Origin of the sequence: Capnocytophaga endodontalis (genome assembly GCF_002209445.1) — a bacterium.
In the GTDB taxonomy this organism is placed as follows: Bacteria; Bacteroidota; Bacteroidia; order Flavobacteriales; family Flavobacteriaceae; genus Capnocytophaga; species Capnocytophaga periodontitidis.
The window spans coordinates 1,382,815-1,498,157 of sequence record NZ_CP022022.1; the positions used below are offsets into that span (position 1 = coordinate 1,382,815).

At 40.5% G+C, this 115,343-nt stretch carries 76 protein-coding genes, 1 tRNA gene and 1 pseudogene (1 of these 78 running past the window's edge); 38 read left to right on the forward strand and 40 right to left on the reverse strand.

Annotated features, from left to right (window positions below; all coding sequences use genetic code 11):
• From CBG49_RS06400 to CBG49_RS06425, 6 genes are all read left to right on the forward strand, one after another.
• Window positions 1-2,768, forward strand: the 3' portion of a protein-coding gene (locus tag CBG49_RS06400) for a T9SS type B sorting domain-containing protein (RefSeq protein ID WP_088593842.1). Its footprint begins 247 nt before the window's first position; 2,768 of the gene's 3,015 nt are visible here — the last part of the coding sequence; its start codon lies beyond the left edge, outside the window; it ends in the stop codon at window positions 2,766-2,768.
• A gap of 422 nt (window positions 2,769-3,190) precedes the next feature.
• Complete coding sequence (locus CBG49_RS06405; protein ID WP_088593843.1) at window positions 3,191-5,578, forward strand: M12 family metallo-peptidase; 2,388 nt, start codon at window positions 3,191-3,193, stop codon at window positions 5,576-5,578.
• Between the two features lie 124 nt (window positions 5,579-5,702).
• Window positions 5,703-8,837 (forward strand): M12 family metallo-peptidase, encoded by a 3,135-nt coding sequence (locus tag CBG49_RS06410; protein WP_088593844.1) that lies wholly within the window; start codon window positions 5,703-5,705, stop codon window positions 8,835-8,837.
• Window positions 8,838-9,084: 247 nt separating this feature from the next.
• Window positions 9,085-21,942: a T9SS type B sorting domain-containing protein gene (locus tag CBG49_RS06415; RefSeq protein ID WP_088593845.1), complete on the forward strand. Its 12,858-nt coding sequence runs from the start codon at window positions 9,085-9,087 to the stop codon at window positions 21,940-21,942.
• Window positions 21,943-22,070: 128 nt separating this feature from the next.
• Window positions 22,071-22,994, forward strand: coding sequence for a hypothetical protein (locus CBG49_RS06420; RefSeq protein ID WP_088593846.1), 924 nt, complete (start codon window positions 22,071-22,073; stop codon window positions 22,992-22,994).
• Between the two features lie 16 nt (window positions 22,995-23,010).
• Entirely contained in the window at window positions 23,011-23,877 is an 867-nt protein-coding gene (locus CBG49_RS06425) for a bile acid:sodium symporter family protein (protein ID WP_088593847.1), read from the forward strand.
• A gap of 63 nt (window positions 23,878-23,940) precedes the next feature.
• On the opposite strand, the gene CBG49_RS06430 is transcribed toward CBG49_RS06425, so the two are convergent.
• Both CBG49_RS06430 and CBG49_RS06435 read right to left on the reverse strand, forming a co-directional pair.
• A complete protein-coding gene (locus CBG49_RS06430; protein ID WP_088593848.1) occupies window positions 23,941-24,861 on the reverse strand; it encodes an aspartate carbamoyltransferase catalytic subunit in 921 nt (306 codons plus the stop codon).
• A gap of 182 nt (window positions 24,862-25,043) precedes the next feature.
• The gene (locus CBG49_RS06435; RefSeq protein ID WP_088593849.1) at window positions 25,044-25,523 is read right to left on the reverse strand and encodes a Dps family protein; all 480 of its coding nucleotides are present in this window, start codon (window positions 25,521-25,523) and stop codon (window positions 25,044-25,046) included.
• A gap of 576 nt (window positions 25,524-26,099) precedes the next feature.
• Here CBG49_RS06435 and CBG49_RS06440 point away from each other — a divergent pair.
• The 5 genes and pseudogenes from CBG49_RS06440 to odhB all read left to right on the forward strand — a co-directional run bounded on the left by CBG49_RS06440 (window position 26,100) and on the right by odhB (window position 32,151).
• Complete coding sequence (locus tag CBG49_RS06440; RefSeq protein WP_088593850.1) at window positions 26,100-28,874, forward strand: 2-oxoglutarate dehydrogenase E1 component; 2,775 nt, start codon at window positions 26,100-26,102, stop codon at window positions 28,872-28,874.
• Between the two features lie 64 nt (window positions 28,875-28,938).
• Window positions 28,939-29,497: pseudogene (locus CBG49_RS06445) on the forward strand (TonB-dependent receptor plug domain-containing protein).
• 66 nt (window positions 29,498-29,563) lie between these two features.
• Window positions 29,564-29,698, forward strand: coding sequence for a hypothetical protein (locus tag CBG49_RS16295; RefSeq protein ID WP_257789604.1), 135 nt, complete (start codon window positions 29,564-29,566; stop codon window positions 29,696-29,698).
• 192 nt (window positions 29,699-29,890) lie between these two features.
• On the forward strand, window positions 29,891-30,847 hold the full coding sequence (locus CBG49_RS06450) for a DUF4299 domain-containing protein (protein ID WP_088593851.1): 957 nt from the start codon (window positions 29,891-29,893) through the stop codon (window positions 30,845-30,847).
• Window positions 30,848-30,876: 29 nt separating this feature from the next.
• Entirely contained in the window at window positions 30,877-32,151 is a 1,275-nt protein-coding gene (gene odhB / locus CBG49_RS06455) for a 2-oxoglutarate dehydrogenase complex dihydrolipoyllysine-residue succinyltransferase (RefSeq protein WP_088593852.1), read from the forward strand.
• Window positions 32,152-32,202: 51 nt separating this feature from the next.
• Here the strand turns inward: odhB and CBG49_RS15775 are convergent, their stop codons facing one another.
• Entirely contained in the window at window positions 32,203-32,373 is a 171-nt protein-coding gene (locus CBG49_RS15775; RefSeq protein ID WP_157668370.1) for a hypothetical protein, read from the reverse strand.
• A 147-nt stretch (window positions 32,374-32,520) separates the two neighbouring features.
• On the opposite strand from CBG49_RS15775, the gene CBG49_RS06460 reads away from it, so the two are divergent.
• The 4 genes from CBG49_RS06460 to topA all read left to right on the forward strand — a co-directional run bounded on the left by CBG49_RS06460 (window position 32,521) and on the right by topA (window position 57,511).
• Window positions 32,521-48,354 (forward strand): T9SS type B sorting domain-containing protein, encoded by a 15,834-nt coding sequence (locus tag CBG49_RS06460; RefSeq protein WP_088593853.1) that lies wholly within the window; start codon window positions 32,521-32,523, stop codon window positions 48,352-48,354.
• A 139-nt stretch (window positions 48,355-48,493) separates the two neighbouring features.
• Entirely contained in the window at window positions 48,494-50,470 is a 1,977-nt protein-coding gene (gene gyrB, locus CBG49_RS06465) for a DNA topoisomerase (ATP-hydrolyzing) subunit B (RefSeq protein ID WP_009413399.1), read from the forward strand.
• A 119-nt stretch (window positions 50,471-50,589) separates the two neighbouring features.
• Complete coding sequence (locus tag CBG49_RS06470) at window positions 50,590-54,924, forward strand: translocation/assembly module TamB domain-containing protein (protein WP_088593854.1); 4,335 nt, start codon at window positions 50,590-50,592, stop codon at window positions 54,922-54,924.
• Between the two features lie 97 nt (window positions 54,925-55,021).
• The gene (topA, locus tag CBG49_RS06475; protein WP_088593855.1) at window positions 55,022-57,511 is read left to right on the forward strand and encodes a type I DNA topoisomerase; all 2,490 of its coding nucleotides are present in this window, start codon (window positions 55,022-55,024) and stop codon (window positions 57,509-57,511) included.
• 112 nt (window positions 57,512-57,623) lie between these two features.
• Here topA and CBG49_RS06480 read toward each other — a convergent pair whose 3' ends face one another.
• The 3 genes from CBG49_RS06480 to CBG49_RS06490 all read right to left on the reverse strand — a co-directional run bounded on the left by CBG49_RS06480 (window position 57,624) and on the right by CBG49_RS06490 (window position 59,044).
• Window positions 57,624-58,067 (reverse strand): lipocalin-like domain-containing protein, encoded by a 444-nt coding sequence (locus tag CBG49_RS06480; RefSeq protein WP_009413403.1) that lies wholly within the window; start codon window positions 58,065-58,067, stop codon window positions 57,624-57,626.
• Window positions 58,068-58,146: 79 nt separating this feature from the next.
• A complete protein-coding gene (locus CBG49_RS06485) occupies window positions 58,147-58,563 on the reverse strand; it encodes a lipocalin-like domain-containing protein (protein ID WP_088593856.1) in 417 nt (138 codons plus the stop codon).
• Between the two features lie 79 nt (window positions 58,564-58,642).
• Window positions 58,643-59,044 carry a lipocalin-like domain-containing protein gene (locus CBG49_RS06490; RefSeq protein WP_009413405.1) on the reverse strand — a complete coding sequence of 134 codons (402 nt, stop codon included), beginning with the start codon at window positions 59,042-59,044 and terminating at the stop codon, window positions 58,643-58,645.
• A gap of 218 nt (window positions 59,045-59,262) precedes the next feature.
• On the opposite strand from CBG49_RS06490, the gene CBG49_RS06495 reads away from it, so the two are divergent.
• Window positions 59,263-60,063: a DUF4476 domain-containing protein gene (locus tag CBG49_RS06495; protein ID WP_088593857.1), complete on the forward strand. Its 801-nt coding sequence runs from the start codon at window positions 59,263-59,265 to the stop codon at window positions 60,061-60,063.
• A 107-nt stretch (window positions 60,064-60,170) separates the two neighbouring features.
• Complete coding sequence (gene trxA / locus CBG49_RS06500; RefSeq protein WP_088593858.1) at window positions 60,171-60,491, forward strand: thioredoxin; 321 nt, start codon at window positions 60,171-60,173, stop codon at window positions 60,489-60,491.
• 82 nt (window positions 60,492-60,573) lie between these two features.
• Here the strand turns inward: trxA and CBG49_RS06505 are convergent, their stop codons facing one another.
• Genes CBG49_RS06505 through greA form a run of 3 tightly spaced genes read right to left on the reverse strand, consistent with a single transcriptional unit; the run spans window position 60,574 to window position 61,653 of the window.
• Entirely contained in the window at window positions 60,574-60,960 is a 387-nt protein-coding gene (locus tag CBG49_RS06505) for an HIT family protein (protein ID WP_088593859.1), read from the reverse strand.
• Window positions 60,961-60,991: 31 nt separating this feature from the next.
• On the reverse strand, window positions 60,992-61,132 hold the full coding sequence (locus tag CBG49_RS15860; RefSeq protein ID WP_009410099.1) for a hypothetical protein: 141 nt from the start codon (window positions 61,130-61,132) through the stop codon (window positions 60,992-60,994).
• A 47-nt stretch (window positions 61,133-61,179) separates the two neighbouring features.
• Window positions 61,180-61,653: a transcription elongation factor GreA gene (gene greA / locus CBG49_RS06510; RefSeq protein ID WP_034555703.1), complete on the reverse strand. Its 474-nt coding sequence runs from the start codon at window positions 61,651-61,653 to the stop codon at window positions 61,180-61,182.
• 263 nt (window positions 61,654-61,916) lie between these two features.
• Here greA and CBG49_RS06515 point away from each other — a divergent pair, with 263 nt between their 5' ends.
• From CBG49_RS06515 to CBG49_RS06570, 12 genes are all read left to right on the forward strand, one after another.
• On the forward strand, window positions 61,917-64,994 hold the full coding sequence (locus CBG49_RS06515; protein WP_227002983.1) for a SusC/RagA family TonB-linked outer membrane protein: 3,078 nt from the start codon (window positions 61,917-61,919) through the stop codon (window positions 64,992-64,994).
• 7 nt (window positions 64,995-65,001) lie between these two features.
• The gene (locus CBG49_RS06520; RefSeq protein ID WP_088593860.1) at window positions 65,002-66,597 is read left to right on the forward strand and encodes a RagB/SusD family nutrient uptake outer membrane protein; all 1,596 of its coding nucleotides are present in this window, start codon (window positions 65,002-65,004) and stop codon (window positions 66,595-66,597) included.
• A gap of 25 nt (window positions 66,598-66,622) precedes the next feature.
• Window positions 66,623-67,837 carry a DUF6051 family protein gene (locus tag CBG49_RS06525; RefSeq protein ID WP_088593861.1) on the forward strand — a complete coding sequence of 405 codons (1,215 nt, stop codon included), beginning with the start codon at window positions 66,623-66,625 and terminating at the stop codon, window positions 67,835-67,837.
• Between the two features lie 133 nt (window positions 67,838-67,970).
• Window positions 67,971-68,732 carry a TatD family hydrolase gene (locus tag CBG49_RS06530; RefSeq protein WP_088593862.1) on the forward strand — a complete coding sequence of 254 codons (762 nt, stop codon included), beginning with the start codon at window positions 67,971-67,973 and terminating at the stop codon, window positions 68,730-68,732.
• A 71-nt stretch (window positions 68,733-68,803) separates the two neighbouring features.
• Window positions 68,804-69,937 (forward strand): 1-acyl-sn-glycerol-3-phosphate acyltransferase, encoded by a 1,134-nt coding sequence (locus CBG49_RS06535; protein WP_009413413.1) that lies wholly within the window; start codon window positions 68,804-68,806, stop codon window positions 69,935-69,937.
• Window positions 69,924-70,952: an asparaginase gene (locus tag CBG49_RS06540; RefSeq protein ID WP_088593863.1), complete on the forward strand. Its 1,029-nt coding sequence runs from the start codon at window positions 69,924-69,926 to the stop codon at window positions 70,950-70,952. The genes CBG49_RS06535 and CBG49_RS06540 overlap by 14 nt, the downstream gene beginning before the upstream one ends.
• A 69-nt stretch (window positions 70,953-71,021) precedes the next feature.
• Window positions 71,022-71,109, forward strand: a tRNA-Ser gene (locus tag CBG49_RS06545).
• Between the two features lie 64 nt (window positions 71,110-71,173).
• Complete coding sequence (locus tag CBG49_RS06550; RefSeq protein WP_088593864.1) at window positions 71,174-71,905, forward strand: MotA/TolQ/ExbB proton channel family protein; 732 nt, start codon at window positions 71,174-71,176, stop codon at window positions 71,903-71,905.
• A 29-nt stretch (window positions 71,906-71,934) separates the two neighbouring features.
• Window positions 71,935-72,363, forward strand: a complete 429-nt coding sequence (locus CBG49_RS06555) for a hypothetical protein (protein WP_009413416.1) — start codon at window positions 71,935-71,937, stop codon at window positions 72,361-72,363.
• Between the two features lie 6 nt (window positions 72,364-72,369).
• On the forward strand, window positions 72,370-72,984 hold the full coding sequence (locus tag CBG49_RS06560; protein WP_088593865.1) for an ExbD/TolR family protein: 615 nt from the start codon (window positions 72,370-72,372) through the stop codon (window positions 72,982-72,984).
• A 14-nt stretch (window positions 72,985-72,998) separates the two neighbouring features.
• Window positions 72,999-73,478: an ExbD/TolR family protein gene (locus CBG49_RS06565; protein ID WP_088593866.1), complete on the forward strand. Its 480-nt coding sequence runs from the start codon at window positions 72,999-73,001 to the stop codon at window positions 73,476-73,478.
• Window positions 73,479-73,593: 115 nt separating this feature from the next.
• Window positions 73,594-74,100, forward strand: coding sequence for a porin family protein (locus CBG49_RS06570; RefSeq protein ID WP_088593867.1), 507 nt, complete (start codon window positions 73,594-73,596; stop codon window positions 74,098-74,100).
• Between the two features lie 60 nt (window positions 74,101-74,160).
• On the opposite strand, the gene CBG49_RS06575 is transcribed toward CBG49_RS06570, so the two are convergent.
• Window positions 74,161-76,416, reverse strand: a complete 2,256-nt coding sequence (locus tag CBG49_RS06575; protein WP_088593868.1) for a helix-turn-helix domain-containing protein — start codon at window positions 76,414-76,416, stop codon at window positions 74,161-74,163.
• Between the two features lie 104 nt (window positions 76,417-76,520).
• Between CBG49_RS06575 and CBG49_RS06580 the strand changes: the two genes are divergently transcribed.
• From CBG49_RS06580 to CBG49_RS06590, 3 genes are all read left to right on the forward strand, one after another.
• On the forward strand, window positions 76,521-77,003 hold the full coding sequence (locus CBG49_RS06580) for a Fur family transcriptional regulator (RefSeq protein ID WP_009750966.1): 483 nt from the start codon (window positions 76,521-76,523) through the stop codon (window positions 77,001-77,003).
• 9 nt (window positions 77,004-77,012) lie between these two features.
• Entirely contained in the window at window positions 77,013-78,284 is a 1,272-nt protein-coding gene (locus CBG49_RS06585) for an adenylosuccinate synthase (RefSeq protein ID WP_088593869.1), read from the forward strand.
• Window positions 78,285-78,534: 250 nt separating this feature from the next.
• A complete protein-coding gene (locus tag CBG49_RS06590) occupies window positions 78,535-79,893 on the forward strand; it encodes a suppressor of fused domain protein (protein ID WP_088593870.1) in 1,359 nt (452 codons plus the stop codon).
• Window positions 79,894-79,925: 32 nt separating this feature from the next.
• Here the strand turns inward: CBG49_RS06590 and CBG49_RS06595 are convergent, their stop codons facing one another.
• The 9 genes from CBG49_RS06595 to CBG49_RS06635 are packed head-to-tail and all read right to left on the reverse strand — an operon-like array spanning window position 79,926 to window position 86,147.
• A complete protein-coding gene (locus tag CBG49_RS06595) occupies window positions 79,926-80,477 on the reverse strand; it encodes an RNA polymerase sigma factor (protein WP_002673201.1) in 552 nt (183 codons plus the stop codon).
• Window positions 80,477-80,668: a hypothetical protein gene (locus tag CBG49_RS06600; RefSeq protein ID WP_002673203.1), complete on the reverse strand. Its 192-nt coding sequence runs from the start codon at window positions 80,666-80,668 to the stop codon at window positions 80,477-80,479. Before CBG49_RS06600 ends, CBG49_RS06595 begins: the two co-directional genes overlap by 1 nt.
• A 7-nt stretch (window positions 80,669-80,675) precedes the next feature.
• The gene (gene bshB1, locus CBG49_RS06605; protein WP_088593871.1) at window positions 80,676-81,392 is read right to left on the reverse strand and encodes a bacillithiol biosynthesis deacetylase BshB1; all 717 of its coding nucleotides are present in this window, start codon (window positions 81,390-81,392) and stop codon (window positions 80,676-80,678) included.
• 4 nt (window positions 81,393-81,396) lie between these two features.
• Window positions 81,397-82,317: a VirK/YbjX family protein gene (locus CBG49_RS06610; RefSeq protein WP_088593872.1), complete on the reverse strand. Its 921-nt coding sequence runs from the start codon at window positions 82,315-82,317 to the stop codon at window positions 81,397-81,399.
• On the reverse strand, window positions 82,317-83,084 hold the full coding sequence (locus CBG49_RS06615) for a polysaccharide deacetylase family protein (RefSeq protein ID WP_088593873.1): 768 nt from the start codon (window positions 83,082-83,084) through the stop codon (window positions 82,317-82,319). Before CBG49_RS06615 ends, CBG49_RS06610 begins: the two co-directional genes overlap by 1 nt.
• A gap of 11 nt (window positions 83,085-83,095) precedes the next feature.
• Window positions 83,096-83,500, reverse strand: coding sequence for a hydroxyisourate hydrolase (gene uraH, locus CBG49_RS06620; protein WP_088593874.1), 405 nt, complete (start codon window positions 83,498-83,500; stop codon window positions 83,096-83,098).
• A gap of 16 nt (window positions 83,501-83,516) precedes the next feature.
• A complete protein-coding gene (locus CBG49_RS06625) occupies window positions 83,517-84,443 on the reverse strand; it encodes a glycosyltransferase family 2 protein (protein WP_009418817.1) in 927 nt (308 codons plus the stop codon).
• Window positions 84,409-85,584: a glycosyltransferase family 87 protein gene (locus CBG49_RS06630; RefSeq protein WP_088593875.1), complete on the reverse strand. Its 1,176-nt coding sequence runs from the start codon at window positions 85,582-85,584 to the stop codon at window positions 84,409-84,411. Before CBG49_RS06630 ends, CBG49_RS06625 begins: the two co-directional genes overlap by 35 nt.
• A gap of 8 nt (window positions 85,585-85,592) precedes the next feature.
• The gene (locus tag CBG49_RS06635; protein ID WP_088593876.1) at window positions 85,593-86,147 is read right to left on the reverse strand and encodes a glutathione peroxidase; all 555 of its coding nucleotides are present in this window, start codon (window positions 86,145-86,147) and stop codon (window positions 85,593-85,595) included.
• 85 nt (window positions 86,148-86,232) lie between these two features.
• On the opposite strand from CBG49_RS06635, the gene CBG49_RS06640 reads away from it, so the two are divergent.
• Window positions 86,233-86,838 (forward strand): DUF4254 domain-containing protein, encoded by a 606-nt coding sequence (locus CBG49_RS06640; protein ID WP_088595278.1) that lies wholly within the window; start codon window positions 86,233-86,235, stop codon window positions 86,836-86,838.
• 33 nt (window positions 86,839-86,871) lie between these two features.
• Complete coding sequence (locus CBG49_RS06645; RefSeq protein WP_126371851.1) at window positions 86,872-87,654, forward strand: hypothetical protein; 783 nt, start codon at window positions 86,872-86,874, stop codon at window positions 87,652-87,654.
• Window positions 87,655-87,703: 49 nt separating this feature from the next.
• Here CBG49_RS06645 and CBG49_RS06650 read toward each other — a convergent pair whose 3' ends face one another.
• The 5 genes from CBG49_RS06650 to CBG49_RS06670 form a co-directional block, all read right to left on the reverse strand.
• A complete protein-coding gene (locus CBG49_RS06650; RefSeq protein ID WP_088593878.1) occupies window positions 87,704-88,054 on the reverse strand; it encodes a hypothetical protein in 351 nt (116 codons plus the stop codon).
• A 91-nt stretch (window positions 88,055-88,145) separates the two neighbouring features.
• A complete protein-coding gene (locus CBG49_RS06655) occupies window positions 88,146-88,898 on the reverse strand; it encodes a succinate dehydrogenase/fumarate reductase iron-sulfur subunit (RefSeq protein WP_002673219.1) in 753 nt (250 codons plus the stop codon).
• 6 nt (window positions 88,899-88,904) lie between these two features.
• Entirely contained in the window at window positions 88,905-90,932 is a 2,028-nt protein-coding gene (locus CBG49_RS06660; protein ID WP_009418022.1) for a fumarate reductase/succinate dehydrogenase flavoprotein subunit, read from the reverse strand.
• Between the two features lie 4 nt (window positions 90,933-90,936).
• Entirely contained in the window at window positions 90,937-91,614 is a 678-nt protein-coding gene (locus CBG49_RS06665) for a succinate dehydrogenase cytochrome b subunit (protein ID WP_088593879.1), read from the reverse strand.
• Window positions 91,615-91,811: 197 nt separating this feature from the next.
• Window positions 91,812-92,921 (reverse strand): aminotransferase class I/II-fold pyridoxal phosphate-dependent enzyme, encoded by a 1,110-nt coding sequence (locus CBG49_RS06670; RefSeq protein WP_088593880.1) that lies wholly within the window; start codon window positions 92,919-92,921, stop codon window positions 91,812-91,814.
• Window positions 92,922-92,961: 40 nt separating this feature from the next.
• Between CBG49_RS06670 and CBG49_RS06675 the strand changes: the two genes are divergently transcribed.
• From CBG49_RS06675 to CBG49_RS06685, 3 genes are all read left to right on the forward strand, one after another.
• Window positions 92,962-93,204, forward strand: coding sequence for a hypothetical protein (locus CBG49_RS06675; RefSeq protein WP_088593881.1), 243 nt, complete (start codon window positions 92,962-92,964; stop codon window positions 93,202-93,204).
• Window positions 93,205-93,305: 101 nt separating this feature from the next.
• The gene (locus CBG49_RS06680) at window positions 93,306-94,721 is read left to right on the forward strand and encodes a Gfo/Idh/MocA family protein (RefSeq protein WP_088593882.1); all 1,416 of its coding nucleotides are present in this window, start codon (window positions 93,306-93,308) and stop codon (window positions 94,719-94,721) included.
• 113 nt (window positions 94,722-94,834) lie between these two features.
• Window positions 94,835-95,920: an ATP-binding protein gene (locus CBG49_RS06685; RefSeq protein ID WP_002677472.1), complete on the forward strand. Its 1,086-nt coding sequence runs from the start codon at window positions 94,835-94,837 to the stop codon at window positions 95,918-95,920.
• A 6-nt stretch (window positions 95,921-95,926) separates the two neighbouring features.
• On the opposite strand, the gene CBG49_RS06690 is transcribed toward CBG49_RS06685, so the two are convergent.
• Entirely contained in the window at window positions 95,927-96,595 is a 669-nt protein-coding gene (locus tag CBG49_RS06690) for a hypothetical protein (protein WP_088593883.1), read from the reverse strand.
• Window positions 96,592-97,638 (reverse strand): WD40/YVTN/BNR-like repeat-containing protein, encoded by a 1,047-nt coding sequence (locus CBG49_RS06695; protein ID WP_088593884.1) that lies wholly within the window; start codon window positions 97,636-97,638, stop codon window positions 96,592-96,594. Before CBG49_RS06695 ends, CBG49_RS06690 begins: the two co-directional genes overlap by 4 nt.
• A 138-nt stretch (window positions 97,639-97,776) precedes the next feature.
• On the opposite strand from CBG49_RS06695, the gene CBG49_RS06700 reads away from it, so the two are divergent.
• Entirely contained in the window at window positions 97,777-98,097 is a 321-nt protein-coding gene (locus CBG49_RS06700) for a hypothetical protein (protein WP_227002984.1), read from the forward strand.
• A gap of 619 nt (window positions 98,098-98,716) precedes the next feature.
• Here CBG49_RS06700 and CBG49_RS06705 read toward each other — a convergent pair.
• From CBG49_RS06705 to CBG49_RS06770, 14 genes are all read right to left on the reverse strand, one after another.
• Window positions 98,717-99,277 (reverse strand): GNAT family N-acetyltransferase, encoded by a 561-nt coding sequence (locus CBG49_RS06705; protein ID WP_088593885.1) that lies wholly within the window; start codon window positions 99,275-99,277, stop codon window positions 98,717-98,719.
• The gene (locus CBG49_RS06710; protein WP_088593886.1) at window positions 99,261-99,446 is read right to left on the reverse strand and encodes a hypothetical protein; all 186 of its coding nucleotides are present in this window, start codon (window positions 99,444-99,446) and stop codon (window positions 99,261-99,263) included. Before CBG49_RS06710 ends, CBG49_RS06705 begins: the two co-directional genes overlap by 17 nt.
• Window positions 99,447-99,509: 63 nt before the next feature.
• Window positions 99,510-102,692 (reverse strand): UvrD-helicase domain-containing protein, encoded by a 3,183-nt coding sequence (locus tag CBG49_RS06715; protein WP_088593887.1) that lies wholly within the window; start codon window positions 102,690-102,692, stop codon window positions 99,510-99,512.
• A 10-nt stretch (window positions 102,693-102,702) separates the two neighbouring features.
• On the reverse strand, window positions 102,703-104,781 hold the full coding sequence (locus CBG49_RS06720) for an outer membrane beta-barrel protein (protein WP_088593888.1): 2,079 nt from the start codon (window positions 104,779-104,781) through the stop codon (window positions 102,703-102,705).
• Window positions 104,778-105,089 (reverse strand): type II toxin-antitoxin system RelE/ParE family toxin, encoded by a 312-nt coding sequence (locus CBG49_RS06725; RefSeq protein WP_088593889.1) that lies wholly within the window; start codon window positions 105,087-105,089, stop codon window positions 104,778-104,780. The genes CBG49_RS06720 and CBG49_RS06725 overlap by 4 nt, the downstream gene beginning before the upstream one ends.
• Window positions 105,077-105,292, reverse strand: coding sequence for a hypothetical protein (locus tag CBG49_RS06730; RefSeq protein WP_088593890.1), 216 nt, complete (start codon window positions 105,290-105,292; stop codon window positions 105,077-105,079). The genes CBG49_RS06725 and CBG49_RS06730 overlap by 13 nt, the downstream gene beginning before the upstream one ends.
• 46 nt (window positions 105,293-105,338) lie before the next feature.
• Complete coding sequence (locus tag CBG49_RS06735; RefSeq protein WP_088593891.1) at window positions 105,339-106,265, reverse strand: Dyp-type peroxidase; 927 nt, start codon at window positions 106,263-106,265, stop codon at window positions 105,339-105,341.
• A 35-nt stretch (window positions 106,266-106,300) separates the two neighbouring features.
• The gene (locus CBG49_RS06740; protein ID WP_088593892.1) at window positions 106,301-107,380 is read right to left on the reverse strand and encodes a bifunctional 3-deoxy-7-phosphoheptulonate synthase/chorismate mutase type II; all 1,080 of its coding nucleotides are present in this window, start codon (window positions 107,378-107,380) and stop codon (window positions 106,301-106,303) included.
• A 35-nt stretch (window positions 107,381-107,415) separates the two neighbouring features.
• Window positions 107,416-110,106 carry a heavy metal translocating P-type ATPase gene (locus tag CBG49_RS06745; RefSeq protein ID WP_088593893.1) on the reverse strand — a complete coding sequence of 897 codons (2,691 nt, stop codon included), beginning with the start codon at window positions 110,104-110,106 and terminating at the stop codon, window positions 107,416-107,418.
• Window positions 110,107-110,204: 98 nt separating this feature from the next.
• Window positions 110,205-110,768, reverse strand: a complete 564-nt coding sequence (locus tag CBG49_RS06750; protein WP_009421255.1) for a helix-turn-helix domain-containing protein — start codon at window positions 110,766-110,768, stop codon at window positions 110,205-110,207.
• 35 nt (window positions 110,769-110,803) lie between these two features.
• On the reverse strand, window positions 110,804-111,586 hold the full coding sequence (locus CBG49_RS06755) for a porin family protein (protein WP_088593894.1): 783 nt from the start codon (window positions 111,584-111,586) through the stop codon (window positions 110,804-110,806).
• 158 nt (window positions 111,587-111,744) lie between these two features.
• The gene (locus CBG49_RS06760; protein ID WP_157668372.1) at window positions 111,745-113,034 is read right to left on the reverse strand and encodes a carboxypeptidase-like regulatory domain-containing protein; all 1,290 of its coding nucleotides are present in this window, start codon (window positions 113,032-113,034) and stop codon (window positions 111,745-111,747) included.
• A 342-nt stretch (window positions 113,035-113,376) separates the two neighbouring features.
• On the reverse strand, window positions 113,377-114,159 hold the full coding sequence (locus CBG49_RS06765; RefSeq protein ID WP_088593896.1) for a porin family protein: 783 nt from the start codon (window positions 114,157-114,159) through the stop codon (window positions 113,377-113,379).
• Window positions 114,152-115,225 carry a PCMD domain-containing protein gene (locus CBG49_RS06770; RefSeq protein ID WP_088593897.1) on the reverse strand — a complete coding sequence of 358 codons (1,074 nt, stop codon included), beginning with the start codon at window positions 115,223-115,225 and terminating at the stop codon, window positions 114,152-114,154. The genes CBG49_RS06765 and CBG49_RS06770 overlap by 8 nt, the downstream gene beginning before the upstream one ends.
• Between the last annotated feature and the right edge of the window lie 118 nt (window positions 115,226-115,343).

A 115,343-nucleotide genomic window follows, 5' to 3' on the forward strand; every position in this document is an offset into this window, starting at 1 on the left:
ATGAGATAAATGTGCAAAAAGGACAATTGGTCTTTTCGCCTAATAAAGATTTCCGATGTGGCACTACCGATACGCCTCATTCGCACCCAAGCCTTTCGACAGCACGCCCTGCGATATTAGCCGAAGAAACCACTCCTACCATTGCCAACACACAAACACTAAGGGTATACCGCTTGGCAATGCATATCCCTTATAGCACATTCAGTACAGGACACTTAGAGAAAAACATACAAAAAGTAAAAACGTTTTGGGCAGATACTGAAAACTTCCTAAATGAAGTGTACCTACGCGATTTGGGAGTGCGTTTTGAATTGGTAAACGATGAGCGTCTCATCATTAAAGACGGAAGCAAAGAGACTTTTGCAAGCTTTCACAATGCCGATTATGTTAAGGATAATTCAACAAGGGTTATCAACGAACTTATAGGAGAAAATAGTTATGACGTGGGTATCTCTCTTGCATATACCGCTTCCTTAAAAAAAGGAGTCAGAGGATTGGCTTATCTTAAAGGTGTTTATCAGGCTAATACCAAAGCTGATGCCGTAGCAGTACTTACCAAAGAAGTCATAGCTCACGAGATAGGACACTTATTCGGAGGGAGACACACTTTTGGTAGCTATAAGGGTTCAGAAGCCTACGATAGTGAAAAGACAGAGTATGACAGAGGTACTTCGGTGATGAGCTATGGCAGTCCGCGTGACTTTTTCTCGCTGTCGAGCATTCAGCGCATACGGGAACTATTGACGAAAGTACCCGTGAAAGCTCACGACAAGACTTTCACAACTCAAGCCCCTCGTATAGACCACAGCAAGATTAAAAGCCATTATACTATTCCCAAGGGTACTTTCTTCCAGTTCTATATCCCTGCTATCGACCCCGATAGTGCAGAACTGCTATACGCCGTAAATCAACACGATGTGCGCAATGGTGCTGAATCCCCTATAACACAATACATTATCTACAAACCTACTCCTGCTAACCCTGTAACTATTAAAACAGAGTATCACAAAGACTCAGGTAGTGTAATAGCCAATAGTGGCTTAGCACAACAAACTACGGGTACTTTTACCTTTTGGCTGGGAGTGAGCGATACCCCACTCCAACCGTCAGCCGACTATATAGTACAATACGATTTGGCTGAAACCAAAGTAACGGTAAAAGACGGTACCCCCTTCAAAATTACGACTACCCCAAAAAACAAATATAAAGGAGGCGATAAACTCACCCTTAGTTGGAATGTAGATAATACTATTTTCAAAGACACCAAAGTGCGTATTCTGCTTTCTGATGATTTAGGAAAGACGTTTAAATATGTGGTAGTAACAGAAACTGATAACAACGGCAGTAAAGAAATTACCTTGCCTAATATCAGCACTACCCAAGCCGTCTTAAAAGTAGAAGTAATCGATGGTTTAGCCTTTGATCTTACCAATTACAACCCTAAAAGCGGTGGTTTTACTATTGAAAAGAATTCAGCCCTTCCTGAACCTCTCCTTTGGGCATCTCTCCCTAATCATCTTATACTTTCGTGTGAGCAATCTATTCCAGCGGTAACATTGCCTACGGTTACAGGAGGGTGTACTCCTGCGGTTACCCTTCAAAAAGAAGAACGCATCAAAGGCAATTGTGACTATACTTATACCATCAAACGTATTTTTACAGCTGCCGATACTTGTAACCAAACACTTACTTACACTCAAACTATTAGCGTAACAGATAAAACTCCCCCTACTTTTGTAGGCGCTTTACCCCAAAATATGAGTGTTAAAGAAGGCAAAACAATACCTGCTCAAGTAATGCTTACCGCTACCGATAATTGTGGTACTGTTGCGGTTACGACTTCTCATAAAGAAGAAAAAGATGCTAAAGGCAAACTTACTAAACTTATCTATACGTGGATAGCTAAAGATACTTGTGGCAATGTTACTACCCACCAGCAAATCATTACCATTGTACCAAAAAAAGTCCCTACCCTCACTTGGGCAACACTTCCTCGCGATATAACCGTCGATTGTGTCAAAGCCATTCCTGCTGTACAAACGCCTACAACTCAAGGCGGTTGTGCTAAAGTAGTGATAACCCGTGCCGATAAGGAACTCAACAAGCGCTGTCTCAACAATTTCACTTTAGAGCGCACTTTTACGGCTTCCGATGGTTGTGCCACCCTTACACATACCCAGCGCATTAAGGTATCCGATAAAAAATCACCTACCTTTGTAGGAACACTGCCTCAAGATCTTACCATTGATGAAGGGACACCCATACCTTCTCAGCAGAGCATTTCAGCTGAAGATGCTTGTGCAGGACAACCTACCGTTACAATGCCGCCAAAAGAAGAATATCTCACTAATGGAAAACTCTCTAAAGTGGTCTATAAGTGGGTGGCTCGCGATGTCTGTGGCAATGAAAGAATACATACCCAAAATATTACCATAAAACTTAAATCGCAAGAACCTCCCCACATAGATACTAACCCTGATGAAGTCGTGATTTACAATGCCGTTTCTACTGAAAAAGGATTTGATAACTATTTTAGAATAGAAAATACAGATAAAAACCAACCTATTACCTTGGTTATTTTTGATGAAATGGGCTTGAAAGTCTATGAAAATAACCATTATCAACAAAATGGTGAGTATTTCAGAGGCTACCCTAATATAAAAGGAGTAGTAGGCAGCAAACGATTAGCAGGTACTTATTTCTATGTATTGACTTATTATTTCAATGGACAACAACAAACAAAAAAAGGATTTCTATATGTAAGATAATTACACGCCTGTATAGACTGTCTTAAAAATCTATAATGCAGTCTCTTTATAATATATTAACGTCAGTTCGATATAACAGAATATTGATTTACAGCTTTATATCATAATATATTCACAAAATAATTCACCGTCAGGTGAAAATTAGTGAGATAATAAAAAAATAAAGACTTTTATGCACTCCCAATTTCGTGAAAATTCGTGTTTCACATACCCAGCTGCGCCAACTCGCTGGCTTTGTGGGAAATTAAAAATATTTTGCTGATTGTTAAATAATTACTTACGTCGGACTCACGTTATATTACCAATGAGCAACCCTACGAGAGGCTCCAACTCTCTCTGCTGTTTTTTTAAAAAAGTGTTAATTTTTCCTTGCTATTTGTTAATTGTTTCGTACCTTTGCACCGTTTTTTAAAACTAAACTAATGAAACATCTACTACGCTACTTACTTTGGCTATGCCTAAGCATAGAAGTAGCCAATGCACAAACTAACATCCAAAGTATTATAACTCTTTTTGCTACAAAGTCTTCCGTAGAATGGGCACCTCCTATTCCTAACTCAACCTCTATACTCATACAATGGCAAGCGCGAACTACTTCTAATGGTTTCCACTCGTTTGTAGGTTATTATCAAGATCATTTTGTAGGCGTTATCAGCTTTGACAAACAGCAGTTGAGCGGTGAAATTTTTCACAGAGGAAAGTCCTATGTATTGGGAACTTCTCCCCAAGGAATGCTCACTGTCGAGGCAGTAACCGACGAGCACGATTGTGGTGCGAGTTCTTTGGGAAAACAAGCCCTCACTGCCCGCAATTTCTTTCCCGAAGGCGATGAAGATAAGAACGACCCACCTATCGAGCAACCCGAGATTTACAATTCACTTTATCCTAAAGCGCTAATTCACACCGATGGTGTATTTAGGCACTACCGCTTGGCAATACCGGTGGATTACAGCATTTACAATTCGGCATATTTTAATAGAAATGTAAATAAAATCAAAACGTTTTGGTATGCTACCATTGCCTTTATGAATGAGTTATATCGCAATGATGTGGGGGTGGATTTTACTTTGGTAGATGATGAGGCGCTTATTTTTACAACTGAAGAAAATCATTTATTCCGCAGAAGGGAAGCTGCTAATGAAGTGGTAAACAACGGTACTATCACGCTCAACAAACGTTACGATAAAAACAAATACGATATAGCAATTATCCTCACCGATTATCGCGAAAGGTACAATGGCTTGGCGATGGTCTATGCTGCTTATGAGCAACACAACAAAGCCAATGCGGCAGCGCGCCCTGTAAAACCTTCTACCATTGCCCACGAAATAGGGCATATGTTCGGTTCAGACCATACGTTCTCTAACGGAGGGCAATATTCTAGTAAAACCGAAACTGGATCGGGTCAATCAATTATGAGTTATGGACACGAGCACCCCCGCGATTTCTTTTCGCTCGTAAGTCTCCAAGAGATACGCAAGTTCTTGGGGAACTCTATGGCTTATTACGCCGATGAAGCTCGCACCCAAGAAGCAGGCAAACGTGTAGAGGGTACAGGTTCTAACCTTGTTTATGGGGTAAAGAGCAACAACCGCCCCCCAGTGCTTGACAGAACACATCTTAAGAAAACCTACACTATCCCAGAAGAAACATATTTCCAATTCTATCTGAATGCTACCGATCCTGAGGGCGATGCGCTTACTTATATAGCACACCCCGCTGATAGGCGCTTTCACTCTACCAAATCCAACGCTCGCTTTATGACTTACAAAGGAAAATCTGATGGTAATATACGCTTTGAAACTACTTGGTTCGAAAGTGAACGCAATACCTTTGTACCTATAGGGGCTGCTGATTCTTACAAAGAAGGTACTTTCACTTTTTGGTTGGCTGCTGCCGATCATAACAAAAGTGATAACAATCACGTAGTGAAATATGATGTAGAAGAGGTGCAAGTGAAAATAGCCAAAGGTAAAATTTTTCAAATACAAAACTTCGACAATGGCAGTACGGAACAGAATAAAACCTACAAAGGAGGACAACTACTTTCGCTTCATTGGCAGGTAGATGAGGCTATTTTTGCCAAAGATAGTAAGGTACGTATTCTTCTTTCAACCGACTCTGGAAAAACTTATAAATATGTATTGAAAAAAGAAGCACCTAACAATGGAGTTTGTCAAGTAGTACTTCCTAATATTTCTGTAGGCACTACCCACGGACATTTCGGCAAACAAAGAGGACAAGGCATCATCAAAATAGAAGTGATTGATGGCTTGGCTTATGCATTGTCTTGTACAAGTCCCTATAAAAAAGGGGGCTTTATGATACAAAAAGACCCTACAAAACCTGAAACTACCCCTGATCCTGAGCCACAACCAGCCCCACAGCCCCAACCTCAACCAACCCCACAGCCCCAACCAACCCCTCAACCCCAACCCCAACCCCAACCAACCCCTCAACCCCAACCCAACCCTAACCCCGACCCTAACCCCGACCCGTCAGCCCCGTCCGACTCGTCCACCCCATCACCTATTATATATAATGGTGTCTCAATCTCTAACCCCGAGAACTATTTCAAAGTAGAAAATGCTGATGATAACCATCCTATCTCGGTGCTCATCTTTGATGAAATGGGACTCAAAGTATACGAGAATAGTAATTACGGCAAAAACGGAGAAGTCTTTAGAGGCTATCCTAATGTACAGAATATGAATAGGAGCAAAGATCTTGCGGGTACTTATTTCTATATTGTTACCTATTATAAAGATGGGCAACAACAAACCCAAAAAGGTTTCTTATATGTAAGATAATTAGCTAAGCCTCTCCGAGATGCTCCAAGTCCCTCCGAGAACTCTAAGCCCCTTAAAACAATCACTTTTGCGGCTTGTCCCCCTTCGGGGGAACGGGGGCTACAACCCTAAACACTAACAACAAATGAAAATATCAAAACTCTTACTACTCTGCTTCTTACTAACAGCAGTAACCAACGCACAACAAAAAGCTACTGAGATCATACGCCTTTTCGGTACAAACTCCTCAGTACAATGGAATGTTCCTATCGAAGGAAAATCTGTATCGCTTGACTGGCAAGCACGCCCCAACAGCCTTGCCCAAGAAGGCTTCCGCACTTTCGTTGCCTATCACAATGGCAATTTTGCAGGAACACTCTCAATGAATAAAAATACCCTATCAGGTGAAGTATGGCACGATGGTCATTCTTATTTCATCAACACTGAAAACGGAATACTCAAAGTTACTACCGATAAAGAACACTTCACTTGTGGCACTTGCGCCGATGGACAATGCTCTCAAGCTACAACGCCCACTTCCCAAAGACTACCTATGCAACTCGCGCCTGCTAATGCGATGACTGCACGTGGTGCCATACTGCACGAAGAGGCACTTCCGTCTGACGATAAAAAAGTGCTTTACAATACCAATGTACTCAGAACCTATCGTTTGGCTATGCTCATCGATTACAGTTTCTACAAAAAACATTGTTATGGTGATATGAATAAGGTAAAAGAATTTATGACAAAAGTAGAGGCAGGACTCAACGAGGTATGCGGTAGAGAGATAGGTTGTCAATTTGCTTTGGTGAACGACCCTCGTCTTATCATCACTACTAAAGACAAAGAAATATACGATCACCCTGTGGTGAGAGAGGTATTGAATAGAGCGACTTCAGATTTTAATAACCTTATAGGCGAAGAGAATTACGATGCAGGTATTGTCTTTTCTATATACAGTGATAACCGTGGTTTGGCGCATTTGGGTGAAATTACAGGAAAGCTAAAAGGAGGCTGTATCGCCAATCACGAGTTTTATATCATCCTTCACGAATTAGGACACTTATTAGGCTCCGCACACACTTTTACCATAGGAGGAGCTACGGCTTCTTCTCATACCGAGCCCGATAGAGGGAACTCTATTATGAGTTACATCAACGACCCTAATGGCACATATTTCTCACTCCCTTCTATATACACCATCCGCAACCGTACCAATTTGCACGATGCTTATTATAGCGATAAAGCTCGTACTCAGTTGGTAGGCTTGCCACAGGACAATATCCCTTACGGTGAAGTTTCTACTAACCGTGCCCCCGTGATCCAACGTTCTACTTTGAAAAAGGAATACAAACTACCCCCCAACACTTACTTTCAATTCAATATAGAAGCAACCGACCCCGATGGCGACCCACTTCTCTATATGGCACATCAAGCCGACTTTAATCAGTTTGGCAAAGCGCGTTTCCCTTCTAATCGCCCTACCGAAAGCAACCATATAGAGTTCTATCAACCCTATAGAGAAAATGGATACAATGAATGGAAACCTGTCCCTTATAAGTTCACAGGTAAAAATGAAACTGGCGTTTTTACTTTTTGGTTAGGCGTATGCGATGGTAAAATAGGAGCTTACAAAGACGGAAAACCTCACGTACCTCTATATGATGTCTATGAAACCAAAGTAAATATAGTAGAAGGTAAGCCTTTTAGGATAACTAATATAACTAAAAGCAGTGCCGGAAGATTTAAATATGGTAAAGAAACTACTATCTACTGGGATGTTGATAAGAATGTTTTTGGCAACGATAGCAAAGTGCGTATCCTCTTCTCTGAGGATAACGGCAAGACCTACAAATATGTATTAGCTGATGGAATACCAAACAACGGACAAGCTACGGTCATTTTTCCTACACAAGCCAAAGGGTGGAAAAATTATAATCTTTTTGTAGAAGGACTCTTTAAAATAGAAGTACTCGACCATATTGCCTATGCTGTGAGCACTGACACCCCAGGCACTTTGGATATGCACAGCCCTGACATTACCTTTAAAAATTTGCCTGAGCCTGTGATAACTGTTAAAAAGAATGCTATTCCCGAAAAACCTAACGTTACCGCTGAATCTCATTATTGTGGTGCTAATAAAAAAGCTGAGGTAACTTTTTCAGAAGAAGACCATACTACCTATTTATTGCGCAAATGGGTAGCAAAAGATAAATGCGACTATTCTGCTACAGCACAACAATTTATCTATTACGAAAAAGAAGCGCCTACTAAAACCTTGCGTTTTGTAGCTCCTCTTCCTGAGGATAAACACGTACAATGCAGAGGCGATATTCCTGCCAAAGCTGAAGTAAAAGCAGAGGGAGCCGAAAACATTCACATAGACTATGAAGAAGAGTTTAGAGAAGGCGACCGTAAGTCTTACAAACTCACTCGCTCTTGGATAGCCTATGCCGATGGAGCTTTGCCTATCCGTCATACCCAACAAATTTTCCTTAAAGACACTCAAAAACCAGTACTCTCGTCTTACCCCCCAAGTATGACAGTAAAAAGCGAAGCCGACGTACCTGTAAGAGAAAACCTCACTGCAACCGATAATTGTGATGGGGCTTTACAAGTAGTATCTAGCCAAAGCAGTGAAGACAAAGACGGTAAAAAAATAGTGCGCTACGTGTGGTTCGTAGAAGATAGCGCTCATAACGAAAACCGTTATGAACAAGTAATCACTATTAATCCTAACGCTCAAAATCCTCAACCACAACCCCAACCTCAACCACAACCCCAACCTCAACCCCAGCCTCAACCCAACCCTCAACCACAGCCACAACCTAACCCTCAACCACAGCCACAACCTAACCCTCAACCACAGCCACAGCCTCAACCTCAACCAAACCCTCAACCACAGCCACAACCCAACCCTCAACCCCAACCAAACCCTCAACCACAACCCAACCCTAACCCCGACCCGTCAGCCCCGTCCGACTCGTCCACCCCATCACTTATTATATACAATGGTGTCTCTATCTCTAACCCCGAGAACTATTTTAAAATAGAAAATACTGATGAAGATCGCCCTATCTCAGTGCTCATCTTCGATGAAATGGGACTCAAAGTATACGAGAACAATAATTACAACAAAAACGGCGAAGTGTTTAGAGGCTATCCTAATGTACAGAATATGAATAAGAGCAAAGCCCTTGCAGGTACTTATTTTTATATTGTTACCTATTATAAAAATCGAGAACAACAAACCCAAAAAGGTTTCTTGTATGTAAAATAATTAGCTAACTTTGCCCCTCTGAGATACTCCAACGCCTATTCAAAAAAATCGCTCTTGCCGATTATTCCCTTTGAGGAAGTCTGCAAGAGCGGAGTATTTTGGCTCTTACCTCTTACCTCTCACCTTACTTCAACCCTTAAAAACTACCTAAAAGCTGTTAAAAAAATATTAAATCTCATTCTGTATATGGTAGTGTGAAAACAGTTTACTATTTTTGCACCCTAAAATAGAAGAAAACTGTTTTTCAATGAAAAGAAACTTTACATCACTAACAAGCAAAAACATTCATTTATTACTATGGGTAGGCTTCTTCTTACTCACTATAGGGCATTTGAGCGCACAATGTCTTACTATGCCTAATCCTGTACAATACACAAATGAGGTAAAGTCGTTGCCTTTTAACTCTCTTTCAAAGCAACGCTACGGAAGAGTTCAAGCGGAGACTACTATACGAGGCGTGACAGTAACTCGTATATTAGAGAACAATCGTCGTCTTGTAGGAACAGATAAAGGGGTAAGCTACTCTGGCGATGAAGCACCTCTTAATAAATGGCCTATAAATGAGGCTGCCCACTGCGGAAATCCAAAAAAAACATATCCTGCAGGTTATCCTATTATGGACTCTAATAGAGTGCAAAAGATAACCTATAGGTTTAGTCAGCCTATTGTAGATGTAGAAATCTTCTTTGCTGAATTTGGATATGCGGCAGCAGCTGGTAAGTTAGATTATGCTACTTTTACAGTGAACAAAGGTACCCTTTCCTTAGATATACGCAATGATTGCGGAAATGGTGCGCAACTACAAGGAACTAATAAAGTAGTTTCTAAAAGTAGTAAACTAACCGATGTAAATATAGGGCTTACTTCTACTGAGCCTTTTACAGAACTTACTATAGAAACTGATAATAGCAATACTGGTTATGGTTTTTATGTAGAGATTTGTTTGGAGTCAGTACTTACTCCTATGGATATGTCTTCTTGTACTCCTGCTACAGTTTCAGCTAATTTTCCACAAACTACTGTGGCTAACACTACCCTCCCTAATGGGATAAATGTTGTTCGTACAGTAGAAGCAGGTACTTCTTTTAGTAATTTAGGTTCTGCTAGTTATTGTGGTACATCGGTGAACTATACTAAGACTCTACCTCTTCTGGATTCTTCTAAAAAGACGCTAAAGTATAAATTTAGTAGTCCTATTACTTCAGCTGAAATATTTTTATTGGCTTTTGGTGATAATGGTAGTTTTACTACTTATGATGAGGTACAATTTGCTGTAGACAAAGGTACTATTCAGCTTTCACAAACCTATAACTGTAACCCTAGTGGTACTACTATTACCGGAGGGAAGGTGAAAAGTGCTGCGAATGCGAAAAGAACAGTGGATGTGGCTATAAAAGTAACTTCTTCTCAACCTTTCACCGAAATAACCCTTACTGACCAAAATAGTACAGGCTTTGGGTATCTTGTAGCTCTTTGTCCTAATTCAGTACAAGCCTCTCTTCAAAGCTACAATTGTACCCCTGCTACTATAGGCTCTAACTTTGCAAACCAAACAGTAGCTACCGCTAATATGAATAATGTGACGGTAACACGTACTTTAGGAGCAGGAGTACCTATGACTACTATTCCTCTTACATCAAATCATTGTGGTAGTAATGTAAACTATCCTGTAGGCTTACCTTTGTTGATAGGTAATAAACAAATTACGTATGATTTTTCAACTCCTATACAAAGTGCTGAAATATTCCTTTATTACTTTGGAGATAATTTAAATGAAGGTACTAAGGATAAAGTAAAGTTCGCAGTAAATAATGGTATAATTTCTCTTGCTAGAGTATACGATTGTCACCCTGGAGTTACTATCAATAGTGATAATACAGTAGAGAGTGTTACTAAAAAGCTTACTACCGATGCGGGAATAAGAGTAACCTCTACAACGCCTTTTACAAGAATAACCCTTACTGATGTAAATAGTGATGGAGGTGGTTATTACGTGGTGATTTGTCCTACCTCTATAAAGGTACCTCCTTTTTCTGGAGGACAATGTAGTAGCGGTATGCCAACTCCATTATTTGTTGGTACTAATACAGCTACTGTAAATGGTATACAAGTGAATATAAATAGACCAGCAGGAACAGAGAGAACTACAGATTATTCTACTGCTAGTGTAACCACTTGTCAAGCGGTATATAAAGCGGGTACTACCTTTTTACATAGTAATAAAGCCGTTACTTATAAATTTAGTCAGCCAGTAAACAATGTAGAAGTATGGTTAGCATTAATGGGAGGACATAAGGAAATCCCTTCTAATCGTGATGCTGCTAAAATTACAACTAATTGTGGAACCAATCCTACACTAACCTTAGTTTCTGATTGTGTAGGTAATGCTGCTATAGATAATAATGTAGTATGGGCTGATGGTGAAAAAGGCGTAGATGTAGGTGTAAAAGTAACTTCCGACAAACCTTTTATGGAACTTACTATTACAGATTTTAATAGCACTGCTGCCGGTTACTTTGTAGACCTCTGCCCTGCTTCAATCAAAAAGCAAGGTACTGGTAATACCGATGCGGTAACTATTACTACGCAACTTACCGCTACAACTACTGCTTGTGTTGGGTTTACCACTACCCTTACTACACAAGCTACTTTAGCCAGTCCTTTCAGTGGTAGTCTCAATTACCAATGGCAAAAGTCTACTAACAATGGTACTACGTGGAGCGATATAAGCGGACAAAGTGGTAGTGCAGCTTCAGGTGCTAATGTTAACTATAGCTTCATACCTACTGCTTCTGATAACAATGCACTATACCGTGTAGCATATACTTATACCCACGCAGGTAGTTTCTGTGGTACGATGTCACTTACTACTAATGCTACTAAATTGGTAGCTAACACAGTGTCTTCAGTCATCGCAATAAATACACCTGCTTATTCAGATGTTTCTGTATGTGCAAGTGCTACTAGTACTACAACTATTACTGCTAAAGCAACCCTCAATACAGGTATGGGAGGTACAGGTGTTACTTATCAGTTGCAATACCGTCCTACCGATACAGCTAGTTGGGTAGATCATGCTACTCAAAAATATACCCTTGTAACTGGCGGTGCTGAAAAAATACTTACAATAGAAAATGTAGCTTCTAACACAGGTTATTACCGAGTGAAGTATACTTCCGATGCCTCAGTATGTGGCGGTGGAGAAAGCTATTCTAATATATTTAAATTTGATGCACTTACTGCAACAAATGTAATTACTATCAACCCTGCTACTTATCCAAATAAAACGGTATGTAGTGGTAGTAGCTTTACTATAAATGCCCAAGCTACAGTTGCTACAGGTACTATAGCAAATGATGGTAGTGGCAATAAATTTGCTTACGAATTACAATACAAAGCCAATAGCTCTGCTAATTGGGTAAACTATGCGCTTCCTAACGGAGGAGCTGCTCAAATCTATAGTAACAATACTAAAGTAGGAGCTACTCGTACCTTTAATATTAGCACAGAAAACATAGCTACTGGAGGTAAGTTTAGAGTAAAATATAGTGCAGATATTACTGATCTTTGCGATGATATAACCGTATACTCTGATGAGTTTACTGTAACTATAGATGAGTTAGATGTTACTAATATAACAGCTACTCCTCCAGTATTCAAACAAGGAGAAAATACCTCTGTAAGTTTTGTAATAGAAGGAACTCCAGGTGCTCAAGTAACTTTCAAGGTAGGGAATGGTGCAGAACAAACTCAAACGCTCAATGCAGCAGGTAAATACAATGTACCCCCTCAAACTACAAACCAAACTTTAGAGCTTTCCGTAACTAAGGTTAAAAAAGGTTTTTGTGAGAAGACTTATACCGATAAAAAAGGAAGAGCACAAGCTACTACAGCAGCTTGTACTACTAAACCAGCAGTACAATATCCAGCACCAGTAGGGCAAGGACAGACTGTGGTAATGAATGGTGTTAGTGTAACTCGTAAATTTTCAGGTACGCCAAGTATTTATGGAAACTCTGATACAGGTACTTATTGTAGTGGTACGGTATATCACCATTATACCATCATACACAATAATCTTCCTGCTCAGTTTAGTAATGCAGTAACCTATGTATTTAGTAAGCCTGTTACTAGCACAGAAGTATGGTTGATGGTAATGAGTAGCCCTGCAACTGGAAGTTATGACGAAGTACAACTTACTACTAATAATGGTAACCTTACTTTTACTAAAATATACGATTGTTTAGGAGGAGCTGGAGCAGTTACTTTGACTCCTAGTGGTAGGGTAACTTCTAAGCCAGAAAAGGTAAATGATGTTGCTATAAGAGTTACTTCTGATAAACCTTTTACCGAGCTGACTATAACTGATGTTAGAGCATCAGGAGGTACATCAGGAGTATTAGTAGAGCTTTGCCCTACATCTGTAACTCCTGCCAATACAATTACTATTACTACGCAACCACAAAATAAAACTATTTGTGCTAATGAAATGGCTACTTTTACCTCTAAGGCTCAATTGCAAAATGCCACAGGCAGTATTCAGTACAAATGGCAACAAAGTAATAATGGTACAAATTGGACAGATATAGCTTCTTCTCAAGGAACTATTACAAGTGGTGCAACCGCTTCTTTAACAACAGCTGGAATAGCTAATTATAAATATAGAGTAGTATATAGCTATAAGTTTACAGCAGATGTTGTTGTAACGGCAACTTCTCAAGAAGTAACACTTACTAAATTACCTTCTGTAGCTTTGCCTACACTTAGTGGTAATATGACGCTTTGCCCTACAGCAACAGCTAATAATGTGTCGTTTGCTAATTATGTTACAGCAGCAGCTGGTACTACCTTGCGTTGGTATGATACAGCTACCGCTACTACTAGCAACACTACGGCACCTACTATTAATACAAATGTAACAACTCGTACTACTAAAACAGCTTATGTACGAACAATCAATAACAACGGCTGTACTAGTGGCCTCGTGACTGTTACCCTTACAGTGAACGATACCACACCACCTACTTTCAATGCTCCATCTGCTTTGAATATAGTATGTAACTCAACTACAGCTACTACAGCTATCAACACTTGGCTCGGTACGGCTACTGCCACCGATGCTTGTGGTGCAATAGCAACTATTACAAATAACTATAATGCTCCAGCTGACTTTTGTACTGTACCTGGTGGCGTTATCACTGTTACCTTTGTAGCAAAAGATACTTTTGGCAATGTGCTTACTAAAACATCAACTATTAAGTTAGCCGCTACACCTCTTACCGTAGCGAGCGATACCTTCACGGTAGGTAATGGAGTAACAACCCAAACAGCGGGTAATATCCTTACCAACGACAATTTAGGAGGTAATACTCCAACAGCAGGCCCAACAGGTAGTGTAACCATCACTGTGGTTACCCCAGCAACGCCAATAGGAGGAGGTAAAACCCCAACCTTAGATGTAAACACAGGTATAGTAACTGTACCAGCAGGAACTAAGTCAGGCACATATACCATTACTTATAAAGAGTGTGAGCGCTTGAATCCAAGCAGCAACTGTGCAACGCAAACAGTGGTAGTCAAAGTTGGTTCAGCGAGTCTTACTGTAGTTCCCGAAGCTCTTACAGTAACGCCAAGCACCAGCACTCAAACAACGCCAAGCATTTTCGATAACGATAGCATAGGCGGAGTAACAACGCCGACAGCAGGCCCTGGTGGTAATGTAACAATGACGGTTCATAATCCAAGTGGTAGCAAAGTACCGACTATGGATCCAAACACAGGTAAAGTAACCGTACCGGGCAATACCCCAGCAGGTAACTATACAATTACGTATAACTACTGCGAAGTATTGAACCCAACCAACTGTACAGGAACGCGCACTGTAGTAGTAACTGTCGGAGCAGCAACCCTTACAGTAGCAAGCGATACCTTTACCGTAGGTAACGGAGTAACAACCCAAACAGCGGGTAATATCCTTACCAACGACAATTTAGGAGGCAATACCCCAACAGCAGGCCTAACAGGTAGCGTAACCATCACTGTGGTTACCCCAGCAACGCCGATAGGAGGTGGTAAAACCCCAACCTTAGATGTAAACACAGGTATAGTAACTGTACCAGCGGGAACTAAGTCAGGCACATATACCATTACTTATAAAGAGTGTGAAAGCTTGAACCCAAGCAGCAACTGCCAAACACAAACAGTAGTAATCAGCGTAGGTTCAGCCAGTCTTACAGTAGTGCCAGAAACACTTACAGTAACGCCAAGCACCAGCACTCAAACAACGCCAAGCATTTTCGATAACGATAGCATAGGCGGAGTAACAACGCCAACAGCAGGCCCTGGTGGTAATGTAACAATGACGGTTCATAATCCAAGTGGTAGCAAAGTACCAACAATGGATCCAAACACAGGAAAAGTAACCGTACCAGGCAATACCCCAGCAGGTAACTATACAATTACGTATAACTACTGCGAAGTATTGAACCCAACCAACTGTACAGGAACGCGCACTGTAGTAGTAACTGTCGGAGCAGCAACCCTTACAGTAGCAAGCGATACCTTCACCGTAGGTAACGGAGTAACAACCCAAACAGCGGGTAATATCCTTACCAACGACAATTTAGGAGGCAATACCCCAACAGCAGGCCCAACAGGTAGTGTAACCATCACTGTGGTTACCCCAGCAACGCCAATAGGAGGAGGTAAAACCCCAACCTTAGATGTAAACACAGGTATAGTAACTGTACCAGCAGGAACTAAGTCAGGCACATATACCATTACTTATAAAGAGTGTGAAAGCTTGAACCCAAGCAGCAACTGCCAAACACAAACAGTAGTAATCAGCGTAGGTTCAGCCAGCCTTACAGTAGTGCCAGAAACACTTACAGTAACGCCAAGCACCAGCACTCAAACAACGCCAAGCATTTTCGATAACGATAGCATAGGCGGAGTAACAACGCCAACAGCAGGCCCTGGTGGTAATGTAACAATGACGGTTCATAATCCAAGTGGTAGCAAAGTACCAACAATGGATCCAAACACAGGTAAAGTAACCGTACCGGGCAATACCCCAGCAGGTAACTATACAATTACGTATAACTACTGCGAAGTGTTGAACCCAACCAACTGTACAGGAACGCGCACTGTAGTGGTAACTGTAGGTGCAGCAACCCTTACAGTAGCAAGCGATACCTTTACGGTAGGTAACGGAGTAACAACCCAAACAGCGGGTAATATCCTTACCAACGACAATTTAGGAGGCAATACCCCAACAGCAGGCCCAACAGGTAGCGTAACCATCACTGTGGTTACCCCAGCAACGCCGATAGGAGGAGGTAAAACCCCAACCTTAGATGTAAACACAGGTATAGTAACTGTACCAGCAGGAACTAAGTCAGGCACATATACCATTACTTATAAAGAGTGTGAAAGCTTGAATCCAAGCAGCAACTGCCAAACACAAACAGTAGTAATCAGCGTAGGTTCAGCCAGTCTTACAGTAGTGCCAGAAACACTTACAGTAACGCCAAGCACCAGCACTCAAACAACGCCAAGCATTTTCGATAACGATAGCATAGGCGGAGTAACAACGCCAACAGCAGGCCCTGGTGGTAATGTAACAATGACGGTTCATAATCCAAGTGGTAGCAAAGTACCAACAATGGATCCAAACACAGGTAAAGTAACCGTACCGGGCAATACCCCAGCAGGTAACTATACAATTACGTATAACTACTGCGAAGTGTTGAACCCAACCAACTGTACAGGAACGCGCACTGTAGTGGTAACTGTAGGTGCAGCAACCCTTACAGTAGCAAGCGATACCTTTACCGTAGGTAACGGAGTAACAACCCAAACAGCGGGTAATATCCTTACCAACGACAATTTAGGAGGCAATACTCCAACAGCAGGCCTAACAGGTAGCGTAACCATCACTGTGGTTACCCCAGCAACGCCGATAGGAGGAGGTAAAACCCCAACCTTAGATGTAAACACAGGTATAGTAACTGTACCAGCGGGAACTAAGTCAGGCACATATACCATTACTTATAAAGAGTGTGAAAGCTTGAACCCAAGCAGCAACTGCCAAACACAAACAGTAGTAATCAGCGTAGGTTCAGCCAGTCTTACAGTAGTGCCAGAAACACTTACAGTAACGCCAAGCACCAGCACTCAAACAACGCCAAGCATTTTCGATAACGATAGCATAGGCGGAGTAACAACGCCGACAGCAGGCCCTGGTGGTAATGTAACAATGACGGTTCATAATCCAAGTGGTAGCAAAGTACCGACTATGGATCCAAACACAGGTAAAGTAACCGTACCGGGCAATACCCCAGCAGGTAACTATACAATTACGTATAACTACTGCGAAGTGTTGAACCCAACCAACTGTACAGGAACGCGCACTGTAGTAGTAACTGTAGGTGCTGCAACCCTTACCGTAGCGAGCGATACCTTCACGGTAGGTAATGGAGTAACAACCCAAACAGCGGGTAACATTCTTACAAATGACAGCTTAGGCGGTAACACCCCAACAGCTGGTCCAACAGGAAATGTAACCTTAACGGTCGTTACCCCAGCTACAGGAGGAAGTAAAGTACCAACACTTAATGTAAACACAGGAGATGTAATAGTACCAGCAGGAACTAAGTCAGGCACTTATACCATTACTTATAAAGAGTGTGAGCGCTTGAATCCAAGCAGCAACTGTGCAACGCAAACAGTAGTAATCAGCGTAGGTTCAGCCAGCCTTACAGTAGTGCCAGAAACACTTACAGTAACGCCAAGCACCAGCACTCAAACAACGCCAAGCATTTTCGATAACGATAGCATAGGCGGAGTAACAACGCCGACAGCAGGCCCTGGTGGTAATGTAACAATGACGGTTCATAATCCAAGTGGTAGCAAAGTACCGACTATGGATCCAAACACAGGTAAAGTAACCGTACCGGGCAATACCCCAGCAGGTAACTATACAATTACGTATAACTACTGCGAAGTGTTGAACCCAACCAACTGTACAGGAACGCGCACTGTAGTAGTAACTGTAGGTGCAGCAACCCTTACAGTAGCAAGCGATACCTTCACCGTAGGTAACGGAGTAACAACCCAAACAGCGGGTAATATCCTTACCAACGACAATTTAGGAGGTAATACTCCAACAGCAGGCCCAACAGGTAGTGTAACCATCACTGTGGTTACCCCAGCAACGCCAATAGGAGGAGGTAAAACCCCAACCTTAGATGTAAACACAGGTATAGTAACTGTACCAGCAGGAACTAAGTCAGGCACATATACCATTACTTATAAAGAGTGTGAAAGCTTGAACCCAAGCAGCAACTGCCAAACACAAACAGTAGTAATCAGCGTAGGTTCAGCCAGTCTTACAGTAGTGCCAGAAACACTTACAGTAACGCCAAGCACCAGCACTCAAACAACGCCAAGCATTTTCGATAACGATAGCATAGGCGGAGTAACAACGCCAACAGCAGGCCCTGGTGGTAATGTAACAATGACGGTTCATAATCCAAGTGGTAGCAAAGTACCGACTATGGATCCAAACACAGGTAAAGTAACCGTACCGGGCAATACCCCAGCAGGTAACTATACAATTACGTATAACTACTGCGAAGTGTTGAACCCAACCAACTGTACAGGAACGCGCACTGTAGTAGTAACTGTAGGTGCAGCAACCCTTACAGTAGCAAGCGATACCTTTACGGTAGGTAACGGAGTGACAACCCAAACAGCGGGTAACATCCTTACCAACGACAATTTAGGAGGTAACACCCCAACAGCAGGCCCAACAGGTAGCGTAACCATCACTGTGGTTACCCCAGCAACACCGATAGGAGGAGGAAAAACCCCAACCTTAGATGTAAACACAGGTATAGTAACTGTACCAGCAGGAACTAAGTCAGGCACATATACCATTACTTATAAAGAGTGTGAAAGCTTGAACCCAAGCAGCAACTGCCAAACCCAAACAGTAGTAATCAGCGTAGGTTCAGCCAGTCTTACAGTAGTGCCAGAAACACTTACAGTAACGCCAAGCACCAGCACTCAAACAACGCCAAGCATTTTCGATAACGATAGCATAGGCGGAGTAACAACGCCAACAGCAGGCCCTGGTGGTAATGTAACAATGACGGTTCATAATCCAAGTGGTAGCAAAGTACCGACTATGGATCCAAACACAGGTAAAGTAACCGTACCGGGCAATACCCCAGCAGGTAACTATACAATTACGTATAACTACTGCGAAGTGTTGAACCCAACTAACTGTACAGGAACGCGCACTGTAGTAGTAACTGTCGGAGCCCCTGAATTAGTAGTACCTTCTAAAGTATATCCTTTAGCACCAGGAACTACTTCAACAGAAACTGTAATAGATACGGCAACTTTAGGTGGAAACCCAGTAAGTTCAACAGCTGTAACTATAGCAGTAGTAACTCCGGCAACAAGCTTAGGAGGTACACCTACACCTACGTTAGATACCACTACAGGTAAGATAACTGTACCAACAGGTACTAAGTCAGGTACTTATAATATTGTATACAGAGTGTGTGAAGTATTGAATCCTTCTAACTGTAAAACAGCAACCGCTACAGTAGTAGTAGGCGAGGTTCCAGTAATCACACCAGATAATTTACCAATAGTACCATCAACACCTACAAGTACAACAACCCGTACAATAGGTAACATATTGACAAACGATACAGTAGGTACTCAGTCAGCAACGGCAGGTACAGGTGGAAATGTAACCATTACTATAACAAGTCCTATCACACCTAATACACCAGTGATAGATCCAACTACAGGTAACGTACAAATACCACCTACCACACCTCCAGGTGTATATACTATCACTTATGATGTATGTACAACAGCTACACCTGTAGCTTGTACAAGTGGTACCCTTACAGTTACTGTAAGTCAGCCATCACCTATTATCCGTCCTGAAAACCTTACAGTAACGCAAACAGGTACTAGTACAACGCCAAGTATCTTGAACAATGATGATATAGTGAAACCAGACGGTACCACTGCTTCTGCAACAGGAAGTAATGTAACTATTACCAATGTAGTAGTAACACCAGGTGCTGCACCTGGAGCTCCTACTCCTACATTGAATCCTGATGGTACTATTACAGTCCCAGGCACATTGCCTCCAGGAGTCTACACAATTACTTACGATGTTTGTACAACAGCAACACCAAGTACTTGTGTAAGTGGTACAACAGTACTCACTGTATCACCTACAGCAACAGCCACACCTACAGCAGGTGATAATACTTACGATGTGCCAACGAGCGGTACAGCAACAGTAGTAGGAACTATATTGAGTAATGATACTGTCGATGGAGTTGCATCAGCAACAGCTACTAATGTAACAATAAGTGTAACTACTGCGCCAACAGGTACAGGAGTACCTACAATAGGAAGCAACGGTTCGGTAACAGTACCAGCTAATGCAATTCCAGGAGTTTACACATATACATATCATATCTGTTCAGTAGCAACACCTACAGCTTGCAGTACAGAAGCAACAGTAACAGTAACGGTGAGACAACCAGTACCAGTATTGCCAAACAACAATATGGTATACACCGATACAACCACAACTACAGCTGGAAATATCACCACAGGAGGAACTGTAGGAACTCAATCAGTTACTACAGGCCCAACAGGTAACGTTACTATCACCGTAGTAACTCCAGCAACGCCACAAGTACCAGGAGGAACCGTTCCAACCTTGAATCCTGATGGAACAGTAACCGTTCCAACCGGCACAGCAAGTGGTACATACACTATTACTTATCAAGTATGTACAACGGCAACCCCTACAAGTTGTGTAACAGGTGTAGTAACAGTTACTGTATCACCTACGGCAACAGCCACACCTACAGTAGGTGATAATACTTACGATGTGCCAACAAGCGGTACAGCAACAGTAGTAGGAACTATATTGAGTAATGATACTGTCGATGGAGTTGCATCAGCAACAGCTACTAATGTAACAGTAAGTGTAACTACTGCGCCAACAGGTACAGGAGTACCTACAATAGGAAGCAACGGTTCGGTAACGGTACCAGCTAATGCAATCCCAGGAGTTTACACCTATACATATCATATCTGTTCAGTAGCAACACCTACAGCTTGCAGTACAGAAGCAACAGTGACAGTAACGGTGAGACAACCCGTACCAGTATTGCCAAACAACAATATGGTATACACCGATACAACCACAACTACTGCTGGAAATATCACCACAGGAGGAACTGTAGGAACTCAATCAGTTACTACAGGCCCAACAGGTAACGTTACTATCACCGTAGTAACTCCAGCAACGCCACAAGTACCAGGAGGAACCGTTCCAACCTTGAATCCTGATGGAACAGTAACCGTTCCAACCGGCACAGCAAGTGGTACATACACTATTACTTATCAAGTATGTACAACGGCAACCCCTACAAGTTGTGTAACAGGTGTAGTAACAATCACTGTATCACCTACAACAGTAACTCCTACAGTATTGCCAGTAGCGGTCGATGATAGAGCTTCTACAGCAGTGAATACACCTGTAAATATTGCAGTATTGCCAAACGATACCCTCAACGGAGCAACTACCCCTAATGTAGTAACTTCTCCAGCAAATGGTACAGTGATGGTAAATAGCGATAACACAATAGAGTACCGTCCTCACACAGGATTTACAGGAACCGATACCTTTGTGTACGAAATCTGTAACTCCGCTGGATGTAGCTCTGCTACAGTAACCGTAGAAGTAGTGAATAAAATCATCCCTTACAGTGGTATGTCAGTAAATGGCGACGGTAAAAACGACCACTTCCATATTGGTGGCATAGAAAACTATCCAAACAATGTGGTACGTATTTACAACCGTTGGGGCGTGAAAGTATTCGAGGTAAACGGCTACGACAACGTAACCCGCGTGTTTAGAGGAATCTCCGACGCCCGTGCAACCGTCGAAGCTGCCGATAAACTCCCTCAAGGTACTTACTATTATGTAATCGAATACTACGATCAGAATAATAAAAAACAATCTGAAGTAGGTTGGTTATATCTCAAGAAATAATTAAATGAGTTCATAGAAAAAAGGACTGTCCAGAATCAATCTGGCAGTCCTTTTTATGATTTTGCTCAACTACAAATTGGCTAATTAAAAAATTATTGCTACCTTTGTCCCATCAAAGCGTATCAAAAATGAGAAAAATAGTATTATTAGCAGGACTTACTCTTGTACTGCTCTCTTGTAGAAAAGACGATAATAACAATGAAACTACCTATAGTAACGTTTTCCCTAAAACAATTGTAGAAGAGGTAACTACTTCCATAGGGAAAACCGTAAAAACTACGGATACTTATACTTTAACTGGAAATAAAATAACAACTTTCAGTAGAGTAAGAATAGTAGAAGATGGATCTATTACTACAGATGAAGTCTATACCATTGACTATGAAGGTGATTTGATAAAAAGAATCACCCTCAAAAGTAATTCTCAAAGCAATAGAAATTATTCTTATAATTTTAATTACAGTGAAAATCACTTACAATCTATCATTCGTAGTGATAATGTTCAAAAAATTACCTATGAATATCTTAATAACAAAGTAGCGAGTAAAACTACGGTTGATGGAACTGAAACAAAAAAATATAGTTATACTTATGAAGCTAATAAAATAAAAATGATTGCCACCGATCCTACTCCTGGTTCTAACGACCGTTTTACCTATACTCTCAATCCCGATGGCACAGTAGCTTCCTTTGAGAAAATAGTTTATATAGGCAATATACCTAGAGAAGAAACCAAAGGCACTTGTACTTACCAATACGATAATAAACCGAATATCTATCAACGAGACCTCTTTAAATATTTAGCTGAAATAGAGTTGATAAGTAACTACAACTACTATGGCGATTATTATAGGGATCCTCTGCTAAGAACAGCCGCTCATAATGTTGTTTCTTATACAAACAATCTGTATAACAACACTCAAGCGAACTACCAAGATTTAGAGAATGCTACTCGCTCTTTCTCTTATCAATGGAACAGCAACAACAGCCCTAAATCAATGGAATACAAGAAAAATAGCAACCATAAAGCCAATTATACTTACACTTATTAGAAAAAACTAATTACTAATGTTTATAGATTATCTTCTTTCGGCAGTTCTGATGCTTATCACCTTTGCGATAGGTAGCTCCCTTCGCTTTGCCGATTTCGAGAATATATTCAAAAAATCAAAGCCTCTATACTTGGGGCTTTTCTTGCAGATGGTCTTTCTGCCTATTTGTGCATTTATCATTGCCGAATTAGTTAATCTCCCCCCAGCCGAAAAAGTCGGACTCATCATCGTCGCAATATGTCCTGGCGGAACAACCTCTAACTTTATCAGCTATCTCATCAAAGCCGATACCGCTTTAGCCGTCGCGCTTACTGCTATCAACAGTCTGCTCATTCTGCTCTCCATTCCACTGTTGTCTAATTGGGCAGTAGCAATCTTTATGGGAAGTCATACCGAAGTTTCTTTACCTATCCTCAATATGGTCTGGGAAGTAGCTAAAATTATCATCATTCCCGCCTTGTTAGGTTTGTTTTTCAACCGATTTTTTCCTAACATATCCCTTAAAATCCGTTTTCCTTTAAAGGTTATCAATACGATATTATTGGGAATTGTTTTTTTTATTAAATTCTTTGGAGATAAACAATCAGGAGGTAGTGGTATCTCGGTAGATGAGATAATTCGTCTTTTGCCTGCTACACTGCTAATGCACCTCAGTGCAATGATTCTCAGTTATTTCATTGCTTTAAAAACCTTTAAACTCTCAGGAGTACAAGCAACAACTATTAGTATAGAAGTAGGACTGCAAAACACAGCTTTAGCTATATTAGTAGCAGGAACCCTCATAGGCAATACCGATATGACCAAACCCGCCCTTGTCTATGCAATTTTTTCTTTCTTTACCACTTTTGCTTTCGCCCTTATTACTATCAGACTAAAAAGATAACAACAACTGATAAATAAAAAAGCGCGATGTTTTGAATGATAAACATCGCGCTTTTCTTACCTCTTACTTATTAGCTAATAAATAAATTACCGCCATTCGTATAGCAACTCCGTTCTCTACTTGTTGTAAGATAATTGATTGGTCACTATCAGCTACTTCACTAGTGATTTCTACCCCTCGGTTGATAGGTCCTGGGTGCATAATCACAATTTCTTTGTCTAAGCTATCCAAAATCTCTTTGGTGAGTCCGTATTGTTGTACATATTCGCGAGTAGAAGGAAAATAACTGATATCTAAGCGCTCATTTTGGATGCGCAACATATTCGCTACATCACACCAATTCAGTGCTTTGCGTAAGTCAGTTTCTACTTTCACATCCAATGCGTGTATATATTTAGGAATGAGCGTTTGAGGCCCGCATACCATCACTTCAGCACCTTGTTTGTGAAGGGCAAAAATATTAGAAAGTGCCACCCGTGAGTGCAATATGTCGCCTACAATCACTACTTTCTTACCTGCTACCTCACCCAAACGTTCTCGTATGGAGTACGAGTCCAAAAGCGCTTGTGTAGGGTGTTCGTGAGCCCCATCGCCAGCGTTTACAATCGAAGCCTTCACCTGTTGTGAGAGAAAGACTCCTGCCCCTGGATTAGGGTGGCGCATTACTACCATATCCACTTTCATCGATAAGATATTGTTTACAGTATCTACCAAAGTTTCTCCTTTAGTAACTGAAGATTGTGAAGCCGAAAAGTTAATTACATCAGCAGAGAGGCGTTTTTCTGCCAATTCAAATGATAGGCGTGTGCGTGTACTATTTTCGAAGAAAAGATTAGCAATAGTAATATCGCGCAGTGAAGGCACTTTTTTTATAGGACGGTTGATGACCTCCTTAAAATGGTCAGCAGTCTCAAAAATTAACTGTATATCCTTTTCAGTGATATACTTGATACCCAATAGGTGATTCACACTCAATGCACTCATTTTATATTCTTTTTAAGTGGTTGTGCAAAAGTAATAATAATTTCTTAATTAACAACAATTTTTTACTCCCACCGCTCCCACTGTTCTCACCACTCCCACCGCTCTCACCTCTCTCCAAAATAAAAAGTGCGATGTTCACAATATGAAACACCGCACTTTGTCAATTGTCAATAATCAATTGATTACACAACTTCATTTAAGTAAGCTTTAAGCATCCAAACAGTTTTCTCTTGTTCGGTTACAAAGTCGCTCATTAGATTATTAGTCCCTTCATCACCTATTTCGTCGGAGAAGTCTAACAATTCTCTTTCCAAAGGTAATAGAGCGCTAAGGGTATTAATGACCAAGCGTACGGTTTTATCATCGTCGAAAATGTTTTCACCTACGGGAACAGAAGTGTGCTTTACATAGCTTTCGAGAGTGTGAAAAGGCACGCCACCGAGGGTAAGAATACGCTCAGCTATTTCGTCGACTTGTTCTTGTGCGGTATTATAAAGTTCTTCGAACTTCACGTGTAGTTCAAAGAAGCGTTTTCCTTTTACATTCCAGTGTACACCGCGCAAGTTTTGGTAATACGTTTGATAGTTGGCAAGCAATACGTTTAGCAAGCCGATTTCTTTTTCTACTTTGGCTTTGTCAAGCCCTAAGGTATTTAATTTCATAATGTTGTTATTTTTTTAATTCTACGCTGCAAAGATATAATAAATTTGTTAAATACAATAATTAAATTAATAGATTTTTCTAATAGTGCTATTACCTCCTCCGAGACTCTCCAAGATTATCTGAGTCTCCCCCGCTAGTGCAAGCTTGTAGCTTGTACCCCTCCGCTGGAGCTTTCCAAAAAGTCTCAAAATCACTTTTGCGTCGCTACACTTTGCCAAAGTTCTTAATTGCTCGTCGTGCTACGACCTTTGGTAAAGTTGTTTACTCTGATTATCAATAGCTTTTGTAGTATGTTATGTAGGGGCGTTTTGCAAACGCCTACATAAATAAAACTTTTCGGACACCTTCCTCATTCTCCTCTCTTTTCCGGCTTGTCCCCTTTCGGAGAATAGGGGCTATCCCTCCTCTGGCGCGAGCTTGTAGCTCGTGCTCCCCTCATTCCGCTCCCACTATACTTGAAAATCAAATATTTATAAAAATCTTATTTTTTTTAACACAAATTCCCTTGCTAATTCAAAACAAAATACTACCTTTGCCTATTATTAACGAAAGTCAAACGAAACAATTGCTATTTTATGGATAAGTATTCTTTCTTGAATGCCGCAAGTACGGCCTTTTTCGGTGATTTATACGATAAATATTTAGAAAACCCCGATGCGGTAGAACCTAGTTGGCGCGCTTTCTTCCAAGGTTTTGATTTTGCTCAAGAGCAATATGGCACTTCCGTTGAAGAAGCTATACCCGCAATGGCACAACAAGTAGTGAGTGACGAAAACCCCGCCTTGATCAATAAGGTCAAAAAAGAATTCGCCGTTCTCAACCTAATCAACGATTATCGTACTTACGGACACTTATTCGCTCAAATCAACCCGCTACGCCCTCGTGAGCCTTATACCCCTACCTTGGCTATCGAAAACTACGGACTCACATCCGCCGATTTAAACACCTCTTTCGATGCCGCTCGCGAAATAGGCTTAGCCCCCGCACCCCTCAGCACTATCGTCGAAAAACTCCAAGCTACCTATTGTAAATCTATAGGAGTTGATTTTCAACACATTCGCAATACCGAAGAACGCAACTGGTTTGTCAAACGATTACAACAAAACCATAATACCCCTCAGTTTTCTAAAGAAGAAAAACTCCAAATCCTCCAAAAACTCAACGAAGCGGCTTCTTTTGAGAACTTCCTACATACAAAATATGTAGGTCAAAAACGTTTCTCATTAGAAGGTAATGATACCCTTGTAGCGGGGCTTGACTTTATGATCGAAGCAGCTGCCGAGCAAGGCGTAAAACACGTCGTACTCGGTATGGCGCACCGCGGTCGATTGAATGTATTAGCTAATATATTCCACAAAAATCCACAAGATATCTTCTCCGAGTTCGATGGTAAAGATTACGAAATGGACGATTGGTTCGATGGCGACGTGAAATACCACTTGGGTATTACCACCCAGCGCAACACCCGCACTGGCAAAACCGTTGATATGAACTTAGTGCCTAACCCCTCACACCTCGAAGCCGTAAATGCACTCGTCGGAGGGATTACCCGCGCTAAACAAGACCGCTATTGTCAAGGAAATATCCGTCAAGCCTTGCCTATACTCATTCACGGTGATGCAGCCGTTGCAGGTCAGGGTATAGTATACGAAACTGTTCAAATGTGCGGCTTGCGTGGCTTTACTAATGGAGGTACTGTACATATCGTGGTCAACAACCAAGTTGGTTTTACTGCTAATTTTTCCGATTCACGTTCTTCTCTCTACTGCACCGATATTGCAAAAATCAACGAATCACCTGTGCTTCACGTCAATGCCGATGATGCCGAAGCCGTTGTACATACTTTCCTCTTAGCAATTGATTACCGTCAAGCCTTTGGCAAAGATGTGTATATCAATCTCTTTGGCTATCGCAAATACGGTCATAATGAGGGCGACGAACCCCGATTCTCTCAACCGATAATGTATAAAACTATCGGAAAACACGATAATTCTTTCCATATGTACGCACAAAAACTGATAGGGGAGGGGATTACCCAACAAGCGTATGTTACCGAAATAGAAAATGCTTACAAAGCATATCTCGATACTTGCCTCGAAGCCTCTCGCAAAGAGCCGATTACAATATTAAAACCTTTTATGCAAACCGAATGGCAGGGCTTTGAAATAGCCTCTCCTCAGGAAATGCTACAAAAGGTAAATACAACTATCGCTAAAGAAAAACTTGACCAGATAGCTGCCGTACTTACCGAATTACCCGCCGATAAACCCTTTATTAATAAGGTGAAGAAAATTATCGCCGACCGTAAAGAAGCGTATGCTAATAACCATATCGATTGGGGAATGGCGGAACTCTTAGCTTATGGATCGCTCCTCACCGAAGGTTTCGATGTGCGCATCACTGGCGAAGACGTACAACGTGGTACTTTCTCACATCGCCACGCCGTGCTCAAAACTGAAGATACTGAAGAAGAAGTATGTTTCTTAAAAGACTTAAAAACTAAACAATTAGCAACAGGTAATTTCCATATCTATAACTCCTTGTTATCCGAATATGGAGTCTTAGGCTATGAGTATGGTTATGCAATGGCAAGTCCGCGCACACTCACTATATGGGAAGCACAGTTCGGCGACTTCTCCAATGGTGCTCAAATAATGATCGACCAGTATATTTCTTGTGGTGAAGGCAAATGGAAAACCCAAGACGGCTTAGTGATGTTACTCCCTCACGGTTTCGAAGGCCAGGGAGCCGAGCACTCCTCAGCGCGCATAGAACGCTATTTACAACTCTGTGCCGAAAACAATATGTATGTAACCAATTGTACCACCCCAGCCAACTTTTTTCACCTCTTGCGCCGACAGATGAAAACCAACTTCCGCAAGCCCTTGATAGTGTTCACACCTAAGAGCTTGTTGCGTCACCCACAAGTGATTTCAACGGTAGACGATTTAGCTGCAGGACATTTCCAAGAAGTGCTCGACGACCCTATCGCCAATGCTGAAAAGGTAAAACGCGTGGTTTTCTGTTCCGGCCGTTATTACTACGACCTCTATGCCGAGCGTGAAAAACTCGGTAGAGACGATGTAGCCTTGGTACGTATTGAGCAGTTGTTCCCATTGCCTGTAGAGCAACTCAAAGCAGTAATTGCTAAATACGCTCACGCCACCGATTTCGTATGGGCGCAAGAAGAACCAAAAAATATGGGCGCTTATGGCTATATGCTAATGAATTTTGATTTGGTAAAATGGCGTTATGTAGGCACACCTGCTTATGCAGCCCCTGCCTCAGGCAGTCACACTCGCGACCGCAAACGTCACAGCCAAGCCATTGCCGCCGTATTTATCCCGTAGGGGCGAATGGCAATTCGCCCTAATGGCAATTCGTCCTCACAAATAGAGCTTTTTGAACGTCAATATGAAAGCAATCATTACATTACTATTGTTGATAACCTCTTATGTGCTATCAGCGCAAAAAACAGTTACCAAAATTGTGTCACGAGAGCAAAATTCGCCATTGCTCGTGATGAATGGTGTTCTGATAGATAACGACAAGGTAGGTACTATCTTTTTAAACGCAATTGAGCCTAATGATATTGAGAATATCAATGTACTTAAAAGCATATTTAAAGATCCTTCTGCTATTGTTTTATGTAGCAGTAAAGCCGAAAAAGGAGTGGTTATCATTACTTTGAAGAAAAGCAAAGATACTTCTAAGAAAGCTAACCTATCAAGAATAGAAGTTCCTAACAAAGATTTTCCTCTGGTTGTTGTCAATGATGTAGAGTTTTCAGATCCTGAAGTAGGAGCTTTTTATGAACAATGTCAGCCCTAAAAGAGTAGAGAGTATCGTAGTACTAAAAGACAAAAAAGCTACTGAAAAATACGGTGAGAAAGCTAAAAATGGAGTGATTTTAGTTACTCTAAAAGGTAATCCTGAAAAGTTGGATATACCTCTAATAGAGAAAACTCCATAAAATAGAACCCTCTCAGTATGAGCTACAGCCTCGTGCCACGAGTTTGCAAACTCTAAATTAACCTCAATGAAAACAATTATTACATTCTTGTGTTTATTTATCATCGGAATTGTATCAGCACAGCGAAAACCTATTGCAGCTTTAGTTGTATTAGATAGCATTCCCCTTGTAGAGCCTCAACTAAGAGTGCTTGCTTTATAAATATTCACAAAATAATTCACCGTCAGGTGAAAATTCGTGAGATAATGTAAAGAGTTTTACAGTCCTTATTTCGTGAAAATTCGTGAAATTCGTGGGAGATTTAAAACATTTTACTGATTATTTAATAATTACTTATGTTGAACTCACGTTAAATTAGCACCTAATCCCTAACCTCTGTTACCTATTAAAAAAATGAGTCGAACTTTTTACATTAAAAATACACAAGCACCTGAGGAAATGACTCCTCAGCAATTGCTCGACCTCCAGCGTGAGGGATTTGTACAATACTCTATTGATGATAACGACGAGCATTACTCTCAAGTGATGAACGCACCGCTCAGTGATTGGGGCTATATGCTGATGGGACAAGAAGGTATCAGTGGTCGCGGTTTTGAGGTCTCTTACGACACCGAAGCCCAAGACTACGGTGTGCGCGTCTTTACTCCCAGTACCGAAGCCGATTGGTTAGGTGCGTACGAGTTTATTGGCAAAGTAGCTACCGCATTGGGTAGCAAAGTAGTTGATGAAGAAGGAGAGGTTTATGAACCTAATGCCATTACATATGATTATAGAAACGATATTAAATTTGGCATCAAATGTTATGAAGGTGAAAAAGGAGGATCTTATCTGTTCGGTGTCTACCGTCCTATATGTTTGTCAGACGAAATGATAAAACGGTTATTAGCTGCCGAAGATAAGGTAAAAGCCTTTAGTCAGCTCATAGAAAAACAACTATATGAGCACCCTGATGCATATATCGCACGTCAGCAGTTTTTTAGAAATGACAGAGGAGAGGTGATGGGAGCTTATGCTCTTACAGAGGGCGTTCCTACTATCTTACCATATGAATATCCGCCTTTTGTAGATTTTACTCAAGTAAACCTCAGTCAAGACGATGTAAAGTTGTGGCGCATTAGTTTGGTAGTTATCAACGGCGATGAAAACGATCCTGATGCTTATGAGGTACTCGACGGACTCGATTACCAAACCTTTTTAGAGCGATTGCCTCAAGAGAAAATACAAAAACTCGATGGTCACTATATGCTTATAACCCTCAACCGACAAGAACTTGAAACTCTCTTGCAAAATGATAAACAAGAACGCAAAGGATTCTTAGCAAAATTGAAAAACTTTTTAACGACGAAATAACTAATACCTAACACCTAAAACTAAACGATATGTTGGAAATGAAAGTCCCCTCACCTGGGGAATCTATCACCGAAGTAGAAATAGCCCGTTGGCTTGTAAAAACCGGGGATTACGTAACTAAAGACCAAGCTGTTGCCGAAGTAGATTCCGATAAGGCAACCCTTGAACTTCCCGCTGAAGCTAGCGGAATTATTACATTGCAAGCCGAAGAAGGCGAAGCCGTAAAAGTAGGACAAGTAGTATGCTTAATCGATACAACCGCTGTTCCCACAGCCCCCACGGCTCCCGCTGTTCCCACAGCCCCCACGGCTCCCACTGTTCCCACAGCCCCCACTGTTTCCACCGCTCCCACCACACCAGCTTGTCCCCCTTCGGGGGAACGGGGGCAATCAGAATCTCCCACCGCACCAGCTTCTCCCACTTCAGGAGATCGAGGACTATCACCGGCCGCTCGCAAGATATTAGCAGAACGCGAGATTCCTGCATCAACAGTAGTAGGTACTGGCAAAGGAGGTCGTATCACCAAAAACGACGCTCTTAAAGCCTCTAAGCCATCAATGGGAACCCCCACAGGTGGTGTGCGTCGTGAAACACGTGCTAAGATGAGTATGTTGCGCCGTAAAGTAGCCGAACGTTTAGTGAGTGCTAAAAACGAAACCGCTATGCTCACTACTTTCAATGAGGTTGATATGACGGCTATCTATCAGTTGCGCGCCGAATATAAGGACGCTTTCAAAGAACGTCACAACGTGAGTCTCGGTTTTATGTCGTTCTTCACTTTGGCAGTAGTACGCGCCCTCAAACTCTTCCCCGATGTCAATTCAATGATTGATGGTCAAGACAAAGTTACTTACGATTTCTGCGACATCTCTATCGCCGTATCAGGCCCCAAAGGATTGATGGTGCCCGTCATTCGCAACGCCGAAAACCTCTCCTTCCGCGGTGTTGAAGCCGAGGTAAAACGCTTAGCAACCCGTGCTCGTGATGGACAAATTACGGTAGATGAGATGACCGGAGGTACTTTCACCATTACCAATGGAGGTGTCTTCGGATCAATGTTGTCTACTCCTATTATAAATCCACCGCAATCAGGCATTTTGGGTATGCACAATATCGTCGATCGCCCTATAGTGCGCAATGGTCAAATAGTAATTGCCCCCGTGATGTATGTCGCCCTTTCTTACGACCACCGTATCATCGACGGACGTGAATCAGTAGGATTTTTAGTAGCAGTAAAAGAAGCTCTTGAAAATCCCATCGAGCTCCTAATGAACGGCAACCCAAAACAAGCCCTTGAACTCTAAGAGCTAAGAAGTAAGAGGTAAGAGCTAAGAGGTAAGAGTTTCCCCAAACTTTTACCTCACAGCTCCCATAACTCTCACAGTTCCCACCGCTCCCACCGCTCCATTATCGCCCGTGCGGCTCGCACCTTCCACCATTCTCACCACCTCCCACCACCTTTTTCCGGCTTGTCCCCCTTCGGGGTTGTCGGCAATTGCCGAGTAAGTGAGTCGGGGGCATCCCAAAAGCGTTAATTTTCTGTTAAATTTCTTACTACCTATTTCTGTGTAAAAATAATATTGTATTTTTGCACTTTAAAGGATAAGTGTGTCTAATAATACACACATTTTTTCTAGTAATTAGCATTTTTAAGAAATACATTCATTCACATTATGAAAAAGTTTATACTATTACAATGTTTCTTTTTAGTCGCTATAGGTAGCACTACAGCACAGCAATTCAAAATACGTTATAAAAACACTGTCAAAGGAGATATGATAGTGGTAGGTAATACTGTATTAGGTACCACTAAAACAGGTAACTTTGATGATTTAACCAAAGTGAATGGATCGGTAGACCAAGTTTTTGTCGATATTGATAACGACCTTAATACTTTCAATTCTAGCTCCGCAAATGTCAAAGACCCTAACCCAGGAAGTACCTGCGAACGCAAGGTAAAAAAAGCTTTCCTCTATTGGGCAGCAAGTAGTTGGGGATGGTATGGAGGTAAAAATAAAGTCGATAGAAATAAGTTCAACCAAGTAAAATTTAAGATAGGTTCAGCTAATTACCAAGACATCATAGGAACAAAAATCTTAGATTCTAATGATGCCTATATATATGTAGCCGATGTTACCGATAAACTCATTGGTGTAGCAGGTACTTACACCGTCGCTAATATACAAGCCGTTACGGGTAGAAGCACAGGCTATGCCGGCGGTTGGACACTCTTTATAGTTTATGAAGATCTATCTAAACCAGCGCGTAACATCACCTTGTTCGATGGTTGGGAAGAAATATCTAACACCACTAAAGAAATAAAAATTGATGGCTTTACAACTGTCCCTACAGGTCCCGTAAAAGCCAAAATCGCCTTTGCTGCTTTAGAGGGCGATGTTGCTTATTATGGCGATGGACTCCGAATAAAAACTAATAAAACATCTCATTTAGGTGTATACCTTCACCCCCCAGGACGTGAATATGCATCAGGAAGAGGTGAAAACTTCTTCAAAAGTTTTATCACCGATGAAAACGGTGAAAATTTTGACCGTAACCCTAAATCCAGAAACCTACTGGGTATCGATGTAGGTATTTTTGATCTCCCCAATGCAGGAAATAATATCTTAGGAAATAATACCTCTTCAGCAAGCCTCTTCGCTAGTACAAATGGTGACGTCTACTATCCTTTTATGTTCGCCTTCAGCGTAGAGGTAATACAACCTCACATCGCTCTCGAAAAACGCGTGTACGATGCAGCTAATAATGATGTTACCAATGCTACCAATATAGCCTTTGGCGCTTCTCTCCGTTATAAAATACGCTTCAGAAATACCGGGAATGATGATGCTAAAGATTTGGTAATCACCGATATACTCCCTAAAAGTTTACAAAATAATGTAAGCGGTATTAGTGTACCTTCAGGCGTGTCTCCTTCAACTTACAACCCCAATACCCGTGAAATAAAATTTACGGTAGATAAAAGTTTAGTGAAAAGAGGTAGTGCTTGGCAAGAAATATCTTTCGGCGTACAAGTTGCTAATAATTGTAACGATTGGCGTGATCCTTGTGCTAATGAGGTGGAAAACAGCGCTTTCGCTACCTATAACGGCGTAGAAAACCCTGTTAATGGTGGTATTAAAACCTACAGTTTCCCTCTAGCAGGCTCTTGTGGTGCTGCTTCTGAAGCCCCTACAATTTTTACCGTTGCAACTGATTTTAGTAAATGTGCCTATAAAGAAACCATTACCCTTTGTCAAGCCAATGCTGTACTTACAGCTGCCGATGGCTTTGATAACTATAAATGGGAAAAAACCGAAGGAGCAAACAAAGGACAAAAAGGAACCGATCGTTCTCTTACCGTTTCAGAAGCTGGTACTTATAAAGTGACCAAAACCAAAGCTGGTTGTGCTACTATGTACGAAATCTACGAGGTAAAACCTAATACTGCCGAAGCTGATCACCCCATTCATAAGATGATTGAAAATAAACAGATCAATGGGGAATTATATATTTGTCCAGATACAGGTCAGTATTATCCTCAAGTGTATTTGTGTGGTGCTAATGCTTCTGTGAATTTAAAAGTAAATGTTTCTAATGCTACAAACTTTGTATGGCAGAAAAAAGGCAACTGTAATGCTAAAGAAGCGCAGCGCTTTAAAGAATGCCCTCCAAGCCTTGAATCCTATAATTGTACTTGGGCAAATGTGCATACTAACAACGGCACTACCACCCAATATACATTTAATCAAGAAGGTGACTATCGTTTAGTAGTAACTTATAGCAATGGAGGTGGTAATTGTGTAGTGTACTATTATTTCAAAATTACTAAAAATAACTTAGCTCCTAAAGCTGAGGTAAAGGATGTTATTTGTACTACTAAAGGACTTATCACTATCAAAGATGTACCAGCTACGGGCTATCAATATGCTTTACTACAAGGTACAAGTACCATTACAAATTATCAAAACTCCCCTAATTTTCCAATTAATAATCAGGGTACCTATAGAGTACTTATCAAACAAACAGTTACTAAAACTACTACAGTACCTTGTGTGTTCGAAATCGATAATATCTTTGTAAAAAAACGCGAACCCAAACTCAAAGTAACAGTAACTCCTATGGCGTGTGCCAATAGCAGAGGAGGTATGCGCATAGAACTTACCGATGCTCCCTATCCACCTTATGATATAGTAGTGAGTAACAACGGAAGTACAGTAACCAAAGTAACAGCTACCACAGCTAATCCTGTGAATGTAGTAGACTTCCAAAACTATTTCAACGATGGTAGATATCAGGTGAGTTTAGAGAATACTTATGGTTGTACAGTTACCCAAACAGTAGAAATTAAAAAAATACCTGAACTCAAAGCCACTGCTACGGTATTATCACCTATAATGTGTGGAACCGGAGTAATACGTGTATCTGCTACCGGAGGTACAGTGAGCTCTACACAGCCTTATGGATTTAGTAATGATAATGGCGCTACTTACCTCCATAACGCTACTCATAATTATTACGACTTTACGGTTACCTCTCCAGGAACTTATAGTTTTAAAGTTATAGATTACAATGGCTGTACCGATCAGGCTACCGTTACAGTGCAAACCTTACCTGCACCTACTGTTAGTGCCTCAGGTAAACTTATCAACTGTGGTGCTAATGGGCAGATCACCTTTACAGAACCCCAAAGTACAGTAAGCTATACCTATGAGTATAGCGCCGATGGGGTAACTTTCCAATCAGGACGCATACTTACAGTAGCTCCTGGTAAAACCTATACAGCTACTTTGCGCTACAAATATGGTAGCACTGCTTCTTGTACCATAGTAGCACAGATGATAACCATTGGAACCGCTAATAATGAACTCATCGCTTCAGCAGGAGTTGCCAAATTAGTAGGTTGTGGTACTGGTGCTAATGCCAATAAAGCTTTGGTACACTTCACCAATGTACAAGGAGGTGCTCTACCTTATGAATACAACTTCGGTGATGGCGTTTGGACTACCACCCGCGAACGATGGATGGCTCCTGGTAGTTACACACTCGCTGTGCGTGATGCTATCGGTTGTACACGTAGCAACTTGAAAGTAGAAGTTAAAGATAAACCAGCTACACCTTCTTTCCCTAACCCTACCGTTACTTATGATTGCCAAGGTCGCGGTACTATAGTAATTACTAATAACAAACCTAATTACACCTATAAATATAGTATAGATGGTGGTACTGAAACCACTACTAACCGTTTCACCAACTTAGCTCCAGGCGTACATACCGTTACCATCCGTTATGACGACCCTTCAGCTACCCGTCCAGGTCTCTTGCTTAAAGAAGATTTCGGTAAAGGTACTCCTTATACCACACCTCCTCCAGGAATGACCCCTGCTTACCAATTAGTAGATCCTCGCTATCAACGATTGGACTGGAATAAGTATTTTGTAGCAGGAAAACGTGACATCTATTCACACATCCAAACAGGCTGGTGGCAAAATGATGCTATTTTCCCTAACGACCATACTAATCGCCTTGATAATACTTCCCGCTATTTAGCAGTCGACTTTGGTCAGCTCATTGCTAATGGAGCGATCTTCTATGAAAAAGATGTAATGGATGTAATGCCAAACTTACCTATTGAGTTCGAAATGTTCGGTTTCAACTTAGTGCGTTCTTCCAATTGTACAAACCCAGTGATGATTATGGAAATCGTCGCTTTGGACGATGCTGGTAATGTAGTAAAAGTAGGAGGTCAAGACAAAGTATTAGGTCGTATCGAATCACAACAAATACCTACCAATAAAAATAATGCCGATGCTTGGTTCCGCTTCGCTTCCGATGGTACAGGCGTAAATACAGGAGTTACTCCAGCAGCACGTGTAAATCCAGGTACTTATAAACGTTTGAAAATACGTATTCGTACTAAGTGGAACACTTCATCTTGTAACGACTTCGCTTTTGATGATCTTACTGTATACCAAAACCCCGAATCTTGTGGCTTTACTCATACCCTTACAGTAACTGTAGATAATGATAAAGCCTTTGGAGTAGATCCAACAACAGAAAAAATTATACAACCTAAGTGTAATAATCAAAAAGGAGAATACCAGATAACACTTAAAAATGCCCCATCTACTTATTATGTAAGCAAAGACGGTGCAGCATTCCAAGCCTACACAGCAGGGTCTATTTTCAAATGGACAAATATTGATGCAGGTAATCATACTATAAAATTCCGTGCAGAACAAAACAACGCCAACTGTGAGGTCAGTCGTACCTTCTCAATCACGGTACCACCTAATTTGGTTATAATACTTCCCGACGATCTAATTTTAGGATGTAATGGAGTAACCGAAGCAGTAGTTTCGGCAACAGGGGGTACAGGTACTTTGCAATATAAGTTGCAAGACACTACCTCCCAAGTGTTGTACGACTACCAAACCTCACCTAAGTTTACGATTACCCAAACAGGAATATATATAGTATCAGTTCGTGATGCTAATGGTTGTCAAAGTGGAGGTTCTCTCACAGTGATAAATGCTCCAACACTCACCTTGACCGCTACGACCAATACGGCGAACAACAACTATTGTTTGCAAGGCGGAGTTAAGGGCAAGGTAGAGGTACAGGTACGCACATCCAACAACACAAACACAGCGCCTTATGTATTCCAGCACAATGGAACAACGGTAGCTACTCAAAATGCGACTACCTATATATATAATAATTTAGATCCCGGCACACACACCTTTACGGTAATAGATAAACACAGTTGTAAAGCCACCTACACTGTTGAAATCAAGAAACCGCTTTCTATCGATGGAGGAACAGGAGCGACAGTATCGAAGGACATCTCTTGTAACGTATTTCCGGGCAATAAAGGGAAGATAGAACTCAAGGTAAAAGATGGAAATCCACCTTACCGTTATGTAGTGAAACAGGGCGGGGCTTTAGTACAAAGTCTTCAAAATGTAGTAGGCAATACAGCCACTTATGAAACAGCAACCCCAGGAGCATATACAATCGAAGTTACCGATAGCAAAGGTTGTATTATCACAGGAACGGCTACATTAGTAGCTGCTGTAGCGCCAACAGTAACAGTAAGTACAACAACAGTAGGTTGTTATGGAGCTAATAATGGAACTATATCCTTAACAATTTCAGGAGGCAAAGCACCTTATAAAGTCTTCTTAGATGGAGTGAATAAAGGCAGTCAGCTAGTATTTACAAATTTAGCAGCTAAGAGCTATATTGTAAAAGTAGTTGATGCCAACAATTGTGAAACCATTAAAAATGTCACTATAACCCAACCTGCGAATCCATTACAAGGTTTTGCAGGAGTATCACAACTTATAGGTTGTGGCACGGGAGCCAATAAAGATAAGGCAGAGGTACGCATTACCAACCCAAGTGGAGGCACTCCACCATATCAATATAAGTTCGATGGCAACTATGGCAACAGTAAAACAGCTTGGTTACCAGCAGGCACCCATACAGTGTATATAAAAGATGCTAAAGGTTGTGAATTAGGACTTACAGTAACAGTAACAGCGAGAATTCCAGAACCTACAGGCACGACATACACCATTACAGGTTATGATTGTAACGGTAAGGCTACGGTACGCTTTACAGGTACCCCAACCTCTTACGATTATACTTATGAAATAGATGGCAAAACCGCTACAGGTACAACCGCTACCATTACAGGTTTAGCACCAGGCAGTTATACAGTAACGATAAAATATAAGGACACTAATCTTCCAGCTTCAAGTATATTGATAGAAGAAAGTTTTGGTTCAGGGCCTACAACTTGTTTAGCGTCAATAGTACCATCAAATTGGACTTGTAAACTTACAGGCTGTTTAGAGGAAGGGACTTATGCAATTGCCAATCAAGCAGGAGCATCTCCTTGTCCAGGTTGGTGTTGGAGAATGCCAAAAGACCATACGAGCAATGGAACAGATGCACAAGGAAGATTCTTTGTAATGAATAATGGAGTAGTAGCACCAGGCGGTACACGATTCTATTACAAAGAGGTACAAGATGTAGTGCCTAATCAGCCAGTTAAATTTAAAGTATATTTGTATAGTTTAGAGAAAGAAGAATGCCACAGTCCTATCATACGACCTAATATACAAGTGAGTTTGGTAGATACCAGCAATAATATATTAGCAAGCACAACTTCAGGAATTCTTCGAGATAACCGACACGATTTAGATTGGCAAGAGTTCTCAGGAGAGTTGAATCCAGGGGCAGCGACTTCTTTCCGTATAGAATTTAGAAATTTAACAGTAGGAAGCGGAGGTAATGACTTTGCTATCGATGATATTATTGTTTACCAAGAAGCAAAATCTTGCGAACAAGAAATCACCAAGCAAGTAGTAGTTCCCTCAGGTAAAGAGTTTAAGGCGAGTGTAGTAAGTCAAACCGGTGTAACTTGTAAAAGTTTGAGTACTGGTAAGGTAACCTTCAAGATGGAGAACCTACACGGAGGTAGCTACCGAGTATCAGTAGATGGAACAACTCGTTCAGGAATAGGATATACAATTCCTACAACAGCAGCGACCTTTGAGGTAGACGGGCTCAATGCAGGAGTTCATACCATTACCTTTAGTCATAACGGTAACTGTTTGCTTACCCGTACAGTAACCATCACCGAGCCCAATGCGCTTACCCTTACGGCAACCATTAGCGAGCCAGCGATGTGTTCAAACAACAACAAAGCACGAGTAACGCTTACAGCAGGTGGCGGAACACCACCGTATACTTATATCTATCAAGGAGTGGGAACGACCACTACCCAAACAAACAATGTCTTTACAGGCATAGCTCCAGGCACCCCTACCTTTATAGTAAAAGATAAGAATGGTTGTAGTGCACAGCTCACAGGAGTCTTTACAGTAACCACTCCAGCAGCTATAACGCTTACTACATCAGCAACCACTTGTTATTCAAACAATGGAGATGGAGTAATAGAAGTGAAGATCAACAGTGGTAATGGCAATTACAAAGTAAGGTTAAATAACAATGCGGCGGTAGTTTTACCAGCCAATGGCACCACCCATACCTTTACGGGGCTTACCCAAGGCAGCTATAGCATCACCGTTACCGATGGTTATGGTTGTAGTACAGCCACCCAAGTGCGTATTTACCCATCGTTAAATAGTACAGTAAGGGTAACCCACCAAAGTAGTTGTAATACCAATGCGAAGATAGAGGTAATAGCCTCAGGAGGAGTAGGAACAAGCAATATCGAATACGCTTATGTATTAGGCAGTGGATTGCCTAATTACCATCTAAACGATACGAGCAAAGTGATTCCACACTTTAGTGAGGCAGTACAAACTTGGACAGTTTATGTACGTTCTGCAGGTTGCGTAAAAACGCATCAAGTAATAGTGAAGAAAGCCGATAATGTAGCCTTTACAGCGTCGACAGTAACGCCTACGTGTCAAGGATCAGCGACAGGAAAGATAGTGTTGAAAAACATTCAAGGCGATGGCAACTTTACTGTGCGTTATGGCAATGGAGGAACTCCAGTAATAGGCACTTATACAGGTATAGCGACCAACACCTATACGATAGCCAATGTAGCAGCAGGAGTATACTCAGTAACAGTAACCGATAAATACGGCTGTAATGCGACACAAAATGTTACTTTAGCCGATATGCCAGCACTTACTGCTACGATAACCTTATCGGCAACAGTAGGAAGTTGTGCATCCACAGGTTCAGCAGCCACCCTTACCCTTACAATGGGTAATGATGCTTGGACAGCATACCGAGCAGGCGGTAACCAAATATACTATGAGTTTAACAATAGTGGTACTTGGCATCCAATGCCAAACAATCCACATTACATACTTCCTATATCAGGAGTAACCGAGCCAGGCAGAACCATCCAAGTGCGTTTTGCAACACGTCCGAGTGCTACAGCGCCTAATGTATGTAGTACAGCAGCGATGGCTTATGTAGTACCGTTGCCAATTGGAGGCGTAAGTGTAACCACCAATTTAGAACAGTACGTACAGAACTGTACAGCAGCAGGTAACCCATTGTTTACTGCTACGGTAACAGTAGCTCCAGGTTATGGACAGCCACCTTATCAGTTTAATGTCAATGGAGGAGCCTATGTAACAGGAAGTGTAAACTCACGCACACACGTGTTCACAGGCTTAGTCGTAGGTCGTACCTATACCTTTGGAGTTAAAGATGCCAATGGATGTGAGGCAGCCTACACAGGAGACATCTATGCGAGTGTATCCTCACCAGCGATCAGTGCAATGCTTGAAGGCAATCCAGCTTGTCACGGCTCTAATGGTAATGCAACGCTTAAAGTACGTCGTAGCACTGCATATAGCTCAGGCGCATCAACTAATATCAGTTGGGCAGTGTATGACAAAGCAACCAATGCGATAGCTATAGATCCTGTAACATCAGCACCTATCAATGGTACAGCAGCTATGCCAGGACCGGGAGGCGAGTCTATCTTGTCTACCTTTACCCTCAGTGCAAACAAAACATACTACGCTATTATCAGCGAAGGAAGTTGTAAGTGGGGTAGTAGAGACTTGCATATACGAGAATTAGCAACGCTTTCAGCTACGGTATCACAAACCGCTACAATTACTTGTGATAGCGATGGAGTTTTAGAGGTACAAAATCCTACGGGAGGTGGAGGTACTTATAGGTACACAGTAACTCCAACAACAGCAGGAGTTACTTTCAGAGCACCAATAGTTACAGGAAGCTCAAGAGTACAGATAGTAAAAGATAATATAGCCACTCCAGCAATGCCAACCTATCCAAGTGGAGCTTATAGTTTTGGAGTAAAATTAGAGATGGAAGACCAATATGGATGTAAAGCTACTTTAGGTACATACACCTTTACAGTAACGCCATCTCCAAGAATTGCAAAAGCCACTGTAATAGGTTGTTCCGATGGACAGTACACCCTCACTGTTGAGCCACAAGCTAAAACAGGAGCTTCAGGAACCCCAGCAACAGGAACAGAACTTAACGGTTACGAATACTCAATAGATGGAGGTTTAGATTACCAAAGCAGCAATGTATTTGCTAACTTGGTAGCAGGGCCGTATGATGTACAAATCCGAGATAAATCTACAGGATGTATAGCTACTAAAACCGTGAGCATCACCAATGCGTTAGAGGCAGATATAGCATTAACCACACCATTAGGATGTGGAGGCGGAGGAGCCGAAATCACTATAAAAGTAGACAATGGTTCAGGCGACTACGAATATAGCTATATAAATCCAGGCGGTACACCAACGGGACCTATTGCAATACCACAAGTAGGAGGTCAATATAAAGCGACCATCAATGTAACGGCTGTAGGTGTATATACCGTAACAGTAAGAGATAAGAGTACATCAGGCACTTGCGGTAGTTATACTAAGAGCATTACAGTACGTACTGCCGAACATCCAGAGATAACCACTTCGGTAAAAACAGTAACTTGTGCCGGAGGTAATGATGGAGCGATTTACCTTACTGAGGTCAATGCAGCCACTGTAGGAACATTCACTTATGCAGTACAAGGGCCAAGTGGAGCAGTTCCATCATCATCAATAGTCAATAGAGAAGTGAGAGGTTTAACGGCAGGAGTATACACCATTACAGTAACGGCTAATGGCTGTCAAAGCACCTATACAGCAACTGTGAAAGAGCCTACCGCACTTACCCTTAGCAAAACAGTGATAGAGAACAACAAACAAGAGTTCAGTTGTGGAAGCTCAGGCAGTGTACAACAAGCTCAAATCACAGTGCCAAGTGGGGCAGTACAAGGCGGAACACAACCTTATAGAATAGAGTACTTGTACGGTACTGTATCAGGCACAGGCAATAGCTTTAGCATAGGAAATACAGCAGGAGGCACAGTAACCATCACCGCTATCGATGCCAATGGTTGTAGCACCCAAACCTCAGTGGTAATCAAACCGTTTGAAGCTTTTGATGTCGATAAGATCGACTTTACGGTAACCACTTCAGGAACTTGTAATGCGAGTGAGACCATCACCATCAGTGCAACCCAAAGTTCAGGAGCACCATTTACCGGTCAGTTGTTGTATTATCAAGGAGCTACCGCCCCTACGGGAGCGATCACCCCAACAACAGGCGGCTGGCAAACAAGCAATAGCTTTACCATAGCCCCTAACAGAACTTACACATTCTGGGTAGCCAACAAAGCCACAGGCTGTACAGTGAGCAAGTTGTACATCTCACCTAACCCTAACAACTTCAGCATTGTAAACCCACAAGTGAAGAATGTAGGTTGTAAAGGCGCTAACGATGGTACCGCTACCTTTACCCTTAGCAATACAGTAAGTGGTCACGCTTATAATGTAACCGTAACCCCAGCAGGAGGAACGATTGCACCATCCGCACCATTTACAGCAACGGGCACAACAGCAACCTTCAACATAGCAGGTTTAGCTCCTAATACCTATACAGTAACTGTAAAAGATAACAATACAGCTTGTGAGCAAGTATATAGCTTCAAGATAGAAGAACCAACAGCGTCTGTTACAGCGAGCGTTACAGTACGTCAGGCAACTTGTGCTAGCGCACCTACTTACAACAGTGGAGAGATAGCCATAGAAAATGTAACCGGCGGTTGGGGCACATATCAGTACTATATCGGTCAAGCAGCTCCAGGCTTTGAAGTGTGGACAAACACAAGTGTACGCACAGGCTTAACCCCAGGTACTTATAGAGTATTAGTAAAAGACAACGGAGGTTGTCCTACAACCCTTAGCAGTACAGTAACCATAGCCACCCCAACAACTATTAGTGGTACACTTACGGTAACCAATGCGAACTGTACCAATGGTACGGGAGCCATAGGAGTGAGAAGTGTAACGGGAGGTGAAGGCGCGAACTACTTGTATCAACTCATCAAAGATGGGGTAGCACAAGGCGGAGCACAAACCAGCACCGAGTTCCAAAACTTAAGTGCAGGTAATTACCAAGTAGCGATATCCGATTCTTGGGGTTGTACAGTAACCCTTACCCAATCGGTAACCTTATACGAACCGGTAGAAGGAGTAGGCGTACGCTTTATCAAGCAAGTAACTTGTACACCGAATACAGGAGCGACAGTTAGTGTCACTTATGCAGGAGGCGATTCACCAAGCTTGCGTTATACCCTTAAGAACTTAGGTACAGGAGTGAGCACTACATCCACTACCAACGGATTTACAAATGTACCAGCAGGTAATTATGAAGTATCGGTATACGATATAGCAACAGGTTGTCCTACCCAAACCCACACCTTTGCAGTAACTGATGCAGCGGCAGTAAGCTTTACTTACACTACAACAGCAGTGAGCTGTAGTGGTAGCAGCGATGGTAAGTTAAAAATTACCATACCAGGTACCCAAACACAAACCGATTATCAAATCAATATAGTAGGTAGTGGCGGCTTTACCCGCAGTGAAACGGTGAACACCACACCTAAGGACATAGAGTTTATAGCTATGCCAGCGGGTACTTACACTGTAACACTCACCTCGGCGCGCAACTGTACTAAAACTGAGACAATTGTCATAGGCGCACCAGCCACCTTGATAGTGAGCAATACCACTACGGTAACCACACACTACAGATGTGATGCTGATAACAATGCCCAACAAGCAATTATCTCAGCAGTAGCGCAAGGCGGTACACAACCTTACAAATACAATTATCAAGTATTTGATGGTACAAGCACCACCACTTCAGGCTGGATAAGCAGCAGTGTTTACAGCCTCACAAGTGCAGGTAGTGCCACACAAACCGTGATAGTGAATGTAGAGGATGCCAATGGCTGTAGAGCCGTCTACACCCCATTGGTAGTACCACCACTACAACGCATCAGTGAGATAAAAGCCACCCGATTGACAACCATCAGTTGTAATCAATCCGAAACAGTGAACTTCACTATAGTAGGAGGTAAGAACCTCGGTTATATAGTAGAGGTAACAGCCAATGGTAGTGTGGCAACCCCAACGCCATCAACACAAACCCTTACAACAGGAGCGAATGTAGCAACAGTACACTTCAATGCTCCAGGTTACTATACTATCAAAGTAACCGATAGAGAAACAGGCTGCTATGCCACCGTATCTTATACCGTAAACGAATATAGAGCGATGGAAGTAAGTGTAGCCCAAAGTAAACCAGTGAGCTGTGTGGGAGATAGCAATGGAGAGATTACCATTACCTTCAGTGGTTACCAAGGTCCGATAGCTTACCAAGCCTACACAGTAAGTCCTACGGTTGCTCCAGTAGGTAGTTTGCAAACCCAAATAGGCAGTCCAGATGCGGTGCGTAAAGCGGTAATCAGCGGTTTACCAAAAGGTAACTATGTGGTAAGAGTAGACCAAACCGATGCGCCAAATTGTACGGTAACTAGCACCCAAGTAATGGTATCCGAGCCAGCAACGGCACTTACAGCTACCCCTACAGTCACCGATCGCATCAAGTGTGGCGTTGGTCAAACAGGAACCTTTAATGTAGAAGCTACTGGAGGATGGGGCAATTACGAATATCGTTTGTCCCACAATGGTACAGCCCATCCAGTATATGGAACTTATACCAGCACCTCACTCTTTGAAGGTTTATCAACAGGAACTTATACAGTAGAGGTAAAAGATGAAAATGGATGTGTAACAATAGTAACCCAAGTGATGGCAGCACCCGATCCTATCGATGCGACAGTAACAGTAACCAATGTAAATTGCTTCAGCGATCGAACAGGGGTGATAAGCGTACAAAGCATCACAGGAGGTAGTGGCAACTACACTTACGAATTGAAAGAAAAAGGAGGAGCTATTGTACGAGGCGCACAAACTAATACCACTTTCACAGGATTAGACGCACGAGAATATGTGTTGATGATCACCGATGGATGGGGATGTGAATCACAGATAGAAGTAGAGGTAACCGAACCTGCCGAACTCAATATAGTAGCCGGTATTACCAGTCCACTTACTTGTCATTCCCCAGCTACAATATCACTTGTAGCAACAGGAGGCACAGGAGCTTATACTTATTATCAAATAAAAGGCGGATTGACTACAACGGTAGGAAGTACCGTTACGGTCAATGCAGCCGATGTAGGCGATTACGAGTTCTATGTAAAAGATGCCAATGGCTGTACATCTAAAGTATCTAATAAGATAACCATAGCAGCTTTAGAACCTTTAGCCTTGCACGTGAATACAGCCGATGCCTTTGTGAAGTGTAACGGAGAAAGTTCAGCGCGTATCACCTTCTCAGCAACCGGAGCATTGGGTAACTATCAGTACAAATTGTACAAAGGCGGAATTGCACAAACAGTTTCAGCAACCCAAGTAAATGCTACCGACTGGGCATTCTCAGGCTTAGCAAGTGGTACTTACCAAGTAGAGGTAACCAGCGTAGATTGCGTACAAACAGCAACAGTAAATATAGGTGAATCACCAGCCTTTACAGTAGCAACTGCAACCACTGATATCACTTGTAACGGAATGCGTGATGGTACCATCTCAATGACGGTAACCGGAGGCGCAGGTGATATACAATACGCAATCAGTCCACGATTAGATAGATTTGTATCCGAAGGCTACTTCACACGACTTGCTCGAGGAGAATACGTAGTAAGAGCCCAAGATAAGAATGGTTGCTTTGTAGATGAGGTCTTCAAGATCAACGAACCCGATGTATTGAATGCCATCATCGATAAACAAACCGATGAGGTATGTTATGGAGCAGGCGATGGTACCGTATCGATAACCATCACTGGAGGAACCCAATCGTACAGTACCTCAATCGACGGTGGAGCTTGGACAGTAGATAAGACCTTGTATACAGGCTTATCAGTAGGAACCCACACCATCACGGTGAAAGATGCACACTCTTGTACAACCGAAGTATCAGTATTGATAAAAGAAGGTGTAGATATGCAAGCCACAGCAACAGTAAGTTACGGTTGTGGTAACAATACCGTAGTCAATACGATCAACGCAACGGTCAGCGCCAGCTACACAGGAGCGGTAAGCTTCAGTTTAGACGGAGCAGCACCACAAAACTCAGGTAAATTTACAGGAGTAACAGCAGGTACTCACACCATCACCTTTGCACACCTCAATGGTTGTACAACCAGCCTTACAGTAAATGTAACAGCTTACAACAGTTTAACGGCAACAACGGTAACAAAAACCGATATGAGCTGTTATGGAGTAAACGATGGAACGATAACCTTTGTGGTAAACGGCGCAACCAATAGTTATACTTATACTATTGAACCAGAAGCCGGCACGTTCGATGCAGCAAACAGCCGATACACAGGTTTATCGGCAGGTACTTATACAGTGAAAGTGAGATCTAATGGCGAGATCAATTGTGAATTAGAACACAGCTTCACTATAGTAGAACCCGATTTGTTACAAGTCAATGCCTCAACAGTATCCGAAACCTGCTACGGTTTAAACAACGGACAGTTGATATTCAGCATCCAAGGCGGTAGAGCACCTTATAGCTATACACTCAAAACAGCTTCAGGTACTTTAGCAGATAGCGGAACCGTAACAGCAACAGGAACGGTACGCACTATAACCAATGTAGTAGGAACTTATCTCTTAGAATACAGCGATGGTCAGTGCTCACAATCTTTACAAATCACAGTACCATCAGCACCTAAGTTAGATATTGTAGATGTAAAAGAACAGTTCAACTGTTCAGTAGTATCCACTACTTACACCACCAGCTATTTACGTGTAGAGTTCTCACAAGCCGATGACAAACGTACAGCGAGCAATACCCTCTACTCAGTAGATGGAGGTCTTCAAAAAACTCCATTCAAGAGAATAGAAGGTAAGTACGGATATACCGATATTATACCTACAGGACAATACACCCTTACGGTATACTATTACTCAAATGTACCAGGAGCACCACTATGTGAACAAACTTGGGGTAGTACCGTGAGCTTAACCCGTTATCGAGGTTTAGAAATCAAGGATATTACCGATCCGAGAGCAATCAACAAGATAAAAGTACAAGCCGTTGGCGGTAACCCATCAAGTTATAGTTACACGTTCAATGGTTATCAAGACGGTACAAATGAATATATGTTGCGCTCAAGCGATCCAACCACACGAGTAGTAGGTAAGAGAGTCTACAAAACAGTAGTTGTAGAGGCGATAGACGGCAACGGCTGTAGCTCAACGCTCACTATAGAGAAAGAGTATATGAAGTCAGTACCACCCGATTTCTTTACACCAAACGGAGACGGACAGAACGACGGCTGGGATCCAGATAGATACCGCAGTTATCCAAACTTAACGGTAGACATCTACGATCGTTACGGACGTTATATCACCAGCTTACGTTCAGGAGAAGTATGGGATGGTCGATACAACGGCAAGGAATTACCAACAGGTGACTATTGGTATATCCTCAAAACCCACGAAGACGGCGAAGACGACCAAGAATATGTAGGTCACTTCAACCTCTATAGAGCCGCCGATTAAGAGTATTTCTTGAAATAATAATAGCGAAACTCCCCGATTAACTAATGCTAATCGGGGAGTTTTTTAATTAGTAAATTCACTAATTTGCAAAATTAGCCAATTATTCGTACCTTTGCACCCTTGATTCGATAATAAAATTATGGCAGAAGAATTAGATAACGAACAATTAAATTCTGCTGACTATTCAGCAGATAATATCCAATCCCTCGAAGGAATGGAACACGTGCGTATGCGCCCCTCTATGTACATCGGTGATGTAGGAACACGCGGTTTGCACCACCTTGTATACGAGGTGCTCGATAACTCTATCGATGAAGCCCTCGCTGGTTATTGTGATACGATTTCTGTAACTATCAACGAAGATAATTCTATTACCGTCGAAGATAATGGACGTGGTATCCCCGTCGATATCCACAAAAAAGAGGGCGTTTCTGCTCTCCAAGTGGTAATGACCAAAATCGGTGCAGGTGGTAAATTCGATAAAGGCTCTTACAAAGTATCAGGCGGTTTGCACGGCGTGGGGGTTTCCTGCGTGAATGCCCTTTCCGACCATCTAAAAGCTACTGTATATCGCGACGGCAAAATATGGGAACAAGAGTACCAACGTGGGGTCGCTATGTACCCTGTAAAACAGGTAGGTGATACCGATAAACGTGGTACTAAAGTTACTTTCCACCCCGATGAATTGATCTTTGAACAAACTACCGAGTATAAGTACGATACTCTTGCCGCTCGTATCCGTGAACTCGCTTATTTAAATAAAGGTATTACGATTACCCTTACCGACCTCCGTAATAAGGACGAAAAAGGTAACTTTATCACCGAAAAATTTTATTCAGAAAATGGATTGAAAGAGTTCGTGAAATTCCTCGACGGCAACCGTATGCCTATCATTGGCGGTGTAATTGCTATGGAAGGTGAAAAGAACGGTATTCCAGTAGAAGTCGCTATGATTTACAACGACTCTTACAATGAGAACCTGCACTCTTACGTCAATAATATCAACACTTCTGAAGGTGGAACTCACTTGCAAGGTTTCCGTATGGGGCTTACCCGTACGCTCAAAGCCTACGCCGATAAATCAGGTTTGCTCGAAAAAATGAGCAAGGATAAAAAGAATCCTGTAGAGATTGAAGGTGATGACTTCCGTGAAGGTCTTACCGCCGTTATTTCAGTAAAAGTCGCTGAACCTCAATTTGAAGGTCAAACTAAAACTAAACTCGGTAATCGTGAAGTCACTTCAGCAGTATCTCAAGCCGTTGGGCAAATGCTCGAAGATTATCTCGAGGAAAATCCTAATGATGCCAAAACCATTGTTGAGAAAGTTATTTTAGCAGCTCAAGCTCGTCAGGCAGCACGCAAAGCCCGTGAAATGGTGCAACGTAAAAGCGTGATGAGCGGTGGAGGTCTTCCTGGTAAACTTGCCGATTGTTCTGAAGAAGACCCTACAAAATGCGAACTCTTCCTCGTTGAGGGTGACTCAGCGGGCGGTACTGCTAAACAAGGTCGAAATAAAGATAACCAAGCAATATTGCCCCTCAGAGGTAAAATCCTCAATGTCGAAAAAGCAATGCAACACAAAGTATTTGATAGCGACGAAATTAAAAATATCTATACCGCTTTGGGGGTAACTGTCGGTACTGAAGAAGATGCTAAAGCACTTAATTTGAGTAAGCTACGTTATCATAAAGTGATTATTATGTGCGATGCCGATGTTGATGGTTCTCACATTACAACTCTTATCCTTACATTCTTCTTCCGCTATATGCGCGAACTTATAGAAAATGGTCACGTGTATATCGCTACACCACCGCTCTATTTGGTGAAAAGTAAAGGTAGCAAACGCGAAGAATACGCTTGGAATGAAAAACAACGCGATGCACTTTCTGCCGAAATGGGCAATGTAACCATTCAGCGTTACAAAGGTTTAGGTGAGATGAACGACCACCAGTTGTGGGATACAACTATGAATCCTCAACATCGTACTCTCCGCCAAGTAACTATCGATAACGCTACTGAAGCCGACCGCGTTTTCTCTATGCTAATGGGTGACGAAGTCCCTCCCCGTCGTGAGTTTATCGAGAAAAACGCTAAATATGCGAAAATCGACGCGTAATATAATCAACTCTGTAGGGGCGTTTTGCAAAATGCCCCTACTTTATATACAACAACTAAAACACTCATTCTATCAAAAAATTACGAAAAATACTTGTTCGTTTCTTCCTTATAACCCTTGTGTTACTGGGGGTTACGGCTCTTCTTTTGACCTTACCTGCCACCCAAACTTTCATTGCTAAAAAGGCAGTAGCTTACCTGAATAAGGAATTTGGTATCGACTTAAATATCGACCGCATTCACCTGAAAATCAATGGTGATGTAGATATCAAGCGCATCCTTATTCGCGACCATAAACAAGATACGCTTATTTCAGCTAAAAAACTCACTACTTCTATTTTAGACTTCAAACAGCTGATTGATGGTAATCTGTACTTCGGCAATATCAAAGGTGATAACATTGTTTTCAATATGAAAACTCACAAAGGCGATACGCTCTCAAACCTCGATGTATTCGTGAATAAATTCGATTCAGGTGAACCCAGTACAGGTAAATTTGTGATGAAAGCTAAAGGTATAGAGCTCAAAGATAGCTATTGTTATATTTCCAATGATAACAATCCTGACCTTTCTATACTAAAAGTTACTAAACTAAACACCGAACTAAACGACTTTAAAATCTTAGGTAGTAAAATCTTCTTTGAAATGAAAGAAGCCAACTTCCGTTTCGACAACAAATTAGAAGTTACCCACCTAAACACCTATTTTAGCTATACCGATAGCTTGATGCAAGCTAAGGATTTGCGATTGCAAACACCTCAAACTGACCTTCAAGGTACGATAACTATGTTGCCTCACAATGGCAGTTTTGGCGATTTTGTAAATAAAGTAGTCTTTGATGTCCATCTGCCTAAAGCTATTGTGAACACTACCGATTTAAACGCTTTCTACAACGGTTTCAATGGGGGTAGAAATATAGTGTTAGAAGGTGTAACTATGAAGGGTACATTGAATAACTTTGTCATTCCTCAAGGTAAAATCTCCTATCAAAATACACTTATTGAAGGTGATTTAGCTTTTCAAAATCTGCTTTCTCAACACGCTAATATCGCCGTTATCGCCAAAAACGTACACGCCGAGAGTATTTATAACGATTTAGCTTACTTGATGCCCGAAGTCTTGGGTAAAAATATCCCAGAGGAACTGCAAAGGCTGGGAATGTTCTCCTTAGATGGTGATTTCGCTTACCGTACCACTTCCTTGCAAACCAATGTATGGCTAAAAACTAATGACGGTGAAGCTCATATTGATGGTTCTTTAGACGACCTTACCCATACCGATAAAACAGCTTTTAAAGGTACACTTACTACTAATCAATTTCACTTAGGAAAAATTTTAGACGACCCTAATATAGGGGCTATCAGTACCGATATGTTAGTGCGTGGCGAAGGCTTAGATTTCGCTACTATGAAACTCTATGCCAATGGTACCATTCATTCAGTGGGGTATAACGGTTATAATTACCAGCGCATAGCTATCAATGGAGAGTTTCGAAATCAGGTGTTTAGCGGTAAGATCGACACTCGCGACCCCAATCTTATGATGAGCTTCAACGGGCTTGCCGACTTATCGGGCAGAAATAATAAATTCGATTTCCAAGCTGATATCGCTTTAGCCGACCTCCACGCGTTACGCTTTATGGAAAAGGACAGCATTTCACAGTTCTGTGGCAAGGTAGTAATTGATATTTCGGGTAACCAATTAGATGATATTGTAGGAAAAATATCCTTTAAAAACACTAATTACATCAATTCAGCAGGCGACTTTACCTTTAAAGATTTTGAAGTGGTTTCAACTCTCAACAACGGAATTAAAGAAATTACTATCAATTCACCTGATATCGTCAGCGGAAATGTAAAAGGAAAATTTAAATTAACTGAAATTAAAAAAGTACTCCAAAATGCCGTAGGAAGCATCTATACCCAATATAATCCTTATAAAATAGAGAAAAACCAATATGTAGATTTTCATTTCAATATCTACAACAAAATTGTAGAAGTGTTCGTACCCAAAGTCAAAATAGGTAGCAATACTTTTGTCAATGGCAATATAGATGCCGATAAAGGAAGTTTTAAATTCCAAATGAAATCACCAAGTATCAATGCCTACAACAATCAAATTGATAGTCTTAGCCTTGAAATCGACAATAAAAACCCATTGTACAATACTTATTTTGAAGTAAAAAAAGCTGATTTTGGAGTCTATGCTATTCAAGATTTCAACCTGATTAATACCACTATTAAAGATACACTTTTCTTTCGCACCGAGTTCAAAGGTGGGGATACTGGTAAAGATACTTACGAGTTGAATTTCTATCATACGCTCAACAAAAAACAAGAATCTATTATTGGTATCAAAAAATCGCTCATAAATTTCAAAGGTAATGAGTGGTATATTAACCGTGAGAATGCAATGAATGAGTACAACAAAATTGTGCTCAATCGTACCGCCGATACGATTAAGGTGAGCAACTTCAAAATGGCACACCAAAACCAGTATATAAACCTCAGTGGACTCATCACTACCAAAGATTACAAGAATCTACATTTGGTGGCACACAACGTGGCGTTAGATAAAATAGTCCCCGAAATGAAAGGACTCAATCTCACGGGAACGCTCAACGGCAATGTGTCGCTCACCCAGCGAGGAAATTTGTATTACCCTTCTGCCGACCTCTTTATTCAGTATTTTAAACTGAATGGCTACGACTATGGCGATTTAGAAGTCGGTATCTTTGGCAATAACGATTTGTCCTCCTTTGATGTAGGAGCTTTCTTCTCCAACGGGCGCGCTCTCGGATTTGCTACACGCGGAAAAATTAATCTGGATAAGAAAAAAGGTACTTTGCTCGACCTTACAGCTTATTTCAAGGACTTTGAACTCTCGCCTTTTAACCCGTTTTTGGAAGGTATCTTCTACGACCTACGCGGTACAATGACAGGACAGGTGAAAATAAACGGAAGTGTAACCGACCCGCTGATGGACGGTACGCTCACCTTGCACAAAGCGGGGGTAGGTATCGACTACCTCAAACTCAACGCCGATATACAAGAAGGAGCACGTATCAAGGTGAATAACAAAACTTTTGATATTGACAACTGGCTACTCACCGATACAGCCTATAAAACTCAGGCTACCCTCAATGGCTCTATCCGTCATAACAGATTGTTAGATTGGTTCTTAGACCTCAAATTGCAAACTCTGGGTAAACGATTTATGGTGCTCAATACACCTTATACCGATGAAGCGCTCTTCTACGGAACTGCCTTTATGAAAGGAACTGCTACCATTAAAGGAGCTTTAGATGAGATTGCAATTAAAGTAAATGCAAAAACTGAAGAAGGTACTTCTTTTAAAATACCACTCAGCGATAGCGAGAGTGTTGGCGACGACTCGTTTATCACCTTTATAGAAAAAGGAGATAAGAAGATTCAATTAAACCGCAACTTAGAGTCTATCAAAGGTTTAGAATTGAATTTTGAGTTAGATGTCCTCCCTACTGCCGAAGTGGAAATTGTAATGGATAGAAAAACAGGTAGTAGCCTTGTAGGGCGTGGGGCGGGTACACTCCTTATTGAAATCAATACCAATGGTAAGTTCAATATGTGGGGAGACTTCATTACCTATTCAGGCTTCTACAATTTCAAGTACGAGAATATTATCGATAAACGCTTTACCGTACTCCCTGGTGGCTCTATTTCGTGGAGTGGTGATCCGCTAAAAGCTACTTTGCGCGACCTGAAAGCTGCCTATAACCTCAGTGCTAACCCAAGTACCCTCTTAGAAAGCAGTCAGTATAACCGAAAAATAAATACTCAGGTAGTTATTAAATTAGAAGGCGAACTGATGCACCCCGAAACCTTGTTCGATATTACCTTCCCTGATAGCAGCCCAAGTTTAGTATCCGAACTCAACTACAAGTTAGAAGACCAAGACCGCAAACAGTTACAAGCTTTCTCGCTCTTAGCACAAGGCTCGTTTATGAGTGAGAAAAATACCGATAATCGTTTGGTTGCCTATAACCTTTTTGAAACAGCTGCGGGTCTATTCAACCAATTGCTATCCGATGAAGATAACAAGCTGAATTTAGGGGTGTCGTATGAAGCAGGCATCAACGATAGTTCGTCCGATATCAATAGCGACCGTTTAGGCTTCACCGTCTCTACCCAAATCACCGATTGGGCAAGTGTGAATGCCAAAGTAGGTATCCCTGTAGGAGGTGTGAGTCGTACTGCCGTAGCCGGCAATGTAGAAGTGCAATTCCGCCTCAACCCCGATGGTAGTCTCACAGCCAAAATATTCAATCGTGAAAACGAATGGCAGCAGTATATGCTCGATCGTATAGGTTATGCACAAGGGGTAGGTCTTACCTATTCAGTAGATTTCAATACCTTTAAAGGTTTGATGCAAAAAATATTTAAAAAAGGCGGTAAAGTACTCGAATCAAAAAAATAAAAAATAGAAAGAAAAGCATTTTTTCGTCGTTCGTCGTTCGTCATTCGTAATTATTTTGTACTTTTGCGCCCAATAACTCAAAATAACAAACAAGCGTATGGCTAAGAATGTAGTGATTGTAGAGTCGCCTGCAAAGGCTAAAACTATTGAAAAGTTCTTGGGTAAGGACTACAAAGTGGTGTCCAGTTACGGGCATATTGTGGATTTACCTTCTAACGAGTTAGGGGTAGACATCCAACACGGATTTAAACCAAACTACCTTATCTCTAACGATAAGAAAAACCTCGTAAAAGACCTCAAAGCGCTCACTGCTACCGCCGAAACCGTATGGCTAGCTTCCGATGAAGACCGCGAAGGAGAAGCTATAGCGTGGCATCTCGCCGAAACACTCAAACTCAAAAAAGAAAATACAAAACGCATTGTCTTCAATTCAATTACTAAATCAGCAATTGAAAAAGCTATTAAAAATCCTCGCGGCATCGATTATAATTTAGTAAATGCACAACAAGCACGCCGTGTGCTCGACCGTCTCGTGGGCTACGAACTCTCCCCCGTACTTTGGAAAAAAATTAAAAGCGGTCTCTCAGCTGGGCGCGTGCAGTCGGTAGCTGTACGCCTTATTGTAGAGCGAGAACGCGAAATACAGGACTTCAAAACACAATCTTCTTATAGAATTACCGCCGAATTTACAACTGCCGAAGGAAAAGTGGTAAAAGCAGCCCTCCCTAAAAATTTTGATACTCAGGCAGAAGCCGAAGCTTTCTTGCAACAGAATATAGGGGCTCACTTCAAGGTGCAATCCTTAGAAACAAAACCCGCTAAAAAAACACCTGCACCGCCTTTTACTACTTCCACGCTTCAACAAGAAGCCGCGCGAAAATTGCACTTTTCGGTTAGTAAAACAATGACGGTAGCCCAACGCTTGTACGAATCTGGATTCATCACCTATATGCGTACCGATAGCGTAAACCTTTCACAAGAAGCTCTCACCACAGCTAAAAATGCAGTAGTACAGCTCTTCGGCGAGCAATATAGCCAAGTGCGCAACTTCGCAACCAAAAGTAAAGGAGCGCAAGAGGCACACGAAGCCATTCGCCCTACCGATATGAGCCGCCCTAATATCGCTGCTGAACCCGACCAAAATAAACTCTACGAACTGATTTGGAAACGCACTTTGGCTTCTCAAATGGCTGATGCCCAAATAGAGCGTACCACCGTAAAAATAGAAGCCGATAAACATAAAGAATATTTCATAGCCAATGGTGAAATGGTACAATTCGATGGTTTCCTTAAAGTCTATTTAGAAAGTACCGACGACGAGGAAGAAGAACAAGAAGGAATGTTGCCTAACCTTAAAAAAGGAGAACAGCTCACTAATCACCATATCACTGCTACTGAGCGTTTTACACGTCCATTACCGCGTTATACCGAGGCATCATTAGTAAAAAAATTAGAGGAACTTGGCATCGGGCGTCCATCTACCTATGCGCCTACCATCTCCACTATTCAAAATCGTGGTTATGTCGAGCGTAGTACCCTTGAAGGGGAAGTACGCCCTTACCACCAGCTCACCCTTATAGGCAATATAATTACCCCTAAAACCCTAACCGAACGTATAGGTGCTGATAAAGGAAAGCTCGTCCCTACCGATATAGGCAGTGTAGTAAACGATTTCCTCGTAAACCATTTCGATACTATAATGGACTATAACTTCACTGCTAAAGTAGAAAATAGCTTCGACGAAATAGCCGAGGGTAATGAGAATTGGATAGAGATGCTTTCAGATTTCTACAAACATTTTCACCCCGTAGTAGAAAATGTTGAAAAACATACAGGGCGTGAAACAGGTGAACGTGTACTTGGCACTGACCCTAAAACAGGGCGTCCCCTCAGCGTACGCTTAGGGCGTTATGGAGCAATGGCACAAATAGGCAACCCCGATGATACCGAAAAACCTATCTATGCAAGTCTGCTGGCAGGTATGTCTATCGAAACCATTACTTTTGAAGAAGCTCTCAAACTCTTTGAACTTCCACGTCATTTAGGTATAGTTGATGGCAAAAATGTAGAAGTGAATGTAGGTAGATTTGGCCCTTACGTGCGTTATGGTGAAGCTTTTATATCGCTTGATAAAGGAGAAGATATATTTAGTGTAACCCTCGACCGTGCCAAACAACTCATCGGTGAAAAGAAAAAAGCCGATGCCCCTATTGCTACTTATCAAGGGGTAGAGGTAACCAAAGGAGTAGGTCGTTTTGGACCTTTTATCAAGTGGAATAATACCTATATCAATGTACCTAAGAAGTACAATTTTGATCACCTCTCCCAGCAAGATGTACAAGAACTCATAGAAGATAAACTTAAAAAAGAATCAGAGAAAGTAGTAAAAGAATGGGATGAAGGAACTATTCGCATAGAGAAAGCACGTTGGGGGCGTTTTACCCTCATCAAAGGTAAATCCAAGGTAGAGCTCCCTAAAGATACCGATGTAACAACATTCACTAAAGAGCAAGCCCTTGCTCTCCTTACCGAGAAAGAACCTAAGAAAACTACTACTCGCAAAAAAGTAGTAGCTAAAAGTAAGTAAGTAATTGTAGAACACTTTCTAATGTGGAGAATTTTAAAATATCCAAACAAATAAAATAACAAAAGCGCAACGCCCCTTGAGGTATTGCGCTTTTTTAGTTTATAAAGAAAATTTACTTTCTTTTATAGATATAAACAGTAGTTTCTGTAACACTACTACTTTTGTTGAAATCTTCAAAAGTAAGAGTAAGTTTGTTGTTGGTTATAGAAAAAGTAGCTTCATCAGCTTCTCCTATTCTATCTCCTTTTTCTGTTAAAACAATCTGTTTTCCAGTAATAGTGTAAGTACCCTCCTCCTGACTTTCTTTACATTGATTGTTTGTAGGATTGATGTCATAAGAAACTAAAGAATATTTGTTGTCAGCAGTGAAAGTGTAAGTATTTTTCTTCTCACATTCATCAAGAACTTTCTCAACACCATTTTCTGTTTCACTTTCAATAATCCAACTTCCTACTAAGCTATTGTTTGTTTGATTATTTGTTTTATCGTCCGATTTTCCACACGATGTTACAAAAATTGCTACGGCTACTAAAGCCATTTTAAAAAGTTTTTTCATTTGCTTACATTGTTTTTATTAGTTCAACGGTACAAAAATACGATTTTGCCTCTTATCTCTTACCTAAGAAAAGGTTTCTCTATCGTTTTATATAAACTATTGTACCGGTAACTTCTTTGCCGCTCTCATCTTTTTTAGTTTGAGTGATAGTAAGTTTGTTCCCTGATAAACTAATTTCACTACTATAACTGCTACCATCTTGCTTTTTGTAGAAAATTGTATTACCTGAAACTGTGTAAGTCCCACTGTTTCTTCCAAGCTCTGTACAAGTGTCATTTTTTGTAGCATAACCAACAGATGAGAACTCTGTAGTAGTGAAAACTATATTTGTTCTCTTTTCACAATCTGTGTAGGGCTGAACTTCTCCATTAATAGTAGCACTTTCTAAATACCAAGTGCCTACTAAGTCCTTATTGCTCACGCCATCGTCCGATTTTCCACACGATGTTACAAAAAATGCTGCGGCTATAAAAGCCATTTTTAAAAGTTTTTTCATTTGCTTACATTGTTTGTATTAGTTCAACGGTGCAAAAATACAATTTTGCCTCTTATCTCTTACCTAAGAAAAGGTTCCTCTATCGTTTTACAAAAACCATTGTTATAGGAACTGTATTTCCATCAATATTCTCGGTGTCAATAAAGGTCAATTTATTTCCTGATAAAGAAACTTTAACAGCCTCATCATTAGTGATAATAGTATTGCGAGAAATGCGATAAGTATCTGTTTGTTTAGTCATTTGGCAATCATTAGCTACTCCCTCATACATAGTAAGTGAAATTTGAGTGTCAGTGAAAACAATATTTGTTTGCTTGTTACAATCGTTAAGAGGAGCAGATGTTTTCATCATAGTAACACTTTCTAAATACCAAGTGCCTATTAAATCTTTACTGTTAATGCTCGCACCATCGTCTGATTTTCCACACGATGTTACAAAAAATGCTGCGGCTATAAAAGCCATTTTTAAAAGTTTTTTCATTTGCTTACATTGTTTTTATTAGTTCAACGGTGCAAAGATACAAATTCATCCTTTTATTGGTGTTAAATTATTGTTAAATATCACTTGATCTATTTTTGTTCAATCTCTTTATTAATATTTGTAGTACAAAATCTTATCTCTTACCTCTTATCTCTTACCTAAAAAATGCCTTTGGCACGAATTTCGCTACCTATTGTCAATAAAATACTATATACCTTATGAAAAAGTTATTATTACTATGTTTAGGGGCTCTTGCCTCTGTAAGTTGGGCTCAAGAAGTAGGCTCAGCTGGACGTTTATTACAAAATGAGTACCACCAAAACAAACAAGCACGTGCTGTGATTGGACGTGGTGGAATCTCGGTGAATATTGATTGGGAATACGACTACAACGGTGGTTATGCCGAAGTGTTTATCCGCATTCCTGAACGTGGTCGATTTACAGTGAGTATAGGTGATCAAGAAATTACCAGCACTACGGGTATGTACCGCTTTTTTGATGTAACAGCTACTCCTCAGCCGCTTAGTATCTGGCAAGGGCGCACACTAATCTATCGCGTAACGATTAACCCGCGCGACAATACTCGTATGATAATGGACTTCTTTTCGCGTGATGGCTTATATTTGTTAGACGAAATTAGCTTGAACAACAACCAGCCTTCCTATCACGGTCGCCAGTGGAATGACGTGTGGAATCGCTCATACGGTGGAGGCTATGGAGGTGCTCCTATGATGCGTCAAGGTGATTTTAATAACTTCTTTAAGATGTACAAGGACGAAACTTTCGATAAAGACAAACTCGCTTTCTTTCGCGCTCAAAAAAATATTGTCTCATTTACCACCGAGCAAGTAGGACAATTGATGGAAGAACTTTCTTTTGATGACAATAAATTTATCATCGCACAAGAAGCCTACCCCAATGTGGTGGATCCTCAAAATTACTACCAGTTGCAAGCTAAATTTACTTTTCCCTCTGGTAAAAAGAAACTTTCGGAATTCTTGCAATCAGTACGTAGATAATGAATGTTATAACAGTATAACGAAAAACTATTACTATGAGGCTTTGTGTATTCGATAAAAATCGTATCTTTGCCTCAAATTTAACAATAATACAAAAACATATTAGTATGGCATTAGAAATAACAGATGGAAATTTTGAAGAGTTGGTGCTTAAAAGTACCCAGCCTGTATTAGTAGACTTTTGGGCAGTGTGGTGCGGTCCTTGCCGTATGCTCGCCCCTGTAGTTGAAGAAATCTCTAAAGAATACGAAGGTAGAGTAGTAGTAGGCAAAGTAGATGTGGATAACAACCAAGAATTTGCTGCTAAATATGGTATCCGCAATATCCCTACAGTATTAGTATTCCAAAATGGTGAAGTAGTAGGTCGCCAAGTAGGAGTAGCTCCTAAAAAAACCTACACCGATGCATTAGACGGATTATTGTCTTAATTGCTTGTCGTGTTACAACAAAAAAGGCTATCAACAACTTATTGTAATTGTTGATAGCCTTTTTTGTATTGTTTTTTAAGGGCTAAAGTGCTTCTCTTACTTTCTGCGCAAGCGCTTTAAACTCTTCATCAGTAAGTTTTACTTTGTGTTGGAAGGTCATTTCCTTCATCTCGCTGATAGGAATGAGGTGCACGTGTACGTGAGGCACTTCAAGACCTACAACTGCTACGCCTATACGCTCGCAAGGTACTACTTTTTCAAGAGCTTTGGCTACGCGTTTCGAGAAAGCCATCAAGCGCAGATAATGGTCGTCATCCATATCAAAAATATAGCTAATTTCTTGTTTAGGCACACAGAGGGTATGTCCTTTAGCATTGGGGTTGATATCGAAAAAAGCGATAAACTCATCGTCTTCTGCTACTTTGTAGCAAGGAATTTCCCCATTGATAATTTTTGTAAAAATACTCATTTTTTTTATTTGTTAGTTCAGGTTTTAGGACTTAGCCAATCTTTAAGTATAAACCAATAATCATAAGGGCAAGAGTAATAAATAATCCCACCACCCATTTTATGATATCTAATTTAGCTTGCGCTAAATCTTGCTTTGTTGCAAGTTTATCTTCTGATTGGGGTAAAATCATATTTTAGTAATAAAAAATTATATTTAGTATATGTTCTTACCTCTTATCTATCTTGAGATTTCTAAAATCTCCATTTTAAGAGTGCCATTAGGTACTTTAATTTCGGCAATTTCACCTACTGATTTGCCCAAGAGTCCTTTGCCAATAGGTGAACTTACCGATATTTTCCCTGCTTTTAGGTCGGCTTCACTTTCAGCTACAAGCGTATAAGTAATTTCCATCTTGTTGGCGAGGTTTTTTAGTTTTACGGTAGAGAGCACAAGCACTTTGCTCACATCGAGTTGTGATTCATCGATAATGCGGGCATTAGCTACCAATTCTTCGAGTTTGGCAATCTTCATTTCCAATAAACCTTGTGCTTCTTTGGCTGCATCGTATTCAGCATTTTCTGAGAGATCTCCTTTATCACGTGCCTCAGCAATAGCTTGAGAAGCACGAGGGCGCTCCACATCTTTCAGCTGGTTGAGCTCATCGCGGAGCTTTTTCAATCCTTCAGCAGTGTAGTATGATACTTTTTTCATAATATTCTTTTTAGATGTTGTTATGTTTATATAAAAATAAAAAATCCTCAAATAGTCTCTCTGAGGATTTCTGGGCGCAAAGGTAATACATTTTTTTGAAATGGCAAAAAATAAAACATCAAATCGCCAAATTGTCAAATCTTCAAAATAAATTACCTCACAAATCGATAACTCCCTTTCGGAGGCAGGGCTAACAAATCACCAAATTAATTTGCATATCTCAGTTTTTTTTTGAAAACTTTGCACTCATTTTTTAAGTAATTATGAGAGGAAAATTATCACCAAGCTATGTTTGGTTGCTCTTTTTGCTGATGGTAGGAACTATGAGTGCTCAGCAAATTGAAATTTCAGGAACTGTAAAGGACAGTAAAAATGAGCCTTTATTAGGTGTTTTTATTTTAGTGAAAGGTACCCAACGAGGTGCAACTACCGATTTTGATGGGCATTATTCCCTAAAAGCAAATGTGGGTGATGTGCTCAAGTTTTCTTTCTTAGGAATGAAAGCGGTAGAGAAAAAACTCACTGCAAGCACTAAAAAACTCAATATTACTATGCAAGAGGATGTACAACAGCTCGAAGGTACCGTGGTAGTAGGCTATGGTGGTAAAAAAGTAGCCAGTCGTACAGTGGCTTCAGTTGCTACAGTAAAAGGAAAAGATATTGCCGAAATTCCAGGAGCTAACGTTGTTGATGCACTACAAGGGCGGGTGGCAGGTATGGTCGTAACTACCAGTACAGGTGCGCCTGGCTCTACTTCATCTGTGCTCATTCACGGTCTGAGCTCTTTTACCTCGGCTTTTGAAAAAGCTGGAGCTCAAGCACAGGCAAACGACCCTTTGTATATAGTAGATGGAGTACCCGTGAGTAGCAGTGTGATGACGGCGCTCAACCCTGCCGATTTTGAAAGCGTTTCAGTATTGAAAGACGCTGCTTCTACTTCTATCTATGGAGCTCGTGCTGCCAACGGTGTGATCCTCATTACTACCAAAAGAGGTAAATACAACGAGCGGACTAACATTACTATCAATCATCAATTGGGGGTTTCTGCACTCAACAATGTAACTCGTAAATACTTCGATAAATTAGCAACCCCTCGCGAATATATGGATTTTTGGCTACTCAAAGCTCCTAATCAAATAGTAGAAGTGGGTAGACGACTCAATTATACCGAAACCGACCCCACAGCTATAGCCGATAGAATCCTTAGAGAAAATCCTTATAACACCCGTTGGGAAAAGGTGTTGTATCACAATTTTGTGCCTACTTCACGCACCGATCTCACTATATCTGGTGGTAATAACAATACTACTTACTATATTTCATCGGGCTATTTAAACCAACAAGGAATGAGAAGTGGTACTAAATTCAACCGTTACAATGTGGTGATGAATTTAGACTCTCAACTAACTGATTGGCTCAAAGCAGGGCTTTCGCTCTCCTACGCGCATAGTGACAATTCTATCTATACCAATCCTTTCCCCTCAGATTCTGAGCTCTTGTCCTTGCCTTTTTATACTCCTTATGACAATAATGGAAAAACTAAAGAGTTTATCAATTCCATTAGAGGCACTCGCAACGGCTTCTATCACCCCGATTATATAGCTAAAAACTTCATAAACAATAGCTTTAACGACGATATTATCCCTATAGGTTACATCGTGCTTGAACCTATTAAAAACCTTACTTTTAAATCACAAGGGGGGATACAGTACAACATATACGAAAATGAAGCCAAAACCCCTATGCCATCTTTCACCGATTATAAATTCGGTTCACAAGTGGTAGGACGGGTGAGACGCGATATCAATAAATCTATCCAAAAAACCTATACTAACTTATTGGAATATAAATTCGATATACGCCAAAAACACTTGTTCGACCTCTTGTTAGGTCAAGAATCTATAGAAAATACTTCTTATGGATTTAGCGCTTCTTCACAAGGGCAACCTTCCGATGTATTTACTATGCTTTCTCACGGAGCTCAAGAAAAAAATGCTTCCGATAACAAAAGTGTCAGCACTTTCAATTCATTTTTCTCTCGCTTAGAATATTCGTATAACAATCGTTATTTCTTAGACCTATCAGCCCGACGCGACGGCTCATCTGCTTTTATAAAAAAACATCGCTATCAAAACTTTTGGGCTGTAGGAGCAATGTGGAAACTCAAAGAAGAAAGTTTCTTAAAAAATATAGATTGGCTTACCGACCTGAACTTGCGTTTTAGCACAGGGGTATCAGGCAATGCTCGTATAGGTGATTACAGAAATATGATACTCGCTCGTGCCGATAATACCGACCTCTATGATGGGCAACTCAGTTTCAAACTCTCTCAAGTGCTCGGTAACCCTAATTTAAATTGGGAAGAACAACGCAAAAGCACTTTCGGGCTAAATTTTGTGCTCAAAGCAGGAAATACTTCTGTTAATATCGAATATTACGACAGAAAGATTTTCAAAATACTCTCCTCTCGTGATATCAATAGTGTATTTGGTTACCCGATGATACCCGATAATATAGGTGATATGCAAAACCGAGGAATTGACTTCTCTTTGGCTACCACTGCCTATCAGAATAGAGAAAAACAAATCTCTGTCCGCCCTTATTTCAATATGAATTACAACCAACAGAAGGTTACTAATATTTCTTACGGTAAGGATTATTCGTACAACCGTGCTTTGTATATGGGGTATAAAGTGGGAAAACCTATAGAGTGGATGATGCCTATCTTTAAAGAAATTGATAACAACGGAAATGCAGTGTGGTATCAAGCGGGCGATGATAAAATGGAAAAACAAACGGATGATACCAAAACTACCAACGTCTATAGCCCCGATGCTTTAGACCAAAGCACTGGTAAAAAACGATATGCCCCTATCAATGGTGGTTTGGGTTGTGACATTACCTATAAGGATTTTTCGTTGAGTATGACTCTCTCTTATTCCTTAGGAAAATACAATATCAATAGAGATAAACGAGATTTACTAAACCCCGGATATTTCGGAGTGAAAAATATCAGTACCGATATCTTTAACTATTGGAAACAACCTGGCGATAATACCGATATACCCCGTATCGATAGCGATGTGATGATGACAATGGATACACGTCTGCTCGAAAAAGCCGATTACCTGAGAATGAAAAATATCAGTCTTAGCTATAACCTCCCACAAGAAACTATCGATCAACTGAAAGTGGTGAAAGCTGTTAGGCTCTCACTATCAGCTCAAAACGTATTTACCTTTACCAAATTCACGGGCGTTGACCCCGATTATACAATGGGTATCATAGGAGGGTATCCTCCTACACGACAATATACCTTAGGTGTTGAACTTAAACTATAAAAAAACAATGAAAAAAATCAATTCTATATACTTATTATTAATTGTAGCACTGTTGCTAAACGGCTGTTTTAGTCTCGACCAAGAACCTTATGATGAAACCAAAGCGACAAATACGTTCAACACCCCTAAAGAAGTGCGCTTTTGGTTGAATAACATATACAGCGCTATTCGTAACAATCATCAAGGTGAAACTATGTACCTCACCGACCTTCAAGCCGATTATCTGAACCTAACAATCAATAACAGAAGGGATGTGATAAGAGATTTTCAACGTTATGGTGAACTGAATAGCTCTAATGGCAATATTCTCAATATATGGGATACTCAGTACAACATCATAGCCAATATCAATGCTGCTATAGAAGGTACAGAAAATAAAGAAAATCAAGAGGAAATAAAACCTTTGCGTGGTGAACTTTTTTTGAGTCGCGCTTATTGTTACAGCTATCTCGTAACGCATTTTTGCAAACCTTATAATGCCACCAATGCTGCTAATGATTTAGGACTGCCTTTGGTTATCGAAAAAATGGACTCCCGTGAAGCTCCCTTGCGCAGTAGCCTCGCCGATACCTATCAATTTATTCTAAGCGATATAGAAAAAGCTATATATTTGCTCTCTAACCAAACGGGTAGGGTAGGGGCGACCACTTTTACAATAGATGCCGCTAAAGCCCTTAAAGCGCGTGTATTGCTCTATAAAACCGATTGGGCTCAAGCCTTGCAGGTAGCCGAAGAACTTATTAACTCTGGTAAATATCCTTTGGTGAACACTCAAACCGACTTAGAGGCTGTTTGGAAAAATGATGCTACCAACGAAACGATTACTCAATTGACCTCAGGAGTCATCGGAAGCAATATCGAAAGACCTGCTAATCACAACGATTTGTATCTCTTTGAAGATAAAAATATGACCTTCCCTTTCCCCGCAGTACCGCCTTTCCCCGTATGTGGTGGAAATCGACCTTACTTGGCCGACCCTAATGTCGTGCCCACAGGCACTTTCGTTAATTTGTTCAATAATAACGACTGGCGAAAATCAGTGTATATAAAACAAATAGATTTGTCAGTCGATATGCCCGACTTCTTTACTTACGACTGCCCCGACGAAAATTTAGCTTATGTAGTGAACAAATACCCTCGCAATGAACAGTTGAGTATTGAAAATGATTTCTTTCTGTATTATGGACACAAACCTACACTCTTTCGCATAGCCGAAACTTACCTTATTGCTGCCGAGGCTGCCTATAAAGCTGCTAATGAAACTAAAGCAAAAACTTATCTAAATACCCTCCGCCACGCTCGCGGACTCACCTCCGCCAACGATATTACAAGCAGTGGTACCGCCCTTTTTACCGACATTCAAAACGAACGCAACCGCGAACTTTGCTTTGAAGGTTTCCGCTTGTTCGACTTGAATCGTTGGGGATTAGGCGTACAGAGAGGTACTCCACAAACCCTCTCTTTCAATCTCGTTTTAGATACTCCTGCTAACGAACTTACTCAATTAAATCTACCTGCTGGTCATTATAAAATGGTATGGCCTATCCCACAGAAATTAATTAATCACGAGAAAGGGCGTTGGCAACAAAACCTAGGCTGGTAACCTCTATCTCCTAACTCCTAATCTTATGGAATATTACGAATTGTACAACAAACTAAAAAAGATTTTCGATACCCAGCGCGATACTGAAGTGCCTGAATTGGGTATTCGTATTTTGCATAACAACTTCTTTTCAGAAGGTGCTAAGCACTATTTGCCAGGGAGTCCGCATTTGTTTTGCCAAGAGCACAAGGTAGCGTTCCCCTCTCAACTCAATGATGCTCAAGACGATTTGCATTGGGCTGACTATGATGTGGATTGTAACATCCACTTTCAATATCACATCGTCCAACCCCTTCATACAGAAAAGTCCAACGGGGTAATCATTGTTTTTCACGGGCTCAACGAAAAAAAATGGGATAAATATCTCCCGTGGGCTTATGGTTTAGCAACACAAACAGGCAAAGCTGTGGTGCTCTTCCCCATAGCATTTCATATGAGTCGTGCCCCTGAGCGTTGGAGCTCTCGCCAAGAGATGTATTCCATCGCACAGAAGCGAATGAATGAGTTTCCTGATAATTCCGAAACTTCCTATGTGAATGCAGCGACCTCTACACGTTTAGATGCTTTTCCTCAGCGACTATTTTGGTCGGGTTTGCAAACCTATAACGATATAGTGCAGTTCATCACCGATCTAAAAGCGGGAGTTTTCCCTACCATTGCCCCAACTGCTACAGTAGATCTCTTTGGCTATTCCATAGGCTCTTTCCTCTCAGTAATACTGATGATGGCAAACCCTAAGGGATATTTTGCTAATGCCAAACTCTTCTGCTTCTGCGGGGGAATGACCATCGACCGTATGTTCCCTATTTCTAAATACATAATGGACGGTCGTGCTGCCATAACGATGCAAAAAACATTTGCCGAGTTACTGAGTACCAACTTCAAGAATGACGATCGCCTAAGGCATTATCAAGATAGTGAGCTTCATTTTGATGAAGGCTGGTTCAAAACGATGTTGCGATATAACTATTACCAGAAAGAACGTGAACAACGTTTTTCACAACTTGAAAATCAAATCAAAGCCTTAGTATTAGAAAAAGATGAAGTAACACCTCCTATCGAAGCTCTCAATACCCTAAAGGGCGGTTATCGCAATATCAATATAGAGGTACAGATAGACGATTACGATTATCCTTATACTCATATGAACCCCTTTGCCCTCACCACCAAAAATGCCCCGCAAGTAACCGAAGCCTTTAATCGTTTCGTAACATCAGCAGCAGCGTTTTATAATAGCTAAGACTAAGAGTTAGGAGGTAAGAGTTAAAAAGAGGTAGGGACTAAAATATTACAGATTCTCACAGCTCTCGCACCTCCCATAGCTCTCATTTTCGCCCGTGCGGCTCGCACCTCTCACCCTAACGACTAATAAAATGATAGATACTCACACCCATCTATACTCAGAAGAATTTGATCTCGACCGTACCGAGATGATAGCTCGCGCAAAAACAGCAGGCGTAACCCATTGCTTTATTCCTGCTATCGATGCGAGTTATACCCAGCGGATGTTCCAACTAAAAAATGAATACCCCAACTATGTTTCCCTGATGAATGGTTTGCACCCTTGTAGTGTGAAAGAGAACTATAAAGAAGAACTCGCTCACGTAGAAGCCCTAATGTCTGCGCACCCTTTTTGTGCGATAGGCGAAATAGGTATCGACCTCTATTGGGATAAAACCTTTCTCAAAGAACAACAAGAGGCTTTCGCTTGGCAAATGCAGTTGGCTAAAAAACATCAGTTGCCTATTGTTATTCACTGTCGAGAGGCTTTCGACGAAGTGTTTGAGGTTTTAGAAACTGAAAAAAGTGACGACCTCTTTGGTATTTTCCACTGCTTTACGGGCACAGAAGAGCAAGCCCATCGCGCTATCAGTTACGGATTGCATTTAGGAATAGGGGGAGTAGTAACTTTTAAAAATGGAAAAATCGACCAATTCTTAAAAAATATTGATTTGTGTCATATAGTTTTGGAAACCGACAGCCCTTATTTGGCGCCCGTGCCTTATCGTGGAAAGCGTAACGAAAGTGCTTATATTGTGAAAGTTGTAGAAAAATTATCGGATATATATCAACTTCCAGAAAGTGAGATAATCCGCCTTACCGATATCAATGCTACAAAAATATTTAACATTTAATTAGGTGTTATCAAATATATTTCGTTACTTTGCCTTTCGTATACAAAGAATAAGCATACAAAACCACTGAAATGACCGATTATTTCAAATCTATACGCCCCTTCAATGATAACGAAGTGCCTAAAGCCTTGTTACAAATCAAAGATACCCCTTTGATTCAAGCAATGATGGCTTATGCATTTCCTGAAGATACTCCTGCACAGCGAGTGGAAAGACTCCTCGCTTGCCAAAAAGTATCCGATTTTCAGGTGGATATAATGTACCAAGTGGTGACTAAAGCAATTGAAAAAAGTATCACCGAGTTTACTTGCGATGGCTTTAGTGCTTTAGATCCTAAAAAAGGTTATGTATTCGTTTCTAACCACCGCGATATTATCTTAGATACTTCCTTGTTAAATGTTGCTTTGCACGACAATCATCTCTCAATGACCGCTTCGGCTATGGGCGACAATCTACTCAAAAAAAAATACCTCAAAATATTGGCAATGCTCAACAGAAACATTGTTATATATAGAAGTCTCCCCCCTCGTGAGGCTTTAGAACACTCTAAATTGGTATCCGAGTATATACATCACTGCATCAGTGAAGAACATCGCAATGTGTGGATTGCCCAACGCGAAGGGCGTACCAAAAACGGTGATGACCGCACCCAGCAAGGCGTCTTGAAAATGCTTACCCTCAATACCCCCCAAAGCGTAACCCCTCTGCAATACCTCAAAACCCTCAACATCGTGCCTATGTCTATCTCCTATGAGTTCGACCCCACCGATGTACTGAAGTTGCCCGCACTCATCGCTCAACACAACGGCGTAGAGTACGTGAAATCTAAAAAAGAAGATTTTGAGAACATCATTCAAGGGCTGATAGGACAAAAAGGACGTGTACATATCTCAGTAGGGCAACCTTTTTATGAACAAATCGATACTATAGAAGCTGCTCATCAACACCTGAACAAACAACTACAAGCCTTAGCTGAGTGCTTAGACCGCGCTATCCATCAACAGTACAAATTGTTCCCCGCCAATTACATTGCTTATGATTTGCTCAACAACACCTCTATATATAAAGATTGCTACAACGAAAAAGAATTTAGACAGTTTGAACGACGAATGAACAACCGAAGCAAATCTGAAGACCTTTCTCAAGAAAAATTTTTAGAAATGTACGCCAATCCTGTAAAGAATAAATTCGATGGAAACCAATAACTCAAAAGTACTCCTCATCTATACCGGAGGAACTATCGGAATGATAAAGGACTACCAAACGGGGGCTTTGCGCGCTTTCGAGTTCGATAATCTCTATAAACGCATCCCCGAATTGTCTCATTTAGATTGTAATATTTCGGTACATTCCTTTCAAAAAGTAATCGACTCCTCCGATATGAACCCTCAACATTGGATTGAAATCGCTGAGGTCATTGAAAAGGAATACAACAACTACGATGGTTTTGTAGTGCTCCACGGTAGCGATACAATGAGTTATTCAGCTTCAGCTTTGAGCTTTATGCTACAAGGGCTTACCAAACCTGTGATTTTTACCGGCTCTCAGCTCCCCATAGGTGACCTGCGCACCGATGCCAAAGAGAATCTTATTACCTCCATACAGTTGGCAGCCCTCAAAGAAAATGGAAAATCTGTAATACAAGAAGTAGGACTCTATTTTGAGTACAAACTCTATCGCGGCAATCGCACAACTAAAATAAATGCCGAACGCTTTCAAGCCTTTGCCTCTCTCAACTACCCATTATTGGTAGAAAGTGGCGTACATCTAAAGGTGATGAAGGAAAACCTCCTCCCGCGCAAGCAAGGCACTACCTTAGAAGTCTGGAAAGATTTTGAAACTGATGTAGCTATTCTTAAAATGTTCCCAGGAATTACCCCCGCCGTGCTCAATGGCTTTTTTAATATTCCTAATCTCAAAGGGGTAGTACTCGAAACCTATGGATCAGGCAACGCCCCTACCGATAGCTGGTTCGTAGAAAGTTTGCAAAAAGCAATTGATAAAGGAATATACATAGTGAATGTAACCCAATGTTCCGGAGGTAGCGTGATGATGGGCAAATATGAGGCAAGTGAAGCCCTCAAAAAGATGGGAATCATAGACGGAAAAGACCTCACAACCGAGTCAGCAATCACAAAATTAATGCTTTTACTTAGAAAAAATATTTCTCCTAAAATGTTCAAAATCAAGTTTGAAGAAAATATAGCTGGAGAAATTTAGCAAAAAATTAAGAAAAAACTTGCGAGATAAAAAAATATTTTGTTACTTTGGCATTCAGAAACAGCATAAAGAGAGGTGTCCGAGTGGTCGAAGGAGTACGCCTGGAAAGTGTATATACGCCACAAGCGTATCGAGGGTTCGAATCCCTTCCTCTCTGCTTTCTTTCTAAAAAATATTATTAAACATTAAATTATCAACTAACAAATTAAAAGATTAAACAAATGAAAAAAATGTCATCTAAGCTACTTCTAGTAGCAATGTTAATTTTAAACGTAGCTATGGTTAGTGCTCAGGAAGCCGCTGATGCAGCACAACAAAGTAAAGGGCTCCACCAAGTATTTAAAGAGCGTTTCATCGAAGGGGGGCCTGCCTATATGGCGCCTATCTTGCTCTGCTTGATCATTGGTTTGGCAGTAGCTATTGAGAGAATTATTTACCTCAATATGGCAACTACCAATTCTAAAAAATTAATCGCCGACATCGAACAAGCCCTCGATAGCAAAGGTATTGAAGCTGCTAAAGAAGTGTGCCGCGATACAAAAGGCCCTGTTGCCTCTATCTTCTATCAAGGTTTAGACCGCGCTGGTGAAGGTATTGATATGGTCGAAAAATCAGTGGTATCTTACGGCGGTGTCCAAATGGGACAATTAGAGAAAAACGTTTCTTGGATTTCCCTCTTTATCGCTATCGCTCCGATGTTAGGGTTTATGGGTACTGTAATCGGTATGATTGAAGCCTTCGATAAAATTAGTTCTGCTGGTGGTTTGGATGCTTCTTTGATCGCTGGTGATATCAAGGTTGCCTTGCTTACTACCGTGTTCGGTTTGATCGTTGCGATGATCCTCCAAGTATTCTACAACTACATTATCGCTAAAATCGACGCTATCGTAAACGATATGGAAGATGCTTCTATCTCTCTTATCGACCTCTTAGTAGCAAGAAAAATTAAATAATTTTACTCACCCATTAAACAAATTTTAGTATGTATAAAATAGCAAAATATGTAGCTCTTGCTTTAGGTGTCATTGGGGTAATCCTATGGGGAGTATTATCTTCTACTAATGCCGAAGACCCTAATAATGGTGCTATGCAAGCTTTATTTGTGCTTACCTATATATTATTAGCTATTGCTTTCGTCGCAGTAGTGATTTCAGCAGCACAAAATATCTTGTCTTCACCAAAAGCACTCAAAAAAACGCTTATCTATACAGGTGGTTTTGTTGTCATTCTCCTCGTAGCCTACATCTTCTCTTCAGGAGCTGTTGAAGCTAACGCTAGTGAAGAAGTGAAAAAAGCCAGCGAATCTGTAAGAAAATGGACAAGCACAGGTCTAATCGCTTTGTATATATTGGTGGCCGCTGCCGTTGTAGCACTTATCGCTTCCAATGTGAAAAAAGCACTAATGAGATAAAAAATTATGGCAAAACGTTCAATACCTGAGGTAAACGCAGGATCTATGGCCGATATCGCTTTCCTTTTGTTGATATTCTTCTTGGTAACAACTACTATCGAAAGCAATACAGGGATCACTGTAAAACTACCTCCTAAACCACAAGAAAATACGCCTCCACCTCCACCAGTAAAAGAGAAAAACGTATTGGTTGTGGTAGTGAATAAAAACAATCAGTTGTTAATAAACAACCAGTTGAAGGAACTTAAAGACGTTAAACAAACAGCTATTGATTTCTTGGATAACAATGGTGATCTCTCTTGTAATTACTGTAAAGGTAAAAAAGATCCATTGTCTTCTGATAACCCAGATAAAGCTGTTATCTCTTTGCGTAACGACCGCGAAACTTCGTACAAAACCTATATAGCTGTACAAAATGAATTGATCGCAGCTTATAACGAACTCCGCGAACGTGAACGCCAAAAGAAATTCCCTAACGAGGTTCCTTATGTTCAAATTGAAGAAGAGTTCAACGCGGCTCGTACTCCTCAAGCACGTAAAGACCACCTTGAACCTATTATCTTGGAACTACAAAAACGCTTCCCAAGAAAGCTTATAGAAACCGCGCCTAAAAAGCACTAAAAATTAAAGAGAATATGTCAAAATTTACTAAAAAGAAAAGTGGTGAAGTACCTCCTGTTTCTACGGCTTCTTTGCCTGACATTATCTTTATGCTTTTGTTTTTCTTTATGACTGTAACAGAATCAAAAGATAGTGACTTGATGGTGCAAAATAAGTTGCCCGTAGCCGATCAAATTCAAAAATTAGATAAAAAAGACCCTGTAGTCTATATCTACGCTGGTAAACCCCTTCCTAAATATCAAGCTAAGTTCGGGGTTAATGCCAAAATTCAGGTAAATGATAAATTTATTGACGTTTCAGAAGTAAGCCACTATATCCTTAACTATCGTGAAGGCTTGCGCGACGCCCTTAAAGATGTTTATATTACCGCCTTGAAAGTAGATGCTGATACTAATATGGGGCTCGTGAGTGATATCCGTGAGCAATTACAAGAAATAAATGCTTTGAAACTCAACTATATCGCTCGTCAAGGTTCTCCTTTGAATCAAAAATAGAAACATTTTAAACTTTCTATCATAAAAAAGACACATAAATCTATGTGTCTTTTTTTGTTATTCTCAAAATTAATATTACCTTTGCACTATTGAAACATTTTAATAGTAAATATTTATGAAAAAAATTATCTTATTTTTTGGCTTGCTCCTCACAGCAGGAGTAGCTTCTGCACAATCTTTTAAACCTGGTGATGTTCAAATCAACGGAGGGTTAGGTATCTCAGGGCCTGGTGTTATGGTATATGCCGCCGCCGATTTGGGTGTTGCCGATAAAATATCTGTTGGAGGTGAACTTTTTTACCGCGGCAGAACTTATAGTAATGTAAGATATACCAGTGTAGGCTTCTTAGCTAATGGTAATTATCACTTTGGCGAACACATCAAAGGAATCCCTTCCAATGTAGATTTATATGGGGGGCTATCATTAGGCTATTACAGTTGGTCTAACGACTCCGATTATAGAGATTGGACTCCTTACTACGATTCTGGCTTTGCACTGCGCTTGCAAAGTGGTGGTCGTTACTTCTTTAACAAAAACTTTGGTGTAAATGCTGAACTTTTTGTAGAACACAATTCCTTTGCTGCTGCTGGTTTCAAAGCAGGGGTTACCTATAGATTCTAAAAAACACTTATACACTTTGCCAAAGTCTTTAGACTTTGGCAAAGTTGATTATAAAACTCTCTATCTCTTACTTAAAAAATACTCTTTAAACAACCGCAATCGCCCATAATCATATTTTTCATTCGCTTTCTCATAAATACCTTTTATGGTGCTTAGATCTTCTTCACTTTCAAAAAGTGCTTCCAATTCATTAATCTCTTCAGTGGTGAAAATTGCTTCTATAATTTCCGTTGATAAAATACCTCTTTCTATCAGCTTGGCTAAATGCCCATAAATAGTCCCTTCTGTGAACATACGCTCTTTGGCTATCTCGGCTACCGTTTTGTTCTGTTGCCATAATTGCAATGTAATATCATAAGTGGAAATCTTTTCTTTCTTATCTTTTTTAGTCTTCTCTTCAGGAATGCCTACTTTAGGCGGATTTGCAAATAGCTGTTCGTTCTTTAGGGCTGTGAGTACGCGTTCTATCAGTTTAAAGCGCATTGCTTCTAATCTCTTGGGCTGTATATTCTCTTTGCTGAAAGGCGTTTGGCTTTGTAGTAATACTACCATCTGCTCTAAACGAAACAGTTTCTTAATAACTTCTGTGAGACTGTCGTCTAACTCCTTCAGCTCTTTGCTGAACTCTTTTACTTTCTTTAAACTTGTTACTTTGGTCTCTACATATAACAACTCGTACCATATTGTTTCTAATAGCGGACTAAAATAGGCGACGGCTTTCAATATTCTCTCAAAAATGGTTGGTGTGGGGGTAGGACTTTGGAAATATCCTAATAGTTGCTTGCTAAATTTCTCTGATACAGCAACCATCGCTTTCACTCGTGCGTATTGTTGCATTGCCCAGCTTTTATAGGCGTTTTTGTTGCCTAAATCACCTATATAATTATGGCTATGGGTGTACCATTCTTCTAAAAGAGATTGCCAATCAAAAGTTTTGAGTATACATTCTCTCAAAAAGTCTATTCTCCCTTCACGGCAGGCTTGTAGCATTTCCTCTTCAGTAGCTTTGTTGTCGGCGTAGTCTATTACTTTTTCATCGTTGTCAATGCCGTTTTGTGTTACCGACGACAAGAGTACTAAACCATCCAACGAACGTAAGCGTGAGAACGCTACGTATGCTTGCCCTGAAGCAAATACACTCGCCAGGTCTAACACTGCTTTTTCAAAAGTGAGCCCTTGACTTTTGTGTATAGTAATCGCCCACGCCAATCGCAAAGGGTATTGAGTGAAAGTGCCTAAGCGTTCTTCTTCAATATCTTTGGTAGTGTCGTTCACTTTGTAGCGCACGTTTTCCCATTCGTAACGCTCTACATCAATAGTGATGCCGTCGTCTAAAGCAACGCTCACTTCCTTCTCACCAAGAGCTACCACGGTTCCCATTTTTCCGTTGAAAAACAAGTGTTCTCCCGAGGGGTCGTTCTTGATAAACATCACTCTGGCGCCTTCTTTTAACTGAATAACTTTCTCAATAGGGTAAAGATATTCAGGAAAATCGCCTACTACATCAGCTTCGTAACTGAATAGGGGAGAGGTAAGTTTTTCTAACTCCTCTTGGTTTATCATATCGGCTTTGTGGTTGTGAGTGGTGAGGGTGATGTATTCGTTTTTGTGTTGTTTAGCGAACTCTGGTCGCACGTGTGAAGCCAATTGTCGCAAATCTTCTTGGGTGAGCTTGTTGTCTCTTAGGTGATTGAGTATAGAAATGAACACTCCATCGGTTTGCCGATATATCTTTTCAAGCTCTATATACAACAGTGGATGCTGGCTGATAACTTGTGATTGAAAGAAGTACATTCCTGTGTAGTAATGCTTTAGCACCTCCCATTCCTCTTGTTTCACTACAGGAGGCAATTGTAGCAAATCACCTATGAAGAGCACCTGTACACCTCCAAAAGGTCGCCTATCTTTGCGAATGAATTGCATCATAAAATCCATCGCATCTAATACGTCGGCGCGTAGCATACTCACCTCGTCAACAATTAGCAGTTCCATATTTTTGATAACTTGCTGCTTGTTGCGATGCATTTGAAAGTGTCGTTTTAGTGATTCGCGGTTTTCAAATCTAAAGAATTCATTGGTGATAGGAGGATTAGAGGAGGTAGGTAAAAATGAAGCAAAGGGTAACTGAAATTGCGAGTGAATGGTAACCCCGCGCGCATTGAGCGCCGCTATCCCCGTGGGGGCAACAACCACCGTATTTTTATAGCTGGTTTCTATGATTTTGTGTAGCAAAGTCGTCTTTCCCGTCCCTGCTTTCCCTGTTAAAAATATATTTCTATTGGTTTCGTTGATAAGTGTAAGAATGCGCTCTTCCATACTCTTGTTTGGGCTGATATAGTTTTATGAGTACAAAAGTATAAAATATTTTGCAATATAAAAAAAATAAACTACCTTTGCCACAAAAGATTACAAGTTGAACTATGAATACACCCACATCAGAAGAAAACTTAGAAATTGTTAAAAAGGTACTTACCAAATACTTAGAGGATAATGGGCATCGTAAAACCCCTGAACGATACGCTATTGTAAAGGAAATTTACGAGTATAACGACCATTTTGATATAGAAACGCTCTATGCCAATATGAAAAAGAAATACCGCGTAAGTCGTGCAACCCTCTACAACACTATCGAACTACTTCTCGAATGTGGTTTGGTGCGCAAACACCAATTCGGGCAAAACCAAGCTTACTACGAGAAATCGTATTTTGATCGTCAGCACGACCATATCATCCTTACCGATACAGGTGAAATTATGGAGTTCTGCGACCCGCGCATCCAAACTATACAAAAAACAATAGAAGAAGTATTTAATATCAATATTACCAATCACTCTCTTTATTTCTACGGTACGCGCAAAACTGATACCCAACAACCTGAATCCAAAGAGAGTACAACTAAATAATCAAACAAAATGGCAGTAGATTTATTATTAGGTCTTCAGTGGGGAGACGAAGGAAAAGGTAAAATCGTGGATGTCCTCACTCAAAACTACGATATCATTGCACGCTTTCAAGGAGGACCTAACGCGGGGCATACTCTCGAGTTCAATGGTATCAAGCACGTGTTGCATACCATTCCGTCGGGTATTTTCCACCAAGGTGCCGTAAATATCATCGGTAATGGGGTGGTGATAGACCCTATCATCTTCAAAAAAGAAATAGAAGCACTCGCGCCTTATGAAGTCAATCTGAAAAAAAACTTACTAATTTCGCGAAAAGCACACCTTATTTTACCTACCCACCGCCTCTTAGATGCCGCTTCCGAAGCTGCTAAAGGCAAAGCAAAAATAGGCTCTACCCTCAAAGGAATAGGCCCTACTTATATGGATAAAACAGGTCGTAATGGCTTGCGTGTAGGCGATATAGAACTCTCCGATTTCAACGAACGCTATCGCAATCTCACCGATAAACACGAAGAAATGCTCGAAAACTACAAGGTAGATATACAGTATAACCTCAAAGAATTAGAAGCTGAGTTTTTCGAGGCTGTGAAAGTACTCAAAGAGTTTCAATTTATTGATAGTGAGGAATACCTCTACCAAGCCCTCAAAGCAGGTAAAAAAATACTTGCTGAAGGAGCTCAAGGCTCTATGCTCGATATCGATTTTGGTACTTATCCGTTTGTAACTTCCTCTAATACCACCGCTGCTGGTGCTTGTACAGGCTTAGGTGTTGCACCTCGTAGCATCGGTCAGGTGATAGGTATTTTCAAAGCCTATACAACCCGTGTGGGTAGCGGGCCTTTCCCTACTGAACTCTTCGATGAAATAGGCGAAACAATGACCCAAGTAGGTCGAGAGTTTGGTGCTACAACAGGGCGTCGCCGCCGTTGTGGTTGGCTCGATTTGGTAGCCCTCAAATACGCTGTACAAGTGAACGGAGTAACCGAACTCACAATGATGAAAGCCGATGTGCTCAGCGGTTTTGAAACTCTAAAAGTGTGTACCTCGTATCTCTATAAAGGAAAAGAAATCAAGCACCTGCCTTACAATATCGAAGAACAGAACGTAACCCCTATCTATACCGAACTCAAAGGTTGGCATCAAGATCTCACCCAGCTTAACTCCTACGGGCAACTGCCTAAAGAACTATTAGAGTACATCAGTTTCTTAGAAAAAGAATTAGAAGTGCCTATCAAAGTAGTATCTGTAGGACCTGATAGAACACAAACCATTATGAGATAATAAAAAAGGCTATTCGTTCGCAAATGAATAGCCTTTTTTGTGTTTTTAAGTTACACTTATTTGATGAAGTCAAAACCTTCAAACGATTTTCTTGAAATAAGAGATGAAATTTTATTATTTAAGATAATTATTAGGCAAAGGTGAAATATTTTTAATATTAAAAATAAAAACAAAAAAATATGAAAGTTCTTTGCTTTCTAAATGAAAAGTTGTACATTTGTAGCGAAAAAATAATTGTATAAAAACAACTATGGAAAAAACAGTCAAACGATTCTTAGACGTTATCCTCGATCAAGCTACTCCTCTTATCGCAAGTCTTAACAAAGGGGTGTCCGAGTCACAAATAACTGAATTTGAAGCTGAAATGGGTATTACCCTCCCTGCAGAGGTAAAACAATTATACCAAACTTTCAACGGACAAAAAGAAGGTGAAAACGATGTCTTCTTCCTTGATGGTTTGCGCTTTATACCCTTAGAAGAAGTCAAACGCACGCAGCAACATTGGTTAGAACAATTGCAAAGCGTTCCTAATTGGCAATCTCTTCACTTCGATAAAGAAGAAGCCATTGATATGTGTTGGGATGAAGTGTTAAAAAACCAATTTTATAACCCTAAATGGATTCCATTCCTCTCCAATGGAGCACGCTTTATGTTTATCGACCTCGACCCCGATAAAGAAGGTGTTGTTGGACAAATAGGCGAAATAGACTTAGTACTCGATTCTATCGAAGATTCATTTATGGATTTACACTATGACTCTATGGAAGATTGGCTCGAATTTCTTACTGACGATATTGAAAAAGGAATCGTGTATTACGATAACGAAATGCACTCGCTCATTGATGCTATTGATTATAACGAAGAAGATGATTTGCCTAATATTTTCGCCCCTACTCCCGATTATGTCTCAGAAGGAGGCTCTAACGTTTATAACTATTCCGAAAAAGACAGAAGCAATTTTGTATTGCCTGACCGCACTTGTGTGTATATGGACGAAATTTGCGACCATTTTGAAAAATATATCGGCAAAATAGACAGCGTATTCCACGAAATCCTCTCAGAATATGTGCATATAGATGTACATTGGATCAAACCTACCCCCGAAACGCCTTACAATGTACTTTTCACTACCGGTATGAGCGATTATCCTATGTACTTGCCCGAAGGCTTGGAAAACCCGAACGACTACAGTCACGCTGAGCTAATGGTCTACCTTCCTGCCGATTGGCCTATCAGCGATGAAGCTTTTAAAGACGATGATAACTATTGGCCTGTGTACTTCCTCAAGATGATAGCGCGTTTCCCGCATCAGTACAAAACGTGGATGGCTGAAGGGCACACTATCCCCAACGGCCCCGATGCTGAACCTATTGCCAATACCGATTTCGGTTGTATCCTGCTGATGCCCCCTTACTTATCAGCACCACAGGACTTCTTAAAGTTACACACTAAAGATGGTACGATTATCAATTTCTATTGTATTTTGCCTATTTATCCAGAAGAAATGGATTTAAAATTAGAAGAAGGGGTTGACGAGCTACTCAACCTTTTCGACGAAAACGGAATCTCTGAAGTAATAGATGTTCACCGCAAAAATGTAGCGTTATAAACATAAAAAAACAGATGAAATCTTTTGAGGCTTCATCTGTTTTTCTTTAATATCTCTGCCAGCATTTTCTTAGCTCTTAGCAGGGTAATCTTCACACTGCTCATCGGTGATTGCATCTCTTCGGCAATCTCTTTATAGCTTTTTTCGTGCAAATAGCGCAGTTGTATAGCCGTTCGGTAAGGCTCTTTTAGTTGTTTTATGCTCTTTAACAAGTAGTCGAACTGCTGTTCCATAATGAGGCTATCCTCTATGATGGGGGTCTCATCTATCAGCGTTTTAGATTGCTTTTCCTCTCGATCTAAGTGCAATAGCGACTCATTTTGCTTTCTCAGGTTATCTATGTGAATATTTTTAGAAATAGCAATTAACCAAGTGCGGAAAGAGTATCGCTCGTCGTAAGTATGGAGTTTGTCGAATGCTTTAGCAAATGTTTGTATGCTAATATCCTCTGCTTCAACTTCATCATTCACACGCTTGAGCTGAAAGTTGTACACATCAGTCCAAAACTCGTCTAACAACCAACTAAAAGCTCGTTGTTTACCTGCTTTTGCAGCGACTATATTTTCAGCAAGTGCTTCTGCCATTATTTATTTCTGCACTCTTGTTCGTCGGGTAAGCGACCGCAGAAACTGCAAGGTTCTCCTTCAGGGTTTAAATGTGGATTTTGGCTCGCACAAGTACCAGCAAATTTACCGCCTTTTTTACCCCAAATCTTAATTGCCATACCTGCCACACATAGCAGTAATATACCAATAGTTAATAATATTAATTTCATTTTTTAGTTATTTAAGATTAAAAAGAGATTCCACGGCGGGAACTCTCTCACACGTAAAACCTTCCGCAAAATCTGTACCAATTAGCCTACCCAAATCGCGTGCTCTGTAAGTAACGCTATCTAAAAAGTTCTTGTCAGAAATTGGAGTAGTGGGCTCATTGCTATTGCTGTCATAAAACTGAGAGCTGTACGCCAACACAGCATTCACTTTGGCTTCCATAAAACCTGTGATATCTACCACAAAATCAGGAACTATGTTCTTCCACTGAATGTAGTGATACACTACTTTAGGACGCCAAGCCGCTTGTGCTACACCGTCGAGAGTAGTTTCGATGCGTCGCAAACCGCTGAGAAAACAAGCATCGCTCACGAGTTTGCTACCTTTGCCGTGGTCGATATGACGGTCGTCTACAGCATTGCAAAGCACTATCTCGGGCTGATATTGACGTATTTTTTTAATAATCTCCATTTGGTGAGCTTCGTTATTTATGAAAAAACCATCACGGAACTTCAAATTCTCGCGTATGGTTATCCCTAATAGCTCTTTGGCTTTGGTTGCCTCTTGGTGGCGTATTTCAGCACTGCCACGTGTGCCCAATTCCCCTTGTGTTAGGTCGATAATGCCTACACTTCTGCCTAAGCTAATCTCTTTGGCAATGGTGCCTGCTGCCCCTAATTCTACATCATCGGGATGTGCCCCAAAAGCTAATATATCTAATTTCATCTTGTTATTTATTAATTGTCTCTTTTATTTCTGTTGCAATTTTGTCTAACATCTCATACCTATAGCGGTAGAGCGACCTCTTGTTCGATTTGATTTCTTCCATTGGTTTGCGGTGCATTTCAATAGGAAGCTTGAACCACCCATCTTTATCGGGAGTGCCATCGGCTTCTTTCCACAATGTGTCATAACTAAAACTGAGTTTGTGCAACCATTCTATATGAATAAAGTGTTTTTTGTTATGTGCCTGTATCTTACTGCCTACCCCATACAAAGCAGAGCAACCTAATTGCCTGCTAAGTTCCTGAATGATAAATATCATCAGGGCTTTAGGACGAAGAGCATACATTTGTTTTTGTAGTTCTTTGATAGCATTTTCATTTTCAGTAGCTTTATTGCCCTGTACGCAACCTATACGGCATACCCATTCTTCATTTTCTTTATCAATCACAAACGAGGCTTCACAGATGGCCTCTTGATAACTATCACAATGCAACGAGACCACTAATTCTCCCTCTTTGCGGAAACGTTCATTGTATCCGAGGTATATTTGTCCCTTTTCGCCGTTGTATTTCATTGTGAACTCAGCCAATTTGATAGGCTTTTCTTCTTGGATAACACGCGTCAAAAAAGGCTGTTGCTTGATAAAAGCATAACAACTCAGCAAGGCTTTAGTTCGTTCTTTCTTGCCCCATTTGGTAGACATATACACCCTAAAAGGCTTAAAATAAATACGAGGACGGTGTGAAAGCACCCATTTATACTCTTCTGATTGTATCAAACTGAACCATTTTTTAGCAAATGGGATGTTTAACAAGGTGTGGAAGAGTATCTTGTTCTTTTGTTTTTTGATGTATTTAGGATTTTCGTTGGCAAAACTATGTTCTGTTAAAGCCAAAGCATCGTGTAGTAGTTCTCTTGTCGTCATTAATTCTTGATTATTAATTGTTTATAGAGGCTCGTTTTCCAGCCTTTTTTATCAATATATTGCAACAATTGGTCAAAACGCGCTATCATCTGCTCACCACTGTTACGCATTACATAAGCAGGAAAATTAAATTCTTTTTGGTGTAAATTTGTAAATTCCCAAGGGTGGAAGTACAAAGTAGCATAGCCTGTAGAGGCTACACATCTATTTAGCAAAAATTTATAAATCCACAAAGGGAAATTGTGAAATGATAACCAAAATAGAGGAATCCTAAACCAACTTACCGCTGCAGGGATTTGCCATAAGCCATTTTCGTTGAAAAAACGCTTTGGTACGTGTAATTTGTTGTATCTCCCTGGTAAAAAAGTAGGATTTACTGATGAATTGTATTGATAGCCGGCTTTTTTTACTTCCTCAGCACTTACTTCGAGCATTCTCGGCATACGCAATCCCTCAATAGTTACCCCAAATTGTTTTTCTAAAGCCTCTTTAGAGCGTTTGAGGTGTGCATTCTCAAACTCGGAATGGTAATAAGTGTGAGAGGCTAATTCGTGTCCTTCGCTGAGAAGTCGCTCTATAAGGTCGGGGACTTGCTGGGCAAAGACTACTGTTGAAAAGAAAGTAGCCTTGGCGTTGTGTTTTTTGAGTAGGTCTAATATAGCGGTAAGTCCCTCGCGTGAAATGGCTATTTGTCGCTCGAAAGCAATATCGTAGCCGTATTCTTTGGGCATATCAAACTCTTCTATGTCGAAACTTAGGTAAATCATTTTTATAGTTATTAGTTTCCTCTGTAAGTAGAATAACCATACGGAGATAATGTAATCGGAATATGATAATGCTGATTATCTTTTATCTCAAAAACTACTTCTATAAAAGGATAAAATGTTTTTTGTTTCAATCTTTCAAAATAAGGAGTGATATAAAAAGTGAGTTTATAAACCCCATTATTATTTTTATTAGATTCTTCTTTCAAAAAATCTTTAATTCTCCCATTGTTGTCTGTGTATTTCTCATCTATCAATACCCAGTTTTGATTTTTATCTTGCTTAGATAGAGCTATCTTTACATTTGGAGCAGGTTTACCTTGTGAAATATCTAAAATATGACTTGATAATTGATATTTCTCTTGTGCTTGGATGAATGCGCTAAAAAGTATTAGCAATATTAGAATCGGATTTCTCATTTTTATGTGTTTTTATTTACAATTTTTGTTCTTGAATAATATAACAAGGTCGGTCTTTAGTTTGTTTAAAGATTTTTCCTATGTAAATACCTATGATACCTAAAATGATGAGTTGTAACCCACCAAAGAAAACAATCGTCATAATCAGTGAAGCCCAGCCCGATATTTCAGTGCCACTTGCAAAGGCGTATATCACATAAGGAATGTATAATAGTGATAGGGCAGAGAATGCAAAGCCTAAAAATACAGCGAAATATAAGGGTTTGATACTGAAAGCCGTAACACCTGTAATCGCTAATTGTAGCATCTTCTTAACTGTGTATTTACTTTCACCTGCAAAACGAGAAGCTGCAGTGTAAGGGATGTAAGTTTGGCGGAATCCTACCCAAGGCACGATGCCTCGCAAGAAAGGTTCGTTCTCTTTCATAGAGCGAATGACCCTTACCACCGATTGGTCTAAAAGTCTAAAATCAGCTGAACCTTCTTTGATTTCTATATCCGAAAGCAGATTGAGAAGTTTGTAAAACTGTTGAGAGCTTTTTTGTTTCTTTTTAGGGGTATCCGCCGGATAGGTGCGCAAAGTTGCCACTACTTGATAGCCTTCTTCCCATTTGGCAATGAGCTCGGGCAAAAGGGCAGGAGGGTGTTGCAAATCGCAATCCATAGAGATAACAGCATCAGCAAACGAGTGGTCTAATCCTGCTTTTACTGCTAATTGGTGACCAAAGTTACGCGAAAACGATAGATATTTCACGCGCATATCACTTTCAACTAAAGATTTGAGCACCTCAAGAGAATTATCGCTGCTGCCGTCGTTTACAAAAAGCAAAGTATAGCTATAATCAGGGAGTTTTTCAGCAAAAACACGCTGTATAGCCTCATATAACGGACGTATATTTTCACTTTCGTTATAACACGGTACTATTATTTCTATTGTTTTCATCTTTTTTATCTCTTACCTGAATAAATAACATTTCATACACTATTGCAAGCCAAACCAAGGTTACGGGTACAGCTCTTAACGAATATCGGATAATGTAAGGTTCTTTCAGAGGTTTGAATAAATCAGTAGGGGAGAGTGAGCCTAACATAGCCAATACCAATAAGGTTATTTTGAGTTTAGGATGGAGTTCACTTACCATAAACCATATCCCAACCCCCACATAAGCTACTATATAAGTGCTATTTTCAGTACCTGTACTAAACAAACAGAGGAAAATACTTACTGAAGCTAATAAAAGCAATCTGAAATTGAGATTTTTATACTGCTGAATGCGCAAATAAGGTAATGCAAATAGCCCTAACCCGAGGAGAATGACTATACTGTTGTTGTTATAAATACCTGTGCGTTGCAAAAAGCCTAAAAGTGATAGGTTTTGTAAGTTGTAAGTGGTGGTATTTAGGTTGGATACATTCTTTTCAGCTAAAGAAGCATACCAATCAAAATATTGAGAAACTACATAATCGGGTGAAGAGTAGAACATTGGCAAACAAAATAAAATGATGAGCCAAAATAACCCCGACCAAATAAATCGCCATTTGTCCTTAGCAAAGAAGAAAAATGCTAAGCCTACAATGCCATAGAGTTTCGTGAGCGTGCCTATTACAATGAGCAAGGTTGCCCAATGACTCTGCTTGCGTTCTATAAACACAAAAGCACCTACTAATAGTGCTATCACGCTGATATTGAACTGCTGCATAGCTGCCGCGGTATACATATCGTGAGCAGCAATGAGCAGTACCGCTATAATAGCCTTTTTAGAGAGAGGCAATTGCCTAATTGCCCAATATAAGAAAGCTGCATTTGCCATTATCCACAAAGTACAACCTATCCACTTGGGTAATAAGGCAAAAGGAGCGATAACTGCACTGAAAAAGATACCGTAATGATTTGTATCGAAATACTCATCGGGGTAGGGAAGATAGAGGGGCAATTGCTTGAGAGTATGCCAAAATACCCCGTCAAAAATTAGGTAGTTGTTGAACTTGCCAGCTATCCAAACGTTCTGTACCACAGTTGCCAGCGCAAGGGCAAACCATAGTATTGTGATAAAGCGGTAATTTGCAAATAGTTTTTTCAGCATTGTTATTGTTATTTTTCAATCCATTGTATTACTTCATCGCTAGAAGGTAAGGTTTTAGGGTCGATTACCTTTTCTAATTTACCGTCTCGTCCGATGAGGTATTTTTGAAAATTCCATTTTACTTTAGAATCTTCTACACCGTTTTTCGCTTTCTGGGTAAGAAACTGATATAGAGGGTGCATATTCTTTCCTTTTACCGATATTTTGCTCATCATCGGGAATGTTACTCCATAGTTGATACTGCAAAATGAAGCAATTTGTTCGTTACTACCAGGCTCTTGTCCTAAGAAATTATTAGCGGGGAATCCTATAATGATAAAATCTTTGTCCTTATACTGCTGATAAAGTGCTTCGAGTTCTTTGTATTGGGGGGTGAGACCGCATTTTGAGGCAGTATTAACAATCATTACTTTCTTGCCTTTGAGGTCGGCAAGAGCAAAGGGTTTGCCATTGATATCTTCTACAGTAAACTGATAAATAGTTTGATTATCAGCGTTGTTTTGTGCTTGTAGATTTTCCATAGTGAGGGTAAATAAAGTGATGATAAAAGTGAAGTATTTCATAGAAAAATTAAAATTTGTGGCAAAGTTACGCAAAAGGTTTGATTTATTAAATAAAAACTTTATATTTGCCCAAAAATTAATGACTATGTTTTCAGAAAAAGCTTTTAAAATATTTGAAGAAAGTATTGCGCAATACCACATTGCCGACGATGTATATCAGTCTTTTACAAACCCTTATCCATCAACCGACTTGCTCAATCACTTGCTTTATCGCAAGAACTGGATTGACACCGTGCAATGGCATTACGAGGATATCATTCGCGACCCGCACATCGACCCAGTGGCTGCCCTCGACCTCAAACGCAAAATCGATGCTTCTAACCAAGATCGCACCGATATGGTAGAGTATATAGATAGCTATTTTTTAGATTTATATAAGGAGGTAAAACCACTTCCTGAGGCTACTATCAATACTGAAAGTCCTGCGTGGGCAGTGGATAGGCTTTCTATTTTAGCACTGAAAATTTACCATATGGAGGAAGAAGTAAACCGCCCCGATGCCACTCCTGAGCATCGTGCTAAATGCCAAGAAAAACTGAATGTTCTCCTCGAACAGAAAAAAGACCTCTCTACCGCTCTCGACCAGCTTTTAGACGATATTGCCGCAGGTCGCAAATATATGAAGGTCTATAAACAAATGAAAATGTACAACGATGAGGAGTTAAACCCAGTACTGAGAAGTAAGAGATAAGAGATAAGAAGGTGAAACTAACATATTATCATTATGAATTGGAAGGAAATTTGCAGGGAAAACGATATTGATGATAGCTTTCTAAGGTTGTTTGCTCCCAGAGATGGGATTACATTGCTCAACAAGGAACAATTTCGTCTGGCTCAAGAAAGAATTTCACAAGTTAAGATGGGGTTTGAGCTATTGCCACTCCTCACAGATACTGAAGATAGCTATCTATTGATTTATACTACAGGATTCTTAAAGGGGAAAGTGGTGATAACCGACTTGGAGGCTACTGCTTTTATACCATCATTTAAAAGTATACAATCTTTTTTAGAAGTTTATTTTCGCAATACTGATGCAACTACTTTAGCTTATATTGATTGGAATTGTGATTATGATGTAGATATGCCTTCTGATGAACCTGAAGTATTGCGCGAATGTTGGAAGTATATTAAAGCAGATAATTTTGTTTCCGAAGCACAAAAAGTAATGATTTGTTGTATGGCTATTTATCTCACGCCTTTGGAGCAACGCGATAGTTTGTTTTACTTTTTGCAATCGCCTTTTATAGATGACGAAAGTGAAACTACTGAAACCATTGTATGGGAAGCAATCAACTCTTTTACGGGGGATAATCCTTACCCCTCTGCTAAACCTGTGATAGCCGCCCTATTTGAAGCTGAAAAATTCAATGATTATCCTTATAAAGATATTATTTTTGATGGAGAATTTAAAGAAAAAGGGTTTAAAGTATTCTGGAGAGAAAACCAATTTTGGTTGGTGATATTGTTACTCTCCTTGTTACTATTCATTTCGAGGTTTTTCTGGTAAGAAACTTATAAAAAAACTGCCCAACTATTCTGGGGCAGTTTTTTTTATTTTATATCCCCTTTTCTTCCAAATACATCAAAAAATACTCCTGAAGGTCCCCACTTACCTTTTTCCCTTTACAGAACAACTCAAAAGGCTCTGTTTGTCCTTCAAAAGTTGCAATTCCATCCAAATATCCCAAAATATCACTGACAGTCTCACTCATCACCATACTTAAAAAAGATTTGAAAGCCTCTCTTCCTTCCTCATCAAGTTTGTTATATAAGGCTTGCCCTTTCTTCCAGTTAGGTTCTTTATATGGAGCTCGCTCCCTGCCTTCTTCCAATAATTGTATGTATCTTTCAAGTTCCTTTTCAAAAATTACATTACTAATTTGTTTTACAATAGCTTCTTGTTGCATAACTTCTATTTTAGAATACAAATATACAACAAAAAACTGCCCCAAACAATTTGAGGCAGTTTTTTTATTACTACATTGCCAAATCGGCAAATTATCTAATGCTTGCTTTTAAGTACTCACGGTTGAGGCGTGCGATATTTTCAAGTGAAATACCTTTAGGGCATTCTACTTCGCAGGCACCAGTGTTGGTACAGTTACCAAAACCTTCGTGTTCCATTTGGTTTACCATATTGAGTACGCGCTCGGTAGCCTCTACACGACCTTGAGGAAGGAGGGCAAATTGCGATACTTTGGCAGCCACAAACAGCATAGCTGAAGAGTTTTTACAAGTAGCTACACAAGCTCCACAACCTATACAAGCCGCAGCGTCCATAGAACGGTCGGCATCGCGTTTAGGGATAGGAATAGCGTTGGCATCTTGCGTATTACCAGAAGTGTTCACAGAGATATATCCCCCTGCTTGTTGAATGCGTTCAAAAGCAGTTCTATCTACCATCAAGTCTTTGATAACAGGGAAAGCAGTAGCGCGCCAAGGTTCAATAGTAATGGTGTCACCATCTTTGAACATACGCATATGCAACTGACAAGTAGTTACCCCACGGTCGGGTCCGTGAGCTTCCCCATTGATAAAGAGCGAGCACATACCGCAAATACCTTCACGGCAATCGTGGTCGAATGCTACAGGTTCTTCCCCTTTTTCAATGAGTTGTTCGTTGAGTACATCCAACATTTCCAAAAAAGACATATGGTCTGAAATGTTGGTTACTTTATAATCTACCATACGACCTTTCTCTTGCGAGTTTTTTTGTCGCCACACTTTGAGTGTTAGGTTCATCGTTGCCATATCTTTCTATTTATAACTACGTTGTTTAAGTTCAATATCTTTAAATACAAGAGGTTCTTTATGCATTACCTCTTCACTAGGGTTGTAGGTATTCACTACTTCTTTAGGATTACCAGTGTATTGCCAAGCGGCTACATAAGCATAGTTTTTGTCGTCACGGAGGGCCTCACCATCAGGAGTTTGATACTCTTCGCGGAAGTGACCACCACAAGATTCGTTGCGCTCTAAGGCATCTTTGGCAAAAAGCTCACCGAGTTCAAGGAAGTCGGCTACACGACCTGCTTTTTCAAGCTCTACGTTCATACCAGTGAGTTCACCAGGTACTTTTACGTTTTTCCAGAAATCTTCGCGTATTTCGCGTATTTCTTTGATAGCTTCTTTCAAGCCTTCAGCATTACGCGCCATACCTACTTTATCCCACATCACTTTACCAAGTTTTTTGTGGAAGTAATCTACAGAGTGGGTACCCTTATTGTTGATGAAGTAAGCCAAACGTTCTTTTACGATGCGTTCTGCTTCGTCAAACTCAGGGGTATCAGTAGGGATTTTACCGGTACGGATATCAGCGGATAAGTAATCGCCAATAGTGTAAGGTAATACAAAGTAACCATCAGCTAAACCTTGCATCAAGGCAGAAGCTCCTAAGCGGTTTGCCCCGTGGTCGGAGAAGTTTGCCTCACCGATAGCATAACAACCAGGTATAGTGGTCATCAAGTTGTAATCTACCCAAATACCACCCATAGTGTAGTGCGTAGCAGGATAAATCATCATTGGTGTTTTATAAGGGTTTTCGGCTACAATCTTTTCGTACATTTGGAAAAGGTTACCGTATTTGGCTTCTACGATTTTTTCACCACGCTTGGTAACTTCTTCTTTAGTAGGTTCTACGCCGTGAATTTTACATTGTTCTTTACCGTAACGTTCGATAGCAGAAGAGAAATCCAAATAAACAGCTTCACCTGTTTCGTTTACTCCATAGCCTGCATCGCAACGTTCTTTAGCAGCACGTGAAGCTACGTCACGAGGCACGAGGTTACCGAAAGCAGGATAACGGCGTTCCAAGTAGTAATCGCGGTCTTCTTCAGGGATTTCAGTAGGTTTTTTGCGTTTTTCGCGTATCGCTACTGCATCTTCCATTTTCTTAGGTACCCAAATACGTCCGTCGTTACGCAAAGATTCAGACATCAAAGTTAATTTAGACTGATAGTCACCTGAACGAGGGATACAAGTAGGGTGAATTTGAGTGAAGCAAGGGTTAGCAAAGTAAGCACCTTTTTTGTGGATTTTCCAAGCTGCGGTAGCGTTAGAGCCCATCGCATTGGTTGAAAGGAAGTATACGTTACCATAACCACCAGAAGCGATAACCACCGCGTGAGCAGAGTGGCGTTCAATTTCACCAGTAACAAGGTTACGAGCGATGATACCACGAGCTTTACCGTCTACGATTACCACATCGAGCATTTCGTGGCGGTTGTACATATCAATTTTACCACGAGCGATTTGGCGATTCATCGCAGCATAGCAACCGAGCAAGAGCTGTTGTCCTGTTTGACCTTTGGCATAGAAAGTACGAGAAACCAATACTCCACCGAAAGAACGGTTGTCTAAGAGTCCGCCGTAATCACGAGCAAAAGGAACCCCTTGTGCCACACATTGGTCGATGATATTGCCAGATACTTCAGCAAGGCGATATACGTTAGCCTCACGAGCGCGGTAGTCACCACCTTTTACAGTATCGTAGAACAAGCGATAGTTAGAGTCGCCATCGCCCATATAGTTTTTAGCAGCATTGATACCCCCCTGAGCAGCAATAGAGTGCGCACGGCGAGGAGAATCTTGGTAAGCGAAAGCTTTCACGTTGTAGCCTAATTCAGCAAGGGTAGCTGCAGCCGAACCACCAGCCAAGCCAGTACCTACCACAATCACGTCGATATTACGCTTGTTAGCAGGGTTTACGAGGTTGATATGGTCTTTATATTTCGTCCATTTGTCCGCTATAGGACCTTCAGGAATTTTAGAATCTAATGTACTCATAAGATTAAGCTTTTATTAAAAATTTAATGTAATGGAAGAGGGCTATAAAAATAAAGCCTCCGCAGATAATGTAAGAATACCAATTACCTACACTGCTGATGAGCTTTTTGCGAGCGTCGTCTTTCCAGCCCATAGATTGGAAAGCAGATTGGAATCCGTGTAGCAAGTGCAAGCACAAGAACACAAAGCACAATACATAGAAGCCCACACGTAGAGGGTCGTGGAATTTCTCTACTAATTCATCATAGTAGCGGGTAGGGTCTGGAGCTAATTGCTCAATGTACTTGTAATTCATTTCACCTACCCAAAAATCATAGAGGTGAAGCCCTAAGAAAAGAAGAATTACAATTCCCGAAATGATCATATTACGAGACATCCAAGTGGAGTTAGCGCCCCCATTGTAGCTGTAATACGCCTCACTACCACGAGCTTTTTTGTTTTGGATTTCCAAGACAAATCCCATAATGAAATGGAATAACACCCCAGCGAGCAATACAGGTTGCATAGCAAACTGAATTAGCGGGTTAGTACCCATAAAGTGGGATAGCTCGTTGAAAGTACTCTCACTAATCACTGAGGTAAGGTTTACCGCCAAGTGAATGATTAGAAAGAGAATGAGAAAGAGTGCCGAGAGAGCCATCGCCACCTTTCTTGCAACAGATGTTTTAAATAATCCTGCCATTCGTTTTATAGTTTTTTTATATATTTACGTTAAATAATTTCGCTACAAAAGTAAGGCTTTTTAATTATCTATACAACAAAAATTACGCAAAATAACTAATTTATATTCGGTTTAAAGAAGAAGAAGCGAGTTACTCATTGAATGTAAGGATTTAACAAATTTTAGGAATTAAAAATTAGAAGTTAGTTACTGAATTGTCAGATTGTCAAATTAACTAATTGTTTGATTTCTTTTTCGGTGTTAAAACTATGCAAACACACCCTCAAGCGCTCCTGACCAGCAGGTACCGTAGGGGCTAAAATAGGCAATACCCCTATGCCTTGTGCTTGCAAACGATTGGCAAGAGCTTTCACGCGATCGTTGCCGCTTACAACCATTGCTTGTATAGCTGAATCGGAAGGTATAAATCCTTCAATGCCGTATTGGGTTATCAACGATTTGAAATATTCTATATTGTGGTGAAGAGCATTCATCGCTTCCGTTTGTTGCAATTGTTCGTAACCTGCGCGAATAGTCGCTACACTATGAGGATTCATAGCTGTTGTATAAATAAATGAGCGTGAGAAGTTTACCAAATATTGTATCACCTCATCATTAGCAACCACTGCTGCTCCGTGAGCCCCTAAGCCTTTGCCAAAGGTGACAATGCGCGCGAAGATTGCTGTTTCTAATCCTAAGGCTTGTACTAACCCACAGCCGTGTTTGCCAAAAACACCTATAGCGTGTGCCTCGTCTACTGTTATATAAGCACCATATTGCTGCGCTAAAGCTACCAAACGCACTAAATCTGGGCTGTCGCCATCCATTGAAAAAACGCTTTCAGTAGCGATGAGCACTGTTTTATCACCCGTAGCAAACTTTTTGAGCAGTTTTTCCAAATCGTCTAAATCGTTGTGTTTGAACTTATACGAATGTGCTAAACTGAGTGAAATGCCATCGCGTATAGAAGCGTGACTATAACTATCATATAAAATTACATCGCCACGACCTACGATGCAAGAGAAAAAACCTACATTGGCATCATAGCCCGAATTGTACAAAAGAGCCCCTTCAGCGTTATGAAAATCAGCGATATAGCGTTCGGTTTCTGTAAATAAATGAGAGTTCCCCGATAGCAATCGCGATCCTGTCGCCCCGTGAGGTGTTGTGTCGCTTATTAGTTGGCTAACACGTTCAGTGATAGTGGGATTTGTGCTAAAACCTATATAATCATTAGAGTAGAAATCAATAGCAAACGAGCGTTCACTAAGTTTGCGCAAGGCATTGTTCTTTTGGCGTTCAGTTAATTTTTCTCGGATGTGTTTCATATTGCAAAAGTAGAAAATAATGACGAATTACGAATGACAAATGACGAAAATTTGTTACCTTTGCCACATACTAAACTTCTTTAAGTTAGCTTATTATGCTGAAATTATAGGACAAACGGTAGATAAGGAATATCAATATTTTGTAAGAATAGGTTTAGAAAACGGTGGATTTGATTACGAAAAAGAGTTTAAAAAACACAACTACTACAATATCTCTGATTTTAAACAAGTGTGGGAAGATACGCGTTATGGCGGTACTTGGTACCCTGGAATGCCCGAATGAAAAAACAAACTTTTCTAATTCTCTAATTTGCTAATTAACAAATTATTTATAACTTTGCCCATTGTAAAATTTTAACTTATCACTTTTAACCTTTAACTTTTATGAAAAAATTGTATTCGATGCTCCTCGGCATCTTTCTATCAGCAGGTTTTACCGCTTGCAATCAACCTCAAACCAACTCTAAATCTGAAACTTCTAATGCACCTATCAAGTTAGAAACACCTCAGCGCGCTCAAGGTCAAACTGATGTGTTGAACCTCACGACCAATAAGTTAGATACAGTACGTGTGGGGATCATCGGTCTGGGAATGCGCGGTTATAGTGCCGTGGAACGCTATATGCACATTGAGGGGGCTAAAATCACCGCCCTTTGTGATATCCGTCCTGAGATGGTGGAAAAAGCCCAGCAAGTAATTGAAAAAGCAGGTCACCCACGTGTGCCTCAATACACGGGCAGTGAAGATGCTTGGAAAGCCCTTTGTGAACGCCCTGATGTTGATCTTGTTTATATAGTAACCGACTGGAAGCACCACACCCCAATGGCACTCTACGCAATGCAACACGGCAAACACGTGGCTATAGAAGTGCCTGCAGCGCTTGATATGGATGAGATTTGGGCGCTTATTGATACGAGTGAAAAAACACGCCGCCACTGTATGATGCTCGAAAATTGTGTGTACGATTACTTTGAGGTTACAACCCTTAATATGGTACAACAAGGACTCTTAGGGGAGGTGATTCACGGTGAAGGTTCTTATATCCACAATCTCGATGAGTTTTGGACAGAATATTGGAATAATTGGCGTCTTGATTATAACCATAAACACCGTGGTGATGTATACCCTACACACGGTATAGGTCCTGTTTGTCAGGCATTAAATATCCACCGCGGCGACAAGATGAACTACTTGGTTTCGGTAGATACTAAACCTTTTAGAGGTAAGGAAGTATACCAAAAAGTAACAGGTAAAGACGCTGCTGATTTCCAAAATGGCGACCTTACCATTACAATGATTAAAACTGAACAAGGTAAAACTATTCAAATTCAGCACGATGTAGTAACACCACGTCCGTATTCACGTATGTACCAACTTACTGGTACTAAAGGTTTTGCTAATAAATATCCTATGGAAGGCTATTTGTTACAGCCCGAAAGTGTGGCAAAAGCCGAAGTACCTAATCACGAAAATCTATCGGCTCACAACTTTATGCCTGAGGATGCTAAAAAAGCGTTGATGGAAAAATACAAACCACGTATTTTGAAAGATTTGGAAGAACAGGCTAAAAAAGTAGGTGGTCACGGCGGTATGGATTTCATTATGGATTACCGTCTTATCTACTGTTTGCGCAATGGGTTGCCTTTAGATATGGACGTATACGATTTAGCCGAATGGTGCTGCTTAGCACCTCTTTCCAAACTGTCACTTGAAAACGGTAGTGCTCCAGTAGAAATCCCTGATTTCACTCGTGGAGCTTGGAATAAACAAAAAGGCTATAAACACGCGTTTGTTAATTAGTATCCCCACCCCTTTCCCTCCCCCAAGGGGAGGGGGTAGGATAATATATTTTTTTAACTATTTATATTGCATTCTCCCCTCCTTGGGAGGAGGTGGGGAGGATTATAGAGCTTATGTCAAATGTATTACGCCTTCCTGCGGAACAACTCTACGCTAAGGAATTAGAGGCTTTAAAAGAAGAGGATAAAAAACAAGAAAAGCCCATAGGCTGGCAATTGTCGCCTAAAGCTGTGTTGAAATTTGTAACTGGTGGTACTGCCTGCGGGGTGGAAATTACTCCTAAGTACATCGGTCATAATCGCTTGGTGGAAATCGCTATAGCTACACTCCTTACCGACCGCTCTTTGTTGCTCATAGGTGAGCCAGGAACCGCTAAATCGTGGCTTTCCGAAAACCTTACAGCTGCCATTTGTGGCGACTCAGGCAAAGTGATTCAAGGTACTGCGGGTACCAGTGAAGAGCATATACGCTATTCGTGGAACTATGCAATGCTTTTGGCTAACGGTCCATCGCACGAAGCCTTACTCAAATCACCTATTTATCGCGCGATGGAAACAGGAACTGTCGCTCGTTTTGAGGAGATTTCGCGTTGTGCTTCCGAAGTACAAGATGCATTGATTTCTATCCTATCGGAGAAAAATATAGCCATTCCTGAACTCAGTGAAGAATTGCCTGCTCAGCGTGGTTTCTCTATTATTGCCACAGCTAATACCCGCGACCGTGGTGTAAACGAAATGTCATCAGCACTTAAAAGACGTTTCAACATCATCGTGCTACCTGCTCCTGCTACTTTAGAAACTGAAGTATCTATCGTAACCAAACGCGTAGCCGAAATTTCTAATAACTACAAGCTGAAAGCCGCCTTGCCAAGCAATGAAGCCATAGAGAAGATTGTAACTATTTTCCGCGAATTGCGCAAAGGAGCTACTTTAGACGAAAAACAAAAACTCAAATCGCCTAGTGGAGTTATTTCTACCGCCGAAGCTATTTCGCTTATCACCAATAGTATGGCATTAGCAGGCAGTTTTGGCAACGGCACTGTTACCGATGAAGATTTAGCATCGGGATTGCAAGGAGCTGTAGTAAAAGATGAAGATAAAGATAAAATGGTGTGGAAGGAATACCTTGAAAATGTAATGAAGAAACGCGGAGCATCGTGGCGTGAACTCTACAACCAATGTTCGGCAATGAACAACTGATAATTATTACATTGGTATATTGGCAAAATTGCACATTTCCACATAGTAATAAATAAGCGAATTGTATTCAGGATGTGCTTGCATCCACTGATGTAAGATAGGTATAAAGGTGGTGATAATTTCTTTATCGCCACTTTTTAATATATGTTTGCTATAAGTTCGGTAAATTTGTTCTGCTAAAGGCGTTATAAGTGTACCTTGGTATGATTTAGGTGCCAAATCCTCAGCGCGCAGAAAAGGCATTACATCAGTAATTACTTCTAAATATTCATCACGGTCTTTATAAGCTTTGTGCAACTGCTCCGCTAAGGCAGAAAACGCTTCAGAAGGCATCGTGAAATACATACCTTTCAAACTCTCGTATAGTACATCAATCAGTGCTATTCTTCCCATTTTGCGCAACTGAGCGAAGAGTTTTATATATTGCCAAAGCAGTTGGTCGGTGATGAGTACTTCTTCAGTACTGAAATGCAGGTTTTTAATGTCTTGTGCATATTGCAGGAAAGCGTCTAAGTCGTTTTCGGCTACTGCCCTCTTGCAAAAATCGTAATACACCCAGCCCAACGAATATTTGTTGATATTGCTATCGTTTTCCTTAAATTCTTCAAGAGCGATGTGCAATGCTTCCTCTAATTCACCTGCCTTACGCAAAGCTGTTACCTCACTTACCATCATTTTTTTACAATTCTAAAAAGGGTGATTTTCTCATTGCCTGAAGCCACCATAGTTTGCTCATCAACAAAAAGGAGTGCGTGATAGGATTTATCCGAAAGTTGTTGCCAACTTTTGCCTTGGTCGTTAGAGAAGAAAAGACCATTAGGCGAAGTTGCTACCAAAGCATTTCCCTCACTATTAGGAATATATTGCACACAACTCGCGTAGCCAATAGCCTTGTCGGTTGCGATAGGCTGCCACGTTTTCCCCCCATCGAAAGTGAGTGCGCCAGAACCTTTGCGCTCTGTAGGTTGTTCATAATTACCGCCGAGAACGATGCCCTGCTGGTCGTTGTAGAAAGCTATGGTGAAAGCCCCTTGAGTAGCCGAACCTTGGGCGAGAGGTAGGGTAGCGAGGTCTTGCCATTTATAGCCCTTGTTGTCCGAGAACAACACCCTGCTCTTACTGCCGCCTGTTACTACCCATAGTTTGTTGCCATAGTGTGCTAAAGCCGAGTTGCTAGCGGCGAATACACTTTCACCCTCTTCGAGTTTGGGTGATTGTGACCACGTGAGTTTCGTCCATTGTTGTCCGCCGTTGAGCGTTGTTACTACCGATAGACGATTGTCAATAGGGTCGCCAATAGCAATGCCAAATTGGTCGTCCGTAAAGCGCAATACATCGTAGAATACATCGGGGTGTTCCTCGCAATACACTTCCTCCATACCACTTTGTTCTGCTTTGTAGAGCAATGCGGGGTTGCCGATAGAGAGCATAAAAAAGTTCTGACTCGTAGCTGCCACCGCACGGAAATCGGAAATCACCCCGCGATTCTTCAAGTTAGAAGTCGCAATAGTTTGGTTTTGAGTGTTGATAAAACCAAAGGTAGCGTCGGAGCCTGCAAAAGCCACATTTTTCTCTAAGAGCACCATTGCTCGCACGCTTATCTTCTCCAACGGGAAAGACTTTACCTCTACCAATTCGATAGTAGTGTCCTTATAAGGATTGGAGTGCTTACACGCCCCAAGGCAAAGCAATATAAAAATAATAGCAATATGTTTCATACATCAGTGATAAACAAAGGCAAAGATAATGTTTTTGGTTGGAATAACAAAGAAAGGATGTATTTTTTTTCATCACTGACACGATTTGTCAGAGTAGCGCCTTACCTTTGCACCGTGAAACCAAAAAACTAATAAAAAATGGTATACTTAGAAACTTTTTATTTCCCTTCAGTAGAAGAAGAGGAAGAAGAACTACAGAGGTTTTTCTATAGTAAAGAAGATAGGCGTCCTATAGAGCCAGCCCTTAATTACATTGCTGAAAAAGTTTATCCATTTAGCCTTTTAGCCCATCGCCTTACCTGCTTAGATTTTGAACCTATCACTATTCTATATGGGGGTAATGGTTCAGGTAAGTCTACAATTTTAAATGTAATTTCAAACAAATTGAATATTTCAAGAGAGGCTCCTTATAATTCGTCTTATTTAATGGAAAAATACGTAAAAATATACTACAAATGAAGTAAATAATCTTGTAGACTTTAAACGCTAAGAAACAGAGATCCTCAAAATAGCTGAATAGAATGGAACTAACCAAGTGAGAATCCCAGCTATTGGTGTCTTGTTTCAAGTAGGCAGTCCTTTTAGTAGAGGGCTATATCTGCAATTTAGGAATCAATATTGATTACTATTGAAAATATTCAATTTCAAAAATTAGCTTTCCTATTGAATTATGCTCTTTTTGGTTAAAGAAACTCAGATGATTGTTATAAAAGTGAGAAAAATTTCCTTATCCTAAAGTATTTTTTATAAGATCTTCATCTAAACATTCAAGAATAGCATTCCAAATATACTTTGACCTATTGTTTCCAGCAACATGTAATAAATGTTTTAAAATAGTTTTTATTCTATCCATAAAATTAATAATGCTAATAAATTTATGCAAAGGTACAAAAAAATAAATTATACAAATGTTTTTTGTATTCTCATTATAAGTTGTTTGTGCGAGTTGCCCAAGCAGAAGGGGCTACTGCTTTACTTAGCAAAGCCAAGAGTGTACCTCACCCCAATAGTGCGTGGTGGAATCGTTCTATTACACAATATGAGGGACGTACGGGGAAAGAAGAGCTAGGAAGAGTGCTTAGAAATCCTTTATCTTGCTGAGGTCAAGGAACATTTGGCGTATATTTAGATCTTTATCGTTTTCTGTTAGGAATTGGAAACCAAATCTTTCATAAAAAGGAATAGCTTTCTTGTAAGCATCAATAGTAATCAATCGGCAGGCGTGTTTCTGGTTTATATGAATACAATCTGCAATAATTGCATTGACAATCAATGCACCAAGTCCTTTTCCTTTAAAAGTCTTGTCAATCGCTAAACGTCCTATTTTAATAGCAGGAAAACCTTTTAAATGGCGTTTGGGATGTGGTACTAATTCGCGTAAGAAGTTTTTATATTGTGTTTTAGAAGCAAAATTTGTTTCTTCCACTCGAAAACTATCACTTAAAAGACTATAATAACCTAAAGTTCTCTCATCATTTTCTATAATGAATGTAGTCGCAAGCATTTCTTTAGTGTATGGTATAGCTTCATTAAACAGAAAGTCGTTCAAATCATCGTCTTCACAATCAAAAGGTTTAATGGTATGGTTTTCTGTGAGTAACAAAATACCGCCATTATCAGGGTTATTTGTTGTCATCATCTTTTCTTTTAAAAAGTTCTCTAAAGCGTGCGGCTTCTTCTTCTATTTTTTTACGGTTTAGAACAATACCTTTTTCTTTAAGATAATTGTCGTAATTAGCTATTTTCTCCCAAAAAGCTTCGGCTTCTTTTCCAAGTAAGGTGGGAGTAGGTTGGATACTTGTTGCCATCTTTTATAGAATTATTAGTTAGAATTTTTGGCAAAAATACGAAATAATTGTCAATCAACAAAATCACTTTTCACTTACCACTTCTCCTAAATCCAAATAAACTAAGTATTTTCCTTTTACTTGCCAACCTATGGCTGTTAGGTTTTGTTGGTAATGCTGTAGTTGGTTGCGGTATTGGTCGTTGGGGTGTCCGGTTTTGTAATCTATGATATAGACTTCGCGAGTGGTGGGGTTGTAGGCAAGCCGGTCGGGACGGAAATAGTTGCCATTAGCGTCTATAAACTCGCGTTCCATAAAGTATTCGTAGTCCTTACTAAAGAAGGGTGCTAAAGTGCTGTCGCTGAGTAATCGCGCCATTTGGGGGTGCAATAACTCGTATTGTTCGGCAGTGAGTGTGCCCTCTTGTAGTGCATCGTTTAGCACAGTATCGAGGTCGGTGGCATAAGTGATTTTCGAGAATAACTCGTGAATGAGGTTACCGCGCTCCAAGGCTTCTTGTTGGTGAGTGTCCCATAATAGGGAAGCTCCCGTCGCAATCTTGTAGTTTGGCTGCTGCCAACCTTTTTGAAAAGGAATAGGTGATTCTTCAGCTGCTGCTTTCTCTTTCTTCTCGGGAAATACAGGGTTTCCAAAGGTATATTCCACTACATTCTCATTCCACTGTTTGTTTTCTTCTAAAAACTCTTTAAAGAGCGTACCATACGTTCCAGCACTGCCTTTGGGGAGCGAGGTGATTACATAAAGAAACGATTCGGGGCGCGTCATCGCTACATATAGCACATTTAGTTGGTCGAGGAGGTTTTGTTCGTGCAATTGTGTCATCAGTTCTTCGGCTTGCGGGTCGTAGTTCACTAAACTTTTATTGCTGTTTACCAGCAGATAGTCAAAGCCGTTAAACTGCTCGTGGTCTACGGGAAACCAAAGTTTTTCAGTGTGAGTGTCAATGAGTTTGCTATCGGCGAAAGCATAGATAATCACGGGGGCAGAAAGCCCTTTGCTCTTGTGAACTGTCATCACGGTAATGGCGTTTAATCCTTCGGGTGAACTGATACTGAGTTTTTCTTGCTGGTCGTCCCAAAACTCCAGAAAATCGGCTAAGCCTCCTTTGCGCGCATTCTTAAAATCGAATACAATATCCATAAAATGGGTGAGATAAGCATCGGAAGGACGGGCGAGATCAAAGCAATTTACCGCCAAAGCAACTCCTTCATACAGAGAATATTGGTTGAATAACTCTATAGAAAACTGAAAATCGGCAAGGAAAGTATTTACAGGCTCCTCTACATATTTGCTGAGGAATAAGTGAGGGTCTTTAGTTGATTTAAAACGCAGATAATCAAAGAGTAATTGCAGTTTGAGTTCTTCACTTTCGGGGTGATAAAGCAGGCGTAATAGGGTGACGAGAAATTGTACCGATGCCACGTTTTTCAGCAATAGCGAATCGGGGGAAATCACATTTCTTTGGTGTTCTGAAAGGAAAGAGGCAACAGCAGCTCCTTCGCGGTTAGTGCGCACCAATATCGTAATATCCTTATCGGCAGCCCCTGCACGGTTAGCGTGTTCTATTTTCTCTAAAATGGCTTCACAATAGCTGTGTTCGCGCGGTGAAAGTATAACGGCATTGCTGTTGTTATCCTCTTCCGTAAACATATCCTCTTCTTCTGTAGTGATGAACGAGAGATTGAAATAGCCTTTGGGTAAGGATTGTTCTTTTTTGTTTTTGGGATATTTTTGTGCAGCGTTTTTATAAAGGTTTTTGTAAGTCTCACTTTGGAAAAGGTCTGCTGCAAAGTTGAAAAAGAGGTTATTGAAATCGATAATAGCTTCTAAACTTCGGAAGTTTTTGTCGAGGTCTTTTACTTCTCCTTTGATGAGGAAAGGGTTTACTTCATTGTTATACAGACTCATAAACTGTTCAGCCTTGCCTCCTCGCCAACGATAAATCGATTGTTTGGTATCACCCACAAGCAATACCGACCCGCGTTGTTTGTTTACCTCACTTTGTACTGCATTGAGGATAAGCGGTATAAAGTTCTGCCATTGCAGCACTGAGGTATCTTGAAACTCATCGATGAAATAGTGACGGAATTTCTCGCCAATACGCTCGTAGATAAAAGGTACGGGCTGGTTGCTGAGTTCTGAAGAAATCACCCCGTTGAACTCCCATATAGGCAAGATGTTTTCTTCTTCTTTAATGTTTTCTATTTCTTTTTGTATGCGGTTGAGCAAAGCCAAAGGCACAACATATCTCAACGCGTTGTTTGCAAAGGCAAGGGTGCCAAAAGCCTCTTTGATAGCCAAAAACAGGTTGGCAATCGTATCTTGCAAACTATCAATAAGGGCGGTATCGTACTTCTTAGCTGCCGAATTAGCATAAAGTGGTTCGCCTTGTAATAGATTGTTTTGCCAACCAACGCCCCACGAGGGCTCCTTAGGGTTGTTGGCGGTGAGTTTATCGAAGAAATCGTATAAATAACCTCTGTTAAAAGCACCTCTGTCTAAACTATGGTCGCGCATCAGTTGCATAAAGTCATCGGCGGAAGTTTTAATCGTTTTTAAGGCATTGTTGCGCTGGGTGAGTAGGGTGTTTTTTAGGGCTTTAAAATCAGATATTTCCTTGTCTTTCAGCAATTGTAAAGGCTCGTAATAGTTTTCGTTAGTGAGCATTTCGGCTACGTCAAGCAGTTCTTTAGTAGTATCCCAATTCTTGTCGTCGTCTATTTTTTCGTTGGCAAAATCGATGAGTAGTTGGGTGAGTTCAGTGTCATTTCCTGCTTTACTCATCAAATTATCTACCGCACGCTCCAGTAAAGCCTTGCTATCCAATTGTACTTCAAAGAAAGGATTGAGGTGCAAATCGTGTGAAAAGCGGCGTATCAGTTGGTGGTTGAAGCCATCAATAGTGCTGATATTAAAAGCTGCATAGTTATGCAGTATATGCTCCAAAGTTTTAGCCGAACGCATTCTCAGTTCCTCATCGGGGAGTTTTAAATCCTTTGCTAACTCGCTAAACATAGGGTGAGGATTGGTGAGCATTTTGTCCTCACTGAATACGCCTAAAAGCTCAATGATGCGGTTCTTCATTTCAAAGACCGCCTTATTGGTGAAAGTAATGGCAAGCAATTGCCTAAACAAATCGGGGTATTTGCTGCTGAGGATAATTTGCAAGTAAGCCTTTACGAGGCTATAGGTTTTTCCAGAGCCTGCCGAAGCGTTGTAAATGATATAATTTGCTGGTTCAGTCATTTGTTAATTGTTAAAACTGTGCTGCAGGAGCAGTATCATTATTGAGTTTTTTGTCTATAGAGTTGTTTTTTCCTATAGAGAAATCGTAGCTAACACCGAAGACTAACATATTGCGGTTGTTCTCTATGTGGGTATAGCTATGTTGGTTTACCAAACCTTCGTAACTGCTCTTCATTTTGTATTCTGAAGGCATTCCTAACCAAAACACACCACCTTTAAGTGTCCAACTACCTAACTGGTATTCTATAAAAATATCATTGTTATTTTCATAAGTGCTCATAGTGTTGCCGTCTATGTAATAAATAGGAAAGTTGAAACTGTAATCTACCCTCAAATCTTTATAAGTAAAAGTAAGTGATAGGTTGTTGTCGATATAATCATTGCGAGCGCGTAGTCCAGCATCAGTAACCAAAGTCTCACGTGTAGGGGCTATATTAGCTGAAAATACAAATAAATCATTCCTTAATGGTTTAAAAGTACCATCTAATGAAAAGCCAAACTCCTCGTGATATTTACTGTTTTCATAAGTGCTGAGTATTCCATTGCGCACGGGGTCTTTGATATAAATATCAGTAATCACACGTTGGGTATTTTTGTAGAAGGGTTGAAGGTTAAAATCGGTGTACTCATTGTTGAAAGCATAAGAGAGTCCAGTCCAAAATATATGTTGTGATTTTAAGTAAGGATTTCCTGTCTCCAAGATGTTCGGCGCTTGTTGTGCTATATTGCTACTGAGTTCTGCACTACGCGGACTGCGGGGTACATAGTAACTTGTAAGGCGCAAACTCTGGTTATTAGCGAGTTCATAACCTAACACTACTTTTGGGGTAAATACCCATTCGGTAAAAGTATTTTCGGCACTACGGTTATGGGTGTGGGTAAGCCCAGCACTGGCTCTGTACATAAAATTAGCCTTTTTGCCTACAAACTCGGTGTACAAATACTGATTGGTATAGGTAACATCGTAAGCCGAAGTACCAGCTAAGTTACGTAAGTCGTTGTCTATAAAAGTACTGCTAATGCGGTAGCCTGAATTGAGTTTTCCTATATCAAACTGATGAGTATGAGCTACTTCACCTACCCAACCGCGTTGTTTTACTTTCAAATCCATATCATCGTCGTACACATTCTGCTGGGTTGCGGTCTCCCATTCCTTTGAGAGGTTTTCTTTGGTAGTGTTGTAATAACTCCCTACGACGTTCACGCTCAATTCATCACGTTTGCCTAATTTTTTAGAGAAGTATAGGTCTACTTTGGGGCGCAACCAGTGGTCGTGACTTTTACCTGATAATGTGTGATGGCTAACCGTTGTTCCTTGTGTAAATAGATTTACGCCATTGCTATGTGCAGAGCGATTCAAAAGTTCCATTTCGGCTTTAACTTGAAAATTGTAGTTTTGTGGTACTACTGCGCTATAACGCACTGAGGCGTTGTGCGCATTATAGCTAAACCCTGATTTTGACTGTTGGTCGTTTGCATAACGGACACCCGATAGTTCGTAATCGGAGTGTTTTTCATAATGTGTGTCGTTGTAATCGCGAAACTCCAATTTGTATTCCACTCCCAACGTATGTTTGCCTTTGGTGTAGTTACCATAAGCCGAAGCATCTACAAAACCCGTAGTAAGAGCCGAAAGTGCATCCACCCCTACTGAATACCCCTCTTCAGCCGAACGAGTGATGATATCCACCACTGTGTCAGCTCTATTGCTCCAGCGCGCAGGCGGAATATCGTAATAGTCTATGCGTGCTACGTTTTGAGGAGCAATACCGCGTATTTGCAGGTCGGTTGCCTCTACACCGTTTACCAATACCAAGAGCGTACCCCTTTTAAGGGTAGCAATCTCGTTGGTTACAGGATTGAGGTGCAGGTTAGGCAAACTGCGCAAGAGGTCTTTGGCATAACGTGCTTGTTCCACAGCTTTCTTCTCAAAGGTAAAACTCGCTTTATCGGTATACTGTGTTTTGCGCTGTGCTTTTACAATTACCTCATTGAGCACAATTGTATCCAAAGGAGTTTCAGGCACTACTTCTTGCGCTGTAGTGGTCATAAAATAAACTAATAGTAAGGTGGTTAAAAGGAGTTTCATAGTGTTAATCTTTCTAATTCTGTAGGGTCATTTCTATTATCCCAAAAAGAAAGTATTTCAATTCTGTCGGTTATGCGGTAAATAATAGAGAAGTTTTTAAGAACTAATAGACTCCTTATCTTGAAATATGGAGTGCTCAAATAATACTCTTGTCCAATAAGGGGATTATATATAAGCAAATCCTCACTTTTCTCCACTTCATTCATAATTTTTATAGAATAAGAGTTTGATTTATTATGGTTTGTCCAATAAGACAAAATATCATAATACTGCATTTCTGCTTCTAGTGTCCATTCTAATTTCCACATACTATTTCACGTGCTTTTTTTCTAACTTCAGTATAAGGTTTTAACAATCCATTATTAGCTTGTTCAATACCTCTTTCTATGGAAGTTAATTGTGCTTCAGTGAAATGTGTTTCACTCCTTTCAAAAGAAATTTGTTGTTCCTTGAGCCATTCTTCCACTAAAAGTAGCTCTTCTGTGTTTAAAGGTTGTACTAGTATATTCATAGTTTTTTACGTATATAGTTAAGGATAATTAGTAGAATAGTTCCTTTTATCCTGCAAACTCGTCTAACATATCCAAAGATGGTACAAAGAAAAGTGTTCCTGTTTCGGCTGTGCTGAAATCTAATAGACGGTCGTAATTGCCAGCGGGATTGCCTATAAACATATTGGTAAGCATCTTTTCTACCGTGCTAAACGTATTGGCATAGCAGATGAAGTAAGTGCCCATTTGGTGACTTACGGGGTCGTGGAAAGGCATATTGTCTCTCACTACTTTCAAATCATCGCCTACATTGGCAAGTGCCGAGTGCGCGTTCGATGGCTTGGTATCCTCGTCCATTTCTATGTCCATTTCTTTGCTACGCCCTATTACTTTTTCTTGTTCGCTAACGGGGAGCGCACGCCAAGCGTTCATATCGTGTACGTATTTTTGTACGAATAGATAACTTCCTCCTTGGTAATCGGGGTCTTCATCACCCACTACGGCAAACTGTTCGCGTTCTGCGCCACGCGGGTTTTCGGTACCGTCTACAAAACCAATGATAGCGCGTCCGTCCCAATATCTAAAACCTTGTACGTTTACAATACCATTGGCAATGGGTTGCATTACCTCGCTAATGGCAGCTGCCATATCGTAAGCCAAGCTGGGGTTATGAGCGCGGATATGAAAGTGTAAGTCGCCTTCGGTGGATACAGCAGTGTGTTTACTACCTCTGATGGGCTCAAAATCTTTGAGTTCTTTGGGGAGTGGTTTGGGTAACCCTAAAGTAAGCCACGCCCTATGGCTAATGCCTATGGTTACACTGGCACGACCTTCAGGAAAGCGGTCGGCTACCGAGTTGTTGAGGTTTCCTACCAAACCACATACTTTTGCAAAAGTATTATTAAGCAATGTCTTGTCTATATCTTTTTTAAATGCCCATACCAAAAATATGGTATTGTTATTAGGCAAGTCTGTTACATTTTGATAATTCATTATTTTTATTTGTTAGATGTTAGTAAATTAGCAAATTACCTCACGATTCTAGCTTGCCTATTGATAGACTCTTGGTGAATAGCTTTGAATACCTGAATAACAAACTCTTCACTGAGGTTGCGTTGTTCGCCTTCTAAAATCATTTTGCCGAGGATTTCGTGCCAACGGGTATTTTGCAAAATGGCTACGTTGTTGGCTTTTTTTAAAGTGCCAATCTCATCGGCGATATCCATTCGTTTTTTGAGTAAATCCAATAATTGTTCATCAATAATATCGATACGTGAACGCAAATTTCCCAGCTGACTCACATAATCTTCTTCAGAGGTAGAAGTTTTTCGAATACGTAAATCATTCATTATTTCAACAAGGCGTTCGGGGGTGACTTGCTGGGCGGCATCGCTCCACGCGGCATCAGGATTGCAGTGTGTTTCAATCATTAAGCCATCGAAATTGAGGTCGAGAGCCGTTTGCGATACATCGAAAATTAAATCGCGTTTGCCGGTGATATGTGAAGGGTCGCAGATAATTGGCAAATTAGGGTATTTGTTTTGCAGTTCAATCACCAATTGCCATTCGGGGATATTGCGGTATTTGGTTTTTTCGTAAGTAGAGAAACCGCGGTGTATCACTCCTAATTTCTCAATGCCCGCACGTTGCAGGCGTTCTAAAGCTCCTATCCACAAAGGAAGGTCGGGGTTTACGGGGTTTTTTACTAAGATAATCTTATCAGTACCTTCTAATTCATCGGCTATCTCTTGAATGATAAAAGGGCTCACGGTAGAGCGCGCGCCTATCCACAACATATCAATATCGTGTTCTAAGGCGAGCTTCACGTGGTCTTTATTAGCTACTTCGGTGGCGGTTTTTAAGCCTGTTTCTTCTTTTACACGTTGTAGCCATTGGAGTCCTAAGGCACCTACGCCTTCAAACATACCAGGGCGGGTACGAGGTTTCCAAATTCCGGCACGGAAGAAAGATACATCGGTATTTTTGAGGCTGTGCGCTATTTTTAGCACTTGCTCTTCAGTTTCGGCACTACAAGGTCCCGCAATTACGACGGGGTGGTTGAGGTGTAAATTGTCTAACCACTTTCTGTTTTCTTTTGTTATTTCCATTGTATTATTAGGTGTTAGGGGGCAGGTGTCAGGTTTCAGAGTTTGGTTCTTCTCAATCTTAAAGCATTACTAATGACACTTACTGAGCTAAAGCTCATTGCTAAAGCTCCCAGCATAGGGGAGAGCAAAATACCAAAGATAGGGTAGAGCACTCCTGCAGCGACGGGGATACCTACAGCATTATATACCAAAGCAAAAAATAGGTTTTCGCGTATGTTTTTCATTACTGCTTTACTGAGTTTTTTAGCTTTTGCAATGCCATTTAAATCGCCTTTTACTAAGGTGATTTCAGCACTTTCGATAGCGATATCAGTTCCGGTGCCCATTGCGATGCCTACGTTAGCTTGTGCCAAAGCAGGCGCATCATTGATACCATCGCCTGCCATTGCTACGATTTTTCCTTCAGCTTGCAAACGCGCTACTTCAGCTTGTTTGTTTTGAGGGAGCATACCTGCTTTGTAGTTGCTGATGCCTATTTCTTTGGCAATAGCTGCAGCTGTAAGCGAATTATCGCCTGTAAGCATTACAATTTCTACTCCCAAGTCCTGCAACTCTTGTAAGGCTTGAACAGTAGAGGTTTTTACTCTATCGGTGATGGTTACTACCCCAATGATTTCTTTTTCTATGGCGAGAAGTGAAACAGTTTTTCCTGCTGCTTGCGCTGTTTTTACCACAGTTTGTATTTCTTTGGATAAAGAAGCCCCGATTTCTTCCATCAATCGTTCATTGCCAAAGAAATAATTTTTTTCTTCGTAAGAGGCTTTTACCCCTCTGCCCGCCAAGGCTTCAAAGTTAGTAAAGGGTAGGGGAGTAGCACCTTGTGCTTGAGTGTATGTATTGGTAGCTTTTGCTAAAGGGTGTTCACTGTGCTGATTGAGACTATAGAGCACTTGTAACAAGTCCTTTTCACTTCTGTTGCCAAAGGTAAATACTTCGCTCACACTGGGTTTCCCCTCAGTAAGTGTGCCTGTTTTGTCGATGACTAAAGTATTTACTTTGTTCATCACCTCTAAGGCTTCGGCATTGCGTATCAAAATACCGTGTTGCGCTCCTCTGCCCACACCTACCATTACCGACATAGGAGTTGCTAACCCCAGCGCACAAGGGCAGGCAATAATGAGCACAGCAACCGCATTGAGCAAGGCATATATGTAAGCGTTTTCACTACCCAATACAGACCATACTATAAAGGTAATTACCGAAATGGTGATAACAATAGGCACGAAATAGGAGGCTATCTTATCGGCTAAGTTTTGAATAGGTGCGCGACTACTGCTGGCTTGTTGTACCAATTGCACTATTTGAGAGAGCAGGGTGTCACTACCTACTTTTTCGGCTTTCATCACAAACGATTGAGCACCGTTGAGCGTACCTGCCGACACTTTACTGCCCACTCCTTTTTCAGCAGGAATGGGCTCTCCCGTAATCATACTCTCATCTATGCTTGCATTGCCTTCGGTAATTACACCATCAACGGGGATTTTCTCACCAGGTTTTACACGAAGCAAATCGCCTAAGGTTACTTCTTCTATAGAGACTCTTATTTCCTCGCCGTGAACAATTTTAGTAGCCTCATTAGGAGCTAAATTCAACAGTTTTTTGATAGCCCCTTGCGTACGACTGTGGGCATCGGCTTCAAGCACTTGTCCTAAAAGTACTAAGGTAAGGATAACAGTAGCCGCCTCAAAATACAAGTGTACTGAGCCGTGTTCTTTAAATTGTTCAGGGAACATATCAGGAACTAACAGTCCTACTACACTGAAAAGCCAAGCTACGCCAGCACCTATCCCTATGAGGGTAAACATATTGAAGTGCAAGGTCTTGATACTGCGCCAAGCCCTTTCGAAGAATATCCAGCAGAAATAGAAAACTACTGGTAAGGAGAGCGCAAACTGCACCCAGTTCCAAGCACTTACGGGCATTAGCTCATACAGCGGATTGTTGTGCCACATTCCGCTCATTGCGATGATAAAGATAGGGAGAGTAAAGGCTACAGCACCCCAAAAATGACGACGTAACTTTTTGCGTTTTTGGTCTTCTGCACTTTCACCTTCAGGAGCCTCTGTACTTACTTGCTCTACTAAATCCATACCACATACAGGGCAATCACCGGGGTGATCGTAGGTTTTATCGCCTTCGCAGTGCATAGGACAATAGAAAACACCATTGCCTTTAACTTTTTTGGGAGACTCTTCGTGGTGATGATGTTGTTGTTGAGCTCCTCCTACTTGTTCTACCAAGTGCATACCACATATAGGGCAATCACCAGGGTGATCGTAGGTTTTATCACCTTCGCAGTGCATAGGACAATAGAAAATATGCCCCCTAACCCCCGAAGGGGGAAAATCTATAACAGAGTCTTTAGTTTTTTTTGGGGTTTCTTCGTGGTGATGATGTTGTTGCTGAGCTCCTCCCACTTGTTCTACCAAGTGCATACCACATATAGGACAATCACCAGGGTGATCGTAGGTTTTATCACCTTCGCAGTGCATAGGACAATAGAAAACACCAGAGCCTTCAGAATTTGAAGACTGATGAATGCTATAATGAGTACCCTCTAAGGCTTTTTCAAGAGCTTCAAAAGGGATTTCTCTATCAGTTTCGACAGTAGCTTTTTTAGTAGCAAAATCTACGGTAACAGCTGTTACGCCTGCTACTTCAGAGAGCTTTTTTTGTATGGTATTGGCACAACCTGTGCACCCCATACCTTCTATATTGTATTCCATAAATTGTAAATGTTAAAAAGTTATTTGTTTTACGCTGCAAAGATACAGCAAAACATCTACTTGGATATTACACAATTTTGTATTTAATTTGTAAGATTTTAAACCTCATCTAAAGACTTACGTTTGTTATCTTTTATCTGCTTGAAAAAGCTAGGGGTGAGTCCTGTAACTTTTTTAAACTGATTGCTTAAGTGCGCTACGCTTGAATAGTTGAGTTGATAAGCTATTTCACTAAGCGTCAGTTCGTCATATACTAAGAGTTCCTTTACTCTCTCAATCTTTTGAGCAATAAAGAATTTTTCAATAGTTCTGCCTTCTACCTCAGAAAACAAACGCGATAAAGCCCCGTAATCTCGACCTAATTCACTGCTGAGTATTTCAGAAAGGTTAAACGATAGTTTGTTGTCTTGGTTATGTATCAAATTGATAATGATAGATTTAATTTTTTCAATAACAACACTTTTCTTATCGTTCATCACCTCAAATCCTAAGGGTAAGAGAGCTTGTTTGATAGCTTGTATCTCATCAGAAGAAAGTTCCTGTGTAAAAGTAATTTCACCCAAATTGATGCTCTGTGGTGTTAAACCTAATGCTTTTAACTGTTCATCGAGTACTATTATACAACGATGGCAGACCATATTTTTTACAAATAACTTTGTCATATATTTCTTTTAAGGATTAAGATATTATAAAGTGCTTAAAAGTGATACCCAAAACCTATATTCATATAGATAGGATACATATCAAAAGTAATTGTTTTAAAGTCCTTTTTAAAGATATTATTTGTTCCGTAGGTGAGTTCAGCATTGATATTGAAATGCTTGAACGCTTGCCAAGAGCCTCCTATCAGTGTGCCCCAATGCCAATGGCGGAGATGATTGCTAAAATCATAAGAAGCGGTTTGCCCGTTAGAAAAACTTACCTTTTCGCCTATTGGGCTACCTTCACGTAAATAACCTTCGGTTACATAGCCTGAGAAATTGCCGTCCATACGGTAAGAAGCGAATATTCCCAAATGAATTTTCCAACGGTTTGCAAGGCGATAATTCACTGCTATAGGTAAGGTGATGAATGAACTTTTATAGACTGTATGCACATCGCCTGTCCAAAAACCAGCCACGTGGTTACCTTGTTCTATAATTTCCATTCCGTAGTTCTTTACATTTGCATCAGTTTCCATACCTTTTTCTTCTAAGCGCAAACCTGCTGAGATACCCCATTTAGGGGTGAGCCATTTGGTGGCAGTCCCTTCAAAAGAGCCGTTGAATTTGGGGCTGTACCCTTTTATTTTGCGAATTTCTTCAGGAAGGGGCGTAGGGCTTGCTCCCCCGATGTTTACGCCCGCTTTTAGCTCGTATTCCCAACCTTTTTCTTCTGATTGTACAAGCGTTTCAGTACGTTCGTTTTGAGCGTGTAACAAACTGCCGAATAGTATTAAACATACAACAAAAATATTTGTTTTCATAACCTGATTATTCATAGTGATCCCATTCCTTTAATATGATAGTTCATTTTTACTAACTATTGATGTTTAACGAAAAACAACAGCAAAAACTGTGCGAAAGTAGTATTTTAGAACAAAAAAAAGAGGTTAACTTTTTTAGTTAACCTCTTGAATAATTTATTTTAGGAAAGACATTATTTTATATCTTCAGGGTTTAGAGTAAAAGTTATTTTCTTTTGAGAGCAAGTGAGCATTCCGTTATAGAGTTTTTCTACTCTGTTACCATTTACATAAAAATCAATGTCATAAATGTTATTATACACTTTTTGATTCATAAAGACTTTGGTAGCACCTGCTTCTAATTCATAATTTTGACCTTTGAATTTTACAGTGCATTTCTTATCGGTTTTGTTTTCAACAATCACTTGTCCGCGTTCAGCAGTAGTAAATTTTACGTTTTCAGTTTTATCACCGGAAATTGTTATATTTCCTTTTTTATTGGTACCACAAGGGAGGGTAACTGAATAATCGTAAGTAGCCATTGCTAAAGGAATCATTACTCTTCCTTTACTATCAGTGTTTAATGAAATGTTGTTGATATTTACAGTAGCGTTTTCTACAGTTTCGTTTTCACTATCGGTAACTACAAAAGTAACAGTAACCTTTTTAGGGATGTTGATAGTAGCTTCTTTTAGAGAGCCGTCGAGATTTACATCAACTGATAGATAAAAGGGCGCTTCTTCAGTGAGGATAAAAAAGTGATAATCAGTGATGTTTTTTTCTTCTGGAGTAAAAATGAAGCGTACAATTCCCTCATTATTGGTATTGCCTGTTAGTTCTACTTGTCCTGAAATATAGTCCTCATTGCCATTTGTTCTTTCAAGGAGATTTGTAATACTTTCAAACTTGAAAGAGCCACCTACACCATATACTTTTTTATTAGCAACGGGTTTGCCGTCTTGGGTTACTTTGATATTAACGGCAGCCTTACCGTCTTCTTTTTTCTTTTTAACGGTGAGGTTCACGGTGTTTTCACCAGCGCGGATTTCTTTTTCAACCACATCGGATACTGGCATACCATTTTTCTCTAACACAAAGTAAAGGGTTTTACCAATGTGTTTATTTGCTTCAAACTTGGTATTGGCATTCTTTAAAGATACATTAGCTATCGTTTTAGGGTTTTGATTTGCAGGAGCGTCTGTAACTTTTAAGTTAATGCCATTCACTTCACCACTTACAATTACTTCCACTATAGCTGTTTGTGTAGTGTTAGTAGTTGTGCTTGTTTGGGTAGTGTTAGTAGTTGTGCCCGTTTGTGTAGTGACAGTGGTAGTACCAGTTCGGGTAGTGTTAGTGGTTGTTCCCGTTTGGTTAGTAGAGGTTTGAGTACCTACGGGAGCAGTAGTCTCGTCGTCCTTAGAACAACTTATCACAAAAAGAGTGAATAGGCAAAATATTGCCCAGAAAGAATAAATGTTTTTCATACTATCTATAAATTTAACGTTATTGGCGTTGTTTTTTTTCGGGACAAAAGTATAACAAACTCACAATATGAGCAAATAAAAAATTAACTTTTTTTTAAAATTTTTACAGCATAATTGTAAGTTTAAGTCAATCTTTTAGTTACGTTTTGTTAAAATTATTTTCTAAATCATTTCGATTCCAAGAAAGGGGAAAATTATTTTGAAGAGAAGTGTTTAAAAAGGAGTGTCTAAAAAAGTTTTTGTGAGGACGTTTACACGACGCCCTCACAAAATATGATTGATTATCAGTAGATTCACCTTGAGAAAATCATTGGATTTTGACGAAGTTTTAGATAAAATTGTTTAGAAGTGATACCCAAAACCTATATTCATATAGATAGGATACATATCAAAAGTAATTGTTTTAAAGTCTTTTTTAAAGATATTATTTATTCCGTAGGTGAGTTCAGTATTGATATTGAAATGCTTGAACGCTTGCCAAGAGCCTCCTATCAGTGTGCCCCAATGCCAATGGCGTAGATGATTGCTAAAATCATAAGAAGCTACTTGTCCGTTAGAAAAACTAACTTTTTCACCTATTGGGCTACCTTCACGTAAATAACCTTCGGTTACATAGCCAGAGAAATTTCCGTCCATACGGTAAGAAGTGAATACTCCCAAGTGAATTTTCCAACGTTTTGTAAGGCGATAATTCACCGCTATAGGTAAGGTGATGAATGAACTTTTATAGACTGTATGTACATCACCCGTCCAATAGCCCGCCACGTGGTTACCTTGTTCTATAATCTCCATTCCGTAGTTCTTTACATTCGCATCGGTTTCCATACCCTTTTCTTCCAATCGTAAGCTAGCTGAGATACCCCATTTAGGAGTAAGCCATTTGGTTACAGTTCCTTCAAATGAGCCATTAAACTTTGGGCTATATCCCTTTATCTTGCGTATTTCTTTAGGGAGTGGTATTGGGCTTGCACCTCCTATATTTACGCCAGCTTTTAGTTCGTATTCCCAACCTTTTTCTTCTGATTGTACAAGTGTTTCAGTACGTTCGTTTTGCGCGTATGAAAAACAGCTCAATAGCATCAAGCATATAATAAGGATATTCTTTTTCATAACTTCATTATTCATAAGACAATTGCATTTCATCTACATAAAGAGTACTACCTACGGCTGCTGTAAAATCAGCACCTTTTTCACTGGAACTAAGTACTATAGCGAGACTATACTTTCCTTCTTTTAGTTTTTTAGTATCGATAGAGCGACCTTTTATTGTTTTAAAAGGAATAGAGAACTGTACCCAATTATCGGTTTCTCTCTTGTCGGTTAGTTGTGCCATTAACACTATATTATTGTGCGTTTTGATATTAGTGCCATCTAAATGAGGCACTTGAGAAGTTACCTCGTAGAGCACTGCATAAATATCACATTTGTCTTTTTGGTTAGGTATTACATTGCCGTTTTTATCGGTAAGTTTTTCACCTGCTTTGTATTTGTAATATCCTGAGAGATGGGTAGGTTTTCTTTTGAAAGGAATCCCGAAATGGGTAGATTTTGCAGGGGTGAACAAATTTATTTCAAAACTTCCTGTGAAGAGATTACCAGCTGCGATAGGAGCACCAAAAGTTTTTCCTAAAACCCCTGTGCTTTGTGTTACGAGTTTCACGCATTTCCCCCTGTATCCACTCTCACTCTGACTTGTAGGGAACTCATCGGGTTTAGCATTACTGTTGGTAAATTTAAAACCTGCATTTCCGCTACTCCAAGCGATTTCTTGTCCGCTTACTGAGGTATCGTAAAAAGTGTAGTAGCCATCAGTAATACGAGCGTTTTCGAAGTGATAGTGAGCGATAATTTCGTCAGTAAGACAACTCACTTTATAAGTTTTCTGCCAATTACCGTCCTCAGACGTTACCACATAAGTTTGAGGGGTAGAAAAATTGCGTGCTGTACCACTGGTAGGACTGATAGTTGCCCCTTGTGTAAGGGTAAAGCGAGGTGCGAGGTTTTTTACGTTATCCAAAGAGTTTACATAGAGTTTTATCTCGGTATTTTGGATCACAGGTTTGCGAATCAATACATTGCCATCTACTTCACAAGTGAGAATATCGGCTTCGGTATTTGGGGCTTCGCTTTTGATACAGCTTTGCAATGTGAGGAGCAAGGCTGTAATGATAAAAAAGTTTTGAAGTTTCATATTTCATTGAGTGTTGAACTAAACAGATCGCAAAAGTATGAAAGAATTAACAAATTAGCAAATTAGTAAATTGTTTACGTTTGTTAAAACGAAACGAATGGAAAAATCGCTATCATTT

Coding starts and splice junctions, on each gene's coding strand:
- CBG49_RS06405 (WP_088593843.1), top strand. CDS start 3,191: ATGAAACATCTACTACGCTACTTACTTTGGCTATGCCTAAGCATAGAA.
- CBG49_RS06410 (WP_088593844.1), top strand. CDS start 5,703: ATGAAAATATCAAAACTCTTACTACTCTGCTTCTTACTAACAGCAGTA.
- CBG49_RS06415 (WP_088593845.1), top strand. CDS start 9,085: ATGAAAAGAAACTTTACATCACTAACAAGCAAAAACATTCATTTATTA.
- CBG49_RS06420 (WP_088593846.1), top strand. CDS start 22,071: ATGAGAAAAATAGTATTATTAGCAGGACTTACTCTTGTACTGCTCTCT.
- CBG49_RS06425 (WP_088593847.1), top strand. CDS start 23,011: ATGTTTATAGATTATCTTCTTTCGGCAGTTCTGATGCTTATCACCTTT.
- CBG49_RS06430 (WP_088593848.1), bottom strand. CDS start 24,861: ATGAGTGCATTGAGTGTGAATCACCTATTGGGTATCAAGTATATCACT.
- CBG49_RS06435 (WP_088593849.1), bottom strand. CDS start 25,523: ATGAAATTAAATACCTTAGGGCTTGACAAAGCCAAAGTAGAAAAAGAA.
- CBG49_RS06440 (WP_088593850.1), top strand. CDS start 26,100: ATGGATAAGTATTCTTTCTTGAATGCCGCAAGTACGGCCTTTTTCGGT.
- CBG49_RS16295 (WP_257789604.1), top strand. CDS start 29,564: ATGAAAACAATTATTACATTCTTGTGTTTATTTATCATCGGAATTGTA.
- CBG49_RS06450 (WP_088593851.1), top strand. CDS start 29,891: ATGAGTCGAACTTTTTACATTAAAAATACACAAGCACCTGAGGAAATG.
- odhB (WP_088593852.1), top strand. CDS start 30,877: ATGTTGGAAATGAAAGTCCCCTCACCTGGGGAATCTATCACCGAAGTA.
- CBG49_RS06460 (WP_088593853.1), top strand. CDS start 32,521: ATGAAAAAGTTTATACTATTACAATGTTTCTTTTTAGTCGCTATAGGT.
- gyrB (WP_009413399.1), top strand. CDS start 48,494: ATGGCAGAAGAATTAGATAACGAACAATTAAATTCTGCTGACTATTCA.
- topA (WP_088593855.1), top strand. CDS start 55,022: ATGGCTAAGAATGTAGTGATTGTAGAGTCGCCTGCAAAGGCTAAAACT.
- CBG49_RS06480 (WP_009413403.1), bottom strand. CDS start 58,067: ATGAAAAAACTTTTTAAAATGGCTTTAGTAGCCGTAGCAATTTTTGTA.
- CBG49_RS06485 (WP_088593856.1), bottom strand. CDS start 58,563: ATGAAAAAACTTTTAAAAATGGCTTTTATAGCCGCAGCATTTTTTGTA.
- CBG49_RS06490 (WP_009413405.1), bottom strand. CDS start 59,044: ATGAAAAAACTTTTAAAAATGGCTTTTATAGCCGCAGCATTTTTTGTA.
- CBG49_RS06495 (WP_088593857.1), top strand. CDS start 59,263: ATGAAAAAGTTATTATTACTATGTTTAGGGGCTCTTGCCTCTGTAAGT.
- trxA (WP_088593858.1), top strand. CDS start 60,171: ATGGCATTAGAAATAACAGATGGAAATTTTGAAGAGTTGGTGCTTAAA.
- CBG49_RS06505 (WP_088593859.1), bottom strand. CDS start 60,960: ATGAGTATTTTTACAAAAATTATCAATGGGGAAATTCCTTGCTACAAA.
- CBG49_RS15860 (WP_009410099.1), bottom strand. CDS start 61,132: ATGATTTTACCCCAATCAGAAGATAAACTTGCAACAAAGCAAGATTTA.
- greA (WP_034555703.1), bottom strand. CDS start 61,653: ATGAAAAAAGTATCATACTACACTGCTGAAGGATTGAAAAAGCTCCGC.
- CBG49_RS06515 (WP_227002983.1), top strand. CDS start 61,917: ATGAGAGGAAAATTATCACCAAGCTATGTTTGGTTGCTCTTTTTGCTG.
- CBG49_RS06520 (WP_088593860.1), top strand. CDS start 65,002: ATGAAAAAAATCAATTCTATATACTTATTATTAATTGTAGCACTGTTG.
- CBG49_RS06525 (WP_088593861.1), top strand. CDS start 66,623: ATGGAATATTACGAATTGTACAACAAACTAAAAAAGATTTTCGATACC.
- CBG49_RS06530 (WP_088593862.1), top strand. CDS start 67,971: ATGATAGATACTCACACCCATCTATACTCAGAAGAATTTGATCTCGAC.
- CBG49_RS06535 (WP_009413413.1), top strand. CDS start 68,804: ATGACCGATTATTTCAAATCTATACGCCCCTTCAATGATAACGAAGTG.
- CBG49_RS06540 (WP_088593863.1), top strand. CDS start 69,924: ATGGAAACCAATAACTCAAAAGTACTCCTCATCTATACCGGAGGAACT.
- CBG49_RS06550 (WP_088593864.1), top strand. CDS start 71,174: ATGAAAAAAATGTCATCTAAGCTACTTCTAGTAGCAATGTTAATTTTA.
- CBG49_RS06555 (WP_009413416.1), top strand. CDS start 71,935: ATGTATAAAATAGCAAAATATGTAGCTCTTGCTTTAGGTGTCATTGGG.
- CBG49_RS06560 (WP_088593865.1), top strand. CDS start 72,370: ATGGCAAAACGTTCAATACCTGAGGTAAACGCAGGATCTATGGCCGAT.
- CBG49_RS06565 (WP_088593866.1), top strand. CDS start 72,999: ATGTCAAAATTTACTAAAAAGAAAAGTGGTGAAGTACCTCCTGTTTCT.
- CBG49_RS06570 (WP_088593867.1), top strand. CDS start 73,594: ATGAAAAAAATTATCTTATTTTTTGGCTTGCTCCTCACAGCAGGAGTA.
- CBG49_RS06575 (WP_088593868.1), bottom strand. CDS start 76,416: ATGGAAGAGCGCATTCTTACACTTATCAACGAAACCAATAGAAATATA.
- CBG49_RS06580 (WP_009750966.1), top strand. CDS start 76,521: ATGAATACACCCACATCAGAAGAAAACTTAGAAATTGTTAAAAAGGTA.
- CBG49_RS06585 (WP_088593869.1), top strand. CDS start 77,013: ATGGCAGTAGATTTATTATTAGGTCTTCAGTGGGGAGACGAAGGAAAA.
- CBG49_RS06590 (WP_088593870.1), top strand. CDS start 78,535: ATGGAAAAAACAGTCAAACGATTCTTAGACGTTATCCTCGATCAAGCT.
- CBG49_RS06595 (WP_002673201.1), bottom strand. CDS start 80,477: ATGGCAGAAGCACTTGCTGAAAATATAGTCGCTGCAAAAGCAGGTAAA.
- CBG49_RS06600 (WP_002673203.1), bottom strand. CDS start 80,668: ATGAAATTAATATTATTAACTATTGGTATATTACTGCTATGTGTGGCA.
- bshB1 (WP_088593871.1), bottom strand. CDS start 81,392: ATGAAATTAGATATATTAGCTTTTGGGGCACATCCCGATGATGTAGAA.
- CBG49_RS06610 (WP_088593872.1), bottom strand. CDS start 82,317: ATGACGACAAGAGAACTACTACACGATGCTTTGGCTTTAACAGAACAT.
- CBG49_RS06615 (WP_088593873.1), bottom strand. CDS start 83,084: ATGATTTACCTAAGTTTCGACATAGAAGAGTTTGATATGCCCAAAGAA.
- uraH (WP_088593874.1), bottom strand. CDS start 83,500: ATGAGAAATCCGATTCTAATATTGCTAATACTTTTTAGCGCATTCATC.
- CBG49_RS06625 (WP_009418817.1), bottom strand. CDS start 84,443: ATGAAAACAATAGAAATAATAGTACCGTGTTATAACGAAAGTGAAAAT.
- CBG49_RS06630 (WP_088593875.1), bottom strand. CDS start 85,584: ATGCTGAAAAAACTATTTGCAAATTACCGCTTTATCACAATACTATGG.
- CBG49_RS06635 (WP_088593876.1), bottom strand. CDS start 86,147: ATGAAATACTTCACTTTTATCATCACTTTATTTACCCTCACTATGGAA.
- CBG49_RS06640 (WP_088595278.1), top strand. CDS start 86,233: ATGTTTTCAGAAAAAGCTTTTAAAATATTTGAAGAAAGTATTGCGCAA.
- CBG49_RS06645 (WP_126371851.1), top strand. CDS start 86,872: ATGAATTGGAAGGAAATTTGCAGGGAAAACGATATTGATGATAGCTTT.
- CBG49_RS06650 (WP_088593878.1), bottom strand. CDS start 88,054: ATGCAACAAGAAGCTATTGTAAAACAAATTAGTAATGTAATTTTTGAA.
- CBG49_RS06655 (WP_002673219.1), bottom strand. CDS start 88,898: ATGGCAACGATGAACCTAACACTCAAAGTGTGGCGACAAAAAAACTCG.
- CBG49_RS06660 (WP_009418022.1), bottom strand. CDS start 90,932: ATGAGTACATTAGATTCTAAAATTCCTGAAGGTCCTATAGCGGACAAA.
- CBG49_RS06665 (WP_088593879.1), bottom strand. CDS start 91,614: ATGGCAGGATTATTTAAAACATCTGTTGCAAGAAAGGTGGCGATGGCT.
- CBG49_RS06670 (WP_088593880.1), bottom strand. CDS start 92,921: ATGAAACACATCCGAGAAAAATTAACTGAACGCCAAAAGAACAATGCC.
- CBG49_RS06675 (WP_088593881.1), top strand. CDS start 92,962: ATGACGAAAATTTGTTACCTTTGCCACATACTAAACTTCTTTAAGTTA.
- CBG49_RS06680 (WP_088593882.1), top strand. CDS start 93,306: ATGAAAAAATTGTATTCGATGCTCCTCGGCATCTTTCTATCAGCAGGT.
- CBG49_RS06685 (WP_002677472.1), top strand. CDS start 94,835: ATGTCAAATGTATTACGCCTTCCTGCGGAACAACTCTACGCTAAGGAA.
- CBG49_RS06690 (WP_088593883.1), bottom strand. CDS start 96,595: ATGATGGTAAGTGAGGTAACAGCTTTGCGTAAGGCAGGTGAATTAGAG.
- CBG49_RS06695 (WP_088593884.1), bottom strand. CDS start 97,638: ATGAAACATATTGCTATTATTTTTATATTGCTTTGCCTTGGGGCGTGT.
- CBG49_RS06700 (WP_227002984.1), top strand. CDS start 97,777: ATGGTATACTTAGAAACTTTTTATTTCCCTTCAGTAGAAGAAGAGGAA.
- CBG49_RS06705 (WP_088593885.1), bottom strand. CDS start 99,277: ATGATGACAACAAATAACCCTGATAATGGCGGTATTTTGTTACTCACA.
- CBG49_RS06710 (WP_088593886.1), bottom strand. CDS start 99,446: ATGGCAACAAGTATCCAACCTACTCCCACCTTACTTGGAAAAGAAGCC.
- CBG49_RS06715 (WP_088593887.1), bottom strand. CDS start 102,692: ATGACTGAACCAGCAAATTATATCATTTACAACGCTTCGGCAGGCTCT.
- CBG49_RS06720 (WP_088593888.1), bottom strand. CDS start 104,781: ATGAAACTCCTTTTAACCACCTTACTATTAGTTTATTTTATGACCACT.
- CBG49_RS06725 (WP_088593889.1), bottom strand. CDS start 105,089: ATGTGGAAATTAGAATGGACACTAGAAGCAGAAATGCAGTATTATGAT.
- CBG49_RS06730 (WP_088593890.1), bottom strand. CDS start 105,292: ATGAATATACTAGTACAACCTTTAAACACAGAAGAGCTACTTTTAGTG.
- CBG49_RS06735 (WP_088593891.1), bottom strand. CDS start 106,265: ATGAATTATCAAAATGTAACAGACTTGCCTAATAACAATACCATATTT.
- CBG49_RS06740 (WP_088593892.1), bottom strand. CDS start 107,380: ATGGAAATAACAAAAGAAAACAGAAAGTGGTTAGACAATTTACACCTC.
- CBG49_RS06745 (WP_088593893.1), bottom strand. CDS start 110,106: ATGGAATACAATATAGAAGGTATGGGGTGCACAGGTTGTGCCAATACC.
- CBG49_RS06750 (WP_009421255.1), bottom strand. CDS start 110,768: ATGACAAAGTTATTTGTAAAAAATATGGTCTGCCATCGTTGTATAATA.
- CBG49_RS06755 (WP_088593894.1), bottom strand. CDS start 111,586: ATGAATAATCAGGTTATGAAAACAAATATTTTTGTTGTATGTTTAATA.
- CBG49_RS06760 (WP_157668372.1), bottom strand. CDS start 113,034: ATGAAAAACATTTATTCTTTCTGGGCAATATTTTGCCTATTCACTCTT.
- CBG49_RS06765 (WP_088593896.1), bottom strand. CDS start 114,159: ATGAATAATGAAGTTATGAAAAAGAATATCCTTATTATATGCTTGATG.
- CBG49_RS06770 (WP_088593897.1), bottom strand. CDS start 115,225: ATGAAACTTCAAAACTTTTTTATCATTACAGCCTTGCTCCTCACATTG.